At 63.9% G+C, this 113,599-nt stretch carries 96 protein-coding genes, 1 tRNA gene and 2 pseudogenes (1 of these 99 cut by a window edge); 49 read left to right on the forward strand and 50 right to left on the reverse strand.

From position 1 onward, the window contains the following. Both AC5XE7_RS11000 and aptA read right to left on the reverse strand, forming a co-directional pair. A pseudogene (locus AC5XE7_RS11000) lies at positions 1-147 on the reverse strand (Zn-dependent hydrolase); the annotation flags it as partial. A 172-nt stretch (positions 148-319) separates the two neighbouring features. Next, positions 320-1,648 carry an omega-aminotransferase AptA gene (gene aptA, locus AC5XE7_RS11005; RefSeq protein ID WP_495366056.1) on the reverse strand — a complete coding sequence of 443 codons (1,329 nt, stop codon included), beginning with the start codon at positions 1,646-1,648 and terminating at the stop codon, positions 320-322. A gap of 225 nt (positions 1,649-1,873) precedes the next feature. Between aptA and AC5XE7_RS11010 the strand changes: the two genes are divergently transcribed. Further along, a complete protein-coding gene (locus tag AC5XE7_RS11010; protein WP_183832475.1) occupies positions 1,874-2,497 on the forward strand; it encodes a TetR family transcriptional regulator C-terminal domain-containing protein in 624 nt (207 codons plus the stop codon). A gap of 78 nt (positions 2,498-2,575) precedes the next feature. Here the strand turns inward: AC5XE7_RS11010 and AC5XE7_RS11015 are convergent, their stop codons facing one another. The 4 genes from AC5XE7_RS11015 to AC5XE7_RS11030 form a co-directional block, all read right to left on the reverse strand. After that, on the reverse strand, positions 2,576-3,034 hold the full coding sequence (locus AC5XE7_RS11015) for a carboxymuconolactone decarboxylase family protein (RefSeq protein ID WP_495366057.1): 459 nt from the start codon (positions 3,032-3,034) through the stop codon (positions 2,576-2,578). Positions 3,035-3,071: 37 nt separating this feature from the next. Further along, positions 3,072-3,575 carry an RrF2 family transcriptional regulator gene (locus AC5XE7_RS11020; RefSeq protein WP_183832477.1) on the reverse strand — a complete coding sequence of 168 codons (504 nt, stop codon included), beginning with the start codon at positions 3,573-3,575 and terminating at the stop codon, positions 3,072-3,074. Positions 3,576-3,767: 192 nt separating this feature from the next. Then, positions 3,768-5,081: an NAD-dependent dihydropyrimidine dehydrogenase subunit PreA gene (gene preA, locus AC5XE7_RS11025; RefSeq protein ID WP_495366058.1), complete on the reverse strand. Its 1,314-nt coding sequence runs from the start codon at positions 5,079-5,081 to the stop codon at positions 3,768-3,770. A gap of 2 nt (positions 5,082-5,083) precedes the next feature. Then, on the reverse strand, positions 5,084-6,451 hold the full coding sequence (locus tag AC5XE7_RS11030; RefSeq protein ID WP_495366059.1) for an NAD(P)-dependent oxidoreductase: 1,368 nt from the start codon (positions 6,449-6,451) through the stop codon (positions 5,084-5,086). A 261-nt stretch (positions 6,452-6,712) separates the two neighbouring features. Here AC5XE7_RS11030 and AC5XE7_RS11035 point away from each other — a divergent pair, with 261 nt between their 5' ends. Both AC5XE7_RS11035 and AC5XE7_RS11040 read left to right on the forward strand, forming a co-directional pair. Continuing rightward, the gene (locus AC5XE7_RS11035) at positions 6,713-7,486 is read left to right on the forward strand and encodes a VOC family protein (RefSeq protein WP_495366060.1); all 774 of its coding nucleotides are present in this window, start codon (positions 6,713-6,715) and stop codon (positions 7,484-7,486) included. A gap of 263 nt (positions 7,487-7,749) precedes the next feature. Continuing rightward, entirely contained in the window at positions 7,750-8,346 is a 597-nt protein-coding gene (locus AC5XE7_RS11040) for a transglycosylase SLT domain-containing protein (RefSeq protein WP_239799167.1), read from the forward strand. A 239-nt stretch (positions 8,347-8,585) separates the two neighbouring features. Here the strand turns inward: AC5XE7_RS11040 and AC5XE7_RS11045 are convergent, their stop codons facing one another. Together AC5XE7_RS11045 and AC5XE7_RS11050 are read right to left on the reverse strand one after the other, a co-directional pair. After that, positions 8,586-12,764 (reverse strand): translocation/assembly module TamB domain-containing protein, encoded by a 4,179-nt coding sequence (locus AC5XE7_RS11045; protein WP_495366061.1) that lies wholly within the window; start codon positions 12,762-12,764, stop codon positions 8,586-8,588. 25 nt (positions 12,765-12,789) lie between these two features. Further along, positions 12,790-14,721 (reverse strand): autotransporter assembly complex protein TamA, encoded by a 1,932-nt coding sequence (locus AC5XE7_RS11050; RefSeq protein ID WP_495366062.1) that lies wholly within the window; start codon positions 14,719-14,721, stop codon positions 12,790-12,792. 267 nt (positions 14,722-14,988) lie between these two features. Here AC5XE7_RS11050 and AC5XE7_RS11055 point away from each other — a divergent pair, with 267 nt between their 5' ends. From AC5XE7_RS11055 to AC5XE7_RS11090, 8 genes are all read left to right on the forward strand, one after another. Next, a complete protein-coding gene (locus tag AC5XE7_RS11055) occupies positions 14,989-20,448 on the forward strand; it encodes an alpha-2-macroglobulin family protein (RefSeq protein WP_495366063.1) in 5,460 nt (1,819 codons plus the stop codon). A gap of 555 nt (positions 20,449-21,003) precedes the next feature. Further along, on the forward strand, positions 21,004-23,079 hold the full coding sequence (gene pbpC / locus AC5XE7_RS11060; protein ID WP_495366064.1) for a penicillin-binding protein 1C: 2,076 nt from the start codon (positions 21,004-21,006) through the stop codon (positions 23,077-23,079). 196 nt (positions 23,080-23,275) lie between these two features. Continuing rightward, positions 23,276-24,304 (forward strand): sulfate ABC transporter substrate-binding protein, encoded by a 1,029-nt coding sequence (locus AC5XE7_RS11065; RefSeq protein ID WP_495366065.1) that lies wholly within the window; start codon positions 23,276-23,278, stop codon positions 24,302-24,304. Between the two features lie 37 nt (positions 24,305-24,341). Further along, positions 24,342-25,193, forward strand: a complete 852-nt coding sequence (gene cysT / locus AC5XE7_RS11070) for a sulfate ABC transporter permease subunit CysT (protein WP_495366066.1) — start codon at positions 24,342-24,344, stop codon at positions 25,191-25,193. Next, positions 25,186-26,067, forward strand: a complete 882-nt coding sequence (gene cysW, locus AC5XE7_RS11075) for a sulfate ABC transporter permease subunit CysW (RefSeq protein ID WP_495366067.1) — start codon at positions 25,186-25,188, stop codon at positions 26,065-26,067. The genes cysT and cysW overlap by 8 nt, the downstream gene beginning before the upstream one ends. A gap of 13 nt (positions 26,068-26,080) precedes the next feature. Next, the gene (locus AC5XE7_RS11080) at positions 26,081-27,136 is read left to right on the forward strand and encodes a sulfate/molybdate ABC transporter ATP-binding protein (RefSeq protein WP_495366068.1); all 1,056 of its coding nucleotides are present in this window, start codon (positions 26,081-26,083) and stop codon (positions 27,134-27,136) included. A 135-nt stretch (positions 27,137-27,271) separates the two neighbouring features. Further along, positions 27,272-28,258: a sulfate ABC transporter substrate-binding protein gene (locus AC5XE7_RS11085; protein ID WP_495366069.1), complete on the forward strand. Its 987-nt coding sequence runs from the start codon at positions 27,272-27,274 to the stop codon at positions 28,256-28,258. Between the two features lie 181 nt (positions 28,259-28,439). Further along, positions 28,440-28,892 carry an RrF2 family transcriptional regulator gene (locus AC5XE7_RS11090; protein ID WP_183832491.1) on the forward strand — a complete coding sequence of 151 codons (453 nt, stop codon included), beginning with the start codon at positions 28,440-28,442 and terminating at the stop codon, positions 28,890-28,892. Positions 28,893-28,907: 15 nt separating this feature from the next. On the opposite strand, the gene AC5XE7_RS11095 is transcribed toward AC5XE7_RS11090, so the two are convergent. Next, positions 28,908-29,930: a sugar-binding transcriptional regulator gene (locus AC5XE7_RS11095; protein ID WP_495366070.1), complete on the reverse strand. Its 1,023-nt coding sequence runs from the start codon at positions 29,928-29,930 to the stop codon at positions 28,908-28,910. A 214-nt stretch (positions 29,931-30,144) separates the two neighbouring features. Here AC5XE7_RS11095 and AC5XE7_RS11100 point away from each other — a divergent pair, with 214 nt between their 5' ends. From AC5XE7_RS11100 to AC5XE7_RS11125, 6 genes are all read left to right on the forward strand, one after another. Continuing rightward, positions 30,145-30,978: a hypothetical protein gene (locus AC5XE7_RS11100; RefSeq protein WP_495366071.1), complete on the forward strand. Its 834-nt coding sequence runs from the start codon at positions 30,145-30,147 to the stop codon at positions 30,976-30,978. A gap of 381 nt (positions 30,979-31,359) precedes the next feature. Then, entirely contained in the window at positions 31,360-32,010 is a 651-nt protein-coding gene (locus AC5XE7_RS11105) for a hypothetical protein (protein ID WP_495366187.1), read from the forward strand. Positions 32,011-32,155: 145 nt separating this feature from the next. Next, positions 32,156-32,833, forward strand: coding sequence for an HAD family hydrolase (locus tag AC5XE7_RS11110; protein WP_495366072.1), 678 nt, complete (start codon positions 32,156-32,158; stop codon positions 32,831-32,833). A gap of 221 nt (positions 32,834-33,054) precedes the next feature. Next, a complete protein-coding gene (locus AC5XE7_RS11115; RefSeq protein WP_495366073.1) occupies positions 33,055-33,585 on the forward strand; it encodes a MarR family winged helix-turn-helix transcriptional regulator in 531 nt (176 codons plus the stop codon). Continuing rightward, a complete protein-coding gene (locus AC5XE7_RS11120; RefSeq protein ID WP_495366074.1) occupies positions 33,582-34,358 on the forward strand; it encodes a DNA alkylation repair protein in 777 nt (258 codons plus the stop codon). The genes AC5XE7_RS11115 and AC5XE7_RS11120 overlap by 4 nt, the downstream gene beginning before the upstream one ends. 20 nt (positions 34,359-34,378) lie before the next feature. Beyond that, a complete protein-coding gene (locus tag AC5XE7_RS11125; RefSeq protein WP_495366075.1) occupies positions 34,379-34,717 on the forward strand; it encodes a DUF6616 family protein in 339 nt (112 codons plus the stop codon). Between the two features lie 100 nt (positions 34,718-34,817). Here the strand turns inward: AC5XE7_RS11125 and AC5XE7_RS11130 are convergent, their stop codons facing one another. The 6 genes from AC5XE7_RS11130 to AC5XE7_RS11155 all read right to left on the reverse strand — a co-directional run bounded on the left by AC5XE7_RS11130 (position 34,818) and on the right by AC5XE7_RS11155 (position 41,301). Further along, on the reverse strand, positions 34,818-35,042 hold the full coding sequence (locus AC5XE7_RS11130; RefSeq protein ID WP_495366076.1) for a hypothetical protein: 225 nt from the start codon (positions 35,040-35,042) through the stop codon (positions 34,818-34,820). A gap of 366 nt (positions 35,043-35,408) precedes the next feature. After that, positions 35,409-36,146, reverse strand: a complete 738-nt coding sequence (gene surE, locus AC5XE7_RS11135; protein WP_495366077.1) for a 5'/3'-nucleotidase SurE — start codon at positions 36,144-36,146, stop codon at positions 35,409-35,411. Continuing rightward, positions 36,146-37,315, reverse strand: coding sequence for an MBL fold metallo-hydrolase (locus tag AC5XE7_RS11140; protein ID WP_495366078.1), 1,170 nt, complete (start codon positions 37,313-37,315; stop codon positions 36,146-36,148). The genes surE and AC5XE7_RS11140 overlap by 1 nt, the downstream gene beginning before the upstream one ends. Further along, positions 37,312-38,406, reverse strand: a complete 1,095-nt coding sequence (locus AC5XE7_RS11145) for an ABC transporter ATP-binding protein (RefSeq protein ID WP_495366079.1) — start codon at positions 38,404-38,406, stop codon at positions 37,312-37,314. Before AC5XE7_RS11145 ends, AC5XE7_RS11140 begins: the two co-directional genes overlap by 4 nt. Then, the gene (locus AC5XE7_RS11150) at positions 38,394-40,097 is read right to left on the reverse strand and encodes an ABC transporter permease (RefSeq protein ID WP_495366080.1); all 1,704 of its coding nucleotides are present in this window, start codon (positions 40,095-40,097) and stop codon (positions 38,394-38,396) included. The genes AC5XE7_RS11145 and AC5XE7_RS11150 overlap by 13 nt, the downstream gene beginning before the upstream one ends. Positions 40,098-40,314: 217 nt before the next feature. Next, positions 40,315-41,301, reverse strand: a complete 987-nt coding sequence (locus tag AC5XE7_RS11155; RefSeq protein ID WP_495366081.1) for an ABC transporter substrate-binding protein — start codon at positions 41,299-41,301, stop codon at positions 40,315-40,317. A gap of 320 nt (positions 41,302-41,621) precedes the next feature. On the opposite strand from AC5XE7_RS11155, the gene AC5XE7_RS11160 reads away from it, so the two are divergent. Next, the gene (locus tag AC5XE7_RS11160; protein ID WP_495366082.1) at positions 41,622-42,605 is read left to right on the forward strand and encodes a sugar-binding transcriptional regulator; all 984 of its coding nucleotides are present in this window, start codon (positions 41,622-41,624) and stop codon (positions 42,603-42,605) included. A gap of 9 nt (positions 42,606-42,614) precedes the next feature. On the opposite strand, the gene AC5XE7_RS11165 is transcribed toward AC5XE7_RS11160, so the two are convergent. The 13 genes from AC5XE7_RS11165 to AC5XE7_RS11225 all read right to left on the reverse strand — a co-directional run bounded on the left by AC5XE7_RS11165 (position 42,615) and on the right by AC5XE7_RS11225 (position 59,104). Continuing rightward, positions 42,615-42,983: a hypothetical protein gene (locus AC5XE7_RS11165; RefSeq protein WP_239799188.1), complete on the reverse strand. Its 369-nt coding sequence runs from the start codon at positions 42,981-42,983 to the stop codon at positions 42,615-42,617. A 166-nt stretch (positions 42,984-43,149) separates the two neighbouring features. Beyond that, the gene (locus AC5XE7_RS11170; protein WP_495366083.1) at positions 43,150-44,481 is read right to left on the reverse strand and encodes a pyruvate dehydrogenase complex dihydrolipoamide acetyltransferase; all 1,332 of its coding nucleotides are present in this window, start codon (positions 44,479-44,481) and stop codon (positions 43,150-43,152) included. Between the two features lie 3 nt (positions 44,482-44,484). Continuing rightward, complete coding sequence (locus AC5XE7_RS11175) at positions 44,485-45,483, reverse strand: alpha-ketoacid dehydrogenase subunit beta (protein ID WP_495366188.1); 999 nt, start codon at positions 45,481-45,483, stop codon at positions 44,485-44,487. Beyond that, on the reverse strand, positions 45,483-46,508 hold the full coding sequence (locus AC5XE7_RS11180; RefSeq protein WP_495366084.1) for a thiamine pyrophosphate-dependent dehydrogenase E1 component subunit alpha: 1,026 nt from the start codon (positions 46,506-46,508) through the stop codon (positions 45,483-45,485). The genes AC5XE7_RS11175 and AC5XE7_RS11180 overlap by 1 nt, the downstream gene beginning before the upstream one ends. A gap of 11 nt (positions 46,509-46,519) precedes the next feature. Continuing rightward, complete coding sequence (locus AC5XE7_RS11185; protein ID WP_495366085.1) at positions 46,520-47,836, reverse strand: NAD(P)H-dependent oxidoreductase; 1,317 nt, start codon at positions 47,834-47,836, stop codon at positions 46,520-46,522. A gap of 254 nt (positions 47,837-48,090) precedes the next feature. Beyond that, entirely contained in the window at positions 48,091-49,083 is a 993-nt protein-coding gene (locus AC5XE7_RS11190) for an aldose epimerase family protein (RefSeq protein WP_495366086.1), read from the reverse strand. 113 nt (positions 49,084-49,196) lie between these two features. Continuing rightward, the gene (locus AC5XE7_RS11195; RefSeq protein WP_495366087.1) at positions 49,197-50,624 is read right to left on the reverse strand and encodes a YncE family protein; all 1,428 of its coding nucleotides are present in this window, start codon (positions 50,622-50,624) and stop codon (positions 49,197-49,199) included. Positions 50,625-50,726: 102 nt separating this feature from the next. Next, the gene (locus tag AC5XE7_RS11200) at positions 50,727-51,503 is read right to left on the reverse strand and encodes a 2,3-dihydro-2,3-dihydroxybenzoate dehydrogenase (RefSeq protein ID WP_495366088.1); all 777 of its coding nucleotides are present in this window, start codon (positions 51,501-51,503) and stop codon (positions 50,727-50,729) included. Between the two features lie 13 nt (positions 51,504-51,516). Continuing rightward, the gene (locus AC5XE7_RS11205) at positions 51,517-55,404 is read right to left on the reverse strand and encodes an amino acid adenylation domain-containing protein (RefSeq protein ID WP_495366089.1); all 3,888 of its coding nucleotides are present in this window, start codon (positions 55,402-55,404) and stop codon (positions 51,517-51,519) included. A gap of 2 nt (positions 55,405-55,406) precedes the next feature. Then, positions 55,407-55,655 carry a phosphopantetheine-binding protein gene (locus tag AC5XE7_RS11210; protein WP_495366090.1) on the reverse strand — a complete coding sequence of 83 codons (249 nt, stop codon included), beginning with the start codon at positions 55,653-55,655 and terminating at the stop codon, positions 55,407-55,409. A gap of 11 nt (positions 55,656-55,666) precedes the next feature. Continuing rightward, complete coding sequence (locus AC5XE7_RS11215; RefSeq protein WP_495366091.1) at positions 55,667-56,302, reverse strand: isochorismatase family protein; 636 nt, start codon at positions 56,300-56,302, stop codon at positions 55,667-55,669. A 4-nt stretch (positions 56,303-56,306) separates the two neighbouring features. Then, positions 56,307-57,935, reverse strand: coding sequence for a (2,3-dihydroxybenzoyl)adenylate synthase (locus tag AC5XE7_RS11220; RefSeq protein ID WP_495366092.1), 1,629 nt, complete (start codon positions 57,933-57,935; stop codon positions 56,307-56,309). Continuing rightward, the gene (locus AC5XE7_RS11225) at positions 57,932-59,104 is read right to left on the reverse strand and encodes an isochorismate synthase (protein WP_495366093.1); all 1,173 of its coding nucleotides are present in this window, start codon (positions 59,102-59,104) and stop codon (positions 57,932-57,934) included. The genes AC5XE7_RS11220 and AC5XE7_RS11225 overlap by 4 nt, the downstream gene beginning before the upstream one ends. 214 nt (positions 59,105-59,318) lie before the next feature. On the opposite strand from AC5XE7_RS11225, the gene AC5XE7_RS11230 reads away from it, so the two are divergent. The 6 genes from AC5XE7_RS11230 (at position 59,319) to AC5XE7_RS11255 (ending at position 64,273) form a co-directional block, all read left to right on the forward strand. Beyond that, a complete protein-coding gene (locus AC5XE7_RS11230; protein WP_495366094.1) occupies positions 59,319-59,822 on the forward strand; it encodes a cytochrome b in 504 nt (167 codons plus the stop codon). A 153-nt stretch (positions 59,823-59,975) separates the two neighbouring features. Next, positions 59,976-60,815, forward strand: coding sequence for an alpha/beta hydrolase (locus AC5XE7_RS11235; protein WP_495366095.1), 840 nt, complete (start codon positions 59,976-59,978; stop codon positions 60,813-60,815). Positions 60,816-61,046: 231 nt separating this feature from the next. Continuing rightward, positions 61,047-62,261 carry a tonB-system energizer ExbB gene (gene exbB, locus AC5XE7_RS11240; RefSeq protein WP_495366096.1) on the forward strand — a complete coding sequence of 405 codons (1,215 nt, stop codon included), beginning with the start codon at positions 61,047-61,049 and terminating at the stop codon, positions 62,259-62,261. Positions 62,262-62,272: 11 nt separating this feature from the next. Next, positions 62,273-62,734: a TonB system transport protein ExbD gene (gene exbD, locus AC5XE7_RS11245; RefSeq protein ID WP_183832513.1), complete on the forward strand. Its 462-nt coding sequence runs from the start codon at positions 62,273-62,275 to the stop codon at positions 62,732-62,734. Beyond that, complete coding sequence (locus AC5XE7_RS11250) at positions 62,734-63,630, forward strand: energy transducer TonB family protein (protein ID WP_495366097.1); 897 nt, start codon at positions 62,734-62,736, stop codon at positions 63,628-63,630. Before exbD ends, AC5XE7_RS11250 begins: the two co-directional genes overlap by 1 nt. Positions 63,631-63,883: 253 nt before the next feature. Then, positions 63,884-64,273: a hypothetical protein gene (locus AC5XE7_RS11255; protein ID WP_287942233.1), complete on the forward strand. Its 390-nt coding sequence runs from the start codon at positions 63,884-63,886 to the stop codon at positions 64,271-64,273. Between the two features lie 112 nt (positions 64,274-64,385). Here the strand turns inward: AC5XE7_RS11255 and AC5XE7_RS11260 are convergent, their stop codons facing one another. Beyond that, complete coding sequence (locus tag AC5XE7_RS11260; RefSeq protein WP_495366098.1) at positions 64,386-65,102, reverse strand: SIMPL domain-containing protein; 717 nt, start codon at positions 65,100-65,102, stop codon at positions 64,386-64,388. A 186-nt stretch (positions 65,103-65,288) separates the two neighbouring features. Between AC5XE7_RS11260 and AC5XE7_RS11265 the strand changes: the two genes are divergently transcribed. Together AC5XE7_RS11265 and AC5XE7_RS11270 are read left to right on the forward strand one after the other, a co-directional pair. Beyond that, positions 65,289-65,364: transfer RNA gene (locus AC5XE7_RS11265), tRNA-Ile, on the forward strand. A 370-nt stretch (positions 65,365-65,734) separates the two neighbouring features. Beyond that, positions 65,735-66,373, forward strand: a complete 639-nt coding sequence (locus AC5XE7_RS11270; RefSeq protein ID WP_495366099.1) for a UCP032817 domain-containing protein — start codon at positions 65,735-65,737, stop codon at positions 66,371-66,373. Between the two features lie 445 nt (positions 66,374-66,818). Here the strand turns inward: AC5XE7_RS11270 and AC5XE7_RS11275 are convergent. Together AC5XE7_RS11275 and AC5XE7_RS11280 are read right to left on the reverse strand one after the other, a co-directional pair. Beyond that, positions 66,819-67,917: pseudogene (locus AC5XE7_RS11275) on the reverse strand (IS3 family transposase). After that, entirely contained in the window at positions 67,862-68,140 is a 279-nt protein-coding gene (locus AC5XE7_RS11280) for a hypothetical protein (RefSeq protein ID WP_495366100.1), read from the reverse strand. The pseudogene AC5XE7_RS11275 and the gene AC5XE7_RS11280 overlap by 56 nt, the downstream one beginning before the upstream one ends. Positions 68,141-68,353: 213 nt before the next feature. On the opposite strand from AC5XE7_RS11280, the gene AC5XE7_RS11285 reads away from it, so the two are divergent. From AC5XE7_RS11285 to AC5XE7_RS11300, 4 genes are all read left to right on the forward strand, one after another. Then, a complete protein-coding gene (locus AC5XE7_RS11285; RefSeq protein WP_495366101.1) occupies positions 68,354-69,043 on the forward strand; it encodes a class I SAM-dependent methyltransferase in 690 nt (229 codons plus the stop codon). 13 nt (positions 69,044-69,056) lie between these two features. Beyond that, positions 69,057-69,782: a glycosyltransferase family 32 protein gene (locus AC5XE7_RS11290; protein ID WP_495366102.1), complete on the forward strand. Its 726-nt coding sequence runs from the start codon at positions 69,057-69,059 to the stop codon at positions 69,780-69,782. Between the two features lie 463 nt (positions 69,783-70,245). Continuing rightward, the gene (locus AC5XE7_RS11295) at positions 70,246-70,683 is read left to right on the forward strand and encodes a YqaA family protein (protein WP_495366103.1); all 438 of its coding nucleotides are present in this window, start codon (positions 70,246-70,248) and stop codon (positions 70,681-70,683) included. 123 nt (positions 70,684-70,806) lie between these two features. After that, positions 70,807-71,661, forward strand: coding sequence for a sulfite exporter TauE/SafE family protein (locus AC5XE7_RS11300; protein WP_495366104.1), 855 nt, complete (start codon positions 70,807-70,809; stop codon positions 71,659-71,661). A gap of 18 nt (positions 71,662-71,679) precedes the next feature. On the opposite strand, the gene AC5XE7_RS11305 is transcribed toward AC5XE7_RS11300, so the two are convergent. Beyond that, positions 71,680-72,126 (reverse strand): YcgN family cysteine cluster protein, encoded by a 447-nt coding sequence (locus tag AC5XE7_RS11305; RefSeq protein ID WP_495366189.1) that lies wholly within the window; start codon positions 72,124-72,126, stop codon positions 71,680-71,682. A gap of 173 nt (positions 72,127-72,299) precedes the next feature. On the opposite strand from AC5XE7_RS11305, the gene AC5XE7_RS11310 reads away from it, so the two are divergent. The 3 genes from AC5XE7_RS11310 to AC5XE7_RS11320 all read left to right on the forward strand — a co-directional run bounded on the left by AC5XE7_RS11310 (position 72,300) and on the right by AC5XE7_RS11320 (position 76,347). Then, the gene (locus AC5XE7_RS11310; protein ID WP_495366105.1) at positions 72,300-74,267 is read left to right on the forward strand and encodes an OmpA family protein; all 1,968 of its coding nucleotides are present in this window, start codon (positions 72,300-72,302) and stop codon (positions 74,265-74,267) included. Positions 74,268-74,620: 353 nt separating this feature from the next. After that, complete coding sequence (locus AC5XE7_RS11315) at positions 74,621-75,073, forward strand: GNAT family N-acetyltransferase (RefSeq protein ID WP_495366106.1); 453 nt, start codon at positions 74,621-74,623, stop codon at positions 75,071-75,073. 491 nt (positions 75,074-75,564) lie between these two features. After that, positions 75,565-76,347 (forward strand): hypothetical protein, encoded by a 783-nt coding sequence (locus AC5XE7_RS11320; RefSeq protein WP_495366107.1) that lies wholly within the window; start codon positions 75,565-75,567, stop codon positions 76,345-76,347. A 107-nt stretch (positions 76,348-76,454) separates the two neighbouring features. Here AC5XE7_RS11320 and AC5XE7_RS11325 read toward each other — a convergent pair whose 3' ends face one another. The 3 genes from AC5XE7_RS11325 to AC5XE7_RS11335 form a co-directional block, all read right to left on the reverse strand. Next, positions 76,455-76,994, reverse strand: a complete 540-nt coding sequence (locus AC5XE7_RS11325; RefSeq protein WP_495366108.1) for a GNAT family N-acetyltransferase — start codon at positions 76,992-76,994, stop codon at positions 76,455-76,457. A 134-nt stretch (positions 76,995-77,128) separates the two neighbouring features. Further along, positions 77,129-77,995 (reverse strand): SDR family oxidoreductase, encoded by an 867-nt coding sequence (locus tag AC5XE7_RS11330; RefSeq protein ID WP_495366109.1) that lies wholly within the window; start codon positions 77,993-77,995, stop codon positions 77,129-77,131. A gap of 254 nt (positions 77,996-78,249) precedes the next feature. Beyond that, positions 78,250-78,699 (reverse strand): VOC family protein, encoded by a 450-nt coding sequence (locus tag AC5XE7_RS11335; RefSeq protein WP_495366110.1) that lies wholly within the window; start codon positions 78,697-78,699, stop codon positions 78,250-78,252. 68 nt (positions 78,700-78,767) lie between these two features. Here AC5XE7_RS11335 and AC5XE7_RS11340 point away from each other — a divergent pair, with 68 nt between their 5' ends. Continuing rightward, entirely contained in the window at positions 78,768-79,367 is a 600-nt protein-coding gene (locus AC5XE7_RS11340) for a TetR/AcrR family transcriptional regulator (RefSeq protein ID WP_495366111.1), read from the forward strand. Positions 79,368-79,406: 39 nt separating this feature from the next. Here AC5XE7_RS11340 and AC5XE7_RS11345 read toward each other — a convergent pair whose 3' ends face one another. From AC5XE7_RS11345 to AC5XE7_RS11355, 3 genes are all read right to left on the reverse strand, one after another. Further along, positions 79,407-79,700 (reverse strand): HlyU family transcriptional regulator, encoded by a 294-nt coding sequence (locus tag AC5XE7_RS11345; protein WP_495366112.1) that lies wholly within the window; start codon positions 79,698-79,700, stop codon positions 79,407-79,409. Positions 79,701-79,941: 241 nt separating this feature from the next. Further along, positions 79,942-80,595, reverse strand: a complete 654-nt coding sequence (locus AC5XE7_RS11350; RefSeq protein ID WP_495366113.1) for a PadR family transcriptional regulator — start codon at positions 80,593-80,595, stop codon at positions 79,942-79,944. 233 nt (positions 80,596-80,828) lie between these two features. Beyond that, complete coding sequence (locus tag AC5XE7_RS11355; protein WP_183832533.1) at positions 80,829-81,443, reverse strand: LysE family translocator; 615 nt, start codon at positions 81,441-81,443, stop codon at positions 80,829-80,831. 177 nt (positions 81,444-81,620) lie between these two features. On the opposite strand from AC5XE7_RS11355, the gene AC5XE7_RS11360 reads away from it, so the two are divergent. Both AC5XE7_RS11360 and AC5XE7_RS11365 read left to right on the forward strand, forming a co-directional pair. After that, on the forward strand, positions 81,621-83,798 hold the full coding sequence (locus AC5XE7_RS11360) for a right-handed parallel beta-helix repeat-containing protein (protein WP_495366114.1): 2,178 nt from the start codon (positions 81,621-81,623) through the stop codon (positions 83,796-83,798). A gap of 248 nt (positions 83,799-84,046) precedes the next feature. Then, positions 84,047-84,673 carry a LysE family translocator gene (locus AC5XE7_RS11365; RefSeq protein ID WP_495366115.1) on the forward strand — a complete coding sequence of 209 codons (627 nt, stop codon included), beginning with the start codon at positions 84,047-84,049 and terminating at the stop codon, positions 84,671-84,673. 65 nt (positions 84,674-84,738) lie between these two features. On the opposite strand, the gene rpoD is transcribed toward AC5XE7_RS11365, so the two are convergent. From rpoD to AC5XE7_RS11380, 3 genes are all read right to left on the reverse strand, one after another. After that, positions 84,739-86,748, reverse strand: coding sequence for an RNA polymerase sigma factor RpoD (gene rpoD, locus AC5XE7_RS11370; protein ID WP_495366116.1), 2,010 nt, complete (start codon positions 86,746-86,748; stop codon positions 84,739-84,741). A 382-nt stretch (positions 86,749-87,130) separates the two neighbouring features. Continuing rightward, positions 87,131-89,077, reverse strand: coding sequence for a DNA primase (gene dnaG, locus AC5XE7_RS11375; protein WP_495366117.1), 1,947 nt, complete (start codon positions 89,075-89,077; stop codon positions 87,131-87,133). A gap of 124 nt (positions 89,078-89,201) precedes the next feature. Then, complete coding sequence (locus AC5XE7_RS11380; protein WP_495366118.1) at positions 89,202-89,648, reverse strand: RcnB family protein; 447 nt, start codon at positions 89,646-89,648, stop codon at positions 89,202-89,204. 384 nt (positions 89,649-90,032) lie between these two features. On the opposite strand from AC5XE7_RS11380, the gene AC5XE7_RS11385 reads away from it, so the two are divergent. The 3 genes from AC5XE7_RS11385 (at position 90,033) to AC5XE7_RS11395 (ending at position 93,720) form a co-directional block, all read left to right on the forward strand. Continuing rightward, positions 90,033-91,694, forward strand: coding sequence for a Na/Pi cotransporter family protein (locus AC5XE7_RS11385; protein ID WP_495366119.1), 1,662 nt, complete (start codon positions 90,033-90,035; stop codon positions 91,692-91,694). A 639-nt stretch (positions 91,695-92,333) separates the two neighbouring features. Continuing rightward, positions 92,334-92,798, forward strand: coding sequence for an Rrf2 family transcriptional regulator (locus AC5XE7_RS11390; RefSeq protein WP_495366120.1), 465 nt, complete (start codon positions 92,334-92,336; stop codon positions 92,796-92,798). Continuing rightward, on the forward strand, positions 92,788-93,720 hold the full coding sequence (locus tag AC5XE7_RS11395) for an NAD(P)/FAD-dependent oxidoreductase (RefSeq protein ID WP_495366121.1): 933 nt from the start codon (positions 92,788-92,790) through the stop codon (positions 93,718-93,720). The genes AC5XE7_RS11390 and AC5XE7_RS11395 overlap by 11 nt, the downstream gene beginning before the upstream one ends. An 18-nt stretch (positions 93,721-93,738) precedes the next feature. On the opposite strand, the gene AC5XE7_RS11400 is transcribed toward AC5XE7_RS11395, so the two are convergent. Beyond that, on the reverse strand, positions 93,739-94,188 hold the full coding sequence (locus AC5XE7_RS11400; protein WP_495366122.1) for a GatB/YqeY domain-containing protein: 450 nt from the start codon (positions 94,186-94,188) through the stop codon (positions 93,739-93,741). Positions 94,189-94,469: 281 nt separating this feature from the next. Between AC5XE7_RS11400 and carA the strand changes: the two genes are divergently transcribed. Continuing rightward, positions 94,470-95,672, forward strand: coding sequence for a glutamine-hydrolyzing carbamoyl-phosphate synthase small subunit (gene carA / locus AC5XE7_RS11405; RefSeq protein ID WP_495366123.1), 1,203 nt, complete (start codon positions 94,470-94,472; stop codon positions 95,670-95,672). Positions 95,673-95,690: 18 nt separating this feature from the next. Here the strand turns inward: carA and AC5XE7_RS11410 are convergent, their stop codons facing one another. From AC5XE7_RS11410 to ypfJ, 3 genes are all read right to left on the reverse strand, one after another. Further along, positions 95,691-96,944 carry a TCR/Tet family MFS transporter gene (locus tag AC5XE7_RS11410; protein ID WP_495366124.1) on the reverse strand — a complete coding sequence of 418 codons (1,254 nt, stop codon included), beginning with the start codon at positions 96,942-96,944 and terminating at the stop codon, positions 95,691-95,693. Between the two features lie 78 nt (positions 96,945-97,022). After that, positions 97,023-97,844, reverse strand: coding sequence for a sulfite exporter TauE/SafE family protein (locus AC5XE7_RS11415; protein WP_495366125.1), 822 nt, complete (start codon positions 97,842-97,844; stop codon positions 97,023-97,025). Between the two features lie 209 nt (positions 97,845-98,053). Beyond that, entirely contained in the window at positions 98,054-98,998 is a 945-nt protein-coding gene (ypfJ, locus tag AC5XE7_RS11420; protein WP_287947997.1) for a KPN_02809 family neutral zinc metallopeptidase, read from the reverse strand. A gap of 353 nt (positions 98,999-99,351) precedes the next feature. Between ypfJ and carB the strand changes: the two genes are divergently transcribed. Continuing rightward, positions 99,352-102,825, forward strand: coding sequence for a carbamoyl-phosphate synthase large subunit (gene carB / locus AC5XE7_RS11425; RefSeq protein WP_495366126.1), 3,474 nt, complete (start codon positions 99,352-99,354; stop codon positions 102,823-102,825). Positions 102,826-102,893: 68 nt separating this feature from the next. Here carB and AC5XE7_RS11430 read toward each other — a convergent pair whose 3' ends face one another. After that, the gene (locus AC5XE7_RS11430; RefSeq protein ID WP_495366127.1) at positions 102,894-103,277 is read right to left on the reverse strand and encodes a bleomycin resistance protein; all 384 of its coding nucleotides are present in this window, start codon (positions 103,275-103,277) and stop codon (positions 102,894-102,896) included. Positions 103,278-103,515: 238 nt separating this feature from the next. Then, entirely contained in the window at positions 103,516-104,613 is a 1,098-nt protein-coding gene (locus AC5XE7_RS11435; RefSeq protein ID WP_495366190.1) for an alpha/beta hydrolase family protein, read from the reverse strand. Between the two features lie 140 nt (positions 104,614-104,753). Here AC5XE7_RS11435 and AC5XE7_RS11440 point away from each other — a divergent pair, with 140 nt between their 5' ends. The 5 genes from AC5XE7_RS11440 to sugE all read left to right on the forward strand — a co-directional run bounded on the left by AC5XE7_RS11440 (position 104,754) and on the right by sugE (position 109,263). After that, complete coding sequence (locus AC5XE7_RS11440) at positions 104,754-105,785, forward strand: helix-turn-helix domain-containing protein (RefSeq protein WP_495366128.1); 1,032 nt, start codon at positions 104,754-104,756, stop codon at positions 105,783-105,785. A 1,005-nt stretch (positions 105,786-106,790) separates the two neighbouring features. After that, positions 106,791-107,417, forward strand: a complete 627-nt coding sequence (locus AC5XE7_RS11445) for a TetR/AcrR family transcriptional regulator (protein ID WP_495366129.1) — start codon at positions 106,791-106,793, stop codon at positions 107,415-107,417. 25 nt (positions 107,418-107,442) lie between these two features. Beyond that, entirely contained in the window at positions 107,443-107,886 is a 444-nt protein-coding gene (locus AC5XE7_RS11450; RefSeq protein ID WP_495366130.1) for an SRPBCC family protein, read from the forward strand. Between the two features lie 206 nt (positions 107,887-108,092). Then, the gene (locus tag AC5XE7_RS11455; RefSeq protein ID WP_495366131.1) at positions 108,093-108,839 is read left to right on the forward strand and encodes a F0F1 ATP synthase subunit A; all 747 of its coding nucleotides are present in this window, start codon (positions 108,093-108,095) and stop codon (positions 108,837-108,839) included. A 100-nt stretch (positions 108,840-108,939) separates the two neighbouring features. Next, positions 108,940-109,263, forward strand: coding sequence for a quaternary ammonium compound efflux SMR transporter SugE (gene sugE, locus AC5XE7_RS11460; protein ID WP_495366132.1), 324 nt, complete (start codon positions 108,940-108,942; stop codon positions 109,261-109,263). A gap of 133 nt (positions 109,264-109,396) precedes the next feature. Here the strand turns inward: sugE and AC5XE7_RS11465 are convergent, their stop codons facing one another. Both AC5XE7_RS11465 and AC5XE7_RS11470 read right to left on the reverse strand, forming a co-directional pair. Then, positions 109,397-109,654: a DUF1344 domain-containing protein gene (locus AC5XE7_RS11465; protein WP_495366133.1), complete on the reverse strand. Its 258-nt coding sequence runs from the start codon at positions 109,652-109,654 to the stop codon at positions 109,397-109,399. Between the two features lie 822 nt (positions 109,655-110,476). Further along, positions 110,477-111,304 (reverse strand): transglycosylase SLT domain-containing protein, encoded by an 828-nt coding sequence (locus AC5XE7_RS11470; protein ID WP_495366134.1) that lies wholly within the window; start codon positions 111,302-111,304, stop codon positions 110,477-110,479. Positions 111,305-111,418: 114 nt separating this feature from the next. On the opposite strand from AC5XE7_RS11470, the gene AC5XE7_RS11475 reads away from it, so the two are divergent. Then, on the forward strand, positions 111,419-112,006 hold the full coding sequence (locus tag AC5XE7_RS11475; protein ID WP_495366135.1) for a methylated-DNA--[protein]-cysteine S-methyltransferase: 588 nt from the start codon (positions 111,419-111,421) through the stop codon (positions 112,004-112,006). Between the two features lie 27 nt (positions 112,007-112,033). Here the strand turns inward: AC5XE7_RS11475 and AC5XE7_RS11480 are convergent, their stop codons facing one another. After that, positions 112,034-112,378, reverse strand: a complete 345-nt coding sequence (locus AC5XE7_RS11480) for a hypothetical protein (RefSeq protein ID WP_239799256.1) — start codon at positions 112,376-112,378, stop codon at positions 112,034-112,036. 245 nt (positions 112,379-112,623) lie between these two features. Here AC5XE7_RS11480 and AC5XE7_RS11485 point away from each other — a divergent pair, with 245 nt between their 5' ends. Together AC5XE7_RS11485 and AC5XE7_RS11490 are read left to right on the forward strand one after the other, a co-directional pair. Beyond that, positions 112,624-112,833 carry a cold-shock protein gene (locus AC5XE7_RS11485; protein ID WP_183832557.1) on the forward strand — a complete coding sequence of 70 codons (210 nt, stop codon included), beginning with the start codon at positions 112,624-112,626 and terminating at the stop codon, positions 112,831-112,833. A gap of 255 nt (positions 112,834-113,088) precedes the next feature. After that, a protein-coding gene (locus AC5XE7_RS11490) for a bestrophin-like domain (protein WP_495366136.1) crosses the window boundary here: on the forward strand, positions 113,089-113,599 show its 5' portion. Its footprint extends 242 nt past the window's final position; the window shows 511 of its 753 coding nt (coding positions 1-511); it begins with the start codon at positions 113,089-113,091; the stop codon falls past the right edge of the window.

Genomic DNA, 113,599 nt, shown 5'->3' on the forward strand with positions numbered 1-113,599 from the left:
GAACAGATGGCGGCCCTCATTGTCGGCGTCGGTCAGCGTCTGGCGGTTGTTGCCGCCCGCAATGCCGGGACCAACCTTCGCCATCTCCATCAGCGAATCCCACAAACGGTCCGGATCAATGCGAAGGTTCTCGCCGGAGGCGACCATTCCATACCCTCTTGTTTTGCGCGCATTCCCGCCGCCATCGCGGTCAGAAACACTCGTTCTTGTTATCCTTGGCAGTTCCGGTGGAATTCTTTCCGTCTCTGTTGGAACTGTCCTGAAGGCGGGGGCAGCACTTCTCCCTGCGCTGCCCCTCACCCTTTCTCATTGTGGCCGGTCAGTCGACCATTCTCAACACCTCACGCACATGATCGATGAGTTCATCGATCTGGCCCCTGGAAATGATGAGCGGCGGCGACAGCGCGATGATGTCGCCGGTGGTGCGGATCAGCGCGCCGCGCTCGAAAGCTTTCACGAAGGCATCGAACGCACGCTTGGTCGGCGCACCCGCGATCGGCTCCAGTTCGATGGCGCCGACAAGGCCGATATTGCGGATGTCGATGACATGCGGCTCGTCCTTCAGCGAATGCAGCGCGTCTTCCCAGTAGGGCGCCAGTTCCGCGCCGCGGGTGAGCAGGCCCTCTTCCTTGTAGGTGTCGAGCGTTGCCAGCGCCGCCGCCGAGGCGATCGGGTTGCCCGAATAGGTGTAACCGTGGAAGAACTCGATCACATGCTCGGGGCCGTTCATGAAGGCATCGTGCACGTCCCTGGTCACGAACACCGCGCCCATGGGGATCACGCCGTTGGAAATGCCCTTTGCCGTGGTGATGATGTCGGGGACGACATCGAAATAGTCGGCTGCAAACGGCGTTCCCAGACGGCCGAAACCGGTGATGACCTCATCGAAGATCAGCAGGATGCCGTGCTTGGTGCAGATATCGCGCAGGCGCTTGAGATAGCCTTTCGGCGGAATGAGCACGCCGGTCGAGCCCGCTACCGGCTCCACGATGACGGCCGCGATGGTCGAGGCGTCGTGCAGGGCGACGATCCGCTCCAGCTCGTCCGCCAGTTCGAGGCCATGCTCGGGCTCACCTTTGGTGAAGGTGTTCTTGCCGGGCAGATGGGTGTGCGGCAGATGATCGACGCCGGTCAGCAGCGAGCCGAACATCTTGCGGTTGGAGACGATGCCGCCCACCGATATGCCGCCAAAATTGACGCCGTGATAGCCGCGCTCGCGGCCGATCAGGCGGGTGCGGGAGCCCTCGCCGCGGGCGCGGTGATAGGCAATGGCCATCTTCAGCGCCGTATCGGCGGATTCCGAACCCGAATTGGTGAAGAACACATGCTCCATGCCCTTCGGAGCGATATCGACCAGCCGGTTCGCCAGCTCAAACACGATGGGATGGCCCATCTGAAAGGCCGGCGCATAATCGAGTTCGGCCGCCTGGTGCTGGATCGCCTCGGTGATCTTCGGGCGGCAGTGGCCGGCGTTCACGCACCACAGGCCGGCGGTGCCGTCCATGATCTTGCGGCCGTCGGCGGCGATGTAATGCATATCCTTGGCGCCCACGAGCATGCGCGGCGCCTGCTTGAACTGCCTGTTTGCCGTGAACGGCATCCAGAATGCGGAAAGATCGTTAGGCGCTACTTTAAGCCTGTTGGACATGACCAAGCCTCCTGATGGTTGATGTCTCGCGGCCAACGCTTGGTCCCTCAAGCCAATTTGTGCTAGTCAATTTTTTGACCGATTGGACAAACGTTAGCACCGCTGTATGAGCGGTCAAGCGATTACTAACCGAAAAGTTCTACGATCCGCCCGATCCAAGGGACCGTGAACAACTGGTCCAGAGAATTGGTCCAGATTATGTTGAGCCGGAAGGACCGAGTGTTCATGGCATCCACCGCAAGGCCACTCACGCGCATCCAGCAGGAAAAGCGCGAAATCATACTTGAGGCGGCGCTCGATGTGTTTTCAGCCCACGGCTTCCGGGGTGCCACCATCGATCAGGTCGCGGATTCGGCGGGGATGTCGAAGCCCAATCTTCTCTATTATTTCCGCAACAAGGAAGACATTCATGCCACACTGATGGAGCGTTTGCTCCACACCTGGCTTGCTCCGCTTCTGGAGTTCGACGACGCCGACGATCCCATCACCGAGATCAGGAGCTACATTCGCCGCAAGCTCGAAATGGCGCGCGATTTTCCCCGTGAAAGCCGCCTGTTCGCCAATGAGATTCTTCAGGGCGCGCCGCGCATCAGGGAGATGCTGGAAGGCGAGCTGAAGGATCTGGTCGATGAAAAGGCCCGCATCATCGAGAACTGGATGCGGGCCGGAAAAATCGCCAGAGCCGACCCCTACCACCTCATCTTCGCCATCTGGGCGACCACCCAGCACTATGCCGATTTCGATGTGCAGGTGCGCGCCGTGCTGGGTCCGGACCGCGACGGCGAAGGCCGGTTCGAGGATGCCGCACGCTTCCTCGAACAGCTTTTTCTGGGCTGCCTCAGGGTTTGAGGAAGCCGCCGGACCTATCGGCCGGCAAGAGATTGCAGCCCTCCGCCACATGGGTAGGAAAGATGCGCGGTGCCTGCATCAGGCAGCCATTGCCTCTTCTGCCGGATGCAGCGCATGGAACGACACGCACAGGCGGTTCCAGACATTGATCATGCCGATGGCAACCGTCAGCTTGACCAGTTCCTCTTCCGAAAAATGCTTCAGGGTCGCCTCGTAAAGGGCCTGCGGAACACCCTGCCCCGCGATCAGCGTCACCGCTTCGGTGTAGGCGAAGGCAGCCCGTTCGCGCTCGGAATAGAGCGGCGATTCCTTCCATGCGGAAACCAGAAACACGCGCTGCTGGCTCTCGCCGTCGCGCATCGCCTCACGGCTGTGCATATCGACGCAGAAGGAGCAGCCATTGATCTGCGAGGCCCTGAGCTTGACCAGATGCAGCAGCGCGTGCTCGAGACCGGACTCCTCGACGGCCTGATTGAGCTTCAGCACCTGTTTCATGATCGCAGGGGCGGTGGTGAAAAAATCCATTCTCTGTTTCATCTCTTCATCCTTTCTGTCATGTACCGGAATCAGGCTTCTAAGAAGTCTTCTGGGGCCGCCCGTGCTGTGCCACAAAGGCGCAGGCGGCAGCGACCGAACGCGGATCGGCGTCCTTCCTGAAGTCCGCCACGATGGTGGAGAGCTTCTCGGCGGCAAGCGCCATCCGCCAGGCTTTTTCCGCGCGCAGCATCGCAACCTTGATGCCGCAGGGCTTCACATAAGCGGCGTCCGGCAGCTTCACCGGGCCGTTCCGGCGGATCTCGCCGCATCGGAACGCCGGCTGCGGCCCCTCCACCGCCACCACGATATCGAGCAGGGAAATGCGCTCCGCCGCCCGCGCCAGCCGGTAGCCGCCGGCAGGCCCCGGCACGGATTCCAGAATGCCGGCCCCGGCCAGCGCCTGCAGGTGCTTGAGCAGGTAGCTTGGCGACAGGCCGAACTGCGCGGCCAGCGCCGATCCGGGGATCGTCGCCCCCTCCTCAAGCCCGGCCAGCGACGCCGCGCAGTGAATGGCCGCCTCGACGCCCTCGCTGAGTTTCATTCAATCACATCCCATTTCATGGACAAGGATTATCATGGATAAATTATATCCACAATTAGGCGAAAGGAATGCAGGCGTCTCTGCTGACACCTCCTGCAACGGGGATCGCGATTTCAGGCAATTTATCCGCCGCCCGCCAAGCGCAGGCGGGGCCGCTACCCCACGCGGCGACCCCGCCCGGCCCGGGAGGATCTATTCGGCCGCCGTGCGCGCCATCGGATTGTTCGGGTGCGTGGTCCAGTTGGCATAGACGGGCGAAACCGGCTGGCCGGTGCGCTCGTCGATCTCGCCGGCCGGCAGCGGCTGCATGGTGATGCAGCCTTCGACAGGGCAGACATTGACGCACAGATTGCAGCCGACGCACTCGTCCTCCATCACCTCGAAATGACGCACACCGTCGACCATTGCCGTGATCGCCTGATGCGAGGTGTCCTCGCAGGCGATATGGCAGCGCCCGCATTTGATGCAAAGCTCCTGATCGATATGCGCCTTGGCGACATAATTGAGGTTCAGATACTGCCAGTCGGTAACGTTGGGGGTGGCGCGGCCGATGATGTCGTCGAGGCAACGATGCCCCTTCTCGTCCATCCAGTTCCCGAGGCCGGCGATCATTTCCTGCACGATCCTGAAGCCGTAGGTCATGGCCGCCGTACACACCTGCACATTGCCGGCCCCCAGCGCCAGGAACTCGGCCGCGTCGCGCCATGTGGTCACGCCGCCGATGCCGGAGATCGGCAGGCCGGCCGTTTCCGCGTCGCGCGCGATCTCGGCCACCATGTTGAGCGCGATCGGCTTCACCGCCGGCCCGCAATAGCCGCCATGGCTGCCCCGGCCGTCGATCGACGGTTCCGGCGAAAAAGTGTCGAGATTGACCGAGGTGATGGAGTTGATGGTGTTGATCAGCGACACCGCATCGGTGCCGCCGGCCTTCGCCGCCCGCGCCGGCTTGCGGATGTCGGTGATGTTCGGCGTCAGCTTGGTGATGACGGGCATGCGCGTATATTGCTTGCACCAGCGCACCACCATCCCGATATATTCCGGCACCTGCCCGACTGCGGCCCCCATGCCGCGCTCGCTCATGCCGTGCGGGCAGCCGAAATTCAGCTCGATGCCGTCCGCCCCGGTCTCCTCGACCAGCGGCAGGATCGCCTTCCACTCCTCCTCCACGCAGGGCACCATGATGGAGGCGATCAGCGCCCGGTCCGGCCAGTTCATCTTCACCTGCTTCATCTCGCGCAGGTTGGTCTGCAGGTCGCGGTCGGTGATCAGCTCGATGTTGTTGAGGCCGAGCAGGCGCCGGTCGGCGCCCCAGATCGCCCCGTAGCGCGGGCCGTTGACGTTGACGACCGGCGGCCCTTCCGAGCCCAGCGTCTTCCACACAACCCCGCCCCAGCCCGCCCTGAAGGCGCGCTCGACATTATAGGCCTTGTCGGTCGGCGGCGCCGAGGCCAGCCAGAACGGATTGGGCGACCTGATGCCGACGAAATCGCTGCGCAGATCTGCCATGGTCATGCCCTCCCGTTCGCGCTGAGGGCGCGGTGGATGCTTTCCGCGGCATCCCTTCCCTGCGCCACCGAGGTCACCGTCAGGTCGTCGCCGCCATGGATGCAGTCGCCGCCGGCCCACACCTTCGCCATGGTGGTGCGACCTTCGCCGTCAACCCGGATGCGGCCATTCTCCAGCTCGATGGTCTTGCCCGAGCCGTTGAGACTGTCGGCCGCAAAGGTCTGGCCGATCGCCTTGAAGATCTGGTCCACCGGCAGGGTGAGTAACTCGCCCGTGCCGACCAGCCGGTCGCCATCCATGGTGGTGTATTCGAGTTCCAGCGCCGTGACCCTGCCATTGTGCGCAATCACGCGGCGCGGCTGGAGCCAGTGGCGGATGATCACGCCGTTGGCGGCGGCGAGGTCCTGCTCGTAGAGCGAGGCGTTCATGTCGACCTTGCCGCGCCGGTAGCAGATCGTCACCTCCTCCGCGCCGAGCAGCTTCGACTGGATGGCGGCGTCGATGGCCGTCATGCCGCCGCCGATGACGATGACGCGTCGCCCGACAGGGAGGGCCGCAAGATCGGAGGTCTGGCGCAGGATGGAGATGAAATCGACGGCGTTCTCGACCCCCGCCGCATCCTCGCCCTCGGCCCTTAGCGCATTGATGCCGCCAAGCCCCATGCCGAGGAAAACCGCATCATGGCTTCCGGCAAGGTCGGCAAGCTCGACGTCGCGGCCAAGCGCCATGCCGTTCTTGATGTCGATGCCGCCGATGGCGGTCACGTAATCGACCTCGGCCTGCGCGAAATCGTCGGTGCTCTTGTAGGCGGCGATGCCATATTCGTTGAGCCCGCCGGCCTTCGGCCGCACTTCATAGATGTTCACCTCATGGCCGTGCATGGCCAACCGGTGTGCGCAGGCGAGCCCGGCCGGCCCCGCTCCCACCACCGCAACCCTTTTGCCGCTGCCGTGTTCGGGGCGATGGTAGAATTGCCGCCTTTCCTCCATCGCCTCATCGGTGGCGTAGCGTTGTAGCCGGCCGATCTGCACCGGCTTGCCCTCTGCCGCCTCGCGCACGCAGGCTTCCTCGCACAGCGTCTCGGTCGGGCAGACCCGCGCGCACATGCCGCCCAGAATGTTCTGGTCGAAGATCGTCTTTGCGGCGCCCACGGCATTGCCCGTGGCGATCTGGCGGATGAACAGCGGAATGTCGATGCTGGTGGGGCAGGCCTGCATGCAGGGCGCATCGTAGCAGAAATAACAGCGGTCGGCCTCGACCAGCGCCTCATGATGATCGAGCGGAGGATGAAGATCGGCGAAGTTCTCAGCATAGGTCTCAGCCGGTAGCCGGCCACCGGCAATGCCTTCCTTGAAATGACCAGTCGCCATTCCACACTCCCCTTGCTGTTCTTCAGGCCCCTTGTTCTTGTATTTGAGGAAAGGCTAGCACATCCGGAACTTTTATCAATTGGTCTATTTTCATCGAAGCCACTGAAAATGCACAGTAAACATGATTTGTTATGTCATGTTTTTATACATCTTGCTGCAACCACGGAACGTCTGCATCGTTTTACCATGTCGGAAACGGTCGGCATCGGCCGTCCTATGGATGCGGCTGTGCAACACGGTCGCCAAACAGGGAGAAATCTCATGTCGGATCGCGCGAAATCCTTCTTCTGGTACGAATTGATGACCAATGACCTGGAAGCCGCCGAAGCGTTCTACACCAGCGTCGTCGGCTGGACGGCGGAACCCTTCGATGCGCCCGGCGCTCCACCCTATCTCGTCGTCAAGGCCGGAGACCGCGGTGTCGGCGGCCTCATGGCCTTTCCCGAGGAAATCCGCGACAGCGGCATGCCGCCGGCTTGGATGGGCTATATCGAGGCCGACGACGTTGACGCCGTCACCGCCTCGGTGAAGGCGTCAGGCGGATCGGTGCATCGCGAACCGGCGGACATTCCCGATGTCGGCCGCTTTTCGGTGGTTGCCGATCCGCAAGGTGCTGTCTTCATGCTGCTGCACGGGAATGGGCCGGAACTGCCGCCGGCGCCGCTTGACGCGCCCGGTCACATCGGCTGGCGCGAGCTTTATGCCGATGACTGGGAAAGCGCGCTGGAATTCTACTCCGGCCAGTTCGGCTGGACCAGGGATGACGCCATAGACATGGGCGAGATGGGCACCTACCAGCTTTTCGCCGTCAATGGCGAACAGAACGGCGGCATGATGAACCGCCCGCCACAGATGCCGGTGCCCTGCTGGCAGTTCTATTTCAACGTGCCTGCCATCGATGCGGCCGCAAGGCGCGTCACCGATGGCGGCGGCACGGTGATATTCGGACCGGAGGAAGTTCCCGGCGGCCAGTGGGTCGTCAACTGCATCGACCCGCAGGGCGCATTTTTCGGCCTCGTTGCCCCGGTCCGCTGACAAGCGAAAACATCTCGCCCGAAAGTGAGACCGGTTTCGGGGCAACGACATGCGTGAAAACAGGCACTCAAGGCGTAAGGAGCGATCTGAAAGATCGCGACACGCTTCAGGCCGCTCCGCCGCTCCGCGCGGTCACGGAGCGGCCTTTGTTTTCATGGGCTTGCAGCCGGCTTCGGAATCAGAATGGGAGCTGCCCCGGTCCCGCCACAAAGGTTAAAATCCGCTCAACACTCCCTTTATCATTTGCGCGTAAAGCTCGGGCCATGTCTGCGTACAATTTTAGTCGAGTTTTACCTGTTGTGGCGTTGCTCGGCCTTTCGGCCTGCGCGACGCCACCCAGCCAGATCAACAATGTCTGCGCGGTCTTCGACCAGCGCGACGGCTGGATCAACAACTGGCATTCGGCTGCGAAAAAGGCCGAAGCGAAGCACGGCATACCGGTGCCGGTGCTGATGGCGACGGTGCGCAAGGAATCCGGTTTCAAGGCCAATGCAAAGCCACCGCGCACCAAGCTGCTCGGCTTCATTCCATGGAAACGGCAATCCACCGCCACCGGCTATTCGCAGGCGCTGAACGGTACCTGGGCGCAATACCGCAGCGAGACCGGAAATTTCGCGGCCCGGCGCACCTCTTTCGCCGATGCCGTCGATTTCGTCGGCTGGTATCATGCCAAAAGCGCCAGCACGCTGGGCATCGCCCGCAACGACACCTACAATCTCTATCTCGCCTATTACTCGGGCTGGAACGGCTACAAGCGCGGTGCTTACAAAAGCAATGCCGGCATCCGCAGCTATGCCCGCGACACCGACGCCATGGCCCGCCGCTACGCCCAGCAGATGCAGAGCTGCGGCCGCCTGTAGAGCATGTCGCCCGAAAGCGGGAAGCGGTTTCGGGGAAACGACATGCGTGAAAACAACGACTTAAAGCGCAAGGAGCGAATCTGTAAGGTCGCGACGCGCTTTAAGGCCCGCAGTTTTTCCTCTGCCTCCCTGCCGTATTGACAATAGCTTGGCAGTCCGGCGCTGCGCGGCCGGCGCGCCATACCTCCCGGCATCCGCGCTCCAGCCACGCCCCGAGGTAACGCGCAGGCTTGCGCGGCCTAATATTCCTTTTCGTAGAAAATGCCGCCCTTGGCCTCGCCGGCATCGGAAGCCTCGCCGCGCAGCTTGACACCGCGCCCCACGGTGAGGTCGATGCGCGCCTTGCCCGAGCCAGGCTTCTCGCCCTTCTGGATCGTCACATAGGTGCGGTCGTTCAGATATTTGCCGGCCTGCACCGAGGTGCCGCCCTGATCGTCGGTGATGACGTCCAGATCGTCGACGCCGATGGCATTGCGCAGGTTCTGCAGGAGCGACGTCGAACCGCCGACACCGGCAAGCTGGGCTGCCGCCTCGGCAAGCTGGGCGATCTGCAACGGCGACAGGTTCGACATGGAACGCCCGAAGATCAGGCGCGCCAGCACCTCGTCCTCCGGCAGCGCCGGCACGGAGGCGAAGACGAATTTCGGATTGGTGGCTTCGCCGGTCACGGTGATCGTCACCGTTGCATCCGAAGCCGTCGATTCAGCCACGAAGTTGATGTAGGGGATCGTCGAACCGGAGAAGGTCAGCGTGCCTTCGGTGAAGTTCAGCCGCTTGCCGAGAATTTCAAGACGGCCGCGCCTCAGCTCGAAGCTTCCCACCGCCTCGGGAGAGGTGGCCGCGCCCGTCAGCCTGATTCGCCCGCCGAGCTCGGCATCGACGCCCCTGCCCTGCACGAAGATCGAGTTGGGCGCGTTGACGGTCAGATCGAGGTTCATGCCGCTCTTCGGTCCGCCGTCGCCGCTGCTCGGCGGATTGAGCGCCCGGTCCTGCTGGCGCACGGCCGCCGGCGCATTCCGGTGCTGCACGTTCAGTTCCGAGAGCGAAGTCGGCAGCTTGGTCGGCACGGTGATCACAGTGCGCGCCAGATTGATCGTGCCCGAAAGCATGGGCGATGCGGTCAGTTGGCCTTTGATCGCCAGATCGCCGCTGAGATTGGCGGTGACGATATGGCCGTCCGTATAGCGCCCATCGGCCAGCCGGATGCTGATGTCGGCCGGGAACCCGGAATTGACGTCGATGCCGACCGTGCCGCCGACCGTCAGCGTGCCGCCCGACGACAGCCGTCCCGTGAAGCGGTTGATGGTCGCCACGCCGTTGCCCATGGCGACGTCGAGCGCGATGTCGTTGACCGCGATCCCGGCCTGCGCCGCCACGAAGCGCGCGCCATTGGAACGGATGTTGCCGCTGATGACGGGAGCATTGGCCGGACCGCTCACCTTAACGGCAACCGCCGCCGTTCCTTCCATCGACATGCCGTTTTCGGCCAGCATGCGGTTGGCGATGGCGAAGGGCACGTTACCGTTGAACTCGAGCGACAGGTTCGGCGTGCCCTGCGTGGTCACCGCGCCGCCTCCCTGCACCCGCATGCCCGAGCCTTCTGAGATCGTCGAGGTGAAGTCGAGCCGGTTGTTGGCGAAGGTGCCGGATGAATCGATGCCGATACCGCCGAGACCGGCAGAGCGGGTCTGTGCCGCTTCGAGACCGCTGGCTTTCAGATCGTATTTCACCACCGGCGCGGAGGTCGGGCCAGTCACATTCACCGTGCCCGAAATGCTGCCCGCAGCATCGAGCCCGGCCGCGAAATTGTTGGCCACAGAAACCGGCACGGAGGCGAGATCGGCCTTTATGTCGAGCGCGTCCGCAACTGCACCCGAAACGGTAATGCGCCCATTGCCGATGCCGATCACAAGCCGCTCCAGCGCGGTGCGACCGTCTTTGACGACGATGGTGGACGGCTCGGCGATCGCCGCGCGCACACCCTGGAACGTCGCCTGCCCGGACTTCAGCTCCAGCGTCGTGGTGCCGTCGGCAACCCGGACCCGGCCCGCAGCGCTTGCGGGAATGTCCTTCACCGTTGCGCCGCCCGAAAAGGCCGTCCAGTCGCCTTCCTGTTTCAGGTCGATGTTGATACCGGTGACGGCGGTGCCGCCAGAGGTCACGCCGTCGGCCTTTATGGTACCGGAAATCGCCGGAGCCTCAGCGTAGTTGGAAACCTGCGCGTCCACCGTGACGTTGCGGGCGTTGAGGTCGCCGCGCGTCAGGCTGGACGTGACGGCCTTCACCGCCACCTTCGGCACGCCTTCCGGCTTCGAGAACACGACGCTGCCATTGAGCGCGCCCTCGATCTTTTCCAGCGCCAGCGCGGCCAGCGGTCCCAGATCCGGCAGTTCGAACCCGATCCGGCCCTCGGGCAGGAACGCGTCATCGAGCACCAGATCACCTGCGATACGATTGGCGCCGAGCGAAAGCGTCAGCCCGTCGATGCGGCTTTGCCCGCCTTCGCTCTTCAGCGTCGCCTTGCCCTGCAACGCCTCGCCCGCGACATTGCCCGACAGCGTCACGTCGGCGGCGGGGTTGGCAGCGTCGGCCTTCGCCGTCGCATCCAGCTTCAGGCCAGTGATTTCACGATCGGCCACAACCAGCTTGTTGCTGCTGATCGTCGCCGCCACGTCGGGCGCGACCAGCGAACCGCTGGCTTTCAGGGCGAGCGCTATCGCGCCGCTGGCTTCCTTCGCGAAAGGCGCGATATCGGCCAGCGCGCCGTTCAGTTCGGCGGCGATGTTGCCGTCCGAGAGGCTCGCCCTGCCCTCAGCAGATAGCGGGCCGGACAATAGCTCCAGCCGGTCTGCCGTCACATTGCCATCGCTGTCGCGGCGCACCGCCACCGAAAGCGTCGTGCGCTCGCCAAGCGCCGGGCGCGCAACGGCGGGCAGCGCCGCCGATGCGGCATCCGCCTTCACGTTCAGTTCGATTGCACCGTCGGCCAGCGAGACTTTACCGTCGAAGCCGCCTTTCAGCGCATCGCTGGCGATCTCGCCCTTGCCGATGGTGATATCATCTTTCGTAACATTGCCTTCCACCAGCGCTGTGATGCGACCGGCAATCAGCGGGGCGATGGTGGGATTGTCGAACCCGATCTTGTCGGCACTCGCCGTGCCGGCGATCGGGCCGCTGCGATTTTCGATGTCGAAACCATCGGAATGCAGCGCCAGCGCGATGTTGTCGACGCGCATGTCGCGTGTGGCGACGCTCGCCAGATGGGTTTCAATATCGACCATCGGCGCCCTGCCCTCGCCGAAGGCGCGCAGCGAAGCGGATTGCAGCTCGATGTCGATCGGGCTTTCCTCGCTGCCGAGGCCCAGCGGCACGGTCGGCCCGGCGGAGGTGAACTCCAGCGAGAAATCGGTCGCGCCTGCCGGATTGATGCTGCCCCGCGCCACGCCGCGCAACACCGAAGTGTCGACCGTTGCCGTTTCGATGGTGATGCCGTTCTCGGTCTGCGACCTGCCGGCGATCTCGAAACGGGTCTGGCCGGCGAGCAGGGATTTGAAGCGGGCCGGGACGAAACGGGCGAAATCGCCATCGCCGCGCAGCTCGACGCGGCTGCCGCCGTCGATGAATGCGTGCTGGCCGGAAATCTGGGTGATCAGTTCGCCACCGGCATGGAAAGTGCCGCGTCCCGTCCAGTTGGCAAGCGGGCCGTTCCCCGAAATCACGATATTAACCGGCGGAGCATCCGGCAGCTGCAGAAGATTGGCGATGATGCCGCCGGCAGGCTCGGCAGCCTGAACGTTCAGATCGAGCCGGTTGTCGCCGGGCAGGAAATGCACCAGCGCCGAGACGGAACCTTCATGACCGTCACGCCGCTCCACGGAAAGGTCCGCCTCCACCGCCAGCGGCGAGCGCTCCGCGCGCACATGGCCTTGCGCCGCGAGTTCCGCAATGCCCGCACCGGCAAGCGCTTCTCCAAGCGCCACCTGAGGCAGGTCGATGGCGCGGATATCCACCGAAACCGGCAAAGAGAACCCGCTGCTTGTGCGCGGTTTTTCGTCGGAGCTGGAAACCGGCGTACGCGCCGCCTCGATGCGCCCGACCGCCACCCTGTCGGCAAGGAAGGTGCGCGAAAGCAGCGCCAGCGGCGACCAGTCCACCGCCACCTCGCGCAGCACCAGCCACGGCCCTTCGCGATCTTCCAGCACCACGTGAACGACACGCAGGTTGCCCGACCAGATGCCGTCGATGCCGCGAATGGCGACCTTCATGTCGTCGGAAGAAGCCATGTCCGAGATCAGGCCGGCCAGATTCTCGCGGCCGCGCTCGGTGGTCGTCAGCACAACGGCCGCACCCGCAAGGCCGGCTACGGCGACAAGCACCGCATAGAACACGATGCGCAAGATCCGCTTTGCAATCTTCATGCTTCTTGCCTGCCGTCCTGCCGGGTCAGAATGACTGCCCGATTCCCGCATAGATACCATAGCGAGGGTCGCCCGACTCGCGGTTGAGCGGTATCGCCGCATCCACCCTCAGAGGCCCGAAAGGTGTCAGATAGCGCAGGCCGATGCCCGCGCCCACCTTCATATCGGAAAATTCGGGGAACTGCTTGTTGGACACCGTGCCGGCATCGACGAAGGGCACGATGCCGATCGTGTCGGTGACGTTGATGCGCAGTTCCGCCGAGGTTTCGAACCAGGAAAGGCCGCCCGTCGGCTTGCCATTGGCATCCTTCGGCCCGATTCCCTGATAGGAATAGCCGCGTACCGATCCGCCGCCGCCGGCATAGAAGCGCCTGTCCGCCGGAACATGGCTCACGCCGGCGCCGAGGATCGACCCAGCGGCCACGCGGCCGGCCAGCACGAAGCGATTGCTTTCCAGCGGCGCATAGTAAGCCGAGCCCTCGCCGCGCAGCTTGATGAAAGCCTTGCTGTTGAGCAGGTCGTAGCTCGGCTCCGCATAGGCCAGCACCCGGAAGCCGCTGGTCGGATTGAGCCTGTCGTTGCGGTTGTCATAGACATATTGCAACGGCACCGAGGCGATCAGGTAGTCGTTCTTGCCGTAGCTGTCGGTGATCTTCGAATAGTCGAGCGAAAACTCGGCCGAAGCGCTGCGCTTCTTGTCGATCTGATAGGAAACGCCCGCAGCACCCTTGACCGAGAAACGGTCATAAGCGTCGGGGTGTTCGTACACCGTCTTCAGATTGGCGAAGAATTTCGATGCCGGCCCGATCACGCCCGGCTTTTCGAACATCACGCCGGCATTGTAGTTGAGCTTCGAAATGTCGTTGGAGCCGATGCCGCTGACCGAACCGTCGATGCGCAGCTTCTCGGCCCGCCCGAACAAGTTGCGGTGGCCCCAGTAGCCTTCAAGACCGACGCCTTCGGTATTGGAGACGGTGCCGCCGATGCCCAGATAGCGCGTCTTGCGCTCGGTGACGTTGATGTCGACCGGGATGTTGCCCTCACCGTCGAGCTGGTCGGCCTCGCGCAGCGTCACGCTGTTGAAGACCTCCATCCCCAGAAGCCGTTCACGCGCGTCGTCGATGTCCTTGGGCGAATAGCGCTCGCCGCGCTTCAGCCCCGCCATGTAGCGGGTGAACTCTGGGTCCATCCGCTCGGTGCCTTCGACCGTGGTCTCGCCATAGCCGGCCACCGGCCCGGCCTTCACCGCAAGGGTGACGTCCAGCGTCGTCGTGTTGTGATCGGCCACGATCTCGCGGTCGGTGATCTCGGCCAGAGGGCGGCCCTCTTCCTTCAGCGCCCGCACGATCAGCGCCTCGGCCTTCAGAATCGCGCCCGATCCCGCATCGCCACCGGAAATCAGCCCGAAGTCCGCGCCCGTCAGCCCGGCGGCATCGCCGGTCAGGCGAATGTCGCCAAGGGTGAATTTCGGCCCCGGCGTTACCTCGATCACCACGGGAACCGGCTGCGGGCCCCGGAACTCGGCATCGGGCGGCAGATCGTCGATGGAGCGGCCATCGATCGACACATTGACCACGCCCTCATAGCGCGCGTCCGCATAAAGAGCCGCGACAAGCTGCTCGCGATCGCCGCGCGCCTTCGACATCAGGCCGAGCGAGCCGGAAACCGGCCTGTCCTCGTCCGTCTTCAGCGTCGAGGCGGCTTCCAGCTTCTTTTTCAGATCGTCATGGTCGTCGGGCACATTGATCGTGACCGAATAATTCATCGGATCGACGATGTCGCTGTCCTCGTCATTGGCGGCGGAGCCCCACAGCCTGATGCCGAACAGCTCGAATGCAGCGGCCGGCTGAGGTGAAACCGTCAGCGCCGACGTTGCAAGCAGCGCGAACAACAGCGCGCGCGGCAGGGAAATGCCTGCCGCTGCTTCGTTCGGTTTCTGCCTCGTTTCGTGCCGCATTCCCTCAACTTAACGAACAAAGTTAAAATTCGACTGAAATTCCGGACATTTGATGAATTACGTTGCGTCCGCTTGTGCCAGAAGAGCACAAGGTTGAAAATCAAATCCTTCGCTGTTCAGGCAAGAATGCGTGAACACGACATTCGGGCTGAATAACGACGAATGCTGTGAAATGAAACCGTTACGCCGCGTGTGGCGCGGCGGCGACATTGACAAGCCATGCCGATAGCCGAAATCTGGCCGCAAACTCAAAGAGGCATCACGATCATGCGCGCGTCACGGGCCCTTGCCGCAATTGCTTTCGCATTTCTGACGATGACAGGACTGTCCCACGCGCAGGATGCGCGCCGGATCGTGACCACTGAAAACGCGGATTTCTTCGGCTTCGACCTGCGCTCCGAGCAGAATGTGAGCCTCGATGAGTGCTCGTCCGCCTGCCTCGGCGATTCGGCCTGCCGCGCCTTCACCTACAACAACAAGGCGAAGTGGTGCTTCCTGAAGTCCGACTTCAACCAGATGAAGCCCTTCGCGGGCGCCACCGCCGGCAAGGTTGTCATCATCGATGGCGATGTCGATATCGGCGCGCCGCCCGCACTCACCTATGTGCCCGACTGGATCAGGTCTCAGGCCGAGCAGTATCGTAAAAACCTGACCGGCCCGCACGCCCAAAGGCCTGAAGAGGGATTGGGCGCGCTGGTCGAGGATGCCGCAGCCGCCGCACAAAGAGGCGACCAGCGCGGCGCCGTTCAGAAGTATGAAGCGGCTCTGTCCGCCCTGCCTCAGGAGGGCAAGCTTTGGCTTGAACTCGCCCGTGCCAATCTCGCCGTCAGCCCGCACGACAGTGGCGACACCTCCACGCTGCGCACCAACGCCACTTCGGCCGCCCTCAATGCCTATGACCTGTCGCGCACCACCGCGATCCGCGCCGACGCGCTGGCCAGTCTCGGCTCCGCGCTCGATGGGCGCGAGCTCTACCGTCCCGCCTTGCAGGCCTATGAAGCGAGCCTCGCGCTCGTCAATTCGGCTTCGGTGCGCGGCACTTATGAGGATCTGAAGGCCCGCAAGGGTTTTCGCATCGTCGATCATTCCATTGATGCCGATACGATAGCGCCGCGGATCTGCGCGCAGTTCTCCGAGGATCTGGTGCGCACCGATGTCGACTACACGCAGTTCGTGCGCGTCAACGGATCCGCCCCGGCCGGTATCGAGGCCAAAGAGCGCCAGATCTGCGTGGAGGGGCTTTCGCACGGCCAGTCCTACGAAGTCACCTTCCGCGCCGGCCTGCCGGCCGCCATCGGCGAGGTGCTGACCGCGCCCGTCACCCTGTCCATCTATGTGCAGGATCGCGCCGCTTCGGCCCGCTTCACCGGCGATTCTTTCGTCCTGCCGGCCGGTGCGCGGCGCGGCATTCCGGTCGTCACCGTCAACATGGATGCGGCGGACATGAAGCTCTACCGCATCGGCGACCGGGCGCTGGCGCAATTGCTGTCCGGCTACCAGTTCCTGCGCCAGCTCGACGGCTATGACATTTCCGGCATCGCCGATCAGATGGGCGAGCCGGTGTGGGAAGGCCAGCTCGAAATCGCCGGTGACCTCAACAAGGAAGTCACCACTTCCTTCCCCGTCGATGAAGCGATCCCGCAGCGCAAGCCCGGCGTCTATGTGCTGACCGCCCAGCCGCTCGATGACCAGAGCGACAGCTGGAACTCGCGCGCCACGCAATGGTTCGTGGTCTCCGACATCGGCCTCACCACCTATACCGGCGAGGACGGCCTCACCGTTTTCGCCCGTTCGCTGGCCAGCGCGAAGCCCGTCACCGGCGCGGAGCTGACCCTGCTTGCCCGCAACAACGAGGTGCTTGGCACCGCCGTCACCAATGACGAGGGCCGCGCCATCTTCAATCCCGGCCTCACCCGTGGCGAAGGCGGTCTGGTGCCTGCGGTTCTGACCGCGAAGAACGGCGACAGCGATTTCGTCTTCCTCGACATGGGCCGCGCCGGATTCGACCTTTCGGACCGTGGCGTGGGCGGCCGCGCCGCGCCCGGCGCGCTGGACATCTTCGCGTGGACCGAGCGCGGCATCTACCGTGCCGGCGAGACCGTGCACGTCGCCGCCCTTGCCCGCGACGGCAGTGCCGACGCGGTCGAAAAACTGCCGCTCACCTTCATCTTCTCGCGCCCCGACGGCGTCGAGGACCGCCGCATCGTCTCCGAGGGGGCTGCCGCCGGCGGCCACGCGCTCGAACTGCCGCTCGAACCTAACGCCATGCGCGGCACATGGTCGGTCGCCATCCACACCGACCCCAAAAAGCCTGCCATCGCCAGCCAGATGTTTCTGGTCGAGGATTTCGTTCCTGACCGCATCGAGTTCGACCTCACTGCGGACAAGAAGGAGATCGCTCCCGGCGAAACGGCGAACCTCACCGTCGATGGCCGCTTCCTTTACGGTGCCCCCGCCGCAGGCCTTGCCATAGAGGGCGAGCGCACGCTTTCGCTGACCCGCCAGTGGGATCGCTTCAGGGGCTTCTCCTTCGGCCTCGCCGACGAAGAGGCTGGCGAGCCCTCCGTTGCGCCGCTGACCGATCTTCCGCTGCTCGGCGCGGACGGCAAGGCAACTTTCCCGCTCGCCATCGACCAGCTTCCCTCCACCACGCGGCTGGTGAAGGCCAGGGTCACCGTGCGCATGCGCGAAACCGGCGGCCGCGCCGTCGAGCGCCCGCTCGATCTGGATGTGCGCCCTCAGGGCGACATGATCGGCATCCGCCCCGAATTCACGGAAGTGCCACAGGGCGGCGTGGCGAAATTCAGCCTCATCGCCGTCGATTCGCAAGGCGCACGCACCAGCCTTCAGGGCGCGAAATGGTCGCTGGTCAGGGTCGAGCGGAACTATCAGTGGTATCGCAATGGCGGCTCGTGGAACTACGAGCCGGTGACCTTCACCCGCGCCATCGCCACCGGCAGCGTGGACATCGGCGAAAATGACACCGCCTCCGTTTCCATGCCGGTCGACTGGGGGCGCTACCGCCTTGAGGTCGAGAGCCCCGATGCGGACGGCCCTGCCTCCAGCCATGAATTCGACGCCGGCTGGTATGTCGAGGCCTCGTCCACCGAAACCCCGGACGGGCTCGAAATCGCGCTCGACAAGGACACTTATACGCCGGGCGAAGTGGCGAAGCTTCAGGTCTCGCCGCAATTCGCCGGCGAGCTTCTGGTCGCCGTGGGTGCCGACAGGCTGCTCAAGGTCGTTTCCGCCTCGGTTCCGGCGGGCGGCGGTACGGTCGACATTCCGGTCGGCGAAGACTGGGGTGCGGGTGCTTACGTCACCGCCACCCTTTTCCGTCCGGGCGACGCGCAGGAAACGCGCATGCCCGCCCGCGCCATCGGCGTCAAATGGCTGAAGGTCGACCCGGCGGCACGCAAGCTGGCGATCGCCCTTGCGCCGCCTGAAAAGACCGAACCGCGCCAGCCGCTGACCATTCCGGTCGAAGTCTCCGGCATGGCTGCCGGCGAAAAAGCCTATGTCACGGTCGCCGCCGTCGATGTCGGTATCCTCAACCTCACCAGTTACAAGGCACCCGATCCCGGAGAGTGGTTCTTCGGCCAGCGCATGATGGGCCTTGAGCTGCGCGACCTCTACGGCCGCCTCATCGATGGTTCGCTGGGTGCTGCCGGCAGGCTGCGCACCGGCGGCGATGGTGCCGCCCTGCAATCGCAGGGCAATCCGCCGAAGGAAAAGCTGGTCGCCTTGTTCTCCGGCATCGTGGAAGTCGGTGATGACGGCAAGGCCGGCGTGGCGTTCGACGTGCCGCAGTTCAACGGCACGGTGCGCGTCATGGCTGTCGCCTGGACGAAATCGGCGGTCGGCAATGCGGAAAAAGACGTGATCGTTCGCGATCCCGTCGTCATCACCGCCGGCCTGCCCCGCTTCCTCGCTCCCGGCGACGCCTCCACCCTGCGCCTCGACGTCGCCAACACGGATGGCCCGGCCGGCGACTATGCGGTTACCATCGACAGCACCGGCGGCATCGCCATCGGCGACGACGGCGTGCCGGCCAGCGTGACGCTCGGCGCGGGCGAGCGGCGCGGCTTCGAGGTGCCCCTTATGGCGGTCGAACCGGGCGATGCCTCGTTGACCGTGCGCCTCGCCCATGCCGATGGCACCGCTGCCGAGCAGGTGCTTTACCTGCCGGTGCGCCCGGCACAGCTTCCGGTCACCACCCGCATGGTCGTCGACCTGAAGCCCGGCGCGTCGCTGCGCATCGATCAGGAACTGCTGTCGGCAAGCCTCCTGCCCGGCGCGTCGGTCAGCGTCGGCGTCTCGCGCACGGCTGCCCTCGACGTGCCGTCCCTGCTTCTGGCGCTCGATCGCTATCCGTATGGCTGTACCGAGCAGACCACCAGCCGCGCGCTGCCGCTGCTCTATGTCAGCGACCTGTCGCAGGGCTTCGGCATTCCCGTCGACGATGGGTTGCACGAGCGCGTGCAGCAGGCGATCTACCGCGTCATCGCGCACCAGTCCTCCACCGGCGGCTTCGGCCTGTGGGGGCCAGGCTCGGGCGATCTGTGGCTCGATTCCTACGCCACGGACTTCCTGACCCGGGCGCGCGAGCAAGGCTATGACGTGCCCGAGCGCGCCGTTACCCGCGCTCTTTCCAACCTGCAGAACAGCCTCGGCTACGATCAGGACGTGCAGGATCGCGGCAGCGAGATGGCCTACGCGCTCTATGTTCTGGCCCGCAACAAGAAGGCCTCCGTCGGCGATCTGCGTTACTATGCCGACACCAAGCTGGAAGCCTTCTCCAGCCCGCTGGCAGTCGCCCAGCTTGGCGCAGCACTTGCCCTTTATGGCGATGCGCAGCGCTCGGAGGCCACGTTCCAGGCGGCATTCCAGCTTGCCCGCAACACCGCCGCCTTCAACCAGTACCGCGCCGACTATGCCTCGCCGCTGCGCGATGCGGCTGCCATGCTGGCGCTGGCCGCCGACAGCAAGCCCGCACCTTCGGTGGTGCCGGAACTGGTCAGGCTGGTGAACCGCGAGCGTGCATCTTCCAGATGGACCAGCACGCAGGACAATGCGTGGATGCTGCTGGCCGCGCGCGGCCTGAAGGAAAGCAACGACGCCATCTCGCTGACCGTGGACGGCTCTGCCCATGAGGGTGCCTTCGCCCGCGAGATCGACGGCGCCGACCTCGTTCAGAACCCGCTCACCATCGCCAATGCGGGCAAGGACGCCATCGACGCCGTGGTCACCACGGTCGCAGCACCCGCCCAGCCGCTGCCGGCCGGCGGCGACGGCTTCGAGATCGGGCGCACCTATTATACGCTCGACGGCGAGGAAGCGAATGTGACGGAAGCCCGGCAGAACGAGCGCTACGTGGCGGTCATCAGGGTGCGGAACCTGAACGACTGGCCGACCCGCATGCTCGTCACCGATCTTCTGCCGGCCGGCTTCGAGATCGACAATCCGGGCCTCGTCTCCAGCGCCCAGCTTTCCAACTTCGGCTGGCTGCCGCAGACCAATGCCGCGCATCTCGAATTCCGCGACGACCGTTTCGTCGCTGCCTTCGATCCCGGCGGCAGCAGCGAGGGCGAGGTGACGCTGGCCTATGTGGTGCGCGCCGTGACACCCGGCGTCTATGCCCATCCGGCGGCAAGCGTCGAAGACATGTACCGCCCGCAATACTCCGCCCGCACCGCCACCGGCATGATGGAGGTGCAGGCGCCGTAAAGGTATGGCCATGCCTGATTGTGCAAGCAGACAGTGCGGACATGTCCCCACAACGCCGACGCAGGCGTTACCTTCTCCGCTTGTGGCGGCAGATGGACTCGCGAAGCGAGGGCGAATGAGAAGCGCTGAAGCTTGCAAAGCAACGAGCTTGAGGAGGGAACCCCTTATCCGTCCCGACGCTGCACGCCGATCCACTTTCTCCCGCAGAGGGAGAAGGAAGAGCGCTTGCATCGACCTTGTTGCCGCCAACCACGCCGGTGGAAATTCGCATGAGCGATCATGCAGCACGTCCCCTTCTCCGCTTGTGGGAGCAGCTGAACTCGCGAAGCGTGGTGGGATAAGAAGTGCTGAAGCAGCCAACGCCGTGCAGTTGAGGAAGCACCCCCTCATCCGTCCCGGCGCGGCGCACCGATGCGCCTTCTTTCACGAGGGGAGAAGGTGGATATGGCAACAGCCTTGTCGCCACCTGCCCGCAGGGGAGATTTGCGCAAGCGATATCGTAGCCCTCCCTCTTCTCCCCTTGTGGGAGAAAGTGGGCTGGCGAAGCGAGGTCGCATGAGGGGTATTTCAGGCAAAGCCCTGCGCAGATTTGCGATCAACGCTGCCGTCGCCGTCGCAATCGGCACGGCCGCACTCTGGGGGCTCGACCGCGCCTTCCCGCCGCCCCTGCCAGAAAAGCCCATCCTGTCGGCCGAGGTGCTCGACCGCGACGGCCAGTTGCTGCGCGCCTTCGCCACGCCGGACGGATATTGGCGCTTCGGTGCGGCGCTCGACCGCATCGATCCGGCTTTCCTCGACATGCTCATCGCCTATGAGGACAAGCGCTTCTGGGACCACAGCGGCATCGACCTTCTGGCGCTCGGCCGCGCGGCGCTTCAATTCGGCACGAACGGCCGCATTGTCTCGGGCGGCTCCACGCTCTCCATGCAGCTTGCCCGTCTCATCGAGCCGCGCACCAGCCGCAACATCGCGGCCAAGCTGCGCCAGATCGCCCGCGCCGCGCAGATCGAGCGGCGGCTGTCGAAGCGCGAGATCCTGCGGCACTATCTCACCCTCGCCCCCTATGGCGGCAATCTGGAAGGCGTGCGCGCAGCCTCGCTCGCATGGTTCGGCAAAGAGCCCGCGCGCCTTACCGTCTCCGAAAGCGCTTTGCTGGTGGCCCTGCCGCAACTGCCGGAAAAACGCCGGCCCGACCGCAATGCGGAGGCCGCCCGCGCCGCACGCGACCGGGTGCTGGAGCGCATGGTCACTTCCGGCCTTCTCAGCGAGCGCGAGGCGGCGCGCGCGGCACTGGAAGAGGTGCCCTCCTACCGCCGCGCCATGCCGTCCTTTGCCGCCCATGCCACGCTGCGCGCCCTGCGCACCGGCGAGGAGCTCCCTCGCCTCACCATCAGCCGCCGCGTTCAGGAAGGGCTGGAAGCGGTCGCCCACGAGGCAGCCGCACGGCTCGGCCCAAAACTGTCGGTTGCCATGGTGCTGGCCGATTCCCGCACCGGCGAGATACTGGGCGAAGTGGGCTCGGCCGGCTACACCGATTCCTCCCGCTCCGGCTGGATCGACATGACCCGCGTGCTGCGCTCGCCGGGCTCGACGCTGAAACCCTTCATCTACGGCCTCGCCTTCGAGCAGGGGCTGGTGGCGCAGGAAACGCTGATCTCCGACAGCCCCGCCGACTTCTCCGGCTACCGGCCGAAGAATTTCGACATGGGTTATCAGGGGGATGTCAGTATCCGCAGCGCCCTGCAACTGTCGCTCAACGTGCCGACCGTGCGCGTGCTCGATGCGGTCGGCCCGGCAAGGCTCACCGCGCGCCTGCGCAATGCCGGCGTGCCGCTGGTGCTGCCGCCGAACGAGCCGCCCGGCCTTGCCATCGGCCTCGGTGGCGCCGGCATAACGCTGCGCGATCTGGTCCAGCTCTATGCGGGCCTCGCCAATGGCGGCAAGGTCCACCGCCTGCGCGACGGCACCGAGGCCGCCTCCGCCACGCCGTCGGGCGCGACGCTGCTCGACCCGCAGGCCAACTGGCAGGTCACCGACATCCTCTCCGGCATCCGCCCGCCGCAGGGCGCGCCCCGGCGCGCCGTCGCCTACAAGACCGGCACCTCCTATGGCTATCGCGATGCCTGGACCGTGGGCTATGACGGCCGCTATGTGCTGGGCGTCTGGGTGGGCCGCGCCGATGCCGCCGCTGTTCCGGGCCTCTCCGGCTATGTCTCGGCCGCGCCCATCGTGTTCGAGGGCCTCGCCCGCTCCGGCCTCGCCGCCGTGCCGTTCCCCGGTCCGCCGCCCGGCAGCCGCCATCCGCGCCGCGATGAGCTGCCCGTCACCCTCGCCCGCTTTGGCACCGATGCCACGGCACCCGCTGGTCCCGTCGAGCCCGCCCCGCGCATCGTCTTTCCGCCCGATGGCGCGCGCGTCGATCTCGGAACCGCCTCCAGCGACGTCACCCCGCTGGTTCTGAAGCTTCAGGGCGGGCGCGCGCCCTTCCGCTGGCTTGCCAACGGCCGGCCGCTCGGTCAGGAAGACCGCCGCCGCACGGCGACATGGCAGCCGGACGGTGCGGGAACCTCCACCCTTACCGTCATCGACGCAGCGGGGCGCGCTGCAAGCGTGAAGGTGATCGTGGAATAGCCGCCTGCGCCCTCTTTCGCCGCCACGCGAAACCTTTCGCACGCTCGACATTTCTTCCGTTGCGGAAAGAGAAGATTTTTTCAAATAACAGCCGCCGGCGGCAGGGCTTTGCCCGTGAGCGTTGAAAAACGCAACGTCCTGTGCATCTAATTTCTACCAATTCGATAGAGTAGAATGGTATGAACAGGAGGCTGAAATGAGCCAATTCCCTAAGAATACCCTGCTCGGCATCTTCATCGCCGGCTCCGTACAACTCGGAACCCTCGGCTTTGCGCTGGCAGACACTACGCTTCTCAACGTATCCTATGACCCGACGCGCGAACTCTACAAGGAGTTCAACGAGGCATTTTCCAAACACTGGAAGGCCGAAACCGGCGAGACGGTCAACGTCCAGCAATCGCATGGCGGCTCCGGCAAGCAGGCCCGCTCGGTGATTGACGGCATCGATGCCGATGTGGTCACGCTGGCACTCGAAAGCGACATCAACGCCATCGTCGAGGCCACGCAGAAGATCAAGCCCGACTGGCGCAAGCATTTCGATAACAATTCGGCCCCTTACACCTCCACGATCGTGCTGCTGGTGCGCAAGGGCAACCCCAAGGGCATCAAGGACTGGGGCGATCTCGTCAAGGGCGACGTGCAGGTCATCACGCCGAACCCGAAGACCTCCGGCGGCGCACGCTGGAACTATCTCGCCGCCTGGGGCTGGGCGCATCACGAATTCGGCGGCGACGAGGCGAAGATCAAGGAATACATCGCGGAACTGTTCCGCCGCGTGCCGATCCTTGACACCGGCGCGCGTGGTTCGCTTCTCACCTTCACCGAGCGCAAGATCGGCGACGTCTTCCTGTCATGGGAAAACGAGGCGTTCCTGGCCAAGAAGGAATATGGCGAGGATGCTTTCGAGACGATCATTCCCTCGCAGTCCATCCTTGCCGAACCGCCCGTCGCCATCGTCGACGCCAATGTGGATGCCAGGGGCACGCGCAAGACTGCCGAGGCCTATCTGCAGTATCTCTACTCGGAAGAAGGCCAGCGCATCGCGGCCAAAAACTACTACAGACCATCGAAACCGGACCTCGTTCCCGAGGAAGAGAGAAAAATTTTCCCGGAAGTCAAACTTGTTGGAATTGATGACCCCATTTTCGGCGGTTGGGAGAAAGCACAACCTTACCATTTCGCCGATGGCGGGATATTCGACCAGATCTACAAGCCGGCCCAGTAGGTCTGGGAGAACCAAACCCTAACACACAAGGGGCGACATGACCGCAGTTCCCGCCAGAGCGGGGTGGCGATTCAGGCAGCCGAGCGTCATTCCAGGCTTCGGATTGACGCTCGGCCTTTCGCTTGCCTACCTCACCCTCATCATCCTCATTCCGCTGTCGGGCCTTGCATGGCGCTCGGCTTCGCTGGGCTGGCCCCAATTCTGGGCCATTCTCACCGATGCACGCACCATAAACGCCCTGAAAATCAGCTTCGGAACCGCCCTTGCGGCAGCTGTGGTGAATGTCGTCTTCGGCACGGTGGTCGCCTGGGTTCTGGTGCGCTACCGTTTTCCCGGCCGGCGCATCGTCGATGCCATGGTCGACCTGCCTTTCGCCCTGCCAACGGCGGTGGCCGGCATTGCGCTGACCACGCTTTACGCCCCCAATGGCTGGATCGGCGGCCCGCTCGCGTCGCTCAACATCAAGGTCGCCTATACGCCGCTCGGCATCGTCATCGCGCTTGTCTTCATCGGCCTTCCCTTCGTGGTGCGCACGGTGCAGCCGGTGATGGAGGAAATCGACCGCGAAATCGAGGAAGCGGCGGCCACGCTTGGCGCCAACCGGTTCCAGACGATCACCCGCGTGCTGTTCCCCGGCCTTGCGCCGGCCATCGTCACCGGCTTCGCGCTCGCCTTCGCGCGCGGCGTGGGCGAATACGGTTCCGTCATCTTCATCGCCGGCAACCTGCCCAACGTGTCCGAGATCGCACCGCTGCTCATCATCATCCGGCTGGAGGAATACAACTATCCCGCCGCCACGGCGATCGCGGCAATCATGCTGATCATCTCCTTCGCCATGCTGCTCGTCATCAACCTGCTGCAATCGTGGAGCCGCAAGCGCTATGGCTGATCCCGTCGCATCCGCCGCCAGCGCGGCCCCTCCCGCCGATGCCGGCATCACCGAAGGCCGTCACGCCCGCTGGACGCTGATGGCGGTCGCCTTCGTCTTCCTCGGCGTCTTCCTGTTCCTGCCGCTGGCGCTGGTGTTCATGGAAGCCTTCAGGAAAGGCATCGGCTTCTATCTCTCAACGCTCACCGAACGCGACACCATTTCCGCCATCCGCCTCACGCTGATCGTGGCCATCATATCGGTGCCGCTCAATCTGGTGTTCGGCGTCGCCATGGCCTGGGCCATCGCCAAATACGAGTTCAAGGGCAAGGCCTTCCTGACCACGCTGGTCGACCTGCCGTTCTCGGTGTCGCCGGTCATTTCCGGCCTCGTCTATGTGCTTTTGTTCGGCGCCCAGAGCGCGCTTGGGCCATGGCTGAAGGCGAACGGCATCGAGATCCTGTTCGCAGTTCCCGGTATCGTGCTGGCCACGATCTTCGTCACCTTCCCCTTCGTGGCGCGCGAGCTGATCCCGCTGATGGAGGAACAGGGCACCAAAGATGAGGAAGCCGCCATCTCGCTCGGCGCCAATGGCTGGCAGACCTTCTGGTATGTGACCCTGCCCAATGTGAAATGGGGCCTGCTCTATGGCGTTCTGCTCTGCAACGCCCGCGCCATGGGCGAATTCGGCGCCGTTTCCGTGGTGTCGGGCCACATCAGGGGTCAGACCAACACCATGCCCCTGCATGTCGAGATCCTTTACAACGACTACAACGCCGCCGGCGCCTTCGCGGTCGCCTCGCTGCTGGCCGGCCTTGCGCTGGTGACGTTGGCGCTGAAGTCGCTCCTTGAAATGCGCTACGGCGCCGAACTCGCCGCCACCCGCGGACACTGACAGGATTGAGCCCATGCAAGTTCGCGTCACCAACGTCCGCAAGGAATTCGACACCTTCCCTGCCCTGCATGAGGTCTCGCTGGAAATCCGCTCCGGCGAGCTGATCGCCCTGCTTGGCCCCTCTGGCTCCGGCAAGACGACGCTGCTGCGTCTCATCGCCGGACTGGAACAGCCCACCACCGGCCGCATCTTCTTCGGCGACGAAGACGCCTCGGAAAAAAGCATCCGTGAGCGCAATGTCGGCTTCGTGTTCCAGCACTACGCCCTGTTCCGCCACATGACGGTGGCCGACAATATCGGCTTCGGGCTCAAGGTGCGCCCGTCCGGAACAAGGCCGCCGGCCACGCAGATCCGCCAGCGCGCCTCCGAGCTGCTCGATCTGGTGCAGCTGTCGGGCCTCGAAAAGCGCTACCCCGCGCAATTGTCGGGCGGCCAGCGCCAGCGCGTTGCACTGGCCCGCGCGCTGGCCATCGAGCCGAAAGTACTGCTGCTCGACGAGCCGTTCGGCGCGCTCGATGCGCAGGTGCGCCGAGACCTGCGCCGCTGGCTGCGCGAAATCCATGAGGCGACCGGCCACACCACGGTCTTCGTCACCCACGATCAGGAGGAAGCGCTTGAGCTGGCCGACCGCGTCGTGGTGATGAGCCAAGGCCGCATCGAACAGGTCGGTACAGCCGATGAAGTCTATGACGACCCCAATTCGCCCTTCGTCTACGGCTTCATCGGCGATTCCAGCTCGCTGCCGGTAAAGGTCGAGGACGATCAGGTCTGGCTGGCGGAGCGCCCGGTGGGCCTTTCCGCCCCCGGCCTGCCGGCCGGTCCCGGCACCCTGTTCTTCCGCCCGCACGACATCGAGCTTCTCGACGGCTGCTCCGGCTGCATCGCCGGCACAGTCGTTGCCAGCCGGCGCGTGGCTGGCACACGCCGCGTCGAGCTTGAAATCGGCGGACACCGCGAGCGGGTGGAGATAGAACTCCCCGTCGATCACCCCGCCGCACAGAAGAGCCGTGTGGCCTTCCGCCCGCGCAAGTGGAAGGTTTTTCCGCAAAGCGCCACTCAGGAAAAATGACGAGGACGACAATTCCATAAAATCGGCAAAATGGTGGAATTGTTTTCCAATACGGAGCTTTCAACAGAAGAGCCATGCCTCGCGGCGATACGACAGCCGCGGCTATATGATGGGCATTCTCATCTGGAGCCCGTCATGAAACGCCTTCTCCTCGCCGCGACCACCGCCATCGGCCTGCTCTTCTCCTCCGCCTCGGCCTTCTCGGCCGACAAGCTCCTCAACGCCTCTTACGATGTGGCGCGCGAGTTGTTCGTCCAGATCAACAAGGCTTTCGTGGCCGGGCATCCGGGCGTGACCGTCGACCAGTCGCATGCCGGCACCTCAAAGCAGGCGCGCGCCATCGCCGATGGCCTTGCCGCCGACGTCGTCACCTTCAATCAGGTCACCGACATCGACTTCCTCGTCAAGCAGGGTCTGGTCTCCGACGACTGGCAGAAGGAATTCCCGGACAACGCCTCGCCCTTCTACTCCCTGCCGTCCTTCCTGGTACGCGCCGGCAACCCCAGGAACGTCAAGGATTGGGACGATCTGGTGCGCGACGATGTGCAGATCATCTTCCCGAACCCCAAGACTTCCGGAAATGCGCGCTACACCTATCTGGCCGCCACCGCCTATGCGCGTGAAAAGTTCAATGGCGACGAGGCCAGGGTGAAGGAATTCGTCACCAAGATCTTCAACAACGTGCCGGTGTTCGACACCGGGGGACGCGCCGCCACCACCACCTTCGCCGAGCGCGGCATCGGCGACGTGCTGATTACCTTCGAATCCGAAACGCAGGGGATCGCCAACGAATACGGCACCGACAAATACGAGCAGGTCGTGCCTTCCGTCAGCCTGCTGGCTGAGTTCCCGGTCGCCATCGTCGACAAGGTCGTGGACCAGAACGGCAGCCGTGATCTGGCCAAGTCCTATCTCGACTTCCTCTATTCGCCGGAAGGCCAGAAGATCGAGGCCGAGAACGGCCTGCGCGTGCGCGACGAGGCCGTCGCCGCCGAGTTTAAGGACAAGTTCCCGGACGTGCGCCTCGTCACGGTCGAGGAGGTGTTCGGCGGCTGGGACAAGGTTCAGGCCGAGCACTTCGCCGAAGGCGCGCTTCTCGATCAGGCCTATGGCAACCGCTGACCCATTCTGCCTCTGCAACGGAAAGCCGGCCCCGCGCCGGCTTTTCCTATATTCGGCGCCGCTCTTGTCGAATTCAACACATGGCCTTATTCTCGGAATTCAGGTCGTTCCGGCCTGAATTTCCCGTTCGCCCAATTCCGGCTCAGCACCCGATCCGGCATTCAGCAAGACATCGGCACGCATGCTCACCAAAAAAGGCAAGTACGGTCTGAAAGCCCTCGTTCACCTGTCGAGGCTGCCATCAGGGAAGCTCGCCTTCGTCAACGACATCGCGGTGACCAACAACATCCCGAAGAAATTCCTCGACGCGATACTGGTCGAGTTGCGCAATGCCGGCTTCGTCGTCAGCCGCAAGGGCAAGGATGGCGGCTATCGCCTTGCCCGTCCCGCAGCGGAAATCCGCATCGGTCATGTCATCCGCGTTCTCGACGGGCCGCTTGCGCCACTGGCCTGCGCCAGCCGCACCCAGTACCAGCGCTGCGACGATTGCGATGACGAGGCGACCTGCGAGGTCCGTCACATGATGCTTGAGGTGCGTCAGGCCATTGCCAATGTGCTGGACAGCCGCAGCCTCGCCGCCATGCGCGATGCCGCCAACGACGATTTTCCGGGCGACATCGCCCTCAACATCTGAGCCTCTGAAGCCGCCTTATGGCGCGGCGCCCGCGCGTTCGGCCAGCATCCGGCGCGCGCTTTCCTCATCGGTGATCAGCACGGTCGGCCTGATCAGGTTCATCGCGCCGAGCAGCGCATCGGTCTTTTCCGCACCGCCAGACGTGAGCACACGCACCGGCGCCCGCCGCAGCCGGTCGACCTCGACCGACATCACAAGCTTGTTGACCGGATGATCGACCAGATCGCCATTGCGATCGAAGAAGTGGAAAAGAAGATCGCCCACCGCACCCTTTTCCACCAGTTGCTCCCGGTCGGCCTCTTTCAGGAAGCCGCCGCGATAGAAGGTGGTCGCCGACGCGATGCCGCCGACGCTGACCAGCACGGCATCGAGCGTATCGGCAAGCTGGAAGATTTCCTGCAACCCACACCGTTCCACCAGCGCCGTCTTGGTTTCGATGCTGTCCACAACCGCCGGCGTCGGGATCAGATAGCCGTCACCCTGAAATGTCTGGGCGAAGCGCCAGGCGAATTCGGCCGGATTGTAACGGCGGGCCACACCGACGCCGCCCAGCAGGGAAATCACCTTGAAGTCGGCCAGCGCCCGCGCGCTCAGGAACTGGAGGCTTGAAAACAGCGTCTGGCCCCAGCCGACGCCGACCCGCATGCCCGCCTTCATGATGTCCGAGACATAGCTGCCGGTTCTGGCCGCGATCGCCGGTATCGGATCGGAACCGGGGGCGGAAAGCGGTGCAATGATCGCCTGCTCCAGCCCGAAGGCGCGCTCCAGTTCGCGCTCGAGAGCTACGATCTCGACCAGCTCGCTTTCAATGGTGATCTTGACCTCGCCGCGCGCCCGCGCCTCGGCCAGCATGCGCACCACCGTGACCCGCCCGATCCCCAGCACGTCGGCGATCTCGTTCTGGGTCATCTGCTCGACGAAATACATCCATGCCGCGCGAATGCGCAGCCGGTCGCTGCGGCTTTCCGTGCCGCCATTTCCCGCGGCGAAATCGCCGCCCGCCTTCGCAGCGCTGTCTCCTTTGGGCTTCTTTGCCAATTCCCTCTCCCCGGTCGACGCCGCCGCTGCCGTAACGATTCAGCGACCGCACAATATGGTCTATTGACCGCCAAGGCACGATAGGAGCAATCCTGTTTTCGGCATATCATGCTAAAATATGCGAGGCTGCCCGAAGCGCTCTGATGTCCATGCCGACATGGAAACGATGCTTTGGTCGTCAGTCTGAAAATGGAAATGGTCCGGGAAACGCCTGGTGCCCGGATACCTTGTCGAAGTGCAGGTTATTGGAATGCTGCGTGAAATTTCCGAGGAAGTGCGCATAAACCTCAAGGACCGCTTGCGGGAAATGCGCCATGCCATCCGTCGCCACCGGCACGATACCGGCAACGCCAGCGTTCTGCCGCCGCCGCCCGGCGGGCGCACGCCCTTCCCCCTGCCCGAGATCGACGGGCTGGTCAGCCGCGCCGTCAGCGTGTTCGACGACGCCATGACCATGGCCGAAACACTGGTGCCCCATGACGGGCGCGCCCATTCGAAGCCGATGCCGTTCGACACCTATTTCCGCCCCGCCGGCAACCTGCTCGACGGCGAGCGGGCTTTCCGCCGCGACATGTATTATCTGGCAAAGTCCATGCTGGCCCGCAGGAATGCGGTTGCCGAACCGGTGCAGGAGGCCGGTTTCGCCGCCGTTCATGCCGCCATGTTGCGCCAGCACGGCCACCTTTTCCAACCCCTGAAACCAGATGCCGGCGAAACCGAACGTACAGCCCGCGCGGCCGCGCTGTGCGCGGCACTTCTGGTTGAGCTTCTGCGGGCAAGACCAGTGCGGCCCCGCCTGCCCGAAGGCAAGGTCGCCAATGTGCTGGAAGCAGAAACCGTTCTGGCCGTTTCAGTTCTGGCGCCGATGGCGCTGGCCGTGGCTCTGGCCAGTTCAGGCACCGATGCCGAAAGCGGTTCCGACCTGCTCGACATTGCCGCGCTGGCGGTGGAGGCCCGTCTCGACCGCATCATGCCAGCCTGCCGCGCCGCCGATCCGGCAGCCGAGCTGACGCCAATCTTCGCGATGCTCATCTTCCACCTGCGCTAAGGCATGTCGACCGAAAGGGGGAGCCGGTTTCGGGGAAACGACATGCGTAAAAACAATAACTTAAAACGCAGGGAGCGAATCTGAAAGATCGCGACACGCTTTAAGGCCGGTTCCCCTGATTTCTGCCGGCAGCATTACGGTAGCCCACACAAAGCCTTCATGGCGGGAGAACCGGCACGGCAGCGCCAGTCAACGCGAGCCGCACTGATCGTCCGCAACCCTCCCTGCGATAAACACCGCCCTCCCGACCATGCCGCATCCACGCAGGTCACTGCCACATCGAGAACATTTGTTTTCGCCATCAGGAATATGTATGTTTTTCCTTATCGACTGCAGGCGGTGCTGCGACTGTGCTAAAATAGCCTGTAAAGAGGACGGATGATGGACCTTCGGTTCAAGGACGAACTGGCCGCGATGCCGGATCTGCGCCACAGGTTGCGCCGCCTGCGCTGGTTCCGTGCCATCTTCCGCGCCAGCGCGAAGGCCGTGACCCGCGCCTGCGGTGTGCAGTTCGAAATCGACGACGCCCGCCTCACCCGCGCCTTCCTCGACTGGATCGAGATCGCGGAAGCGCAGAAGGCCTATGCCGACATCAATCGCGCCGATTTCATCGTGTTTGCCGCCGGTGTGGCCCTGCGTGAGCTGATCCGCCATGATCCCGCGCGCGCCGTCGCCGGGCTCGATGCCCCTGTGGCCGGGGCCGGCGTTTCCACGTCCACGCAGGAGATCGTGCGTTTCTGGCCGGAAGGCTTTCTCTACACCAACTATTGCGTCTCGGCCGTGGCCGCGATCCACGAGCAGGAATTCGGCACGGTTCCGGCCATAGACAGCTGCGCCGACGATTTGCGCACATGGTGGTCCTATCGCGAGAATGTCGCCGAAGTGCCGGCCTGTGCCGTCGCCTTCCTCGACCGCTTTCTCGGCGGCGAGCCCAACTGGATCGCACCGGACCATCCGGCCGCGCGCCATGCCATGCAGCACATGAACCCTGCCCTTCAGGGCACGGCCCAGCCTGCCATGCAAGGCCACTAAAGCGTATCGCGATCCTTCAAATTCGCTCCCTGCGCTTTAAATTTCTGTTTTTACGCATGTCGTTATCCCGAAACCGGTTCCCACTTTCGGGCGACATGCTTTAACCCCTCACATAATCGCAAGAATCCTTGATCAGGAGAAAATCGTGGCCGGATCACAGCTCATCATCTTCGATTGCGACGGCGTACTGGTCGACAGCGAACCGCTCGCCGTGCTTGCCTATGAACGCGTCTACGAACGCCACGGCATGCCCGGCGTCGGCATCGACATCATCAGCCAGTGTTTTGGCATGAAGCAGGCCGACATCATCGCCCGCATCCGGGAGTTGACCGGCCACCAATATCCCGAGCATGCCCGCGACGACCTCTGGCTCGAAACGAAGGCGCTGTTCACCGAGCGGCTCCAGCCGACCAGCGGCCTGCCCGAATTCCTGTCAGAATTGAAGATCGACCGCTGTGTCGCCTCATCCTCGTCGCTGGAGCGCATCCATCACAGCCTCGACGTCACCCGCATCGCCCCCCACTTCGGCGACGCGATCTTCTCCTCGTCGATGGTGAAGAACGGCAAGCCTGCGCCCGACATCTTCCTGTTCGCTGCTGAAAAGATGGGGGCCGATCCGGCCGACTGCGTGGTGATCGAGGATTCGCATTTCGGCGTTCAGGGCGCCGTCGCCGCAGGCATGAAAGCCATCGGCTACACCGGCGGCGGCCACAGCGACGCCGGCCATGGCGAGCGCCTCACATTCAGCGGCGCCACCCGCGCCTGCGCGGACTGGACGGGCGTGACCGCGGAACTGGAACGACTGGACTTCCGCCTGAACTGAGCCTCCCCGTCATTCCGGTTCTGGCCCAGCCGTGGCCGGAATTGGATCCCGACTGGCGGTCCACGCTCCTGTCGTTACACATCACATCGCGGATGTCTCGTCACCCGCGACAAGGATGCACGACACCACCACTCCCGATCTTTCGAGGCGACCGATCTGTCGGCGATTTCAGAGTTGCAGGATATTGACTTATCATTAGGCGCCATATTATACGCCAGCATATGACAATACTGGAGCAAAAACACCTTGCCTTGCTCGATGAGGCGGAGCGCCGTGGACAGCAGGACACAGGCAACATGCGGCTTTGTTTCGAGGTTCTGGCGCTGGCCTCGGCCATCGACCGGGCCTGCGCTGCGCGGCTCGCGCCACATCGCCTGTCAGAAGGAAAATTCGTGCTGCTGTTCCTGCTGCGCGACCTGCCTGAAGGACTGGCCCCGCATGAGCTGGCCGAACGCGCCGGCGTCACGCGCGCCACGATTACCGGCCTTCTCGACGGACTGGAGCGCGACGGCTTTCTTGCCCGGCATGCGGACAAGGAAGACCGACGGAAGGTGTCGGTGCGCCTGACGGCCATGGGACAGGCCAGTGCGCTCGATCTGTTCAACGAACATAGCCAATGGATCGCTTCGCTTTTCGCCGGCTTCGACCAGCACGGGCGCGAAACCCTGAGCGGCCTGCTGCGGCAGGTCTGGCGCAACGTGGAGATTCCGGTGAAGGACAGCGTGGCCGTTGCTGCGGGCAATCCCCGGTGAGTGCTGGCCGGCCGGGAAAACGTGTCGCGGATATTGAGCCCGCCCGCCTCGGCCAGCTCAATGCCGGCGCTGTCGAGGCCGCCACGCTGACCGAATGCCTCGCCGTGGACTTTGCGGCGCTGATGCGCACCGCCCTCCCCGAGACCGGGGCAGATGCCATAACAGCGATGCAACAGGCGGCAGGCGAGGGTATTTCGCGGCGCATGGCATTGGCCGCGCGTCTGATCCATGAGCGGCGCGGTTTGTCCGCGGTGAAAGAACTCCGCCACCATGTCTCCGATACGGTGCGGGGATGGGCCTGCTTCACGATCGGCGCAGCCGGGAACATGACCCTTTCCGCTCGGCTCGCTGCAATCAGGCCCTTTGCCGACGATCATCATTTCGGAGTGCGGGAATGGTCATGGATGACCGTTCGCCCACATATCGCCGCCGATCCCGACAGCGCCATTGCGTTGCTTGTCGACTGGACGACCGAACCGTCCGAACGGCTGCGGCGCTTCGCCAGCGAAGCAACCCGCCCGCGCGGCGTGTGGTGCGCCCATCTCGGCGCGCTGCGGCAATCTCCTGAAAAGGCGCTGCCGATTCTCGAACCACTGCGGGCCGATCCGGCCCCCTATGTGCAGGACTCCGTTGGCAACTGGCTGAACGATGCCGGCAAGGACCGGCCCGATTGGGTGCGATCGCTGTGCGCCCGATGGTCGGTCGAAAATACCTCCCCCGCAACCGCCCGAATCTGCAAGCGCGCCCTGCGCTCCATTAACCGCAAGGGCTGACACACGAAAGGACCGCTCCCATGGCGTACTATCTGGCCGAACTCTATTCCCCGAAACCCGCATGGCTGGCGCTCGACCAGAACGGCCGCCAACAGTTTTTCGAAGCCATCGGCTCCGGCATGGTGGCGCTGTCGGCCCTCGGCGTGGAAGCGATCGCCCTGGGTGAAACGGATGCTTCGACCCTGCATGCCCCGTCGCAAAAGTTCTTTGCGATCTGGCGCGCGCCTGACGCGGCTGCAATGAACGCCTTGGTGTCGGGCATCGCCGCTTCGGGATGGCATGACTATTTCGAGACCATCAACGCGACCGGCCCCGGCGTCGATCTGAACGGCCACCTTGCGCAGCTCGCGGCGCTCTAGCCGTCGCGAGTATCACGCAGGCCATCTGAAAACGCCAATCAAGCTTCGCCTGAAGGTTTTGATGGTCCACAGGAGGATGCGACAGCATTTTCTACCTGCCTTACGCAATCGGCTGGAGGTCGGCGGCGCTGACGTAGAAGAAATGGATCTCGCCCGCAAACGACAGTTCGACTTCGACGGAACCATCGGTTGTCAGAGCCACCACCCGGACCGGCTGTCGCGATATGCCCTCGCGGATCACCTCGATTTCCTCTGCCGGCAGGCCGGCCAAGAGGGATTCAAGATCACCAGAAAACAGCATCGGATCACCGCTTTTTACCTGCAATGCGCTACCCCTTGTAGCCAAAACTCCGAGGCCCGCTCAGAAACTCCTTGAGCGATTCCTGAAGCGGATCGTAGCTGATAGTGTGTTGCCATGGCACATCTTTCAGGAACGGAACGTTCGCAACCGCTGCTTTTGCCTGCGGCGGTTGATGACTATGTGGGGCCAGACAACCCGGTTCACTTCAGCAAGGCTTTCTTAGACGGCCTCCACGCAACCTGCGACACGACAATGTCCATCGCCGTAAGGTTCGCATGGAACGGGCCTGTCGCTTTTTCCGGCAGGTCGCGCGGTCTCACCCCCACTGCAAGCGAATATCGGCTTTTCCCGAAACCCTCGGTGGAATGACGGCGGTTTCTCTGGCGGGGCTCAGAGCCCCGCCACAAGCTCGTCTTCCAGCCGCGTCCCGCCGAACCAGTTGAGCCGGTTGACGGTGACGAAGCCAGCATCGATCATGCTGTTCTCGTCGCCCTCGATCGAGGTATGCGGGCGCCCGCGCGGCACGATGATCACGGTGCGGTCGCCGTCCGTTTCCACGACTTCCGCCTTCGAGGCGATCTTGTCGCGGCCGATCACCGGCTGGCGTACCTCGGCCGGCAGGCGCGTCGGCAGGTTGACGCTCAGCCAGTGGCCCTGCGCCGCCCATTGCGCGCGCTTGTCCCACAGCTTGCCTATGAAGGCCGAGAGCCACAATTCGCCCTCGTCCGTGATTTCGGGATTCTTGACCTGCGAGAAGCCGATGGCGGGAACGCCCCAGAAGGTCGCCTCGCGCGCGATGCCGAGCGTGCCCGAATAGGCGAGGTCTTCCGCCACGTTGCGCCCGTCATTGATGCCGGACAGGACGAGATCGGGCTTGCGGTCGTTCTCGAACAGCCAGGCGAAGGCGGCGACCACGCAATCGGCCGGGCGGCCGGAGCAGGCAAAGCGCCTGTCGCCGCGCTTTTCCATGGTCATCGGCTGGGCGATGGTCAGCGAAGGCCCCGCCGCCGTGTGCTTGCGGTCCGGCGCCACCACCCACACATCCTCGCTCACGCGGCGCGCGGCTTCTGTCAGGCGGGCGATGCCGGGTGCATCGATGCCGTCGTCGTTGGAAACCAGAATTCTCATCAAAGTACCTCTTGTCCCACCACCAGCCTGTCGCCGGTGCGCCGGCCGCTTTGCAGCGCCGGAATATGTTCGCCCAGCCGGGCGATCTCGTCGGGCCCGCAGGAATGGCCGAGCACCGGGGGGCGGCCTGCGTGTTCCCAGATTTCGACATTGCCGGCGAGCGTCGGATGCGTCGGCATCCTGATCCAGTCGGCGCGTCCCTTCGCGTGCAGCTCAAAGCCCGGCGTGCCGGCCGGCAGATGGCCGGAGAGCAGGATCGGAAACCCCTGCGCATCAGCCAGCGGAATGAGGCGCGAAGATGGCCCTGCCCTGCCCATGCCGTCATCGGCCAGCAGCGGGCAGTCCGGCAGCGCCTCGCCGTCGTTCCAGTCGAGCGCGGCATCAATGCGGGCGCGCAGCAGTTCGGGCATTCCGGACTTCAGCGCCTCGACCGCCTCGATCTGGGCCAGCAGATGCGCGCGCATCGAGGCATGGATGGCGAAGCGGCCGGGCATCGCCGCCACCAGTTCCAGCGAGCGTCCCGAAAGCGGCGTCGGCAGAAGGCAGCCGCCGGCGCGTTCCGCGATCCATGCGGCGATCCGCTCGGCGCGCTCGCCACCCGAAACCGGGTCCGCGCCATAGGAAGCGTCGAGCAGCAGCAGATCGCATTCGGGCATCCGGTCCATGACGAATACGGCGCTGTCCGGCACCACGTCGGCGCAGTAGACGACGCGGTTTGCCTCATCCTCCAGCGCGAACCACACGCCGCCCACCACGTGGCCGGAGCGGCCGGTGGCGATGCGGAAGCCGGCGACGTCCAGCATGTCGCCCGGCCTGAACAGCTCGATTCTGTCTGCGGGAAACGGATAAGCCTCGACAAGCGCTGTCTCGCCATAGGCAGCCAGCGTCGCCGGCGCCTCGTCGCGCGTTTCGGCGGTCATCAGGATGCGCCCGCGAAAGCCTTCCGACAAAAGCCAGTTCAGCGCCCCGACATGATCCTCATGCGCATGCGAGATCAGCACGGCGTCGAGCCGGTCCACCGGCGTCAGCGGGCGCGGATAGTAGTCGCGGCCGGTGGCGCCCACCTTGATGCCGGCATCCAGCATCACGCGCTGTCCCTCGCGTCCCACCACGACGCTGGTGCGGCCCTTCTCGCCGAAGCCGCCTGCGAGTTCAACTTCCAGTGTCATGCGTGTTGCCTATTCTCCGTCCCGTTCCCCGGAATCAGCCAGCCCGAAACGATGCGCAGCCGCAGCCGCGCGCCTTCCTCGAACCCTTCATGGCCGGGATATTCAAAACTGATCAGCCGGTCCGGATCGGCGGCGGGCGCGAAGTCGATGCGCAGCGCGCCGCCCTTGTAGACCGCGCGGACCACCGTGCCGTCGATGCCGGGCTCGCCCTCGCCTGCGATTTCGAGATCGGGTGTGCGCACGCAGATGCTGGCTGCCGCGCGCGGTCCGTCGCCGGCGCGGCAGCGCACCGTCGCCTCCTGCCCCAGCACCTCCACGCGCGCCTTTCCGCCCTCTTCGGCCGAAAGCACTTTTGCGGGCAGCACGATACCCTGCGCGATGAAGGAGGCGACCATTTCGCTCGCCGGCTCGGTGTAGAGTTCGCGCGGCGTGGCGAGCTGCGCCAGCCGGCCATGGTCCATCACCGCGATGCGGTCGGCGAGCGCCATGGCCTCCGACTGGTCATGGGTGATGTAGACGATGGTGGTGCCGGTGCGCTTGTGGAAGGCGGCGAACTCATCCTCCATCGAGGCGCGCAAATGCACGTCCAGATTGGCCAGCGGCTCGTCGAACAGCACCAGCGAGGGAGCGGCCACCAGGCAGCGCGCCAGCGCCACGCGCTGCCGCTGCCCGCCCGAGAGATTGGCCGGGCGGCGGTCGGCAAGGCCGGTCAGGTCGACCAGCGCCAGCGCCTCGTCCACCTTGCGCTTCGCTTCGGCCTTGTCCACCCTGGCGACCTTCAGCGAATAGCCGACATTCTCGGCCACCGTCATGTGCGGCCACAGCGCGTAGTTCTGGAACACGATGCCGACGCGCCGCTTCTCCGGCGGAACGCTGCCGCCGGCATCGGAAACCGTCCTGCCGCCAATGCGGATGTCGCCGCCGCTCACCTGCTCGAAGCCGGCCACCAGCCTGAGCAGCGTGGTCTTGCCGCAGCCCGAGGGGCCGAGCACGGCGAGGAACTCGCCGTCGCGCACGTCGATGGAGACGTCCTTGACGGCGTCGAAATCGCCGAAGGTCTTGGTTACGTTGGAGAGCGTCAATCCCGCCATGGCAGAACTCCGTTGGGAAGGTAGGGGGCGAGCAGGTTGGTGGCGAGCATCAGCACGAAGGTGACGGCGACCGTGATGGCCGACATCGCCGCCGCATAGCTGGAATCGCCGCCCTGCTCGAAGGAGAACATCACCACGCCGATGGTCTCCGAACCGGAAGACCACAAGAGCGCCGAGACCGTCAGTTCGCTGAGCGCGGTCATGAAGATGAGCAGGCCGCCGGCAAGGGCCGCCGGCGCGACCAGCGGGAAGACGATGGTGCGCAGCCGCGTGAACAGCCCTGCGCCCGCCACCTGCGCGGCCTCTTCCAGCGCCCGGTCGATCTGGTGATAGCCGCTCACCGTCGGCCTCAGCGCCAGCACGAGGAAGCGTGCGAGATAGGCGTAGAGGATGATCCAGACCGTGTTGTAGAGCTGGATGCCGGTGAAGGGGATCGGCCGCAGGAACATCAGAAGCGCCGCGATCGCCAGCACCACGCCGGGCAGCGCATAGGGCAGCTCGATGGCGAGGTTCACGTAGCGGATCCACTTCTGCCTGCCCCAGGCGACCATGTAGCCCACCGGCACCGCGACCAGAACGGCGAACGCCGCCGCCGCGATGGACAGGGCGAAGGAGTTGAAGAAGGAGCGGTTGGCCGCCGCATGCTCGAACAGGACGAAACGGTAGTTGTCGAGCGTGGCCGTCGCCCAGCTCAGTGGAATGCCGTAGCCCGGGACCAGCGAAGTGAGCAGCAGGCCGAACATCGGCATCACGAGAATGAGCAGGATCAGGAGCCACATGCAGATTTCCACCGGCAGCCGCCAGCGGCCGAGAGGATAGGGATCGGCCGGCAGCGAGGTGGACGAGATGCGGTAGTCGCGGCGCCGGCTCATCAGCTCCTGCCCGACGATGCCGGCCATGGCGATGACGCCGATCAGCACCGAAAGGAAGGCCGCTTCGCCCAGCACCGAGGGGCCGCCGCCGGCCAGCTTCTGGTAGATCAGCGTCGGCAGCACCAGATAGTTCGCCGGAATGCCGAGGAAGGCGGGGATGCCGAAATTGCCCACGCAGGACACGAAGGCGAGTGCGGCGGCCGCCACGATGGAGGGGGTCATCAAAGGCAGGACGATGGTGCGCAGCACCGTGAACCAGCCCGCCCCGCCCGAGCGCGCCGCCTCGATCAGCTCGCGCGGCAGCTTGCGCAGGCCCGCGCGCACCAGCAGGAACACCAGCGGCCCGTATTGCACGCCGAGCAGCAGGATGATCCCTTCGGTCGAATAGAGCGGGTTGCGGGTTCCGATAGGCGGCGCCATGCCGATCATCTTGAGGAACGGGCTTGCCGGCCCGAACAGTTGCAGCCAGGCCAACGCCGTCACCTGCGGCGCGATCATCAGCGGCATCACGTAGCACAGCACCAGCATGGAGCGGCCGCGTATGTCGCTCAGCGTCACCAGCAGCGCCATGAAGGTGCCCAGTACCACGGCAAGCGCGGTGCCGCCGAAGCCGACCACCAGCGTGTTGACCGTGGCGGTCCATGTGGCGGGATTGGCAAGCCCCATGCGGATTGCCGTGTCGGAAAGCGTGCCGCCCGGCGCCACGATCTCCTTGACGAGGCGCAGCATCGGCAGCAGCGAAAGCAACACGATGACGATGGCAACCACCACCGTCAGGGCCATCTCCTGGCCCCGGCTTTCTTTTACAGGTGCGGACATTGTTGATTTCCCGGTAAGCCCTGAAGCATGTCACCCCAAACAGGAACCGATTTCAGGGGAACGACATGCGTAAGGATAAGGACTTAAAGCACGTTGCCTGATTTCATTTGAACGCGACGCGCTTTAAGCGCCCGATAGATGGCGAATGGCGGATGGCCACCGCGATCGGACGGGGACCGGCAGGAATTTCCTCGCCGCCGGCCCCATCGCCCTGATGTCAGCCCCCGAACAGTTCGGAGAACTTCGCCTTGTCGGCTTCGGTGTTCTTGAGGATGGTGGGCAGGTCGAACGACATCACCTTGAACTCGACGCCCTCCGGCAGCCATTCGGGCCGGCCGACGGATGCCTTGGCAGGCAGGTAGCCCATGTCGAGCGCCAGCTTCTGGCCTTCATCGGACAGGATGAAGTCGACGAACGCCCTGGCGCCCTCGACATTCTTCGCCGTCCTCATGATGGCGACCGGTTCGGTCACGGCCGGCACGCCCTCGGACGGGAACACGAACTCGATCGGCGAGCCCTTGGCCTTGGCGTTCATGGCCATGAAGTCGACGAGGATGCCGTAGGGCTTCTCGCCACTGGCCACCGACTTCAGCACCGCGCCGTTGCCGCGCACGGAAATGGTGTTGTTGTCCTTCAGCTTCTGGAAGAAGTCCCAGCCATAGTTGCTGTCGGCCACGAAGCCCGAGAGCAGATAGGCGGCGGCGCCCGAATAGAGCGGGCTCGGCATCACCAGCCCGTCCTTGTACTCGGGCTTGGCGAGATCGGCCCAGTGCTCGGGCTTCTGGGCGGCGGCGGTGTTGTAGGCGATGCCGGTGGTGATCAGCTTGGAGCCGAAATAGGTCTTGTCGGCATCCACGGCATCCGGCTCGATGCCGTCAATCTTGGCTTCCGGGTAGGCCAGCAGGCGGTCTTCGCCCTTGAGCAGTTCCATGCTCACCGCATCGGCGATGAGCAGCACGTCGGGCTGCGGGCTGCCGGCGGCGAATTCGGCCGCGAGCTTGGCCAGAATGTCGCTGGTGCCGGAGCGGTAGATGCTGACCTCGGTGCCCGGATTGGCCTTCTTGAAGGCCTCGACGGTCTTTGTCGCGTCAGCTTCCGGCTGCGACGTGTAAAGTGTCAGCGTGTCGGCGCTGGCGGCGCCCGAAAAGAGCATTGCGGCAATCGCCACCTTGCTCGCGAGTAGTGAGACGAAACGCGTGTTCATGAGACCTCCTGATCGTCTTCTGTGCATGGCTTGCGGCTTCTTTGCCGACCAAGCCTGCTCCTCCCTGCACGGCGTATATGACCCATAGATGACAGCACGCCCGTTGTTCATATGCAATGTTCATTTGTTCCTTGTCAAACACAAATGAACACATGAACTGTGTCCTTGCCGACACAGTGCTTATCCACGATGTTAAAGCATGTCGCCCGAAAGTGGGAACCGGTTTCGGGGCAACGACAGGCGTGAAAGCAGGAGCTTGAAGTGCGGGGAGCGAATCTGAAGGATTGCGCAGCACTTCAGGTGCGAATTGGGAGAAACAGATGCAGCGATCGACGAACATGAAGCAGGCCGCCCCGGTGCGCGAAGCGCCGCTCGTCTCCGCCGACATCAACGTCAAGACCGCATGGCTCTACTATGTCGAGGGTCTGACGCAGGAGCAGATCGCGGAAAAACTGAATGTCAGCCGCGTCAAGGTCATGCGCACGCTGGCCGCCTGCACCGCCGAGGGCGTCGTCGTCACCACCATCAATGCCGAAACCGCCGGACAGGTGGCGCTGGAGCGCGCGCTGGAAAAGCGCTTCGGCCTCGATGCGGCCGTCGTGGTGCCGACGCCGGAAGATGCCGCCCATCTGGAGAAGGCCATCGGCCATGCGGTCGCGCTCTATCTCGGCGAACAGATGCAGGACGGCATGACGCTCGCCATCGGCGGGGGCGCCACGCTGCACGCCAGCCTCGCCTATCTCGGCCGCCGGCAGTTGCAGAAGGCGTCGGTCATCGGCCTCGTCGGGGCCCTGCCCCATTCGCAATGGATCAACCCGTCCATCGTGGCGGCCAAGGTCGCCGATATTTTCGGCGTCGACAGCTACCAGATCACCGCGCCCGTCATGCTGCACGATCCGGCGCTGCGCGATCTTCTGTGGGCGCAGCCCGAACTGCTGGACGTCCGCACCCGCGCCGCCAATGCCGACATCGCGCTTCTGACAGTCGGCGAGATTTCGCGCGACGCCACCATCTTCCGGCACGGGCTGGTGCCGTCTGCGCTCATCCCCTCACTGCGGGCAAAGGGGGCAACTGCCAATGTCTTGTCCTATTTCATCGACGCGCAGGGAAAACTTGTTGATCACGAGGTCAACGACCGGGTGATGGCGATCAGCCTTGATGTGGTCAGCGCCATACCCAACGTGGTTCTGGCCGCCGGCGGCCACCACAAGATCGCCGCCATCCTCGCCGCCCTCAACGCCTTCGAGACGAACGTGCTGATCACCGACAGCGACACCGCGCAGGCGCTGACCGCGTCCGGCTGAGCGTCCGGTTCAGATCAGCCCGCGCTCGCGCAGAAAATCGTCAAGGCCTGCATTGGTTACGTCCTCGAATTCGCGCACCGCGTCGTTCATGCGGCGGCGGTGGGTGACGAGCAGGGTCAGCACCTGCCGCATTTCCACGGAAATGCCGAAGCGCGCCCAGCGCTCGGCAATATGGGCGGGAAGTTGCAGATCGGTGCAGAAGGCATCGAGGCTTTCATAGCCCAGCTCCTGCACCAGCCGTGCCGTGTCCTCGCCTGAAAGCCGTTCCTCGAAGGCATGGTCATGCAGGCGCTGCGCCACCAGCTTGATGTCGGCCGGCGAGGCGCTCATCACCTTGGAGACGATGTTGCGGACGTCGGAGGGACCAAACGGAGGCATGTTGAATTTTCCCTGCTGCCGGGGCACCGTACCGGAACGCAAACAGCTTTCCGGTTCCCTGCCCGATCAACCTTCTGGAACAGCATTTTCTGCCCCCGGTGTTGACCGGGGGCAGAAAATTATCAGGCCGAATATAGGTCCTTTGCCGGGAAACACCAATGCCGGCTCAGACCACCAGACCCATCGGGTTTTCGACAAGGCGTTTGAAGGCGCCGATGAGTTCGGCCCCCAGCGCTCCGTCCACCGCCCGGTGGTCGGTCGACAGCGTCACCGACATCACCGTCGCGACCTTCACCTCGCCACCCTTCACCACCGCCCGCTGCTCGCCCGCGCCAATGGCAAGGATCGTCGCATGCGGCGGGTTGATGACGGCGGCGAAGTCCCTGATGCCGAACATGCCAAGGTTCGACACCGCCGTGGTGCCGCCCTGATACTCTTCCGGCTTCAGCTTGCGGGTCCGGGCACGCGCCGCCAGATCCTTCATCTCGTTGGAGATCGACGACAGGCTCTTTTCCTCGGCCTTGCGCACGATCGGCGTGATCAGCCCGCCGGGGATGGAGACCGCAACGCCGACATCGGCGTGACGGTGCTTCACCATTGCGCCCTCGGTCCACGACACGTTGGCGTCGGGCACTTGCCTGAGCGCCAGCGCCAGCGCCTTGATGATCAGGTCGTTGACGGAGAGCTTGTAGGCCGGCTCCTCGCCCTTCTCAGTCTTTCTGACCGGGGCGGCATCGTTGAGCTGCTTGCGCAGGCCAAGCAGCGCATCCAGCTCGCAATCCACCGTCAGGTAGAAATGCGGCACGGTCGACTTCGCCTCGACCAGCCGCCTGGCGATGGTCTTGCGCATATTGTCGTGCGGGATCAGCTCGTAGAAGCCTTCCTCGAACAGTTTCAGCACTGCGTCGTCCGACATCGGCTTGACGGCGGGAGCAGCAGCGGCAGGTGCTGCCGCTTCAATCGCAGGTGCAACGGCAGCAGCCTTCGCTCCGCCCCCGGCAATCGCGGCTTCCACGTCGGCCTTCACCACGCGACCCTGAGGACCGGAGCCGGACATCCCTGACAGGTCGAGACCGGCCTCGCGGGCCAGACGCCGCGCCAGCGGCGTGGCGCGGACCGCACCCGCCTGCACGGGCACATCCCGTACGGCGGGCGCAGCCTGCGCGGGCTTGTCCTGGGAGGACGATTCACCAGATGAAGATTCAGGCTTCTCAGCTTTGACTTCGGCAGCCGGGGCAGCGGCAGCACCCGCATCCTCGCCCTCGGCATAGATCCACGCCACCGCATGGCCAACGGGAATGTCCACGCCTTCCTTGCCGGTGATGTTGCGCAGAATGCCGCTGGCCGGCGCGTCGATCTCCATCGAGGCCTTGTCGGTCTCGATCTCGAACAGCACGTCGCCCTGTTTGACAGCGTCGCCTTCTTTGAAGAACCAGCGCGAGATCTGGCCGGTCGCCATGTCCATGTCGACCTTGGGGAGGATGACTTCGACGGCCATGTCTCAGCGCACTCCCTTCGCGAGATCGCGGGCAGCGGCGATGATGCCCGGCACCTGCGGCACTGCGGCCTTTTCCAGCTCGGGATTGTAGGGGATCGGCGTCTCGGCCCCGCCAAGCCGCACGATCGGCGCGTCGAGATAATCGAACGCCTCGCTCTCGGCGATCATGGCGCTGATCTCGGCACCGATGCCGAGCGTCTTGACAGCCTCGTAGACGCACAGCAGGCGCGAGGTCTTCTTGACGCTCTCGATCACCGTCTCGCGGTCGATGGGGCGGATGGTCCTGAGGTCGATGACCTCGATGTCGATGCCCTCGCCGGCCAGCGTTTCCGCCGCTTCCAGCGCCTTGTGCACCATGATCGAGGTGGCGACGATGGTCAGGTCGGTGCCCTCGCGGCGCACTTCGGCCTTGCCGATCGGCACCGTGTAATGGCCCTCCGGCACCGGGCCCTTCATCTTGTAGAGCAACTTGTGCTCGAAGATCATCACCGGGTCGGGGTCGGCCACGGCCGCCAGCAGCATGCCCTTCACGTCATGCGGGGTCGCCGGCTGGATCACCTTGAGGCCCGGCACATGCGCGAGCCATGCCTCGAGGCTCTGGCTGTGCTGGGCCGCGGCCCCCGTGCCCGAACCCGCAGGAAAGCGCATGACGACCGGAACCGAGACCTCGCCGCCCAGCATGAAGCGCATCTTGGCGGCCTGGTTGACGATCTGCTCCATGCCGAGCGTGGCGAAATCGGAGAACTGGAACTCGAAGATCGGGCGCAGGCCGGTCACGGCAGCACCCACGGCGACGCCCGCGCCGCCGAGTTCGGAGATCGGCGTGTCCATCACCCGGTCGGCGCCGAAGCGCTCGACCAGATCGCCGGTCACCTGAAACGCGCCGCCATAGACGCCGATGTCCTCGCCCATGAGAATGACGCGCTCGTCGGCCTCCATGGCGATGGCCATGGCTTCCTGAATGGCCTGCGAGTAGCTCAGTTCGCGCACAGCCGCATCCATCACGCCACCTCTTCCGTATAGACAAACCGGGCAAGGTCGGAGATTTCGGGCATGGGGCCTTCCTTGGCGAACTCGATGCCTTCGGCGATCTCGCGCGCCACATCCTCGCGGATCGCCTCGATGCCCTTGTCATCGATCACGCCGAATTCCTTCAGCTCACTCTCGAACAGGGTGATCGGATCGCGGTTGGTCATCCAGTCCTCGATCTCTTCCTTGGTGCGGTAGCGGTTGCGGTCGCTCTTGGAATGGCCGCGATAGCGGTAGGTCTTGGATTCGATCAGCGTCGGCCCTTCGCCGGCCCGCGCCCGCTCGATCGCCGCGTGGGAGGCTTCCGCCACTTCCGAGAAGTTGTTGCCGTCGACGATCACGCCCGGCATCGAATAAGCGGCGGCGCGGTCGGCGATGTTCGCCACGGCGGTCGAGCGCGCCGTGGAGGTCGACATGCCGTAGCCGTTGTTCTCGCACACGAAGATCACCGGCAGCTTCCAGATCGAAGCCATGTTGAGTGACTCGTGGAACGCGCCCTCATTGTTGGCGCCGTCGCCGAAGAAGGAGACGACCACCTTGCCGTTGCCGAGACGCTTGGCCGACAGCGCCGCACCCACGGCGATCGGGATGCCACCCGCCACGATGCCATTCGCACCCAGATTGCCCTTGCTGACGTCGGCGATGTGCATGGAGCCGCCACGGCCCTTGCAGTAGCCGGTCGTCTTGCCGAAGAACTCCGCGAACATCTTCTTCACGTCCGCGCCCTTGGCGATGGAGTGGCCGTGGCCGCGGTGCGTGGAGGTGATCTGGTCGTCGTCGGTCAGCGGCATGCAGATGCCCATGGCGCTCGCCTCCTGCCCGATGGACAGGTGCATGGTGCCGTGGATCAGGCCGCGCATGTAGCTGTCTTCCGCGCCCTCTTCAAAGCGGCGGATCAGATACATCTTGCGCAGCACGTCCCTGAGCTGTTCGTGGCTGTACCGGGTGTAGGCGAAGGGCAGGTTCGTCTGCCCCGCCGCCTTGTTCGCTGTGGCCATATTCAGGCTCCTTAACCGTAAACGAGCTTGTCCTGCCGGGCGCGCAGTTCGGCGATCTTCGATCCCGGTGCCGGCGCGGCGTTGGCATAGGTGATCAGTTCACCCTTTTTGATCGGCGCGGTCACCGAGCCGCCTTGCAGCAGGCCGCAGGGAATGGCTTTGGCGGCGCGCGCTTCCGGCGCCGTCATGATCCAGGCGCGGTAGCAATATTCGCCGATGGCATCGAGCTTGTCGCCCGGCTGCATGTCCTTCTTGGCGACGGCGCAGACCTCGGCGACCGGCTTGGCCAGCGGCACCATGTCGGCCTTGCCGTAAAGCACGACGCGGGCGCAGGTCAGCGGCACTTCGAGCGAGGTCAGGTGATAGGGGCGATGGAAGGTGAAATACGGGCCCTTGCCCATCTTCAGGTCTTCCATGCGCTCCGAAATGCGCGGATGCGACATGTCGGCGACGACGAACACGCCCGGCGCAACGCCCTTGCCGATGGAATAATCCACCACGCCGACCTTCGAGAGCACACCGCCATCCTTTTCCGGGACCAGCACGCTGGAAAGCTGGTCCAGCGTGGCGGCGGGACCGTGCATGCCGGGCTTGTCGGGCACCAGACCGGTGGCGTTGGCGATCGCCGCCATCTCGACCATGGTCTTGGAGCCGTCGACGAACTCGACCAGCATGCGCACATTCATGTTGCGGCGATGCGCTTCCTCCTCATAGGCGGGCGGCGTCGCATCGATGTTGAGCGGATTGTTCTTGCCCTTGCCGGCGGCGACGATCGGGTGGCCCATGGCCGAAACGAATTCGATCAGCTCCATGCAGGAAGACGGCTCGTCGCCCGCTCCCAGCGAATAGGTGACGCCGAGGCGATCGGCTTCGCTCTTCAGGTAAGCGCCGATGGTGACGTCGGCCTCGACGTTCATCATCACCAGATGCTTGCCGTGCTCCATGGCGCGCAGGCCGATCTCGGCCCCCACGGCCGGAACGCCGGTGGCATCGATGACCACATCGATCAGATCGTTGCCAAGCACCAGATCGGCATCATCCGTCACCGCGATCTTGCCGGCTTCCATGGCGGCCGTCATGTCGGAAGCCGTGCCGACCTCGCGGGAATGCCCCTTTTCCCGATAGGCGATATCGACCGCCTTGTGGGCGTTGGGCATGTTGAGCTCGGAGATCGCACCGATCTCCACGCCGGCCATATGCGCCACGCGGGTGACGATATCAGTGCCCATCTCGCCGGAGCCGATGAGGCCGATGCGTATAGGCTTGCCCGAAGCTGCGCGCTCCTGAAGATCCCGCGCCAGACCGGTCGGGGAGATGTTGATGCCCATTTCGTGAATCCTCCGTAGTTGAACCATCAGTAATGAACATGTGTCTTTCAATCAAGTCGAATGTTCATTATTTGTATAATAGCACCCATTCGCCGCGGCTTCGCGGCGACAGAATGTGGATGGCAGCAGGGAATGTGAAATAACAACGCATGTCGCCCGAAAGTGGGAACCGGTTTCGGGATAACGACATGCGCAAAAACAAGAATTTAAAGCGTGAGGAGCGAATCTGGAAGATCGCGACACGCTTTAACCGTTCAGAGCAATCCGAACCGGTATTCGGTGATCTGGCGATAGGTTTCGCCGGGTCTCAGCACGGCATCGGCGAAACCCGGATGATTGACGGCATCGGGAAAGCGCTGCGGCTCAAGGCACAGCCCGCCATGGCGCACGCCTTGCACTCCCCCATGCAGCCTTTCGCGCACCGGCAGGTTGCCGCCGTCATAGAATTGCAGGCCGGGCTCGGTGGTCAGCACGTCCATCGCAATGCCGGAACGCACCGCTTCCAGCCGGGCGGCGAAGGCCGGCGCCTCGCGCGCCTGCCGCGCCAGCACGAAATTATGATCGTAGCCCTCATAAGGCTCGCCTTCACGACAGACCGGCCGCAGTCTGCGAAAATCGAATCGGCTGCCGGCCACCGCACGGATTTCGCCGGTCGGAATGTTGTCGGCATCCACCGGCGTGTAGGCATCCGCCGCTATGCGCAGCCTGTGGTCCAGCGCACTGCCGCCGCCGTCGAGGTTGAAGTAGGCATGGGCCGCGAGGTTGACCAGCGTTTCGCGGTCCGTGCGCGCTTCCAACTCGATCACCAGCCGGCCGGGCTCCACCCGGTAGAAGCAGCTTGCATGCACCTCGCCGGGATAGCCCTGACCCTGATCGCCATCAGGCGACACGAGCGAAAGAAGCACGCAATCGGCGGAGTGCCGCTCCACGGTCCAGTCGCGGACGCCAAAGCCCTCCGCCCCGCCATGCAGATGGGTGCGGCCATGTTCGTTGAGATCGAGCTGGTGATCCCTGCCCCCGATATGCGCCCTGCCCCCGGCGATACGGTTGGCGCAGCGCCCGACAACGGCGCCGAAGAATGCGCCATGCGTCCGGTAGGCGCTGAGGTTGTCGAAGCCGAGCACGACATTCACCGGACCGTCGCGTCCGGGCACAATCAGTTCCGTCAGCGAGGCCCCAAAAGAAATGACGCCGGCGGTGATGCCGCCGGCGCCAATCCTGATCACGTCATGGCGATCTTCCATCATCGGCTCTCCTGTGCGCCACATCATTGCACTGCCAGTGTAGCCGCAACAGAGCCGCCATGCAGCCTGCGTTCAGACGGCCAGCCGGGCGCGATGGCCCGACCGGCGTCCCGCGATCACTTCTTGGGAGTGATCTTGCTGATCCGGTCGTTTGCCGGATTGTCTTCACCCTGCGCCTTGTTGACGGCGAAAATGTCACCCTTGTCGTCGACTGCGACGTGGTTGGCGAACGGCGCATTTTCGAGGTTGGCGACGATGTTGCCGTCCGTATCGACGACCGTAACCGTGCCGGCGCCGCGATTGCTGACGTAAGCGTGCTTTGACACCGGATCGAAGGCGACGTTGAGCGCACCGGCGCCCACCAGCACATTGTGCAGCGTCTCGCCGCTGTCGGCATCCACGATCAGCAGATTGTCGCTGCCCTGCGAAGCCACGAAAACACGCTTCGTCTCGCCGTCATAGGCAACGCCGATGGCGCCACGCGAACCCTTGATCGGGATCACCTTTTCCACCTCGCCGCTGGCGGAGTCGATGATCGCCACCTCGTCGGTGGACATGCTGACGGTGAACAGCTTGCCGGAATCGGCGTCGAACTTGAGGCTGCCGACCGAGAAGTTCTGGCCGCGCTTGCCGCTCTTGATCTCGATCGCGCCGGCAGGCTCAAGGGTCTTGGTGTCGAACACCACCACGGTCGGCGAACCGGAGGCGGTTGCATAGGCCTTGCCGCCCTTCTCGTCCACGACCACGTCGCGGGCATGCGCAGCAGCGCCCGGCTCGAACTGCTTGACCAGCGAAAGATCGGACTGCTTGTAGACGGCAACCGTGTTCTGGCGGGTGTTGGTCACCCAAACAGTGTCGTTGGCGTCATCCACGGCAACGCCATAGACGGCATAAAGGCCGCCTTCCTTGCCGTCCTCGCGCGCCGGGGCTTCGCCGGGCGAGACCTGCGCCACGATCTCAAGCGTCTCCGGGTTTACCTTGACCAGAGCAGACGCCTTGACCGGCGGGCGGCCGACGGCGGAGGTCACGAACACGGCGTCACTCTTGGCACTGTATGCGCTCTGATAGAGGCCGGGCACGAGCTTGTTATCCTTGACCTCGAACTTGTCTGCACCCGACAGCGGCACCTGCGGCGAAACCTTCAGTTCCACGATCTCGGCGTGGTAGGGCGCGGCAGTGGTCAGCACCAGCGGATGGGTACCGACGGCAGCGTCCTCGGGCAGCTTGAAGGTCGCCTCGAACTTGCCTTCCTGATCGGCGGTGAGCGGGCCTTCACCCAGAACCTGCGCCCCGCGCAGGAAGGTCACCGACTGGCCGGGCTTGAAGTCCTGGCCCGAAACCTTGATCTCCGAGCCCGAATAGATCGGTTTGCCCTGCTCGACGGCCGAAGCGCGCACGCGGCCCTGATAATCGGAATCCGGCGCATCGAAGGCGACCTGCGCCAGCGCCGTGCCAAGGCTGAGAGCCAGCGCGCCGGCGGCAATGATGAAGCGCAACCCCGCAGCGGACCGGTTTCGGGAAACGAAGGATGAAGTGCCGTGCATGGAAATGCCTTCCTGTCAGTTGAGACCGCCTCAAAAAGCGATCATTTCATGATACGGGATCGTTCTACATAACATGATATTTTTTCTCAAGTTATATTACAGTCAGCCCCTCAGCGTTGCGCCACCGTCCACATAAAGATCGCTCATGGTGATATGTCCGGCGCGCTCGGAGAGCAGGAACACCACCGCTTCGGCCACATCCACGGGTGTCGCCAGCTTGCCCAGCGGAATGCCGCTCTTGAAGGTTTCAAGAGACCCTGCGATGACCTTTTGCGCACCGCTTTCATCGGCCCACATGCCGGTCTGCATCGTCGTCAGCGTCGAGCCGGGCGCCACGATGTTGCAGCGTATGCCGAACGGCGCCAGTTCCAGCCCGAGGCAGCGGGTGAACATGGTGGCCGCCGCCTTGGAGGCCGCATAGGCGGCCATGGCGTGACGCGGGATGCCGGCGGCATTGGAACTGACCGTCACCAGCGCACCACGCCGCCTCTCCGTCATGCGCCGGGACAAGGCCCGCATCACATGGAACACGCCGTCGCTGTTGACGGCAAAGACATTGCGCCATGTCTCGTCCGAGGTTTCTGTAACGAGATCGGTGGCGAGGATGCCGGCCACGCTGACGCCCAGATCGATCGGCCCGGCATCGGCCTCATGCGCCGCCACCAGCGCTTCCACGGCGGAAGAATCGCGCACATCGAGCGCCGCGCGCCGCACCTTGTCTTCAGGCAGATCAGCCAACGCCTCAAGCGCCGCCGCATCGAAGTCGGTCGCCAGCACCCTTGCGCCCTCCTCCACCAGAAGCCGCACCACCTCGACGCCGATGCCGCCGCCGGCACCCGTCACCAGCGCGGTCTTTCCCTCAAGTCCGGTCGGGCGCATGGCAAAAACTCCTTCAGTCGTGTTCGGCAAGCCGGCGGTCCAGCTCCGGCGCGATCAGCGCGGAAGCCGCCGGCGCGGTCAGTTGCGGATGCAGGAACGGCACCTCGACGCAATCGAGCGCCGCTGCATGCGCCAGCCACAGCTCCGGCCTGAGGTCTGGCCTGTCCGTGTGATCGAGCCCGGCGCGCACATGCATCACCGTGCCTTCGTAGCGGCCATGATAATGGGTGCGTACCAGCCGGTTGGTGTCGAGCACCACCCGCACCACGCCGTCAAGCGCCGTTCCCGGCAAATTGCCGAGCGGGCTGTCGCCTTCGCGCAGGAAGGCGATGATGGCCGCGCGCGTCGTCAGTTCGGGATGGGCGTTCGGATCATATCCGGCAATCGCCAGCAACGCGCGCAGCGCCGCCGCCTCGTTCGGCTCCGGCTCGGCCCGCCAGCATTCGGCCGGATAGGAATCGAGCATCGCCACCACGCCGACCTTTTTTCCGCGCGCTCGCAGATGCACGGCCATGGCATGGGCGATGATGCCGCCGACCGACCATCCGGCCAGATGATACGGCCCCTGCGGATAAAGCTCCGCGATCCTCTCGGCATAATCGGCGGCCAGCGCGTCGAGGCTGTCCGGCAGCGGATGCTCCGGATCGATGGAAGGCGATTGCAGCCCGTAGACCGTGCGCCCGGCTCCCAGCGACCGCGCCAGCGTGCGATAGCCCCATGAAAGTCCGCCCGCCGGATGCACGATGAACAGCGGCGGCCTGCCTTCATCACCGCCGCGCAGCCGGATCAACGGCTCCAGCCCGCTGTCATGCACACCATCGGCATCGATAGCTGCGGCGAGCGTCGCGATGGTCGGATGCTCGAACAGAACGCCCAGTCCCGGATCGAAGCCGAACCGCTCCTGCACCCGCAACAAAAGGTGCACCGCCAGAAGGGAGTCGCCGCCGAGATTGAAGAAATCCGCGTCTGGATCGGGCAGTGCCTCCAGCCCCAGCACATCGGCCACGAGCTGGCAAAGTGCCGCCTCGGTCGGCGTCGCCGGCTCCCGCACGGCCTGCACCTCGAAGCTTGGCGCCGGCAGCGCCTTGCGATCAAGCTTGCCATTGGCGTTGACCGGCAGCGCCTGCATCTCGACCACGGCCGAAGGCATCATGTAATCCGCCAGCCGTGCCGCCATATGCCGGCGCAGCCGTTCAGCATCATAGCCCTCCCCCGGCACCACATAGGCGACGATGCGTTTGTCGTCCGGCCGGTCCTCGCGCACGATCACCGCCGCATCGCTCAACAGACCGGAACCGGCAATCGCCGCCTCGATCTCGCCAAGCTCGATGCGCAGCCCCCGGATTTTCACCTGATGGTCGGAGCGCCCAAGATAGACGACCGCGCCGTCTTCCCTGAGCCGCGCCAGGTCGCCGGTCATGTACATGCGCTCGCCCGGCCGGAACGGATCGGCCACGAAGCGCTCTTGCGTGAGATCCGGCCGCCCGAGGTAACAGCGCGCAAGCTGCACGCCCGCAAGATAGAGATGGCCGGCGACGCCGGGCGGCAACGGCCGCAGCCGCTCGTCCAGCACGTAAAGCTGTGTGTTCCACACCGGAAACCCGATCGGCACCGGCGAAGACGTGTCGTCCGGCCCCGCCGGCCAGTAGCTGACATCGACAGCCGCCTCGGTCGGCCCGTAGAGATTGTGCAACTCGCCGGTGATGCGCTGATGGAAACGGTCGCGATGGTCGGCGGTCAGTTCCTCGCCACTGCAGAATGTGCGCGCGACCCTCAGCCCCTGCGAGGCAGGCGCGGCCAGAAAGGCCGAGAGCATGGAGGGCACGAAATGCAGCGTGGTGATGCCGTGCAGGCGAACCAGTGCCGCAATCGCCGCCGGATCGCGATGCGCGCCGGGCAGCGCCACCACCAGCTTCGCCCCGCACAGGAACGGGAGAAAGAATTCCCACACCGAAACATCGAAGGTGGCGGGCGTCTTTTGCAGGAAGCGGTCATCGGCCGAAAAGCCATAATGCGTGCGCATCCATTCCAGACGGTTGACGATGGCGCGATGCTCGATGACGACGCCCTTCGGATCGCCGGTCGATCCTGACGTGTAGATGACATAAACCATGTCGTCGGGCTCAACCTGCGGCAGCGCCCCCTCGCCCGGCTCCTGCGGCCAGTCGGCCGGGGCCAGCACCTGCGCATCGGCAAAGGCTTCGTTGCCCGGCTCTGCGAGAACGCACACAGGCTGCGCCGCCGCCACGATGCGCGCAAGCCGCTGCGGTGGATTGTCGAGGTCGAGCGGCAGATAAGCCGCCCCCGCCCGCAAACTCGCGATCAGCGTGATCACCAGTTCAGCCGAACGCGGCAGCGCCACCGCCACGATCCTGTCGCGCCCTGCCCCACGCTTCACCAGTTCTCCCGCAAGCGCCGCCGTGCGCCGATCAAGCTCGGCATAGCTGAGTGTCGTATCGCCGAACACCAGCGCCGGCGCATCCGGCGTCGCGCGCATCCTCGCCTCGATCAGCGCCGTCAGCGTCGTGTCCGGCACGGTATGGTCGGTCCGGTTCGCCTCCACCAGATAGCGCTCGACATCTGCATCGCAGGCGGTCGGAACATCGGCAAGTGTGGCCGCCTGCATCGCCTTTTCGAGGAAGGCCGCCAGCCGCCGCGAATGCGCTCTCGTCGCCTCCGCCGAATAGAGCGCCGGATTGGAATCGACCTCCATCAGCAGCGCGCTCAGCGCATCGCCGCGGAAGGTGAAGGTGATGTCGTCCACCGCGCCCGCGCCCAGAATATTCAGCGTCACGTCCAGCCCCGGCATGGTTGGCGGCAGATCGAAAGGCTGCATGTTGATCAGCGGGCCATAGAGCCGGCGCGAGCCGCCCACCAATCCAAGATCGCGGCGCAACTGCTCGGAGCGGTAGCGCCCGTGCCGGCGCGCGCGCATCATCCGTTTCGACACGCCGACCAGATAATCGCCCGTCGCCTGCGTCTCGTCGGGCGCGACGCGCAGCGGCAGAACGTTCATCAGCATGCAAGGCACGCGCGCCGCGACATTGCCAAGCCGGCCCATATAGGGAACGCCGACGACGATCTCTTCCGTCCCGGCAAAGCGCCGACAATAGGCCGCCACCAGCGCCGTCAGCGCATCCGGCCATGTCACTTTCGCTTCAGAAGCAAAGGCTTGCAGCCGTTCCATGAATCTTGATGGCAGGTAGAGGCTCTCCCGGTGGAAGCTCGGGCCGGAGGTGGCGCGCCCCGGCGCCATGCCGGTCACCGGCTCCAGCCCGGCCATCGCCTCGTGCCAGAACGCGCGGTCCGCCACGCGCTTTTCCGACTGCGCATAGGCGCGGTCATCGTCCAGCGCCACCTGCAACGGCGGAAAATTCACCGCCGGCTCCGTGCCCTTCATCAGGCACGAATAGCGTTCCGCCACCCGGTTGGTGACCAGCACCATACCGAAACCGTCGATGGCGAGATGGTGAATGCGCTCGTAGAAGAAATGCCGCTCATCCGACAGCCGATAGAGCCGGAAGGCCGCGACCCGGTCGCGAGCGAGGTCCACCGGCGTGTTCGTATCCGCCTCGATCAGCGCCAGCGCCTCCGCCGCCGGGTCGTCCGCGCCCGAAACGTCCACGATTTCGAGGAACGGCCGCCGTGCCGGATCGACCACCTGCACCGGCCCGTCAGGTCCGTCCTCGAAGCGCAGCGACAGCGCCTCCGCCTCCCCGACGGTCGCATCCACCGCCTTGCGGAAGGCGACCACGTCGAGCGGCCCGACGATATCCAGATATTGCCCGGTGTTGAGGATCGGATTGGCCGGGTCGATGCGCTGCGTGTACCACAGGCCCGTCTGCGCCTCGGTCAGCGGCGCGCCTGTCCCTGAAATGGCGGCAGGCGGCTTCGCATCCATGTCTATGCCCCGCTTCCCGCACCCGCCTGCTTGGCCTCGACCGCCTCCCACCAGCCGGCCAGCGTGAAGCGATCGGCCAGTTCGGCGAATTCGAGGTCGAGCCCATCTTCCTGCCATTTCAGGATGAGGTTGAGCAGGCGCATGGAATCGATGCCGAGGTCCATCAGATTGTCCTCCAGCCCGATCTCCTCCGGGTCCTCGTGGATCATGCCTGCAATGTCGGCGCGCATGCGCTCCAGCGTGATGGCCATATGCGCCTCCGTCAGACCAAAGCGGCGATGAGCTGGTCGGTGCCGGCAACGACGCCGCAGCGCCCCGCCACCCAGTCCAGCGCCAGATCGTGCTTTTCGCGTGAAAAATCGGCCAGCGCGTCGGCGGCGAAGAACGCCTCGATGTCGCGCTGGAAGGCTTCCGCCGCCGTCATCATGCAGCCGATATGGGCATAGATGCCGGTGACGATGAGCTGGTCGCGGCCGCGCACCCGCATCAGCGTCTCCAGATTGGAGCGCTGGAAGGCGCTGTAGCGGTGCTTGACCAGCACGAAATCGCCCTTCTCAGGCGCAAGCGGCGTGATGATCGCCTGATCCGCCTCGGCCGACCCCATACCCGGCCCCCAGATATCCGCCTGCAAGCCACGGTCACGCCGGTCCTGATCGCCGTTTTGGGCGGTGTAGAACACGGGAATGCCCTTTTGTCGGCAATGCGCGGCGAGCCGCGCGATATTCGCGGTCGCGGGGCCGAGCGGCGAAGCATCCGCCATGAAGGGCCGCACGAAATAGTTCTGCATGTCGTGGATCAGCAGCGCCGCGCGGCCGGTTTCCACCTTCCACGGTCCGCGCGAAGCGGGCAGCTCCCCCGCCGACGGCAAATCATATGGCTGTATGGTTGGAAGCCCCATGGCGTTACCCCTTCTCCGCCTGGCCGTCGAGGAACGCCTGCCGCAGCCGCGCGCGCAGTTCCTTGCGGCTGATCTTGCCGACCGCCGTGGTCTCGAACGCGTCCACGAACTGGATCTGGTCCGGCACCTTGAATTCGGCCACGTTGCGGGCGCGCATCCAGGCCTTGATCGCCGCGCCCTTCGGCTTCTCGCCCTGCGCAATGATGAAGGCGCAGCTGCGCTCGCCCAGAAATTCGTCCGGGATCGACACCACTGCCGCATCGAATACGTTCGGATGTGCCAGAAGATGGTCCTCGATCTCTTCCGCCGAAACCTTCTCGCCGGCCCGGTTGATGTGGTCGGTCGCCCTTCCCTGCACAACGAGATAGCCTTGCGGAGTCCGCTTCACCACGTCGCCGGTGCGATAGAAACCATCTTCGGTGAAGGAGCGCGCATTGGCGCCCGGCTCATTGTGATAGGCCCGGAGCGTATAGGGCCCGCGCGTCAAGAGATTGCCGGCCTCGCCTTCTGGCACGGGATTGCCCGCATCGTCGACGATCAGCACCTCGTCGTCAGGGCTGATCGGCCGCCCCTGCGTTTCCACCACGATCTCCTCCGGATCGTCGAGGCGCGTGTAGTTCACCAGCCCCTCGGCCATGCCGAACACCTGCTGAAGCTGGCAGCCGAGCGCAGCACGCACCCGGCGCGCGGCTTCCGGCATGAATTTCGCCCCGCCCACCTGCAACACCTTCAGGCTGGACAAATCGTGCTTCGCATTCGCCGCCGCCTGTATCCACAACAGCGCCAGCGGCGGCACCAGCCCGGTGATCGTCACCTTTTCCTGCGCGATCAGCGCGAAAGCCGTCTGCGCATCCGGCGAGGGACACATGACGACACGGCTGCCTGCATAGAGCGCACCCATCACGCCGGGCGAGCTCATCGGGAAATTATGCGCCACCGGCAGCGCCGCCATGTAGACGCTGTTCTCGTCCAGCCCGCAGATCTCGGCGCTCGCGCGGAACGAATAGATATAGTCGTCATGGGTGCGCGGAATGAGCTTCGACAGCCCCGTGCTGCCGCCCGAAATCTGCAAGAAGGCGACAGCGCAAGGCGATGGATCGCCCGGCAGCAGCGCCGGATCGGCGGCAAAATCCTCGAAGCGCGCAAATTCCTCCGCCTCGCCCAGCACCACGACATGGCGAAGCGTCGGCGCCTGCGCCTTCACCTCGCGCGCAAGGGCGCGATAATCGAAACCGTCGCCCCTGTCGGCCACGACATAGCCGGCGGCCTCGGCCTTCCCGGCGAAATGCGCGATCTCGGTGCGGCGGTGCGCCGGCAGTGCGTAGACCGGGATCAGCCCGGCATAAAACAGGCCGAACACCACCGACAGAAACTCCGGCCGGTTGCCGATCTGCACGATCACCCGCTCGCCGGGCTTGAGCCCGAGCTTCAGGAAACCGGCCGCCGCCGTCTCGGCGCGCGCATGCAACTCCCCATAGCTCCAGCGCTGATCGCCGCCCACCACCGCGACGCGGTCGGGAAAGGCGGCGGCGCGCTCGCGCAGCATCTTGGGAAAAGTTTCGCCGCGCCAATAGCCCTTGTCGCGGTAGCGCCGGGCGAATTCCTCCGGCCATGTCTGGCTGACTTCACTCATGCCGCATGCTCTCGCAGGGGTCGGCCGTGCTCGTCAATACCGAGTGCGGAAAGCAGCGCCACGAATTTGGCCGAAGTCTCGTCCGTCTCGCCGGCAGGGTCGGAGCCCGCGACGATGCCTGCCCCGGCATAGAGCGTCGCGTGCCTGCCAGCCAGCCGCGCCGAGCGGATCGAGACATACCATTCGCCGTCGCCCGCCTCGTCGGCCCAGCCGACGGCGCCCGCATAGAAGCCGCGGTCATAGCCTTCGAGCTGGCCGATCACCTCGGCGGAGCGCTCGCGCGGCAGGCCGCACACGGCAGGCGTCGGGTGAAGCACGGATGCGAGTTCCGCCACCGGCGTGTCCGCATCCTTCAGCGTGCCGACGATGCGGGTGCCCAGATGCCACATGGAAGCGGTCGAGCGCAGTGTCGTGCCTTCCGGCGCTTTCAGCTCGCGGCAATAGGGAGACAGCACGTCGAACACGGCATCGACCACCGCCTGATGCTCGCGCCGGTTCTTTTCCGATGTCTCAAGCCCGGCGGCGGAAGCGCGGTCCGCAGCAGGGTCGGCATAACGCCGCGCCGAGCCGGCCAGCGGATGCGAGACCACCTCGCTTGCCTTGCGCGACACCAGCAGTTCCGGCGTCGCTCCCACCAGCAGCGGACGCGCACCATCCGCACCCGCGGGCAGAAGCGTCGAGAAAGCGATGATGCTCGGATCTCTGGCCAGCGCCGCCAGCAGACGGGCAGCATCGAACTCATGCGTTGAAGCCAGCTCAAGACTGCGCGACAGCACAACCTTGGTGAGCGGGTCGGGCTCACCCGCCGACCCCGCAATCAGCTTCAGCGCGGCCGCAACGGCTTCGCCATAGGCAAAAGGCGCCGGAACCGGCGTGATGGCGCAGCGCACTGCATCCGGCAGCGCCATGCGCTTGCCGGCACTGCCCCTGTCATCGGCAGCATCGGCACAGATTTGCGGCTGGAAAAGATAATCCGCCTGCGAACGGTCAAACGGCAAGGCACCCATAACCACACGCGGGCCGCTCTGGTTTTCCGCGAAAAACGCGGTCACCCGCGCGGCCAGACTGTCGATCGCACCGCGCGCGACTTCCGCGCGCAGCCCCTGCCCGGTCACACTGCGCGCACTGCCCTGCAGGCGGAACACCTCATCCGCCCGCTGAGCGGACACGGAATTTGAATTTTCATTTCCCGACGGCAAGACCAGCACCTGAATTTTGATTATCGCCGCCTTGGATGCAGAGCATCTTCGGCGATGATCCGACGTCACTTTGCGGGCACCAACAAAATATGAATGCCTATGTCAACTTACAAACTTGCAATGTAGACATGAATCCGGGATGCCAGCCATATAATGCCGCGCCAGCAGGGAGCGAGAACGCCACATGACTGAAAAGCGCCGATATGACGCCGTCGCCATCTGGCTGCACTGGCTGGTCGCTTTGCTGGTCCTCGTCCAGTTCGCGACCGGCTGGGTCTGGGGCTTTTTCGAGCGTGGTTCGGAACCGCGCTTTTACCTGTTCAGAACCCATATCACGCTGGGCTCCGCCATTCTGGCGCTGGCCGTGGCGCGTGTCGGCTGGCGCATCACCCACCGCGCCCCGCCCCTGCCGGAAGGCATGACGCGCCTGCAGCGCATCGCCGCTCATGCCGGGCATGGCCTGCTCTACCTTGCCATTCTGGTGCAGCCCGCACTCGGCCTGCTGGCGATCTCCGGCTTCGGCAAGACACTGGGCCGCTGGCCACGCGACGCGCACAATCTCGCGGCAAAACTCATCCTCGCCATCATCATCCTGCATGTCGTGGCCGTAATCTGGCACCAGCTGATCCGCAGGGACGGTCTGCTGGCGCGCATGCTGCCGGCACGGCTTTCCGCACAGACACGATGAGGGCACGGTTTCCGTTCAGGGACCGCGGAAAAGCCCCGCAAAACCTCTTCCGCGATGAAAAACATTTCATTTCAACGGCTACATGATAAAATTCATCAAGTTTGATCCGCCGCGGCCTTGACGGCATTTCGCCCGACCTGCCACAGCTAATCCATGCAACCGCAAACTGCCATTCCTGCCCAGCCCAAACAGCCGCAGCCGGCTGCGCTCGGCATTTTCGGCACCCCCGTCTCCACCCACAGGCTGGAGCGCCGGCGCGTCACGGCGGGCGACAGGGCATTCGTGATTTTCCGCGCCATTCCGCTAAATCCCGCACCGTCGCGCGGCCATCCCCTGCTTTACATGCTGGACGGCAACGCCGCCTTCGATGCCCTGACGACCGAACATCTGGAAGCCAATCCCGCCCTCGCCATTGCCGGAATAGGCTACGACACGGATTTGCGCTTCGACGTTCTGGCGCGGACGCTCGATTACACCCCTGCCGAGACCCCATTGGCCACAAACGGGCGCAGGACCGGCGGCGCGGACGCCTTCCTCGATCTCCTTACCGGCGAACTGCGCAGGCAAGCGGAAGCCGGGCTCCCGGTCGACCCGCGGCGCCGCACCCTGTGGGGCCATTCGCTGGCCGGCATCTGCACGCTCTACGCACTTCTGCGCAAACCCGGCGCCTTCCGGCGCTACGCCTCTGTCAGCCCGTCGATCTGGTGGAACGACGAATGGATGCTGGACTTCGAGGCGCGGGCTGCCCTGCCCGAAAACGATGCCGGGGTTAACGATGCCGATGTTCTGGTCATGCTGGGCGACAGCGAGCGCCGGTCCAATCCCGCAGGCCCACACTGGTCAGGCCCCGCCCCCCACACGCTGGAGATGATTGAGAGGCTGAAGCGACGCCCCTGCCTTCAGGTCGGACAGGACATCTTTGCCGGACTTGGCCACGCGGCAACCCTGCCGGCTTCGCTCGGCCCCGCAATGAAATTAGCCGGCGCCGGGTAATTTGCCGGGCATCCGGCAACGCGGCGCGCTCACCGGCCTGTGAAAGTTTCGACAGAGTTTATGGTGAAAAATGCCTTATAATCTTGAATGCTTTAGTCAACAATGATAACCGCCACCCAGTTCGATCGAACGGCACCCTTCGGGATGCCTTCGGCGGAATGCGGAAATCTGCGCGATGTCCGGCAGGGTGGTGCTCGAACGCCGCGGAACAATTTGAGGTAGGGTTGCAGAATGGTCGATCTGATGAGGCGTGAAACCTGTGCTAGGGGATCGGCACTGAAACGTCTGGCCGCTGTCGCACTCTGTGCCGGCCTGTGTGCTGCCTTCACCCAGACGACCTTTGCCCAGGAACAGCCCGCGCCGCAGGCCCCGGCCGCCGCAACTGCGCCGGCAGAACCTGCCCCCACACAACCGGCCCCCACTCAGCCGGCAGCAGCGGAAACGGCTCCCGCAGTCCCTGCCGCTCAGGCACCGACCACGCCCGCGCCGCAGGCACAGGATACGTCATCGCCGGCCCCTGCCGCTCCGGCACCAGATGCAACGCAGCCTGCCACCGGCACCGAAGGTGCAGCCCCCGGCGCTGCCGCGCCCGGACAGGACGGCCAGCAGCCGCCGGCACAGGCGCCTGCCGCCGATGCGAATGCTGCGCAGGACAATATCGAATCCTCCGCCCAGCCGGTCGAAACCGGCGCAGAGGAAGCAGCCCCCGGCGAAGAAGGCGAACGGGATCTCTCCCTCCCGCACGATCTTTCGCCATGGGGCATGTTCATGGCCGCCGACTGGGTGGTCAAGGCGGTCATGATCGGCCTTGCCTTCGCCTCGCTGGTCACCTGGACGGTCTGGCTTGCCAAGTCGCTTGAACTGGCCGGCTCTAAGGCGCGCCTGCGCTCGGCTCTGCGCGCCATTCTGGGTTCGGCTTCGCTGGACGAGGCAGCCCAGAAGCTCGGCAAGCGCGGGGATGCGGGTTCGCGTCTGGTTCAGGCCGCCGTCGAGGAATCGAAGATGTCGGCGGGCGCACTGGATCACGCCGATCCGTCCGGCCTCAAGGAACGTGTCTGGTCGCGCATGTCGCGCATCCAGATCCAGACCGGCCGCCGCCTCAGCCGCGGCACCGGCGTTCTGGCCACCATCGGCTCCACTTCGCCCTTCGTCGGTCTGTTCGGCACCGTCTGGGGCATCATGAACTCGTTCATCGGCATCTCGGAATCGCAGACCACCAACCTTGCGGTTGTGGCGCCGGGCATCGCCGAGGCCCTTCTGGCCACCGCGCTCGGCCTCGTCGCCGCCATTCCCGCCGTGGTCATCTACAACGTCTTCTCCCGCTCGATCACCGGCTATCGTCAGGCTCTGGCCGATGCCGCCGCCGGCGTAGAGCGTCTCGTCAGCCGCGATCTCGACTTCCGCAAGGCCCCTGCCGCCGCGCGCGAACGGCTTGCAGCGGAATAGGAGCTGGAACCATGGCCGGAGGCATCAGGGAAAGCACCGGGGAAGACGACGATCTTCAGGAAACCCACGAGATCAACGTCACGCCCTTCATCGACGTCATGCTGGTTCTGCTCATCATCTTCATGGTGGCGGCGCCGCTGGCAACCGTGGATGTGAATGTCGATCTGCCGGCGGCGGCCGCCACGCCGGCGCCACGGCCCGACAAGCCGCTCTACCTCACCGTCAAGGAGGACCTCACCGTCCTTCTCGGCAATGACGAGGTGGCGCGCGATACATTGCCGAGCGCGCTCGACAATTTCACCGGCGGCGACAAGGAGCAGCGCGTCTTCCTGCGTGCCGATCAGGCCGTCGACTATGGCGAGCTGATGAATGTCATGAACCTGCTGCGCAAGGCAGGCTATCTGAAGATCGCTCTGGTCGGCCTTGAAATGCTGCCCGCAGCGACCACCGAAAGTGAAACCGGATCACCGTGATGAGCAACGCGGCCTACCATCCGGCGGACAGTCTTTCGCTGAATCTCGGCAAGGGCGAAATCGCGCTCTGGTCGGGTGCCGCCGCTTTCGTTCTCGCCGTGCATCTGGCCGGCGTCTGGTATCTCAATCGCGTTCCCGCCATGGAAGCGCCCTCCCTCGATGCCGCTCCCGCCATCATGATGGAGCTGGCGCCCATGGTCGTGGCGCCCGAGGCCGTTCTCAACGAGATGGCCGAGGTGGTCGACAGCGCCCCCGCCGAGGAGGTCGAGGAAATCGTCGAGGAGATCGACCCGGTCGAGGAGCCGGTACTTGAGGAAGTGGTCGAGGAAGAGCCCGTAGAGACCGAGGAAGTGGCGGAGCTTGAGCCCGTCGAAACCCCCGAAGATGTGGTCGAGGAGCTTGAGGAAGTGCCGCTTCCCGAGGTTGCGATGGCCGTGCCGCAGCGCCGTCCCGTGCCCGAAAAGCCCAAGCCCATCGAAAAGCCGGTTGAGAAGAAGATCGAGAAGAAAAAGGTCGAGAAGAAGCAGTCAAAGCCGCAGGTGGCCGCCACCAAGTCGGCCACCGATGCGCCGGCCACCGCTGCGCCCCGCGTCGCAAAGGCTGCGGCTGGCTCGGGAATGTCGCCTGCGCGCTGGCAGTCCCGCGTCAACGCCCACCTCAACCGCTACAAGCGCTATCCCAGCGGGGCCAGAGGCGTCGGCATCGCGACTGTCAGCTTCACCATCAATCCCGGCGGCGAGGTGCTGGCCGTATCGCTCGCTCGTTCTTCGGGCGATCCAGCCTTCGACAGTGCGGCTGTTGAGCTGGTGCGCCGTGCCTCCCCGGTCCCCGCTCCGCCGCCGGATCTGGCCAAGTCGCGCATGAGCCTCGTCGTGCCGATCCGCTATTCGCGCTGAAACATCCCGCACTGAAGGGCGACATTTCCTTTCCGTGCTGCAAAAACGACATGCCGGGTTTCCTCATGAAACCCGGCATTTTTTGGTTTTTCCATGGGAATTGCCGGATCGGCACGGCCTGTCCGCGAAAATGAACACGATATGAATGCGCGGTTCGTGGCCGGTTCAGCCAGAGCGCCCTAAATTCTTCTCATGGATGGGTGATGGCGACTGCCTGTCCCGCAAGCCCCCGAAGGACATCAAGGAGAAGACCATGATCAGGATGATTAAGACCGCAGTTCTTTCCGCTCTCATCGGCTTGGGCGGGTTGGCCGCCCTTCCAGCCGCAGCGCAGGCGGATGGCCTTTACCTCAATTACGGCGGTCAGGGTTCCGCTTATGGCATGAATGTCCAGCATCGCGACCACGGCCGCCATCAGGATTGGCGCCGTGACCGGGACCGCCATCATGACTGGCGCCGCGACAGGGGCCGCCATGATGGATGCAGCGCACGCACGGCCCTGAACAAGGCCGATCGCATGGGCGTGCGGCGCGCACGCGTGGTTGATTCCAACCGCCGCATCGTGCGGGTGGCTGGCCACAAGTTCAATCATCGCGTCGTGCTGACCTTCGCAAACCAGCGCGGCTGCCCGGTGCTTCGCTAACCCGTCGCGGTGGAGACATCTCCCGCACGGCGCAGACCGAAAGCGGGTTCCGACAACAAAAAGCCCCGGAAGCGTTCAGCTTCCGGGGCTTTTTCAGATGGGCTTTTCAGGCTTACTTCAGTTCGAAGGTCACATTGACCTGAACGCGGTAGGCGTTTTCGCCGGCCTGAACCGGCGCGGCACCGGCCTGCGGCATGGCATCAAAAGACTTGGCAGCGATGCGGATGGGCATTGGCGGGGCCGACTGCTCCGAGATTTCAAGCACCTTGCCGACCGAAGAGCCGGCTGCTTCGGCCAGCGTCTTGGCCTTGGCGATGGCATCGGCAACCGCCTTCTTGCGCGCTTCGGTGACAACCGCGGCCGGATTGGCATTGGTGAAGACGATGCCGCCACCCTCGTTGACGCCGAGCGTAACGGCCTTGTCGAGCAGCTCGCCGGTCTTGTCGATGTCGCGAATGCGCACCGAAAGCGCATTGGTGACCTGATAGGCGACCAGTTCAGCTTCCTGTCCGCCATCCGGCTTGGAATTGTAGTTGTAGCGCGGGCTGATCTGGATACCGGCCGTCTGCAGGTCGCGGTCCTCGATCCCCGCCGCCTTCATGGCCGAGATCACCGCGGCCATCGCATCATTGTTGGCGTCGAGTGCCGCGCGCGCGGTCTTGGCCTCGCGCATGACCGACAGCGACAGGACCGCGATGTCGGGAGCAACAGTCGCCTCCCCTTCGCCGGTAACCACGATCTGCGGTGCCGACCTGGCATCGGCGGCATTGGCAACGGCAGGCAGAACCATTGCCGCGGCCAGTGCCAGAGGTAGAAGGAATCCGTTCATCAGGTGCTCCATGAAATGCGTCCCAGCGCGGAATGCTTTAAGTGGCGAATATGGACTGATTTGGGCACTTGACGCCATAGTCTCATCAAATGAATGAAGTTCCCGACTTTTAAGCACCCACCGGCCACGCTTCTGCAGCCGTGGCTCTTGTGCCGGCAACAGAAACGCACTAATCAGCCCTGCGTGGGGCCTGTAGCTCAATGGTTAGAGCCGGCGGCTCATAACCGCTTGGTTGGGGGTTCGAGTCCCTCCGGGCCCACCAACCCTATTAATGCATTGAAATTGCTGGATAATTTCTCCCGCACCCGCTAGAATGTGCACCCTTGCATAGCGAACTCACCTCTGGGGGGCTTGGCGAAGGCGGCAAGGCAGGCAGAACGATCGGCGGCGTCAGATAGAGGCGGCGGTCTTTGGGGCCGATGAAATCTGACATTGAAACAGAATACTATGGTTCTGGTTCAGATTGACCTCCGCAAATCCTCGGCCGGCGCTGACCACGAAGATGCACTTTGCTCGATTCCCCGCCCTTGAGGAGCCGCCTTTCGGATACGTCGCGAGATGCGAAGCGCGCATTGCTTTCCGTTACGGAATAGTCGCATTATCTCGGCGCGGTCTCAATAGCGGAGGATGACATGCCAATTAATCCCGGAACAGATTATGAAGTGCAGGACGAGATGCTGGCTATCTATAACGTCGGGGATGAAAATCAGCACCGCATTAAGCTTGTAGCCGAGTATGATCTATCTGAAATATCTTATGAATTATCCGACGATCTGATTCGAACCGGGCGCGCCTACTCCTGTGAGCAAGCCTATCCGTTGATGTTCGAGTACGGGAAGTGCGACAAGAGGCTAGCTCTTAGGCTGGAAGCAGAATTCAAGCGTTTTTGCATACTGACGCTATTGAAAACTGGGGTTCCACACGCTCCTCCCGGAGCAGTTGACATGTACTGGCACTTCTTCATTCTCCACACCAAGCCGTACGCGGAATTCTGCATTTCAGTCTGGGGTGATTTCGAAGGAGCCGACCGGGTTCGCGATCACTTTCCATCGACGGATTCTACTCGAAAAGGGATGCTCGATGCCTACAAGGCGACCCGAGCCCTCTACGTCGAGGTATTCGGAGAACCCAAGCCCTTCCGCATGGAAGGGATCAAGCGACCCAACGGAGATGTATTGCCATTGGCTGACCGTCACATTTGGAAAATTGGCAGCGATACCAGTGGCGACAGTTATTCAGGGACGGTCGAAGCTGATCAACTCATAGTCTGATCTTGCAGGGACAGTTGAAATAGAAATGATAATTCTGTTTCAAATCACAGTCGCATAGTGGGTTTCTGCGAAAGGTGCTTGTGACGTCAAGGCTTGGAGAAAGCCAGCAGGTGCGGGAGACACATCGAAAAGCATATTTAAAACTTGGGTTCCAATTCTCCCGCACCTATTCATAACCCATTGAAACTGCACAGAACACGCTAGCCCTCCGGGCCCACCATTTTCCCCTAAAATCAAACGCATATACATTCTCACCGGCAGTAGGGAACCCGTATGTAGCCGGTCACGCGATCTGGCATTTTTTTCACCGCTTCCGTCATCAAATCATTTTTTGAGATTCTGACCTGCCACTGAACTTTCATCCAGCGGCGACTAGGCTCAGGACTCATTGTGAGGTGCTCCCCTTCTTTGGACCGCCCGGCTGGAGGATTTCGCGGGCTTGGGCTCATGGCGGATGGGATGCACCGGAGCCATTCATGAGCGATATCGGCGGCTTATTGCCGATTGCGCTGTGAGGGCGAACCTCGTGTAGTCTCTACGCCAATGCTCCATCTTCTGGCGGGCGTCGTCAAGGGTCAGGAACCAGTGGGTGTTCAGGCACTCCGCGCGGAACTTACCGTTGAACGACTCGATGAAGGAGTTGTCGGTCGGCTTGCCCGGCCGTGAGAAATCGAGAACGACGTTCTTCTGATAGGCCCACAGATCGAGGTCGCGAGAGATGAACTCTGAGCCGTTGTCGACCCTGATCGATCGCGGATAGCCATGCTCGCGACAGACACGCTCGAGCGTAGCAACGACATCTTCGCCGCGATAGCTGTAGCGCGGATCGACGGCCGGCGAGAAGCGTGACCAGATGTCGACGATGGTCAGAACGCGCAGCTTCTTTCCGGTCGCCAGCTGATCGTGCACGAAGTCCATCGCCCAGGTCTGGTTGCATCGCGTCGCCTCCGTCCTGTCTTCCCGCAGCTTCGCCTTCACCCGCCTTTTTGGTGTCTTGTTGCGCAGCTGGAGCCCTAACTCATTGTAGAGCTTGTATGTTCGCTTGATGTTGATCGGCCAGCCCTCGCGCACCAGAAGAACGTGGACGCGACGATAGCCGTAGCGCACCCGCGTCTGGCAGATCTCGTTGATACGTTGCTTCAAGGCGGCCTGATCCCCGCGCCGGGACTTGTAGGTGTAGAGGGAGCGGTCGACACGCAGGACCTGGCATGCCCTGCGCACCGATGCCTTCCAAACCTCCCGCACCTGATCCACAAGCTGGCGACGGCGAGCAGGCCTCAGAGCTTTTTTTGCAGAACATCCTGCAGCATCGCCTTGTCCAGGGACAGATCGGCGACAAGCCTCTTCAGCTTGGCATTCTCTTCCTCAAGCTGGCGCAACCGCTTAACTTCGGACGGCATGAGACCGGCATAGCGTTTGCGCCAATTGTAGAACGTCGCCTCCGAAATTCCCGCCTTGCGGCAGACCTCGCCGATCGCCGTTCCATCTTCAGCCTGCTTCAAAACAAACACGATCTGCGCTTCCGAAAACTTCGATGCCTTCATTGGAACTCTCCTTCTCCCATCGAGGGATCATAGTTGGAAAATTCCAGCCAAAAACGGTCCAAATTGGCGGGGGCACGTCAACACGATGCAGGTTTGGGCATATAGCGGCCGTCACCGGCCCGTTGAGGTTGTCGGCCAGCGTCTGGTCCGGAATCTCGAACGATAAAGTTCCTTCGGGTACCCGGTTGACGCGAGTGCCGTGCCGGTAAGCGAGGTCAGGCATGTGACTGGCCTCCCGAAACGCGAAAAGGACTGATGAAGTCCCTGTCTAAAAGAGGCTTAAGGCCACCGATACGAGCAATCAAGGAGGCAGTTTTGCCCCCAGAGGCGCACGACTTACGCTTTCTGCAAATTGGCAGGCATGCTAAGGCGCGATGTCTTGCATCATGTTGCAATGACCCTTGCTATGCTTGCTGATCTGTTGGGAGCGCACCGCATGAACAAATGGAAGCTCTTGAGGAGGAAACTGCGGTATGGTTTCCGGCACAAATTTGGCTTTTTTCAAGAGCCGGTCGTGAAGACGGAGCAATTTGGCATCCGCGCTGGATACAGGCACAGACCTGAAAACGCCTTCTACGATGATACAGCTCAGAAAGATCAGCACCAGCGCGAGGTGTATGAAGCCGCGGCCGCAGCCAGCAAAGAAATTGGCGCGAAAAAAGTCTTTGATATAGGATGCGGGTCCGGCTTCAAGCTGATGAAGTTCTTTCCAGACACCGAAACCGTTGGTTTTGATTTGGAGCCCACCCTGTCATTTTTGAGGCAGACATATCCTGAGAGGCAGTGGGCCTCAGCCGACTTCGAAAGAGATACGGATCAGGCGGATATCGTTATCTGTGCTGACGTGGTTGAGCATATCCCAAACCCGGATCTGCTCATGCAGTACCTGTCACGCATTACACGCGGCAAGCTTGTTATCTCGACTCCGGACAGATACCGCGTCTATGGCTGGGATCATTCAGGACCACCACGAAACCGTGCGCATTGCCGCGAATGGTCGATGGATGAGTTCCGTATCTATGTTGAACGATGGTTCAACATAGAAGATCACCGCATAACAAACATTGACGATTCCACCCAGATGATAATTGGAACACCGCGGTCCCCTGCTGGACTGGAGGCCTGACAGAGCGCGTCCAATGAAGAAGTCAGAGTTTATTTCAAGCCAGCACCTGCAGCCGGGCATCCTCCGGTATTCGAACAGAGCCCCGATCCCACAGATACCAAAGGTCCTTCACTTTGTATGGGTCGGCGACGAAGCAAAATGTCCGCATCATTGCATTGACAGTTGGAGGGTTCATCACCCCGACTGGGTGATCAAAGTCTGGGGCAATGACGACTACAACAATCGGCAATGGCGCCTGAAGTCCCACATGCAGAACATGTGGAATTATGAACTGAACGGTGTCGCAGATATGATGCGCTACGAAATCCTTCTGGAAAATGGTGGAATCGCGCTTGATGCCGACAGCATATGCCTGAAGCCGCTGCCAGAGTGGATTTTAGAATGCGAAGCTGTGGCTGCAACCGAAAACGGACTTTTCCGGACCCCTCTGATCGCCTGCGGCTTTCAGGGAACCAAGCCCAAAAATCAGTTCTATGAGACGCTGGTGCGGGAACTGGAAAGCAATCCCAATGCATTATTCAAGACTATTCTTGGCTTCCGCCATAAGCGCTACCCCGCGTGGAAGAGCGTTGGGCCACGATATCTAACCCGGATTTACCAACGCGAAGCATATTCTAACCTCACAATTCTCCCCGGACATTTCTTTTATCCCGAGGTCGGCAAAGACGGTTACGCCTACACCGGCGGCGGCCCTGTATATGCCTATCAGCTCTGGGGCTCCACATTTTCAGGATATTGATATGCTGTTCCCGACGCCTGCTAAACGTCCTGGCGAAGAACTGCTCAATCTGCACCATCGAAAAGCCGGGAGCTAAAAATCCTACCGGCATTCTCGGCTCGTGACAAACAAGGGTACTGCTGTCTGCAAAGGCAATTTGTACCGCGCGGTTGTGCTGATAACTATTCCCCGACTGCATCAGGCAGACCATCAGCGCTTCCGCCTGACCCTTGCCGCCGCCGGCCGGCGTAATAAGCCGCCACATCCACAACGACGTTTCGTAACGCCTTCGCCAACGTCGCGCTGAGCTACACCCGCACCGCCACCCTTTACTGACGCAGGATTCCGGGACGTGGAGCTTGTGAGCGGCGGTGTGACCTTTCCCTCCCAGACACCGCCACCCGGCCGGGCGATCGGAACTGGCGTCCGACCGGGCCTTGGCTTACACGGTCCTTCCCGCAACCGGCGCGAACGGGTTGAGAAAATGCCAGACATTGCCGTTCTCGGCGGCCTTTTCAGCCTTGCCTTCGTCGCGGCCACGATATTGCCGGCCCAATCGGAAGCAGCGCTTGTCGCGGCGCTCGTTGCCGGGCAATGGCCGCCCCTGCTGCTCGTCGCGGTCGCCAGCGCGGGCAATGTGCTCGGCGCGGTCGTCAACTGGGCGCTGGGGCGCGGCATCGCGCGTTTCCGGCACCGGAAATGGTTTCCCGTCAGCGACAAGGCGCTTGAGCGCGCAACGGGCTGGTACCACCGCTGGGGTCGCTGGTCGCTGCTGCTGAGTTGGGCGCCCCTCGTCGGCGACGCATTGACGGTCGCTGCCGGCGTGCTGCGCGAGCCGCTGCCGAGCTTCCTTTTCCTCGTCACCATCGCCAAGACCGGCCGCTATCTGGTGGTGGCGGCGATCACGCTTGGCCTTTTGTGAAGCCGGGCCTTCTGTAAAAACACGCCATGCAGCCTGCGACGGCAAGGTGGCGCGGTGAATGCAAAAAGGTTATGAACCCGTGACCTGCCTCCTCCCGAGGCACGATTCCAGCACCGAGGCATCATGTTCGGCATTTCCGGCTACGAACTTTTCATCATCGTCGTCGCCCTTGGGGCTGCCGGCGCGCTCACCGGCCTGCTGGCCGGCGTGTTCGGTGTCGGTGGCGGAGCGGTCATCGTTCCGGTGCTTTACGAATTCTTCCGCGTGCTCGGCGTTCCCGATGAAGTGCGCATGCCGCTGTGCATCGGCACCTCGCTGGCCATCATCGCGCCGACTTCGGTGCGTTCCTTCCGCGCCCACCAGAAGAAAGGCGCGGTCGACATGTCGATCCTGAAGCTGTGGGCGGTTCCGGTCGTCATCGGCGTCATCATGGGCGGCTTTGTCGCCCGCTATGCGCCCGAAACCCTGTTCAAGACTGTGTTCGTCGTCGTCGCCAGCATCTCGGCCATAAAGCTGCTTGGCGCGCGCGAAAGCTGGAAGCTTGGCAGCGACATTCCCGGAAATTTCGTCATGCGCATCTACGGCTGGCTGATCGGCGTGCTGTCGTCGCTGATGGGCATTGGCGGCGGCCAGCTTTCCAGCCTGTTCATGACCTTCTACGGCCGCCCGATCCATCAGGCGGTGGCCACCTCGTCCGGTCTTGGGCCGCTGATCGCCGTGCCGGGCGCCATCTCCTACATCTTTGCCGGATGGGGCAAGGCGGCGGCCTGGCCCGATGTCGTGCTGCTGCAATGGCCCTATGCGCTGGGTTATGTGTCGCTGCTCGGCATGGTGCTGTTGTTCCCCGTCAGCATGCTGACGGCGCCATGGGGCGCGCGCCTTGCCCACGCGCTGCCTAAGCGCAGGCTGGAAATCGCCTTCGGCCTGTTCCTGCTGGCGATCGCGCTTCGCTTCCTGTGGTCGATGATCGGGTCGTGACCCCCTGTGGCCCTGAGTTCAGGGCTCCTCGTCGAGCACATAGTCGAAATAATCTTCCGGCTCCTGAAGGTCGCTTTCGCTGGCGCAAACGCGCCCGCGCATGGAAACGCCCGCTTCATGCACCGTCTCGGCGCTGCCTGAAAGCAGGCGGTGCCACCAGTAGAGATCACGCCCCTCCGCCACCAGCCGGTAGGCGCAGGTGCCGGGCAGCCATGAAATGGTGCGCACGTTCTGCGGCGTGAGGCCCACGCAGTCCGACACCTGCGAAAGCCGGTTGGTGTAATCCGAACAACGGCATGTGCCCGCATCGAACATCCGGCAGGACACGCTGGTCCAGTAGATGTCGCCGGTATCCTCGTCCTCCAGCTTCGACATGCAGCACTTGCCGCAGCCGTCGCACAGCGATTCCCACTCGGCCGCGCTCAACTCCTCAAGCGCTTTGGTTTTCCAGAAAGGCTTTTCCATGACCCGCATGTGGCCCGTGGGACCACGAAGGTCAAGCCGGCCGCGAAACGGACACGGTACGGCCATGATTTGGTCTGGCAAACGCCTTGCATCCTGCATAACCATTATTCGTCGGAACCAATTGCGGGACGGCAAGTTTCGGCAAGATAGGGACCTTGAAGGAGAGCAACTGCATGAAACTTCACCCTGGAATTCTCGCGGGCACCGCACTTGGCCTGCTCATGGCCACCGGGCCGCTTGCCGCGCTGCCCCTTGGCGGCAAGGCCGGGATTGCGTCCTCCATGGGCGACAGCCCGCTGATGCTGGCGCAGGCCGAGTGCCCCGAAGGCGAAGCGGCGGAGAACTGCGCGCCCCGCCAGCAGCAGCCGGCCGAAGAGCGCCCGGCGCCGGAACCGGAAGCCACGCCTGCACCCCCGCCGCCAGAGCCTGCTCCGGAACCCGAACCCGCGCCTCAGCCGGCGCCGCCACCTGCCCCTGAGCCGGCCCCTGCACCTGCGCCACCTCCCGCGCCGGAGCCGGCACCCCAGCCCGCACCAGCACCCGCGCCCGAACCAGCTCCCGCGCCTGCACCGGAGCCAGAACCGCAGCCGCAGACCGAACAGCCAGCGCCCGGGCAATCCGCTCCACAACCGGAGCCAGCCCCACAGCCGGAAGCGCCTGCTGAACAGCCGGCACCGGAGCCAGCGCCCGCCCCGGCTCCGCAACCCGAGCAGCCCGCGGCTCCCACGCCCAGCTCCCCAGAGCCCGAAGCACAGGAACCGGCCCCTCAGCCGGAGGCCGAAAAACCTGCGCCCGAAGCCCCGGCGGCTGAACAACCCGCCCCCGCACCCGCCGAAAACGGCGAGACCGCTCCGCGCCAGCCTCCCGAGCCGGGCAACGACAATGAACAGGGTCAGCCAGCCGGGCAGCCGGCACAGCCCGAACAGCCTGCCCCCCAGCCGCCGACGCAGAGCGAAGCGCCTCCCGCCAATCCCGACGAGGCACCGCTTCTCGACAGCCAGAAGGAGGCTCCCCCGCCCGCCGAAGGTGGACAACCCGCCCCCGACGGCGCTCAGCCCGTGCCTACCCCGGCCCCTGCGCCTGACGGCCAAACCCCTGCTGGCCAGACCCCCGATGGCCAGACACAGGCGCCCCAGCCCGCGCCTGTCGATGCAGGCCCGCCGCCGGCAGACGACCGCGCCGCCCAGCAGGCCATCGCGCCTGAAAAGATCGTGCCGGCTATCGAGGAGAAAGGCACACGGCGCGAGCGTCCGCCCGAACCGCGCCGCGAGCGCCCGGACGGCATCGACGTGCTGCGCGAGATCGGCGACCGCGTGATCCTGCAGCTCGGCGGCCAGACCATCGTTGAAAGCAACGACCGGCCCCGCATGACCCGCGATGCCCGCGACGTCTATTACGAGGACCTGCCGCGCGGTCGCACCCGCGAGGTCATCCTCCGCGACAATGGCAGCCAGATCGTCACCATCCGCAACCGCCATGGCGACGTGATCCAGCGTTCGCGCATCACGCCGGACGGGCGCGAATACATCCTCAGCTATGCGGACGAGCAGCGCTATGACGATGTGCGCGAGTGGCGCGATCCGGGCTATGACCTGCCGCCCATCCGCCTCACCATCCCGCGCGACGACTACATTCTGGAATCGCGCCGGGTGCGGGATCCGGACGCCTATTACCGCTTCCTCGAACAGCCGCCGGTGGAGCGCGTCCAGCGTCTCTATTCGGTGGAAGAGGTGAAGCGCTCGGCCCGCGTGCGCGATATCGCCCGGCGCGTCGATCTCGATACGCTCAACTTCGAGTTCGGCTCCGCCTCCGTCGGCGACAGCGAGATCGAGAAGCTGGATGGCGTCGCCACGGCCATCGAAAGGATGCTGGAGAAGAACCCGGCCGAAACCTTCCTGATCGAGGGCCACACCGATGCGGTCGGCTCCGATCAGGCCAATCTGGCGCTGTCCGACCGCCGTGCCGAGGCGGTTGCCGAAGCGCTGACGGGCGCCTTCGGCATCCCGCCGGAAAATCTGGCAACGCAGGGCTATGGCGAGCAGTATCTCAAGATCAACACGCAAAAGCCGGAACGCGAGAACCGGCGCGTGACGATCCGCCGGATCACCCCGCTCGTCGCCCCGGTGGCGCAGGCAAATTGAATGAAAGCCGGATAAACAAAGTGATGACGCCAGGGTTTTGAAGCATTGAATCCTGGCGTCTTCCGCCCCAGATAGACTGAAGGGTTCCCTGCCCTTTCCGCTTCGGCGGAAAAACGCCCCGCCGGTTCCCACCGACGGGGCACTCTCGTTCCAGACCTCCGCAAAACGCCTGCCAACCGCCTGCATCGATCCGGGTCTACGCTGCTTGACGCCTTCCTGCCGCACTCATACAAAGCCCGCACAGCAGAAGGAGATCTATGCGCAGAGGCTTTTACCTGAGCCGCATCTAGCGGTATCGCCGGCACCCGAAAGACGTGCCGAACCTCTTTGCATATCTTTTTTGCGGAGTTCTCATGAAGAACAACGACATTTCGATCCGGGCCTGTGCCCCGGAAACCGACACGCCCTCGCTGTCACAAATCTGGCTGGAAGCCTCCCGCATCGCCCATTCGTTTATCGGCGAACAGCGCCTGCTCGACCAGCAGGCGTTGATCGAAACCCGGTATCTTCCCGGCGCGGAAAGCTGGGTTGCCTGCGTCGGCGATGTCCCGGCCGGCTTCATCAGCCTGCTCGACACGTTCGTCGGCGGCATTTTCGTCGCGCCGCAATGGCAAGGGCTGGGCATCGGCCGCAGGCTGATCGCCCATGCCCTGAACCTCAGGGGCGAGCTTTCACTGGAAGTCTATACGCGCAACACGGGCGCCATGCGCTTCTATGCATCGCTCGGCTTTGAGGAACTGTCGCGGCGCGCCAGTGACGACGAAGGCCTTCCCTTCGAAAACGCACTGCTGCGCCTGAAGAAATGACGGCGGCAATTCCGCTGAAGCCGCACGGCGGGCTGACATCCGCAATCGCACCGAACTGAGGAACCGGAGAAGTTTTTGCGATTCGCAGAACTTCTTCGGAGACCGGGCAGCGGCAACCGCCCTGCCCGGTCTCTTTCCTCCGGCAGGGATCATGTCTGCCGCACCAGTGCATTCAAAATGGTCCACACAGTAGAAAAATATTCCCGAACCAGCCTCGTTTCCGTTCATCCGCGCCTCAAAAAAACGTTCACTGACATATTGGTGATCAGGACTGGGGATTATGTTGCGTGGCGGTCTTTTCGACACAGGAAAACTGCTAGAGTATTTCCAGCCGAAGCGTAATCGCTTCGGCGTCGGACAATACGACAAAAACAAAAGGTTAGAGCATTTCCGGTGATCCCTTTTCACCAAAAATGCTCTAACATCTGGCGGTTTTTTTTACCGGCATTGCCGCACGCGATACAGAGCGGCACAGGAGAGGGTTCGGGCCAATGGCGAAAGTTTCCACGAAGACGGCGGCAAAGGCCGACACTCCGATTTTCACACCCACGCCGGAGGCGAAGGCTCAGGCAACCCGTTCGCGCATCATCGCGCTGGTGCTGTGGGCGGTGGCCATCATTCTTGAACTCGTCGCAATCTTCTGGGTGATGCGCCCGTCATTCGACGAGCTGGCCGCCAGTCAGGGCTTCCCGCAGTGGCGCTGGTACACGCTGCTTGGCTTCATCGCGGTGATCGGCGTGCTCGCCATCGTCGGCTCGGTGCTGTGGAAGAAGGCCAATCATCTGGATCCAGCCTCCAACAAGCAGCCGGTAAAATTCTTCATCCAGAACCAGCTCGGCGCGTTCATCGCGCTTCTGGCCTTCCTGCCGCTGATCGTCATGATCTTCCTCAACAAGGACATGGACGCCAAGCAGAAGAACATTGCCGGCGCCGCCGGCATCATCGTCGCCATCGCGGCAACCGTGCTCGGCATCGACTTCAAGCCGCTGTCGCAGGAACAGGCAGCGGTGGAATCGCAGGTCGTCACCCATCTCGTCGGTCAGGACCTTGTCTGGTGGACCGCCGGTGGCAAGGTGGTGCACCTGTGTCAGGACGCGTCCGACATCCGCAACGCCACCACCACCGTCGAGAGCGGCCCGATCGCCGACGCCTTCGGCAAAGGCAAGGAAGGCATCACCCTGCTCCTCGACCGCGAACTCAACCAGTGCGGCCTGCCCGTCCCCGGCAACCTCGCCGAAATCGAACAATGGGTGCGCACCGCAAGGGGGCTCTAAGCCCCCGAACGGAATCGCAACGTCCGCCCGGTGGGGCGGCGGCCAATGACCCCAACTCCGGTCTTTGGCCCTTCCCTTCCACAGCGACCGCTTCTGGCTTTTAGCGGTCACTGAGCGATGTGCTGAACATCCGCGGGAACTATCCAAACCAAGCTGCGCCATGCATTCGGCAACAGGTTTAGGGTGAAATCTTGGGACGCATCGCGGATAAGCCCAAGCTTCCGCATAACGCTCTGGGACCGGAGATTATTCTCTCCGGTATAAGACACGATGGATTTGAGGCCGAGGTCAATTTGAGCGTGTCTGAGAGCCGCGCTGGCGCTCTCGTACGCATAACCATTCCCCCATGCTTCACGCCGAAAACGCCAGCCCACTTCGTGGTGGGGCCCTAATGGATGGTCTGTATCCAAACGCGGCATAACTCCGCAATATCCCAAGAAAATCCCGTCTCGGTCCTCGACAGCCCAGCGGGCAACGCCATGTGTCGCTCGTGCAGCGAGATATCGGTCAAATTTTGCGCTCGCCTCGATACGGTCTATCGGGCCGCCAAGGTCCTCCATGACTTCCGGTTCATCATGCATCTTCGCGAACGGCTCACGATGCCGATCAGCTAAGTCGTAAAGTCGAAGTCGCGACGTCTCGATCATACGAATTTCCTGCTTATCTACTTCGGTCATCATGAAGGTCGAATAAGTCGGAGACAATTGGGTGTCTGGTTTTGGCGCGAAGCGGTTAATCGCGCGCCGATAGCCGCCAGACTGTTTCCCCCCACTCCGCCGCTCTAAAACATCCCCGCCAGCTTCGTGTCGCTGCGCGCGATCACCTCGTCGGGCAGGAAGAAGTCGGCTACCAGCGGGCCGGTTGCGCCGGGGGCGTAGGGGGTGAAGTCGCTCACGCCTTCGGCCTTCAGCACTTCCTCGTCGATGTAGAAATTGCCGGTCGCCTCGCGCGCTGGACGGTTGAAGATTGCATAGGCGGCGTCGGCCATGATGTCTGGCGTGCGGCTCATCGAGGCCATGCCCTCGCCACCCAGCACGTTGCGCACCGCAGCGGTGTCGATCGCCGTCAGTGGCCACAGCGAGTTGACGGCGATGCCGTCGCCGGCAAACTCCGCGCTCATGCCCAGCGTGCACATCGACATGCCGAACTTGGCCATGGTGTAGGCGACATGGTTCCTGAACCACTTTGCGTCCATGTCCAGCGGCGGCGCCAGATTGAGAATGTGCGGATTCTGCGCCTGCTTCAGATGCGGAATGCACGCCTTCGACACCAGAAACGTGCCGCGCGTATTGATCTGGTGCATCAGGTCGAAGCGCTTCATGTCGGTTTCCAGCGTTCCTGAAAGCTGGATGGCGCTGGCATTGTTGACGCAGATGTCGATGCCGCCGAACGCCTCGACCGTGCGGGCGACCGCGTCCAGAACCTGCTTTTCCTCGCGAATGTCGCACAGCACGGGAAGCGCCTTGCCGCCCGCCTTTTCGATCTCCTCGGCCGCCGTATAGATGGTGCCGGGCAGCTTCGGGTGCGGATCGGCGGTCTTGGCGGCGATGGTGACATTGGCGCCGTCGCGGGCCGCGCGCAGCGCGATCGCCAGCCCGATGCCGCGCGATCCGCCCGAGATGAACAGGGTCTTTCCTTTAAGGGACATGTCCGGCCTCCTCTTCAGCTGGAGCGTCGGACCGGCGGGATCATCCGGTTTCCGGATTGCCCCCAACTCGATCCCAGATGCTCGATCAATATGCCGGAGCCTGCCTTGCGCACCGGCATGGATGCGCGGCGCTCCGGGACCGATCCTTGCCCCGATCCTCCGCGCCGCGCAAGCCTGCCAGATGAAAAAATTACGTTTACGTAAGGTGCGCTTGGAATTTCCGGCCGGTTTCAGGCCGGAATGGCAGCCCGGCCCTACGTCGCGGCCCCGCTGGCCGGGCTCGCTGCCGCGCCGTCCTCGTACTGCGCCAGAAATTCCGCCGAGGGCGGGATCGGCGTGATCACGTCGATCAGCACACCGTTCGGATCGGCGAAGATGAAATGCCGCTGGCCGAAAGGTTCGTCGCGCAGGCTGCGCAGGATCGGCAGCCCGGTCGCCGCGATCCGCTCGTGCACGGCATCGACATCCTCGACCTCGAAATTGATCAGCAACCCCTGCGCGCCCCTGCCCCGCGCCGCCTCCGGCACCGTCTCGTGACCGGCATCGACGATGCCCAGATTGACGGTTTCATCCTCCTGCGATTGCAGATGGACATACCAGTCGCTCGAAAACAGCGGCCGGAAGCGCAGATGCTGCACATAGAAGTCCGCCGTGGCGGCAACGTCGCCGGTCATGATGATCGGATAATAGCTGGTCGTTTTCATGGCTTTCCTCACGGCTTGAATTAACATACAGTCTGCATGTTTCTTCAATTAACATACAGGCTGCATGCATGCAACAGAAAAGCCCCCGCCGCACCAACCGTGAACGCACGGGAGCGACCCGCGCCGCACTGATGGCTGCGGCGCGGGCGCTCTTCATTGAAAAGTCCTATGCGGAAACGGCGACGCCGGAGATCGTTGCCGCCGCCGGCGTCACGCGCGGCGCGCTCTATCATCACTTCGCCGACAAGCAGGCCCTGTTCCGGGCGGTGGTCGAGCAGGAAGCGGCGGACGTCGCGGCCGCGATCGGCCATGCGGCGCCGGATACCAAAGATCCCCGCCAGGCCCTTCTGGATGGCGGCATGGCCTTTCTTACGGCAATGGCGCCGCCCGGCCGCACCCGCCTGCTGCTGCTGGATGGGCCGGCCGTGCTTGGCCGCGCCGTCATGGACGAAATCGATGCAAGGCATGGCGCCCGCACCCTGCGGGAGGGGCTTGAAGCGGCCATGCGCGAAGGCGCGATGAGGCGGGTTCCGCCCGGTGCGCTGACCGCGCTGCTCTCCGCCGCCTTCGACCGCGCCGCCCTGTCCATTGAGGCCGGCGCGGGGCGGGAGGATTTCATCCAAACCCTCAGTGCCCTGATCGACGGGCTGTTCCTGCCGCAGGCATGACTCCCGCCCGCCGGATCAGCCCCCCGATCAGCCCCCCGATCAGCCTTGGCCGAAAATGCTGTCGCCCTGCTCGTCCACGAGCTGGATGCCCTTGCGGATCGAAATGTCCGCCGCATCGTCCAGTCCGGGAAAGCGGTCGGCGCGGATGAACTTGTGTTCCTTCACCACGCCGTCGATCTCGCGGGTGACGAGCCCGCAGGTCTGATACTGGCCATCGGCCTTGTAGGGCGTCGCGATGATGGTGAAGCCCTTGTGCTCGACCTGTCTGGCAGGTGCCGGCTCCGCATCCTGCGCAGGCGCTCCGCCGCCGAAAAGACGTTTCAGGAAAGACATGGGCTCCTCCTTGGGCAATTCCAGCAAACACCGCGGCGCGAATGGCTCCCGCAATGGCGCGAACGCGGAAACATCGTCCCGCAGGCACGCATCCGGCAGCTGCATGTCTAACTAGAACATCGGGCCGCAAAGGGAAATCGCTTTTCGGCTTCCGACGCCCCATATGGGAAAACCCTCACTGCTGAGCCCAGGCCGGCAAGGCGCGAAAACGCCTCGCCGGCTGGCGGAACCAGTGACCGGCTCAGTCCCGGCTCAGGGCTTCCAGCGCCTCGGCGGCAGTCTTCAGAATATCTGCAGCCTTCGCGCGCCGTTCTTCCGGACCATCGAGAATTTCGGCAAGCGCTGCCCTCAGCCGGCGCTGCACGGAACGAAGCTCGTCATCCCTGCGCCCGCCGTGCCGTTCCTGCGCCTCGTCGTCCCAGCCGAACCACTCGCGCGCCTTGGCCATCTTGCGGCCGAAACGCTCCAGCTGTTCCAGCGCCCGCTCCACCATGTCGCGGTTTTCGGCCAGATGGGCGGATCCCGCCTCGGTGATCGAAAACACCTTCTTCGCGCCTTCGGGAGCCGAGACGGCATAGCCGGCTTCTTCGAGGAAGGTCAGCGTCGGATAGATCACGCCGGGGCTCGGCGCATAGAAGCCGCTGGAGCGTTCTTCCAGCGCCTTGATGATGTCGTAGCCGTGACGCGGCGCCTCGGCCATCAGGTAAAGCACCACCAGCTTGAGGTCGCCGTCGCCGAACATGCGGCCGGCGCGCAGGAAATCGCCCGGCCCGCCGCGCCGCCCGCCGGGGCCACCGCCCCGCATTCCCGGGCCGAACGGCCCACGACCGAAACGTTCCGCCGCATGCCAGAGCGCGCGCTCCGCGCGGCTGGCGAAATGATGATGTCCACGCATGTGAATTCCTTTCGTCATATCGTAAGATATATCTCAATTAGGATCGCGCAAAATCGAAATCAAGATATATCTTACGATAGATCGAAAAAATGCAGGCAGCGCCGGCTGAAAGCGTCAACCCTGCGGGTATCTCAGCGGGGCAAAACAGCCATCAGCCCGCGTCAAAAAACCTGACGCGGGCCGGGTGATAATCGGCGGCGCCCCCTGGAAGGAAAGCGCCATTTTCCGGCAGCTTATTGTTGCTGTTGCAGCGCCAGCCGCGCGCCCAGCGCCACGAAGGCGGCGGAAAAGGTGCGCCGCATCCACGCCATCACCCGCGGGCTGCCGACCACCTTGTCACGCATGGCGGCGGCAAACAGGCCGTAGAGGGAAAAGATGATGAAAGTCGCCAGCATGAACACGCCCGACAGTTCCAGCATCCGCGCCAGCACATGTTCCTCTCCGGCGGAAATGAACTGCGGCAGGAAGGCCACGAAGAAGATCGACAGCTTCGGATTGAGCAGGTTGATGAGAATGCCGTCGACCAGCACCTGCCGCACGCTGCGTGCATCCGTGTTGTCGTCGATCCGCAGCGCGCCCTTCTCGCGCAGGCTCTGCCAGGCCATGTAAAGGAGATAGGCAACGCCCGCATATTTCACGATCTCGAAGGCCAGCGCGCTGGTGTGCAGCAGCGCGGCAAGCCCCGTCAGCGCCGCCACCAGATGCGGAACGATGCCGAGCGTGCAGGCAAAGGCCGCAAGCACGCTGGCCCGCCCGCCCCGCGAAAGCCCGGCCGCCAGCGTGTAGACCACGCCCGTTCCCGGCGAGGCGACGATGATGAGCGTGGTCAGCAGGAATTCGATCGACATGCGGCAGTCCCCTCCCGAGCGCCCCGCCGGCGCAGGCAGGAACAATACCAGCCCATCGGCGCGTGGCAACCTGCGGATCATGTCCACAGGAACATCTGTTTTTCACCCTGCAAAAAAGTTGACTCTTACAGTCATGTAATCTAGCTCGCGGCCACAGTCTCAAGCTTCGGATCCGCCATGAAATCCTTCCCCGCCCTCGTCGCCGCCCTTCTGGCCGGCGTATGTCTGCCCGTGTCCGCCCTGGCTCAGTCGCCGCAACCCATCGTCGAACTGCAGGGCGGGCTGTCCTATGGAACCGGCAATGGCAACATCGGCATCACCTTCCCCTTCACCCTCGACGACGGCTCCTATCTCTTCATCGAGGGCCGTGGCGGCATGGCGGAACAGTCGGTGCGCTTCGGCTCTTTCGGCGCGGGCCTGCGCCGAAAACTGGATAATGGCCTGATCCTCGGCGGCTACGGCTACTATGATGCGCTGCGCACGGCGCGCGGCAACACCTTCCAGCAGCTGTCCTTCGGTACCGAGTTGTTCGGCAGCGTCTTCGAGGCGCGCGCCAACGCCTATCTGCCGCTCACCGGATCGCGGCTGGCGGAAGAGTTCAACAGCGCCTATGTGGCCGGAGACCAGTTGCGCTTCCAGTCGGGCCGCGAACGCGCGCGCGCCGGCGTCGATGCCGAGGTGGGCGCGCGCCTGCCGGTGTTCCCGCGCGATGCGCAGGCGCAGTTCAAGCTGTTCGGCGGCGCCTACTGGTACGAAGGCAAAAACATGGACGACACGGTCGGCGCCCGCGCCCGCGCCGAACTGGTTCTGGCGGGCCTGCCCGGTGTGCGGCCGGACGCGACGCTGAGTCTCGGAACATCCCTGTCCTACGACAACGAGGAGCATCTGGAGGCCGGTCTGCGCGTGCGCCTGCGGATCCCGCTCGGCGCTGGCGGCTCCGCCTCCTCCACCACGGCCTTCGATCCGCTTTATCAGCCCGTCGAGCGCGAGGAGAAGGTGCGCACCCATCTCGGCACGACCGGCAATGTCGAAGCGGCGGAATATGTCTCCTCCGGGCAGACGGTCGGCAAGGTCGTCACCATCGGCCCGAACAGCGGCGACGCCTCGGCCATCAACGGCAGCCTTGCCGCTGCCGGCGACAATGCGCTGGCGCTGGCCAGCGGCGAGATCGCGCTGACGCAGGCCCTTCTGCTCGACACCAGCCAGCATCTCATCGGCGGCGGCGGAACCCTTGCCGTGCGCGGTGCCGAAAGCGGGCTTGAGACCACCTTCCGCAACGACGGCGCCGCCACCACCCTGCGCGGCACGAACCCGCTCGCAGACGTGGTGTCGATGGCCTCGGGCAGCGAGATCGCCTCCGTCACTATCACCGGCGGCCTCGCCGCCATCCAGAGCACGGGCGCTGCGAACATCCTCATCCACGACGTCGACATCAGCGGCACGGCCGGCGACGGCATCCGCCTTGAAAACGTCACCGGCGCCACCATCGCGAATGCCTATATCCACGATCTCTACATCTGCGAGAACAACACGACGTGCGAGTTCGCGGTCGGCCGGCCGAACGACGCGCCGCATGCTGCGGTCAGCGCGCTGGGCACCAGCGGCCTGACGGTGCGCGACACGGTCATCGAAGGCGTCACCTACGGCATCTTCGCCGGCAGCCACATCGATGACAGCGGCTGGCCGCCGGTCATCACCAGCGCCGCCACCGACATCACCATCGACAATGTTTCCATCACCCGCTCGCGCCGCGAAGGAATCCTGCTCGTCGCAGCCAATGACGTCACCATGAACAAGGTGACGATCGACAATTCCGCGCAGGACCGCGACATGGACCTCGTCGTTCTGCAGGGCACCTCGGACGTGACCATCACGAACATGGCCCTCAAGGGCGGCGTCAACGGGCTGATGCTGATCACCTCCTCCACCCTGCCCGACGAGGCCGTCACCACGAATGTCCGCGTCGATGGCTTCTCCAGCGACGGCGCCAGCAACACGGGCATCTTCCTCAATCCGGTCGGCGACATCAGCTTCAACAATGTCTCGATCACCAATCCCGGCACCTATGGCGTCTTCATCTACGGCAGCGACTACGCCTTCCTCGGCGGCCCGGTGAAAAACATCGACTTCGGCACCACCAGCATCAGCAATGCCGGTCAGGCCGGTCTCTACTTCATGGGACCCTCCATCGACCTGAAGGGCGATGTCACGGTCGCCGGAACACCGAAGGACTGCCTCGTCTCCGCCTGGGGCTCTTGGGTCGGCGGCTCGCTCACCCAGAACCCCGGCTCCGTGCTCAACGTTAATGGTGCGGTCCTTGACGGAGCAAATTTCCAGTCCCGCTGCATGCCATAGGCAGCGTCCGCTCTCCCCCGAAAAGCCGGTCATTGCCCGGCTTTTCACTGTCAGCGCCCCATGGTCCCTTTGTCCGTGGCAAGCACATCATTTGGCGCTGGCCTGAGACGGTTTTCCGTGCTTTGTCGCAGCGCTGAAGCTGCCGCCCGAACCGGTTTCGGCAAAGTGCGCGCCCCACGCAACCACAATGATCTGCAGCACCCCGCCCGATTTTGCCCGGACGCAGGGTGCTTTCACGGAAACAGCCCATGCATATCGATTTCGGCATTCTCGTTCTTTATGTGGTGACCGTCATCACCATGATCGCCATCCCCGGCCCGGTCGCCGTTCTGGTCACCGGCGCGGGGCTGGCCGGCGGCGCGCGAAAAGCCTTCAACACCATTGCCGGAACGAATGCCGCCTCGCTGGTGCTCATCCTGTTGTCGGCGCTGGTGGTGAAGGGCATCTTCGCCGTCAACGAAACCGCCTTCAGCGTGCTGAAGCTCGCCGGCGCCTGCTACATCGGCTGGATCGGCTGGGAGATTTTGCGTGAATCCCGGGCCGATGATCAGGGTCGGCTTGCCGTGCAGCCACGCGTCGGCGGATTCTCGAAAGGCTTCGTGATGGCCATTTCGAACCCGAAGGACATCATCTTCTTCGCGTCCTTCTTTCCACAGTTCATCGGCATCACGCCCGATCCCAACACCAGCATAGCCCTGCTCACAGGGCTGTGGATCGTGCTGGATTTCGCGACGCTGTTCCTCATCTACCTGCTGGTCGCAAGGCTCCTGAAGCCGTCCGTCCACCGCACCATGCTGCGCATTTCCGGCGCGCTGCTCATCATCGTCGCCGCTGGCGGCATCGTCATGACGGCAATGGAGCTGTGGCCCGCCTGACACCTCATCGCCAACAAAAAAGGCCGGGCGTTGACCCGGCCTTTTTCCTGAAATCGCAAGATCGCTTAGCTGTCGAGGAAGCTTCTCAGCTTGCGCGAGCGGCTCGGATGCTTGAGCTTGCGCAGCGCCTTGGCCTCGATCTGGCGGATGCGCTCGCGCGTCACCGAGAACTGCTGACCGACTTCCTCCAGCGTGTGGTCGGTGTTCATGCCGATGCCGAAGCGCATACGCAGCACACGCTCCTCGCGCGGGGTCAGCGAGGCCAGCACGCGCGTCGTCGTCTCGCGCAGGTTGGCCTGAATGGCCGCATCGATCGGCAGGATCGCCATCTTGTCCTCGATGAAGTCGCCGAGATGCGAATCCTCCTCGTCGCCCACCGGGGTTTCGAGCGAGATCGGCTCCTTGGCGATCTTGAGAACCTTGCGCACCTTTTCCAGCGGCATGGCGAGCTTTTCCGCCAGTTCCTCCGGGGTCGGCTCGCGGCCGATCTCGTGCAGCATCTGGCGCGAGGTGCGCACGATCTTGTTGATCGTCTCGATCATGTGCACCGGGATGCGGATGGTGCGCGCCTGATCGGCGATCGAACGGGTGATCGCCTGCCGGATCCACCATGTCGCGTAAGTTGAAAACTTGTAGCCGCGCCGATACTCGAACTTGTCCACCGCCTTCATCAGGCCGATATTGCCTTCCTGAATGAGGTCGAGGAACTGCAAACCGCGGTTCGTGTACTTCTTGGCGATGGAGATGACGAGGCGCAGATTGGCCTCCACCATTTCCTTCTTGGCGATGGCCGCCTCGCGCTCGCCCTTCTGCACCTGATTGACGATCTTGCGGAATTCGAGGATCGAGATCGCCGTCTCGGTGGCGAGGTTCTGGATCTCGCCGCGGATCTCGCGGATCGTGTCCTTCTCGTTCTGATAGAACTCCTTCCAGCCGCGGCTGGAGAGGTTGGCGATCGCCTTGGTCCAGTTGGGGTCAAGCTCGGAGCCCTGATATTCCTTCAGGAATTCCTCGCGGCGCACGCCGTAGCTTTCGGCCAGACGCAGCAGCTTGCCCTCGTTCTGCACCAGACGCTTGTTGATGTCGTAAAGCTGCTCGACCAGCGCTTCGATGCGGGCCTGATTGAGCGACAGCGACTTCACCGCCGTGATGAGCTGGTCCTTCAGCTCCTTCAGGCGGCGGTCCTGGCTGGGCGACAGCGTGCCGGCGGCGGCCAGACGGTTTTCCACCTGCTGGTCCTGCAGCTTGCGCAGCTTCTTGTAGGTGTCGGCGATGACGTCGAGCGTCTCCATGACCTGCGGCCGCAGTTCCGCCTCCATGGCGGCCAGCGACAGGTTGGCCTCGTCCTCTTCCTCTTCTTCTTCCTCGCCGCGCGTATCGCCGCCGACATTGGTGATGTCGTCGTCCTCGCCACGGCCACGGCGCGGCTTTTCCTCGGCCTTGGGCTTGTTGTCCTCGTCGGTGCGCTCCACCACCGGCGCCTGCTTGGCCTCGGGGCCGGCATAGGTGGCTTCGAGATCGATGATCTCGCGCAGCAGGATCTTGGATTCGTTCAGCTCATCACGCCAGATGATGATGGCCTGGAAGGTCAGCGGGCTTTCGCACAGGCCCGCGATCATCGTCTCGCGGCCGGCCTCGATGCGCTTGGCGATGGCGATTTCGCCCTCGCGCGACAGCAACTCCACCGAGCCCATTTCGCGCAGATACATGCGCACGGGGTCGTCGGTGCGGTCGGTCGGCTCCTTCTTGGCGACGGTCGCGACAGCGGTTCCGGTCTGCTCGGCGACTTCCTGAGGATCGTCCTCCGAAGCCTCGTTCTCGCCATCTTCGGCCTGTTCATCGTCTTCCACGACGTTGATGCCCATATCGGACAGCATGGCCATCGTGTCTTCGATCTGCTCGGAAGTGACCTCCTCGGAGGGCATGACGGCGTTCAGCTCGTCCATGGTGACATAGCCGCGCTTCTTCGCGACCTTGATCATCTTCTTGACAGCATCATCGGAAAGGTCGAGCAGCGGGCCGTCGGTTGTACCCTCGCGCTCGGTCTCGACCTCTTCCTTTTCCTTTGTCGCCATTCTTCTTCTGCCTCCGGACGGCTGTTCAAGCCGCGAAATCTAAGCCTGCTGCAAATTCGTCTGCGTCCGCTGAAACGACGCGTTCATCGCGACACTTGCCGCATCTCTCGTTAAGCCTGGATTAACCCTGGTCTCTTCATCGTGTCTCAGTTTTGTCACCGAGCATCAAACGGCACATCTGCATCTGCGTTCTTTTCGTCGACGCCCCGTTGAGTTGAAAGCAAGTCGGGTTAACAGTAATTCGAATCGACCTGATTCCGTCATTCTGCCAATAGGTCAAGCGCCTGTGGCATGATTCGCCCCAAAAAAGCGAATCAATTGCCCCAAATGCTTCCTTAGGCCGCGGATCGCTCCTCAGCGTTCCGCAGACTACTGCTGCCGGCTAACTCCTGCCGGCTCGTCCCGACAACACTCCGAAGCCTTCGATCAGGGCCTCCGTCGCCTGCACATCCCGGAATTGCGCCTGTATCTCGACAAGGCGCCTGTAATTCTCATCTGTGGGCTCGCTGGCGAGCGCGGCCTCGGCCTGCTTCAGTTCCTTATGTAGAGTGCGCGCGCTGCGGTGCAAGTGCAAGGCCTGCGCGAAGGCGTCGCGCGCATCGTCGAGAGCGGCCCCCTCCAGAGCCGGCCATTGCCGCGTGCGCCGCATCAGCGCCTCGGCGCGCTCCCATATTTCGGCACATCCGGCCCGGCTGATCGCCTCGATCACCGCCTGCTTCTCGTTGGCCATGTCATGGGCCAGCGCATCCAGAAGTGCGGCATGCAGCCTGCGCAGGTCGCCATTGGCAAGGTCGAGGAACTCGATATGTTCGAAAAACTCGTCGATCAGCGCCGGATGGTTGATGAGCGCCACCATGATCGTGGCCTCGCGCGCCGTCATCACCTCGCCGCCGCGCTTAACCAGCGCCGAGCGCCCGAGGCTTTCGGTGATGGCGTTGCGGCCGCCGCCCTGCCGCGACCACGGTCCCGGCCCCTTGAAGCCGTTCTGGAAATTGCCCTGCCCGCGCCCCGGACCGCGCCCCTGACCCTGCTGACGGTTGCGCTGCGCGCCGAAGAAATTCTGCACCCGGTCGCGCATTTCCTGATTGTAGTGGAAGCGCACGCTCTCGTCGCGGATGCGCCCGGCCAGTTCGCGCAGCGTCTTTTCCAGCTCGGCCCGCCGTTCCGGCGTCTCGAAAACCCCGTTGGAAGTCTCGCGCGTCCACAGCATGTCGGCCAGCGGCCGCGCCTCGTTCAGCACGGTGCGGAAGGCGTCCGCGCCCTCGCTGCGCACCAGATCGTCGGGGTCCTTGCCGTCCGGCAGCAGCGCGAAGCGCGCCGTGCGCTCGGGCTGGATCAGCGGCAGCACCAGATCTGCCGCCCGCCAAGCCGCCTTGAGCCCGGCAGCGTCGCCGTCGAAGCACAGCACCGGCTCGCGCGTCATCCGCCACAGAAGCTCGATCTGGTTTTCCGTCAGCGCCGTGCCGAGCGGCGCCACGGCGTTCTCGAAACCGGCCTGCGCCAGCGCGATCACGTCCATGTAGCCTTCCACGACCACGACCGTCTCGCCGCGCGCCACCGCCTTGCGGGCACGGGCGAAATTGTAGAGCACATTGCCCTTGTGGAAGAGTTCGGTCTCCGGCGAATTCAGATATTTGGCCGGCGCATCGGGCGACATGGCGCGCCCGCCGAAGGCGATGATGCGCCCGCGCGAATCCGGGATCGGAAACATGATGCGGTCGCGAAAGCGGTCATAGGAGACGGGAACGTCCTGCCCGTGCACGACGAGGCCACAGGCCTCGATCTCGTCGCGGCCGACCCCGCGCGAAGCCAGATATTCCTTCAGCGCGTTGCGGCTCTCGGGCGCATAGCCAAGACGAAACGATTGCTGCGTCGCCGGCGTCAGGCCACGGTCGCGCAGATAGGCGCGCGCCTTTGCCCCCTCCGAAGTCTGCAGCCGTTCCTCGAAAAAGGCCGTCGCCATTTCCATGACGTCGGTGAGTTCAGCCCGCTGCTTCTCGCGCGCCTCGGCCTGAACGTCACGCGCCGGCATCGGCACGCCCGCCATGTCGGCCACGCGCTCCACCGCCTCGGGAAAGCTTAAGCCGTCCAGCTCGGTCAGGAACTTGAAATGGTCACCCGAAACGCCGCAGCCGAAGCAATGATAGCGGCCCTTGCGGTCCTCGCAGTGGAAGCTGGGAGATTTCTCGCCGTGGAACGGGCAGCAGGCCCACCAGTCGCCCTTCGGCGCGTTGGTTTTCCTGCGGTCCCACGTCACCCGCGTGCCGATGACCGAGGAGATCGGCACCCGGTCGCGTATTTCGTCGAGGAATGAGGGCGAGAAGCGCATAGCACTTCATATAGACGCAGCACCCGCGGAAGACGAATCGCTACGCGGCCCATACACGATATTCACAGGCACAAACGCAAAAAGGGCGGCTCACGGCCGCCCTTTCCGAATTTGCGAAGGCGTTTTACCGCGCTGCGATCACCCCGGCGATCAGCCCCGTGGCGAGCCCGACCAGCAGATAGTCGTTGTCGACCTTGATCCACTGCTGGCCCGGTGCCGGGCGCTTCAGCCCATGCCTCTTGTAGTCACGCACCGGCGCATGACGGCGCCAGTCGGAATAACGCTGGCCGCGCTTCCAGTCATGATGCTTCGCATAATTCGGCTTCTTCGCGGTGTGGTGGTTTCCGTAACGGCCATGGTCGCGGCGGTTGTCGTACTTGGGCGCCGGCTTCTTCCTGGCATTGTTGTAGACAGGCTTCTGGTGGTTCTGCCCGTGCGCCGGCTTGCGGTAATCCACCTGAACCAGCTCGGCCTGCGGTGCTGCCGGCCTGTTGATCGGAGCGGCCTGCCCCTGAAGCGAAGTCGCAGCCAGCATCGAGATGGCCATCAGCGAAAGAATGATGCGTTTCATGGAAAGCGCTCCTGTGTTGTCGATGGCCACAGGAATAGAACCCGGCCGATGAACCGAAACTGAACAGGCGCATTACAATACCGTAATGAAATCCGCCCCTTATGCCGCTCACCTGATTCATGCTGTGAAGCCACGCATCGCGCAGGACCCCGTTTTTCGTCCTCCCGGCATGCTGCCTGTAAAAGCGCCTCCATACAGCCATATATATAGGACAAGGTCCTGTGAGGGCTGGACAATATTGATTACCCGGCTAATATATAAGCTCCTGATGGATACTCCCGCCATGAAAATGATTCGCCTTCGTTTGCGCGTTGGTCGCGCTCCCTGCTCACCGTGGCGGCTGCACACAGCCTCCGTGGCGGCCGGCCGTGCGGGAAGGTGTGCATGACCGGATCCGTCGTCCTCATCCATCTGGCTGGCGCCGTCGCGCTGATGCTCTATGCCACCCGGCTGGTGAAGACGGGCGTCGAGCGCGCCTATGGCGACGTGCTGCGTCACAAGCTGCGTGCGACTTTGCAGAACCCGATCATGGCCGTGCTGGCGGGCACCGGCCTTGCCATCGCCCTGCAAAGCTCCACCGCCGTCACCCTTCTGGTCGGTTCGTTTGCCGGTGCGGGCATCGTGTCCGGGATCGCCGGCCAGCTTGCCGTGCGCGGTGCCGAGATCGGCTCGGCGCTGGTGGCCAAGCTTCTGACCTATGATCTGACCTTGCTGGTGCCGCTCTGCCTCATCATCGGCACCTTCCTGTTCATGGCCACGGAAAGCCGCGACTGGCGCCAGAAAGGCCGCATTCTGGTCGGCGTCGGCCTGCTCATCCTCTCACTTGAAATGATCGGCCAGGCATCGGAACCGCTGCGCGAAAGCCCGCTGATGCCGATGATCATCAACTATTTCTCGGGCGACCCGATCACCGCCTATCTTCTGGCGGCACTGATCACATGGTTGTTCCAGTCCTCCATCGCCTCGGTGCTTTTGATGGCGACCATGGCCGGGCGCGGCCTGATCACGCCGGAGCTCGGCGTGGTTCTGGTGCTGGGCGTCAATCTCGGTTCCTCCATCATCGCCCCGATGCTGACCCGCAATTCCGAGCCCGGCGTGCGCATCGTGCCGGTCGGCAATCTTCTGATGCGCGGCATGGGCTCCATCGTCATGCTGGTTCTGGTCATGACGTTCAAGCCGCAGATCGGTTTTCTGGGCGCCACCGCATCGGACCAGATCGTCAACGCGCACATCCTGTTCAACGTCATCATCCTGATCGCCGGCCTGCCGCTGGCCGGTCTCGTCTACCGCGCCTCGGAAAAGATCGTGGCGCTGGGCGCAAAGCAGGCGGCAGAGCCGGTGCAAATCACGGAGCTGTCGGCGCTGTCGGAGACGGCGCTGTCCAGCCCGCCGCAGGCGCTGGCCAACGCCACGCGTGAGGTGGTGCGCGTGTGCGAGACCGTCGAGATCATGCTCAAGCGCATCATCGAGCTTTACGAGAATGCCGACGAGGACAAGATCAACGCGCTGGCGGCCCTCGACGACCGCGTCGACGAGCGTCATGCCGCGATAAAGATCTATCTGGCGAAGCTGATCCGCAATCCGCTCACCGAGGATCAGGCGCTGCGCTGTCAGGAACTCATCGGTGCCTGCGTCAAGCTGGAGCAGGTCGGCGACATCATCGTGCGCAACATGCTGGTCCATGTGCGCAAGAAGATGGCGCAGGGTCTGGAATTCACACCGGAAGGCTGGCAGGAAATCACCGCCTTCCACAGCGCCGTTCTGGCCAATGCCCGCCTCACCTTCAACGTTCTGGTGTCACGCGACACCGAAACCGCGCGCCAGCTCGTTCAGGAAAAGGACCGGCTGCGCGACATGGAGCGCGAGGCAAGCAACAGCCACTTCCTGCGCCTGCGTGACGGCACGCTGAAGTCGATCGAAACGAGCTCCATCCACCTCGACACGCTGCGCGACCTCAAGCAGATCAATTCGCTGCTGACCTCGATCGTCTATCCGGTTCTGGAAGAGCGCGGCCTGCTGCGCGGCTCGCGCCTGCGGGCGAGCTGAAGGCGAGGCTGCAAAGCCCTCGCCCGCGCTCCCTTACCGCTACAATCCGACGGATATGGCATGACGGCTTTGGCATGGCAGGCGGGCATTCCGATGTCCGCCTGAACAGCCTTTTCCTGGTCATGCATCCTATCTTCCTCATGCCGGTGAAGCTGTCCTCCGGCACCGGACCAAAGTTCGCAGCGCAGAGCTGCCCGACAACAGATCTCTTCGCGGCAACTATCGCTGCACGTGCCGGCAGGAAGCGTCTCGCCACCATGGCGGGCAGCGAGACTCTCCCACCCCACCCGCAATTTCCGCCCCGGCACCGCCCGTCAATTCTGATCCACGACAGCAACGCACCGCCGCCGCGCCACGCCTGACGCCCCACATTCCCCCGCGTCCCGGCCTCCGATGTCTGCATGCCCCTCAAGCTCCACCTCACCGGCTAAAACATGTCCCCCGAAAAGCGGGAGCCGGTTTCGGGACAACAGCCTGCGCAAGGGGCGCATCTGAAAGATCGCGACGCGCTCCAGAGCGCCGGAGCAACAAATTTTTCTCCCCGAAAACAACAGGATACCCCGAAAAAGTTGAATCAGTTCGCGAACAGGCGACGAGCGCATCTTGACGCCAGGGCCATCACGCAACATATAAAGTTACATGAAAAGAGACAGTAGACTTTCCGGCATCCTCCACGTTCTCCTGCACATGGCCGAGCACAGGGAACCCGTCACCTCCGAAGTGCTGGCGCGGGCCATGAACACCAACCCGGTGGTCATCCGCCGCATCATGGCTGGCCTGCGCGAGCAGGGCTATGTGCGTTCGGAAAAGGGCCATGGCGGCGGTTGGGCGCTGGCCTGCGACCTCTCCCGCGTCACCCTGCGCGACATTTATGACGCGATCGGCCAACCGGCCCTGCTTGCCATGGGCAACCGCACGGAAACCCCGGGCTGCCTGGTCGAGCAGGCCGTCAACGCAGCCCTTGGCGTTGCCTTCGACGACGCCGAGGCACGCCTGCTCGCCCGCTTTGGCGAGGTGACGCTGGCCATGCTCAGCGAAGATTTTCACCGCCGTTTTGCCGTCCATGGCGGCGCCCACGATCTGGAGACCGTTCATGCTCCCTGACACAGCCATCCGCGCCGGGTCTCCCGCGCAATACGACGCCATCATCATCGGCGGCAGCTTTGCCGGCCTGTCCGCAGCCACCTACATCGCCCGCGCCCGCCGCTCCGTCTGCATCGTCGATGACGGCGCGCCGCGCAACCGCTTCGCCGCCCACTCGCACGGCTTTCTGGCGCAGGATGGCAGCGACCCCGCCGCCATCCTCGCCACCGCCCGCGCGCAGGTCAGCGCCTACCCCACGGCGCGCTTCATCAGCGCCCGTGCCACAGATGCTCGCAGCGAAGAAGACGGTTTCCGCATCGATATGGACGATGGCACCACGCTCCATGGCCGCAAACTGGTCCTCGCCTACGGCCTGAGCGACGACCTGCCAGCTATTCCCGGGCTGGCGGAGCGCTGGGGCGCGTCCGTCATCCATTGCCCCTATTGCCATGGCTATGAGTTTTCAGGCCAGCGCCTCGGCGTTCTCGCCTCCACGCCCATGTCTGCGCATCAGGCCATGCTGGTCGCTGAATGGGGACCTGTGACCTTCTATCTCAACGGCCAACCCACCCCGGACACACAGGAACTCGCCGAACTGGAAAAACGCGGCGTCGCCATCGAACCCGCCGCGATCAGAGCCCTGCACGGTGACCTGCCGCATCTGTCCGGCATCGAACTGGCAAACGGGCGCATCGATCCGCTGAATGCGCTCTATGTCGGCCCGCGCACCCGCTTCAACAGCGACATCGCGCAAAAACTCGGCTGCGCCGTCGAGGAGCATGCCGCCGGGGCCTTCATCCGCACCGATTCCCTGAAGGAAACCACGGTGCCCGGCGTCTATGCCGCAGGCGACATCGCGCGCGGCGCGCACTCCGTCGCCTGGGCCTGCGGCGATGGTGTCATGGCCGGCGTGGCCACGCACCGTTCACTCGTTTTCGGATGATCGTGTGGCTGATCGGGTTCAGCCGAGCAGGCTCTTGATCGTTACGCTCGCCTTGCCGAAATCCATCTGGCCGGCATAGTTTTCGCGCAAGGCAGCCATCACCTTGCCCATGTCCTTGACGCTTGCGGCTCCCGTTTCGGCGATGGCCGCGCGGATCGCCGCTTCCGTCTCGGCCTCCTCCATCTGGCGGGGCATGAAATCGCGGATCACCACGATCTCCTCGCGCTCCTTGGCCGCCAGTTCCGGCCGGCCGCCATCGTCGAAGGCTTTTGCCGAATCCTCGCGCTGCTTGACCATCTTGGCCAGAAGCTGCGCCAGTTCGTCCGCGCCCGCGGCTTCCTTGCCGACGCCGCGATTGGCAATGTCGCGGTCCTTGATTGCCGCCTGAATCAGCCGCAGCGTCGTCAGGCGGAACTTGTCGCCCGCCTTCATCGCCGTTTTCACTTCGTCCATCAGCCGTTCGCGCATGATCGTTTCTCCTTGAATGGCCCAGATAAGCATGTCGCCCGGCGCTGAAAAGCGGTTTCGGGCCTCATCCTGCATGAAATATCGGGGCGGCGCAGAAAAGCTGCGACTTGGCGGCGCATGGTGTTGACCGGGCCTGCCGCTTCCCCTATTTCGTGAGCCTTAGCATGAACTGAGCATCAGATGTGCGGCGGCGGCGTGATTTTCGCAGGCCCCGTGCCTTTTGCCGCGGATATTCGGCCGGCCGGCCGCGCATCCGTGCAACTTCACGATGGAGCGCCGCCATGGCCAGCACTGCCCCCTGGGTTTCGGAAAAGCCGACCGCCCTGCTCGTCCTCGCCGACGGAACGGTGATCGAGGGCCGCGGCCTCGGCGCTTCGGGCGAAGCGATCGGCGAGGTCTGCTTCAACACCGCCCTCACCGGCTATCAGGAAATCCTCACCGATCCCTCCTATGCCGGCCAGATCGTCACCTTCACCTTCCCCCATATCGGCAATGTCGGCGTCAATGACGAGGACGAGGAAAGCCTGGCGCCCATCTCGCGCGCCGGCGCCGTCGGCGCCATCTTCAAGGCCGACATCTCCACCCCGTCGAACTACCGCTCCACCGGCTGCCTCAACGAATGGCTGGAAAAGCGCGGCATCGTCGCCATGTCGGGCATAGATACCCGCGCGCTCACCGCGCTGCTGCGCGACAAGGGCGTGGCCGATGCCGTCATCGCCCATGCGCCGGACGGCAATTTCGACGTCGAGACACTGAAGAAGAAGGCCGCCGGCTGGTCGGGCCTCGTCGGCCTCGACCTTGCAAAGGACGTCACCAGCGGCCAGTCCAGCCTGTGGGAAGAAACGCCCTGGGTGTGGAACGAAGGCTATGGCGAGCAGGGTGAGCCCTCCATGCACATCGTCGCCGTCGACTTCGGCGTCAAGCGCAACATCCTGCGCCTGCTGGCCGGCCTTGGCGCGAAGGTCACGGTAGTGCCCGCCACCGCATCGGCGCAGGACATCCTCGCCCTTCAGCCTGATGGCATCTTCCTCTCCAACGGCCCCGGCGATCCGGCCGCCACCGGCGACTATGCGGTGCCGACGCTGCGCGAGCTGCTGAAGACCGACATTCCGATCTTCGGCATCTGCCTCGGCCATCAGATCCTGGCGCTCGCCGCCGGCGGCAACACGGTCAAGATGCATCAGGGCCATCACGGCGCCAACCATCCGGTGAAGGATCACACCACCGGCAAGGTTGAGATCGTGTCCATGAACCACGGTTTCGCCGTCGACACCGCCTCGCTGCCGGAAGGCGTGAAGGAAACCCACATCTCGCTGTTCGACGGCTCGAACTGCGGCATCACCCTCGTCGGCAAGCCTGTCTTCTCGGTGCAGCACCATCCGGAAGCTTCGCCCGGCTCACAGGATTCGCACTACCTCTTCCGCCGCTTCGCCAATCTCATTCGCGAGCGCAAGGGCGAGCCCGCTCTGGCCGAGCGGGCCTGAACCCTTTCAGGGGCGCATTCAGTTTTCGGCGGCGGCCTTCATGGCCGCCGTTTTGCTTTGCGGCGCGCGCACCTTCGTCACCAGCACCAGCAGCGCACCGCTCAGGAACAGGCCGGCCACCACATAGGAGGCTCCGCCGAATTCCACCGGCGCGGCCGGCCCGGTGAACCACGAGAAGATGTTGGTGTAGATGAGCGGCGCGATGATGGCCGTGAGCGAGAACAGGCTGGTGATCGCGCCCTGCAACTCGCCCTGCGAGGATGGCGGTACCTGTGCGGCGGCAAGGCTGCGCAGCGGCGGCTCCGACAGCGCCTCCATGCAGGTCGCTACGATCACCGCATAGATCATCCAGCCCTCCCAGGCAGCCGCATAGCCGAACGCGGCGATCGCCGTGAACGCAAGCCCGATGGCGGCGGTGCGCCATTCGCCCAGCACAGGCACCACGCGCGGCAGCACGGTCGCCATGATCACCGCCCCGCACAGGCCGAACAGTCCCAGCGACAGGCCGATCTGGCGTTCGCTCCAGCCATAGCGATAGTCGCTGACGAAGGCCCACACCGAAGGGTAGACCATGTGGCCGAGCATCATCAGGAAGAACACCAGCCCCAGCCAGCCGATGCCCGGATAGTTGCGCATCTGCCGCAGCGCGCCGAGCGGGCTCGCCCGCCGCCACTCGAAAGGCCGGCGATGCTTCGCCTCCAGCGTTTCGGGCAGGAAGAAGAAGGCGACGATGAAATTGGCGAAGGCCAGCCCCGCCGCGAAAAAGAAGGGAACGCGGGGCCCGAATTCGCCAAGGATGCCGCCCAGCACCGGCCCGATGACGAAACCGACGCCGAAGGCGATGCCCAGCAGCCCGAAATTGCGGGCCCGGTTCTCATCCGTGCTGATGTCGGCGATGAAGGCCGAGGCCGTCGAATGGCTGCCGCCGCTGATGCCGGCCAGCACCCGGCCGATGAACAGCATGGGATAGGACCACGCGATGGCGCAGATCAGATTGTCGATGGCGAAGGTGAACACCGAGGCCAGCAGCACCGGGCGGCGTCCGAAGCGGTCCGAGAGATTGCCGATCACCGGCGCGAACACGAACTGCATGGCGGCATAGACGAACAGCAGCCATCCCCCCTCGCGCGCCGCTGCGCTCACGTCGACCCCCGACAATTCCTGCAGGAACGCCGGCAGCACCGGCATGATGATGCCGAAGCCGACAATGTCGAGCAGCAATATGGTGAAGACGAGGGCAAGCCCGCGCCGTGCTGTTCCGGCTTCGACCATTCCGGCCTGTCCTCCTGCGCCAACGCGGCGGACGCTTCTTATATTCCAGCCGCAACTGCGGAACAATAGAAGAACGGATCAGCGTTTCATGATGCTGACATCGGCCGGCGCAGCGCCGATTTCCGCATCCGCCTGCGGCCGCAGCAGCCCGTCGAGGATCGGCATGCTGATCAGTGCGGAGACGGCGATCATGGCGAGGCAGATGCGGCGGAAGGTGCGCTCGTTCGCCAGCCCGAACATCCGGCTGCCCAGCCACAGGCCGGCGCCGTAGAAAAGCGCCAGCAGCACCGCCAGCATGAGCACGTGAACGGTGATCAGCCCGCCCCATATGTAGCTGATGGCCGAGAGCACGGTGGAAATGGCGAAGAACAGGATGATGTTGGCCCGCACCACGCTGGCGCTGGAGCGGCCGCCCAGCCAGTAGGCGACCACGGGCGGCCCGCCGATCTGCGCGGCGCCCGCCAGCACGCCCGAAACGGCTCCGACCAGAACGGTCAGCGGGCTCGCCGGCTCGCCGTCATAGCGCCATCTCGACATCAGCAGCGCCAGAAGCAGAACCACGATGGCCACGATCGACCATCTGATGGTCAGCGGGTCGAGGGTGCTCAGCAGGTAGACGCCGGCGGGAATGCCCGCGATGGCCCCGAGCGTCATCAGCGCCACGTCGCGGTGGTTCGCCAGCCGCACCGCCTTTGGGATGAAGCCCCACGCCAGCAGGGCGTCCATCACCAGCAGCAGCGGCACGGCGACCGCAGGCGGCACCGCCGTGCTGGCCAGCGGCACGAACACCAGTGCCGCGCCGAAACCGGAAAATCCGCGCGCAAGTCCGGACAGGGCCGCGACCAGCGCCAGAAAGGCCAGCACGGGCAAATCGACCGGCAGTGACGACATATTCCACATAGTATCCGGCTGGTATGACCTGTGTCGGCTCCCCGCACTTCTCCCGGAAGGAAAAGCCCGGCGGAGAGCCGGTCGGAAAACCCCATTCGCGCCGGGGCATCACAGGCCCCGCATCACGCCGCCCTTCACCTTCAGGCCCCCACCTTCAGGCCCCCACCTTCAGGCCCCCACCTTCAGGCAATGGCGGCAGGATGGAGAGTTTTCCCGCGTCAGATCGGGTTGTTGAACGTATCGCAGTCGGAGAGCTTGCCGCTCTTGTAGCCGCGTGCGAACCATTTCTGGCGCTGTGCCGAGGTGCCATGGTTGAAGGTCTCGGGAACCACATAGCCCTGCGTGCGCTTTTGCAGCGTGTCGTCGCCGATCTGCTGGGCGGCGTTCAGCGCCTCCTCAAGATCGCCCTCTTCAAGAATGCCCTTCTGCGCCGTGTAGTGTCCCCATACGCCGGCGAAGCAGTCGGCCTGCAACTCGACCTGCATCGACATGTGGTTGGCTTCCGACTCGCTCATGCGCTGGCGCATCTGGTTGAACTTCGGCAGCACGCCGATCAGGTTCTGCACGTGGTGGCCCACCTCATGCGCAACCACATAGGCTTCTGCGAAGTCGCCGGACGCGCCGAACTGCTCGGAAAGCTGGCGGAAGAAGGAGGTGTCGAGATACACCTTCTTGTCGGCCGGGCAGTAGAACGGGCCGGAAGCCGATGACGCGAAGCCGCAGGCCGAGCGGATCTGCCCCTCGAACAGCGTCAGCTTCGGCTCCTCATAGGTCAGGCCGTTCGCCTGGAAGATGCCGTTCCACACATCTTCCGTTTCGGCCAGAACCGTGGCCACGAACTGCTTCATCTCGTCGTTGCGGGCCGAGCCTGAACTGGAGCCCGGGCCGGTTTCGCTCGACGTCGTGCGGCCGCTGTCCTCACCCGGCAACAGTCCGCCGCCACCGCCGGTCAGCACCTGCATCGGGTCGATGCCGCAGGCCTTCAGCCCGAAGAACAGCACCACCAGTATGACGATCGTGGACAATCCGCCGCCGCCGGCGCGCCCGCCGATCGGTATGCGCATACGGCCGGGGCCGCTGCCAATGTTTCCGGGCCGGCCGAAACCGCCCTGCCCGCGCTGATCGTCAATGTTGTCGCTCTGGCGACGGCCTCTCCAGCGCATGCGCTTGTCGTCCTCATTCTCTGGCAGACCTCGCAGGCCAGCCTTGTCCCTTCGGCTTCGATAGATACCGTATACATGGGACCGAGTCATGACCAATCTCGGCCGCCGGTTCCGGTCATGGCAACAACGCCCTGCCCCGCCGGTCGTTCCGCCCGCCGCTCCGCAGCCTCACGGCATCGACAATTTGCCGGTCTATGCGTATTCGCTGGGCAAACATGCATTTTTCGGGGTTACATCGGCGGAAACTCTCCCCTATAAGGCCCCCTTAGCCTGAACCAAGAATCCACGCAGCGTGAACCGACCCGGAAAACCGGCGCCGGTGCTTCGCATGCACAGCCATAACGGACCCCGCCATGCCAAAACGCACCGATATCAAATCCATCCTGATCATCGGTGCAGGCCCTATCGTCATCGGGCAGGCGTGCGAGTTCGACTATTCCGGCACACAGGCCTGTAAGGCGCTGCGCGAGGAAGGCTTCCGCGTCATTCTGGTCAACTCCAACCCGGCCACCATCATGACAGACCCGGATCTGGCCGATGCCACCTATATCGAGCCGATCACCCCGGAAGTCGTGGCCAAGATCATCGCCCGCGAGCGCCCGGATGCGCTGCTGCCCACCATGGGCGGCCAGACCGCGCTCAACACAGCCCTGTCGCTGCGCCGCATGGGCGTTCTGGAGCGCTACAATGTCGAGATGATCGGCGCCGACGCGCACGCCATCGACAAGGCCGAGGACCGCGCCCTGTTCCGCGAGGCGATGGCGAAGATCGGGCTGGAAACGCCGAAGTCGATGCTGGCCAATGCCACCGAGGTCAAGGACGCCGACCGCAAGAAGCATGAGGCCGAGCGCGCCGCGCTCAAGGCCTCCGGCGCGTCCGACAAGGAACTCGACGCGCTGGAAACCAGCTGGAACCTCGGCGAAGGCGACCGCAAGCAGCGCTATGTCTCGCACGCCATGGGCATCGGCGCGCAAGCGCTGGATGCGGTCGGCCTGCCCGCCATCATCCGCCCCTCCTTCACGCTCGGCGGCACCGGTGGCGGCATCGCCTTCAACCGCGAGGAATTCTTTTCGATCGTCCAGTCCGGCCTCGACGCCTCCCCCACCACCGAGGTTCTGATCGAGGAAAGCGTGCTCGGCTGGAAGGAGTATGAAATGGAGGTCGTCCGCGACAAGGCGGACAACTGCATCATCATCTGCTCGATCGAGAACATCGATCCGATGGGCGTCCACACGGGCGATTCCATCACCGTCGCGCCGGCGCTGACGCTGACCGACAAGGAATACCAGATCATGCGCAACGCCTCGATCGCGGTGCTGCGCGAGATCGGCGTCGAGACCGGCGGCTCCAACGTCCAGTTCGCCGTCAACCCGGCCGATGGCCGCCTCGTCGTCATCGAGATGAACCCGCGCGTGTCGCGCTCCTCAGCGCTCGCCTCCAAGGCCACCGGCTTCCCCATCGCCAAGATCGCGGCCAAGCTCGCCGTCGGCTACACGCTGGACGAGCTGGACAACGACATCACCGGTGGCGCGACGCCCGCCTCCTTCGAGCCGACCATCGACTACGTTGTCACCAAGATCCCGCGCTTCGCCTTCGAGAAGTTCCCCGGCGCCGAGCCGACCCTGACCACCGCCATGAAGTCGGTCGGCGAGGTCATGGCCATCGGCCGCACCTTCCAGGAATCGCTGCAAAAGGCGCTGCGCGGCATGGAAACCGGCCTCACCGGCCTCGACGAGATCGAAATCCCCGGTATTGGCCAGGGCGATGACAAGAACGCCATCCGCGCCGCCCTCGGCACCCCGACGCCCGACCGTCTGCGCATGGTGGCGCAGGCCATCCGCATGGGCACTTCGCTGGAAGACGTGCACGCCATGTGCAAGATCGACCCGTGGTTCCTGGAGCAGATCGCCGGCATCATCGCCATGGAAGCCCGCATCCGCGAGCATGGTCTGCCGCAGGATGCCGCCAATATGCGCATGGTCAAGGCCATGGGCTTTTCCGACGCCCGCCTCGCTTCGCTTATCGGCACCAAGCCGAAGGAGGTCGCGCATCTGCGCAATTCGCTGGCCGTCCACCCGGTCTACAAGCGCATCGACACCTGCGCCGCCGAATTCGCCTCGCCCACCGCCTATATGTATTCCACCTATGAGCAGCCTTTCGCCGGCGCCCCCGCCAACGAGGCCGGCGTTTCGGACCGAAAGAAGGTGGTCATCCTTGGCGGCGGCCCCAACCGCATCGGACAGGGCATCGAGTTCGACTATTGCTGCTGCCACGCCTGCTTCGCGCTGGCCGAGGCCGGCTATGAATCGATCATGATCAACTGCAATCCGGAGACGGTCTCGACCGACTACGACACCTCCGACCGTCTCTATTTCGAGCCGCTCACCGCCGAGGATGTCATCGAGATCCTCAAAATGGAGCAGTCGCGCGGCGAACTGGTCGGCGTCATCGTCCAGTTCGGCGGCCAGACCCCGCTGAAGCTCGCCGAAGCGCTTGAGAAGAACGGCATTCCGATCCTCGGCACCTCGCCCGACATGATCGACCTCGCCGAAGACCGCGACCGCTTCCAGAAGCTCTTGCAGAAGCTCGACCTCACCCAGCCCGAAAACGGCATCGCCTATTCGGTGGAGCAGGCCCGCACCGTGGCCGGCGAGCTTGGCTTCCCGCTGGTGGTGCGCCCCTCCTACGTTCTGGGCGGCCGCGCCATGCAGATCATCCACGACGAAGCGATGCTGCAGACCTATCTGCTCGACACCGTGCCCGAGCTGGTGCCGGAAGACATCAAGCAGAAGTACCCGAACGACAAGACCGGCCAGATCAACACGCTGCTCGGCAAGAACCCGCTCCTGTTCGACACCTATCTGTCGGGCGCCATCGAGGTCGATGTCGACTGCCTCTGTGACGGAGACAACGTCTATGTCTCGGGCATCATGGAGCACATCGAGGAAGCCGGCATCCATTCGGGCGACTCGGCCTGCTCGCTGCCGGTCCACTCCCTCTCCGACGAGATCGTCGACGAGCTGGAGCGCCAGACGGCCGCACTCGCGAAGGCGCTCAATGTCGGCGGCCTGATGAACGTGCAATACGCCATCAAGGACGGCACCATCTATGTGCTGGAGGTGAACCCGCGCGCCAGCCGCACCGTGCCGTTCGTCGCCAAGACGGTCGGCAAGCCGATCGCCAAGGTCGCCGCCCGCATCATGGCCGGCGAGACGCTGGACGCCGCCTTCGCCCACTATGGCGAGAAGCCGAACGCGCGCAATCCCGGCCACATCGCGGTCAAGGAAGCCGTATTCCCGTTCTCGCGCTTCCCCGGCGTCGACATCCTGCTCGGGCCGGAGATGAAGTCGACCGGCGAGGTCATGGGTCTCGACCGCGACTATGCGCTGGCCTTCGCCAAGGCGCAGCTGGGCGCCGGCGTCGATCTGCCGCGCTCCGGCACGCTGTTCGTCTCGGTGCGCGACGACGACAAGCAGGGTGTGCTTGAGCCGGTGCGCCGTCTCGCCGAACAGGGTTTTCGCGTGCTCGCCACCGGCGGCACCCAGCGCTTCCTCGCCGAGAACGGAGTCGCGGCGGAGAAGATCAACAAGGTGCTCGAAGGCCGCCCGCACATCGAGGACGCCATCCGCAACCGTCAGGTGCAGATCGTCTTCAACACCACGGACGGCCAGAAGGCGGTGTCGGACTCCAAGTCGCTGCGCCGCGCCACGCTGATGCAGAAGGTGCCCTATTACACCACGCTGGCCGGCATGGCCGCCGTGGCGGAAGCCATCGCCGCCCTCAAGGCCGGCTCCCTCGAAGTGCGCCCGTTGCAGGATTATTTCTGAGCGGCGCGAACTCCCTAAAAAAGCCGGGTTTCGACCCGGCTTTTTTTGTTGGTGCTGCCGCCTAGCGATCAGGCCGGACGTCGTTCCCCAACATCGATCCGGTTGCCATCGGGATCGGCAAGAACGAATGCTCTCTGGCCGTAGTCCTTGTCCTTCAACGCCTTGATGATCCGCACGCCCGCCGCTTCGCAGATCGCATGAAACGCGTCGATGTCGCTGACGAACATGTGAAACACATTGACCGTCGTCGCGACATGCGCCCGGTTCTGGCTGAGATGTATCTCGGCGGCATCCTTCTTCAGCACCATGAACCCGACAGGATCGCCGTTCTCGAAAACTTTCTGAAAGCCGAGAACACCGGAGTAGAAAGCAAAGGCTGCCTGAATGTCACGAACCGGCAGACATGGGGCCACGCGGCCGAAGGTAATGGTATGAACTGGGGAAGAACCCATCGCATGCTCCTGAAAATATGGGCAGAGGCGGCAGTGCGCATGACCGGTCAGGAGCGGTGTCCCTTTTCTTAGAATCGCATGGAGCGCAGGAAAAATAAAGACAGCCGGTCCGGGAAACCAGGCCGGCCTGTTTCAGGCCCTGCCTGCAACGTTTTCGAGCGTCCTCATGCGCGGCCTGTTTGCAGAGCGCCGCTTCGCCAGCGCTCCGCAGGCAGACATTCATCAGGACGCTTCCCCGTCAGCGTGCAAGCGTACGTTCCAGATCGTCGCGTATCAGCCGCACCAGTTCGGCATGAATATCGGCGCGGGACCGGGCGCCGCCATCCTCGCAGATCGGTTCGTCCTCCCCGGAGGACCGCAGAATCTCGGCGGCCCCTTCCCTGCATTCCGGCAGGAAGCTGTAGTGGACGGAGTCCGCGACGGCGGCGTAGGTCCCGTTCGGCGTCAGCGCAGCCAGTTCGTCGGCGATCACGCCGGGCGGCACGGTGCCTGCGCTTCCCAGATTGATGAAGCTCATCGGAATGGAAATGTCCTTCAGGCTCTGCGCGTCATAGGCCTGTGCCAGACCCGGATCGACAAGCACGGCGGATCTTATGCGGCGATCGAGGTTCGACTGCTCGAACAGCGTCTTGTCGACGGCGCGCAGGTCCACCTTGCCGACCTTGACCTGCGCTTCGTTCACATAGCCGATCCCGCCCGCATACCAGGCGCAGTCCCACTTGTCATACGTGTCGCAATAGCGCGCATAGGCCTCCAGATCGGCGCGCGCGCCGGCGCTCAGCATCGCCGCCGCCCCGCCGAGCGAAAAGCCGACCACGCCGATCCTGTCGGCATCGACAAGGCCCTGCCATTGCACGTCACCGGCCACCCCCTCGCCCGCCATTCCCTCGCCTGTCAGCCTGTCGATCACGGCGGACAGGTCCGCCGCCCGTTGCCACAGTTTCGGCGTGTCGCCCGGTGTCGAATAGCCGCTGGTCGTGCCGGGATGGTTCGGACCGGCCACGACGAAGCCCGCCTTGGCGAGTTCCGTCGCCAGCCAGCTCATGCCCTGAACGCGGCTGCCCGAGCCGTGAGACAGCACCACCAGCGGAAACCGGCCCTGTGCCGGTGTCGCGTCGGGCACGGCCGGCGCGCCCTCGAACACCCTGTTGGCGCCGATCATGACCGGCTCGCCGCCGTCTTCCGCCGGATACCAGACCGTCACATGCAGGTCGCGTCCGTGATCGGTCGGAGCGGCGGCGATAGAAATCTGGCGCACGCCGACCTCCGCCGCGAAAGAGGGCGTGGCCATCGCGGCGGCAAATGCGGCGGCATAAAACGTCTGCATATTGAACATCATGGTTTCCTATGTGTTGGAAGGACGGCCCGACAGTGCGGGAACCGTGCGTTTGATGCCTCCTCGATCACGATTGAGGTCGTACCCGATCGCGATCCGGGCCATTATCTGCGTCCGCCATCCAACCTCATGAAGCACCGATGATCTTCGTCCCTCTGCCTTTCGTCGTCGCCTTGCTGCTGCTGATCCTTTTGGCGGCATTGCTGCGCACCACCGATCAGGCCAAGGTCAACCGGCCGTTTCTGGCCCTCATTGCCCTGTGTGCCTTGCAGACCTTTCTGGTCGGGCTGCGCTGGGGCTATGACCTCACCGCTCTGCGCTATGTGCTGCCGGTTCTGGCCGCCTGTGTGCCACCGCTCACGCTGGCGAGCTTCCGCTGCCTGATCGCGCGCAGCGAAGCGGATCAGGGCGGGAGTTCATGGCTCCACTGGCTGCCGCCAGTGGTGATAGCCCTGCTTCTGGTCGCAGCGCCCCAGTCCATCGACATCGCGCTGGTGGCGCTGTTCCTCGGCTATGCCGTCGCCCTGCTCCAGCTTGGAAAACGCGGTCCGGACGCCCTCGACGAGGCCCGCTTCGACAAAGCCGTCGCGGCCCATCGCGCCCTTGTCATCGCGGCCGCAGCACTTTGCATCTCCGCGCTGTTCGATCTGGTGATCTGGCTGGATTTCGAATGGACGCGCGGCGATCATGCCGCCCTGATCGCCGGCAATGGCAGCCTGCTCGGTCTGCTGATGATCGGTGCGACCACCCTTGTCGCCGCGGGCGCCAAAGCCTTCCCGGAACCCGCTCAGGAAGCCGTGCAGATCGCCTCTCCCGAGCAGGACCGGGAGATCCTCAGTCGTGTCGAGACCCTGCTCGCCGGCCAGAAACTGTTTCTCGACGAGAACCTGACGCTGTCGCGGCTGGCGCGCCGCGCCGGCGTTCCCGCCAGACAGATTTCCGGTGCCATCAACCGCCTCGCCGGCAGGAACGTCTCCCAGTACATCAACGATTATCGCATCGCCGAAGCCTGCCGGCTGCTGCGCCAGACCGGCATCTCCGTCACCGCCGCCATGCTGGAGTCGGGTTTCCAGACCAAGTCCAACTTCAACCGCGAATTCCGCCGCGTCACCTCCCTGAGCCCCGCAACATGGCGCGACCGCAACCGGCAGGACCATTCCACAGAAGCCTGACACCCTTCGCCCGTCCCCCTTCGCCCCTTCCGCTTCCTGCTCCCCCGATCGATCCGGCCCTCCCCGGACACCCTGCCTGTTTGATTTGTGGCAGACCGGGGATGTGGACGGAAGCCCGCTCCCCCGAGGACACGCAGCCGTCAGAACGCAAGGATCCCTTCCGCACTGCCCTGAACCTGAACAACTGCCCATGCAGGCTGAGAGCCCGCACGACATTGGCAGGAACTGCCCCAGGCCACAGACCGTCATCGGCTGCGACCTTCCCCCGCCTTCGTTGATGCCCACACCCTTCCGGGCGGGGTGGCATCGAGGATCGCGAACACCAGTTCCGGGTTGCCGCATGGGTGGCACCGTTGCCCCTACCTCCTTCTCGTCCGCGACCCTCTGCCCCCTCCGGCGCATTTGTCTCCCCCTTTCCAACGCTCCAACTCCCATCCATCCCGCCCGCCCCAACTCCTTCTCACCCGCGCCTTTTCGTCCTCTCGCCGTCACCCATCCCTCCCGCACACGTCTGCCCGCCCCTTTCCGCTCTCCAGACCCCATCCATCCGGCCCGTCCAATTCCGTCACACCCGCGCCTTTTCGTCCTCTCGCCGTCACCCATCCCTCCCGCACACGTCTCCCCGCCCCTTTCCGCTCTCCAGACCCCATCCATCCGGCCCGTCCAATTCCGTCACACCCGCGTCTTCTCGTCCTCCCGCCGTTCCCCATCGCTCGCGCACACGTCTCCCCGCCTCTTTCCGCTCTCCAGCCCCCAGTCCATCCGGCCCGCCACACGGCCCTTTCCCCACAGTGTTCGTGCCATTCTCCCCCTCGCACGCCAAGCTCAACGCGTGCCAAGCCGGGGGTGCCTGTTACCTCCCAGCTCATCGACGATCCCTCCCCAGCCAGCCATCCCCAGCCTCCCCGCTCTCAGCGAACCCCATCAGCATCTCCGCTTCGCGCTGCCCCTTTCGTTGACAACATACCAACCAGTCGGTATGATTTTCGTGAAAGGTGAAACTCGATGCCAACACCCGCTGCCAGACCGGATGCCAGGCTGAAGCTGCTGGATGCCGCTTTGTCGGTGATCCGTGCGAAAGGCTATACGGCCACCAGCGTCGATGAGTTGTGCGCGACGGCCGGCGTCACCAAGGGGGCTTTCTTCCATCATTTCAAAAGCAAGGAAGAGCTTGGCGTCGCGGCTGCGAACCACTGGTCGCAGATCACCGGAGCCCTGTTCGCGGCTGCCCCCTATCACATGCATGCCGATCCGTTCGCGCGTATCATCGGCTATCTGGAATTCCGCAAGGCGCTGCTGCGGGGCGGCGTGCCGGAATTCACCTGTCTTGTCGGCACCATGGTGCAGGAGAGCTACGAGACCGCGCCCGCCATCCGCGAGGCCTGCAACGCCAGCATCAGCGCCCACGCGGCAACCCTTGAAGCCGACATAGAAGCTGCCATCCAGGCGCGCGGCCTCTTGGCGGAGTGGAGTGCTGCTTCGCTGGCGCTGCACACGCAGGCCGTCCTTCAGGGGGCCTTCATTCTCGCCAAGGCCAGAGGCGGCGCTGAAATCGCCGCCGACAGCATCGACCACCTCATTCGCTATCTGCGTCTGCTTTTCGGGCCGGGGGCCACGGACCACCAACCGTAACGCCACATCAGGAGGAGACTGTCACATGCCCGCTACAATCCGACTTCACCGCGTGCTCGCAACCGGCCCCGAAAAGGTCTACCGCGCCTTCACCGAGGCCGATGCCATTGCAAGCTGGCTCCCGCCCTACGGATTTCTCTGCACCGTGCATGAAATGGATGCGAAGGTCGGCGGCCGGCACAGAATGTCGTTCCGCAACTTCACGACCGGCCAGAGCCATTCCTTCGGCGGCACCTATGTCGAACTCGTGCCCGGCGAGCGCCTCGTCTACACCGACACCTTCGACGATCCGAACCTGCCGGGCGAAATGCGCGTCACCGTCACCCTGAAGGCCGTTTCCATGGGCACCGAAATCCATATCGAGCAGCATGGCGTGCCCGACATCATCCCGCCGGACGCCTGCTATCTGGGCTGGCAGGACTCCCTGCACAAGCTGGCGAGACTGGTCGAACCCGAAATCAACCAGTAGCGGCCCGCATATCGGCCAGGCGGCCACGCCTGCGGGTGCCGATCTTCTGCGGCATCCGCGCCCGCCTGCCCCCGGCTCAGCCCCCGGCCAACGCCCTTCCATTGACGAAAGCCGTGGCGTTGGCTAGGGGAAGCCTCGCGGGGGACGACCCTCGCCTCAGTTGAAGAATTCCGGGACGGCCCGGCCACTCGAAGGAGGGCCGCGCCATGGCCGGACCAATCGAACAGTTTGAGATTTCGCGGATTGTCCCGCTCGAAATTGGCGGGCTCGATCTCAGCTTCACCAATGCGTCAGCCTACATGGTGCTCACCGTGGGGCTCGGCGCGGGCTTTCTGCTGCTGGCCACGCGACGCCGCGCCATCGTGCCGGGCCGGCTGCAATCCTGCGCCGAGCTGTTGTTTGAGTTCATCGGAAAAACCCTGCGCGACAATGCCGGCGAAGAAGGCATGCGCTTCTTCCCGCTGGTTTTTTCTCTATTCATGTTCGTGCTCGTCGCCAATCTGATCGGCATGTTTCCCTATGCCTTCACGGTCACCAGCCACATCATCGTCACCTTTGCGCTGGCCATGCTGGTGTTTCTGACCGTCACCGTCTACGGGCTGATCCGCAACGGTCTCGGCTTCCTGCGTCTGTTCATGCCGCCCGGCGTTCCGCTGGTGCTCGCGCCCATCCTCGTGCCGATCGAGGTCGTGTCCTACATCTCCCGGCCCGTCAGCCATTCAGTGCGCCTGTTTGCGGTCATGCTGGCCGGGCACATCACACTGAAGGTCTTTGCGGGATTTGTGGTTTCGCTGAGCGAACAAGGCGCACTCGGCATCGCCGGCGCCGTTCTGCCGCTTGCCATGACCGTGGGCCTGACAGCGCTGGAACTGCTGATGTCGGTCATACAAGCCTATATCTTCACGATGCTCACCTGCATGTATCTGAACGATGCGTTGCATCCCGGTCATTGACCGGAGGCCACAATCGTACCAATTATCCGGAGTGAGGACGGCCTCTCTTCAAAACCATCGAAAAACCGGGACGGCCCGGCAATCAAAGGAGGGCCGTACCATGGCCTGGATTTATCTGGCGGTCGCCGGTTTACTCGAAATCGTGTGGGCGTTTTACATGAAGAAGTCGGAAGGCTTCAGCCTGCTGACACCGAGTGTCATCACCATCATTGCCATGATCGCAAGCTTCGCACTGCTGTCGGTGTCGATGAAGTCGCTGCCGCTTGGAACCGCCTACACGGTGTGGACCGGCATTGGCGCGGTCGGCGCCTTTGTCGTCGGCATCGTGCTGCTTGGCGAAGCTGTCACCCCGATGCGTGTCGCAGCCGCAGCGCTGATCGTTTCGGGTCTGGTTCTGATGAAGCTTTCCAGCTCCGGGGCCTGAAACCGGGTAATGCAATCTCTGTCTGGTCCATGATCAGCGGCTGCAATCTGTCACGGCAACATCAGGCAGAGCCCGCAGCGCCAATAAAAAAAGGCCCCGCTCGTTGCGGGGCCCTTTTAACGGTCACTGATGCTTAGCTGCCGAGCAGGGTGCTGGAGAACACGGCGCCAATCAGGCCCGTATTGTCATTGATCTGGACCGTTGCATGCGAGCCAGCGGCCAGATCGGCCGGTACGGCAACATGAACAGGGATCGACGCGGTCTCGCCATTCTCGAAATGGATGGTGCGTGCCTGTGCGTCATAGGAAGCCACCGGCCCGCTGATCGAGGCGGCGAAAGCAGAGCCCGACACCAGTGCGAGAGCGGCTGCGGAAGCGATAATCCTGATCATGATAAACTCCTTGGATCGGGTTTCGATTTGTCTCGAGGCAGCTTCTTGCCTGCCTTGATATCAGGGAGATAGGTCTCCTTTCCGCTCGCTGAAAGGCTCGGTTTATGTCCACTTTGTTCACGGATGCTGAACGCTAAATACTGGAAATTCCTCGCCTTCATGCCTATAGCAGAGGCAAAAAACGATAACCGGCTTACGATTGGCGCGATGCTCGATCGACCTCTCGCACCGCTCCCTGCGTTTGGATGAAGACGCGGCAATCCGTCAGAACGATCGTGATGAATTGAAGCAGGCGCGCCGCCTCCCCCTCTTGCGCCGGCCCCTTATTTTATCCCCACTCTCTGCGCCTCGCCTATCATGTCCCTTGCCCTTCCTGCGGGAAAGCCGGTCATGACGATGGCAGGCCTGGGATGGGACGGCGCGGTGGCGAACCCTGAACGTGAGGGCGGGCCGCCGACCGGGAGTGCCTGGCGAAGGGACCGATGGTTCGCCGCAGGCTGGGCTGCTTGGTAATGCGGCAGTCCGGCTCAGACCATCCCGGAAACGGGAACGGGTCGGTCCATTGCACGCGCGTTTCGCAAGGAATGCGCGGCCAGAAGGGCTGTAGCCAGCCGGGCCCGGTAGGACGCCGGACGGGCGGTCGCAAGGCCGCACCCAAAAACATCTTACGAGCGACCTGACGGCCGCCCGTCATCCTGATGCGATCAATGGCCAGACGGTTTTCCGGGCGTGGCGGCGCGCGGGCGCGGCCGGCATTGCGCGGCCAGCATCACGCAGCGTATGCAGCGCATCATGCGCGGGAAGAGAAAAACGGTGAAAAGATCAGTTCAGCGCGATCGGCAGGTCGACCTGCTGCGGCGTCTCGACCAGAACCGCCGGCGTGGCGGCGGCCGGTTCACGGCGGCGCTTGCGGTCCTTGCCGAGCCCGGTGATGCCCAGCATGCCGCGCTCCTTGGCGTGGTAATAATATCCGGTCTGATAGAGCCGGTCGGCCCGCTTCTCGTCGCCATCGGCAACCAGCCAGGCGCCGCGCAGATATTTCACGGCATATTTCAGGTTGGTTTCGGCATCGAGAAGGCCCTTGGCCGGCCCTTCATAGCCCATGCCCCGCGCCGTCGCGTGCTTGATCTGCATCAGGCCCCAATGGCCATTGTTGTAGGCGCTCGGGTTGAACGTGCTTTCGCGGTTGACCACGCGGCGCACGAACGGTTCGGGCAGGCCGTAGACATTGGCATATTTGGCGATCAGCCCGTCGACATGGCCGCCCGAAGCCGGCGCCGGATCTTCGGCGGTGGTCAGCACGGCAGGCTCTGCGCGTGGCAGCGCGGCTGCGGAAGCAAGCTGGATCGGGGAAGCGGCAGGCTGGGCAGCCAGCGCCAGCGCGGCGACAGGCGTCTCGCCCGGCTGCATCGGGGCGGGCAATTGCGGCTGAAGCGAAGCGACATCGGCAGTCGCCGTCGTCCCGGCAAAAGCGCTCTCAGGGAGAACAGCGACCATGTCCGGCAGCGCCAGCGCGAAACCGGCATCGCCACCATCTGCTTCAGTCGTCTCGGCAAAGCTCTGGCTGGTCTGCGAGGTGGTGGTGCAGCCGGAAAGACCGGTTGCGGCCAGCACCATGCCAAGGGCGACGATTTTGAGCTTCGCTGGCAAGAGACGTTCAAAGTCCGTTGTTCGGTTAAGCGGTCATTACACCAGCCGATTCGGCGGAGCAACCTGCACCGGCGCTGTTTTCGGGTGGTGGGCGAGCCGGACAGATGAGATAATATGTCAGTGCGTAACATTCCGAACGAAGACGCCAGCGCCATGAAGACTGCCGGGAATACCGTTTTCCAGACAAAGATGGGCTTTGCCGGCTTTGCGTGGGGACATGCCGGCATCACGCGCCTGTGCCTGCCGGAAAAAAGCAGGACGGCTGTGGAACGACGATTGTCGGACCACGGCGCGGCCATTGATTCGCCACGCGCGCAGGCCGCGGAACTGGTCGCCCGCATCGAAGCCTATTTCGACGGAAACACGATCGACTTTTCCGATGTCGAGGTTGATCTCGCCGGAATGGAGGCCTTCCGCCTCGACATCTACGAGGCCGCGCGGCGTCTGCGTTTCGGTGAAGCCATTACCTATGGCGAGCTTGCCCGCCGCGCCGGGCATGAGGGCATGGCCCGTGAAACCGGTGTCGCCCTCGGCGCAAATCCGGTGCCGCTGGTGGTGCCCTGCCACCGCATCGTCGCGGCTGGCGGGCGGATCGGTGGCTTTTCGGCGCCGGGCGGCTCGGCAACCAAGCAGAAGATGCTGGAACTGGAGGGCGTGCAGATCGGGCCGCCGCCGTCGGCCCAGCAATCCTTCGGTTTCTGAGCAGAGGGCATTATGACTTCAGAAATCTCAGTGCCCGAATCGCCAGATGCGGCCCCGGCGCTCGAATTCCGGTTGCACGCATTTGTAGACCGGACACGAAGAAGCATCGGCGCTCGGCACATAGGCCCTCTCGCGCACCTGCCCCGCCGGGCAGAACCGGTTGTTGAGCACATAGCGATCATAGATCGGCAGGTTGGGATTGCGCTTCGACGTGTAGCGCAGGATCACTGCGCCCTCGCGCGCCACCCTGTCCTGGATCGCACCGCAGCTCATGCGCGTCGGATCGTAGCGGGATATGGCATGGGCCTGCCCCGCCGCGACGAGGCAGCCAGCCCCCACGATGGCCAGTCCGATCAATCTGGAAATCCGCATGGCATCCTCCGCAATGCAAGGTATCAGAAACGCTGTTGTGGCCTGCATTGTTCCGTAAATTAGGCTTATTGCAGCCTCTTGAAAGCATCACAAGCACAGCTTATATTGGTACCGTTGATATTTCGGCCGATCGATCCGGGCCGCGCGTTCCTAAGAGCTTGCTGCCGTCTATCTCCAAAATCTCGATACCACCGGCCGGATGTATTTCCGGTCTTAGACAAAGCAGAAGTTGAAGGAATACGCATATGGCAACTGGAACCGTCAAGTGGTTCAACGCCACCAAGGGTTACGGCTTCATCCAGCCCGACAATGGCGGCCCGGACATTTTCGTCCACATCTCTGCCGTGCAGCGCGCAGGTCTCACCTCGCTTGCTGACGGCCAGAAGGTAAGCTTCGAGATCGAGCAGGACCGCCGCACCGGCAAGTCGTCCGCTGGATCGCTCGAAGCAGCCTGACCCAGCGTGAGCGCGCGCCGGGTCTGAAAAGACCCGGACTGCGCGACAAGCCACGGATGTACTGGCGGTCGCGCTGGAAGCGCGCCGAAGCTGAAAGACCCGACCAGCCGAGCAGCGGATTGTCTGCCGGCCCGGACATAAAGCTTCCCGTCAGGCTACCGATCCGGAAAGGCGGGCTTTGCCCGCCTTTCTGGTTTCGGGTGATAAGCACAGCGCATTGACCCCATTTTAAGGGTGTCGTGCTGGAATTGAGCGATGCACACTTTGCTCGCTCAGTCCTCGCCGGTTCTTTTCCTTGTCATTGCAGGCTTCTGCCTCAGCACACTGGCCATAGGCCTTTCATTTCTCAACATTGCCTCGCGGCTCTTCAAAGGCATGCCGGGTCAGGTTCCCACACCCGCCTTCCTCGGCGTCGTCTCCACGGCCTGGGCGCTCTCCATGGGCTTTGCCGCTTCCGACGTGTGGTCGCTCGATGCCCGCGCCGACAGCGCCGCAACAGCCGAGCGGTCTGCCGTCATGCGCCTGATCGGCGTATCCGATGAAGCGGCATTGAACCTGCCCGCCATGAACGAGGCAGTGCGCAACTATGCCGATCTGGCCCGCACCACGGAATGGCAGGAGACGCTGAACCGCGTCCCCAATCCGCTGGTCGACGACGCCCTTCAGGAGATACGCATCGGCATCGTGGACATGGTCAAAAGAGGCATCGCCTCCCCTCTCGTCAGCAAGACCGTGAATGATTTCGACGAGTTGCAGGATGCCCGCA

It is taken from the genome of Aquamicrobium sp. YD-1-mutant5 (assembly GCF_059509755.1).

What these genes read in the sequence shown, in the direction of transcription:
- aptA (WP_495366056.1), bottom strand. Translation starts at nt 1,648, where the DNA reads ATGTCCAACAGGCTTAAAGTAGCGCCTAACGATCTTTCCGCATTCTGG.
- AC5XE7_RS11010 (WP_183832475.1), top strand. Translation starts at nt 1,874, where the DNA reads ATGGCATCCACCGCAAGGCCACTCACGCGCATCCAGCAGGAAAAGCGC.
- AC5XE7_RS11015 (WP_495366057.1), bottom strand. Translation starts at nt 3,034, where the DNA reads ATGAAACAGAGAATGGATTTTTTCACCACCGCCCCTGCGATCATGAAA.
- AC5XE7_RS11020 (WP_183832477.1), bottom strand. Translation starts at nt 3,575, where the DNA reads ATGAAACTCAGCGAGGGCGTCGAGGCGGCCATTCACTGCGCGGCGTCG.
- preA (WP_495366058.1), bottom strand. Translation starts at nt 5,081, where the DNA reads ATGGCAGATCTGCGCAGCGATTTCGTCGGCATCAGGTCGCCCAATCCG.
- AC5XE7_RS11030 (WP_495366059.1), bottom strand. Translation starts at nt 6,451, where the DNA reads ATGGCGACTGGTCATTTCAAGGAAGGCATTGCCGGTGGCCGGCTACCG.
- AC5XE7_RS11035 (WP_495366060.1), top strand. Translation starts at nt 6,713, where the DNA reads ATGTCGGATCGCGCGAAATCCTTCTTCTGGTACGAATTGATGACCAAT.
- AC5XE7_RS11040 (WP_239799167.1), top strand. Translation starts at nt 7,750, where the DNA reads ATGTCTGCGTACAATTTTAGTCGAGTTTTACCTGTTGTGGCGTTGCTC.
- AC5XE7_RS11045 (WP_495366061.1), bottom strand. Translation starts at nt 12,764, where the DNA reads ATGAAGATTGCAAAGCGGATCTTGCGCATCGTGTTCTATGCGGTGCTT.
- AC5XE7_RS11050 (WP_495366062.1), bottom strand. Translation starts at nt 14,721, where the DNA reads ATGCGGCACGAAACGAGGCAGAAACCGAACGAAGCAGCGGCAGGCATT.
- AC5XE7_RS11055 (WP_495366063.1), top strand. Translation starts at nt 14,989, where the DNA reads ATGCGCGCGTCACGGGCCCTTGCCGCAATTGCTTTCGCATTTCTGACG.
- pbpC (WP_495366064.1), top strand. Translation starts at nt 21,004, where the DNA reads ATGAGGGGTATTTCAGGCAAAGCCCTGCGCAGATTTGCGATCAACGCT.
- AC5XE7_RS11065 (WP_495366065.1), top strand. Translation starts at nt 23,276, where the DNA reads ATGAGCCAATTCCCTAAGAATACCCTGCTCGGCATCTTCATCGCCGGC.
- cysT (WP_495366066.1), top strand. Translation starts at nt 24,342, where the DNA reads ATGACCGCAGTTCCCGCCAGAGCGGGGTGGCGATTCAGGCAGCCGAGC.
- cysW (WP_495366067.1), top strand. Translation starts at nt 25,186, where the DNA reads ATGGCTGATCCCGTCGCATCCGCCGCCAGCGCGGCCCCTCCCGCCGAT.
- AC5XE7_RS11080 (WP_495366068.1), top strand. Translation starts at nt 26,081, where the DNA reads ATGCAAGTTCGCGTCACCAACGTCCGCAAGGAATTCGACACCTTCCCT.
- AC5XE7_RS11085 (WP_495366069.1), top strand. Translation starts at nt 27,272, where the DNA reads ATGAAACGCCTTCTCCTCGCCGCGACCACCGCCATCGGCCTGCTCTTC.
- AC5XE7_RS11090 (WP_183832491.1), top strand. Translation starts at nt 28,440, where the DNA reads ATGCTCACCAAAAAAGGCAAGTACGGTCTGAAAGCCCTCGTTCACCTG.
- AC5XE7_RS11105 (WP_495366187.1), top strand. Translation starts at nt 31,360, where the DNA reads ATGGACCTTCGGTTCAAGGACGAACTGGCCGCGATGCCGGATCTGCGC.
- AC5XE7_RS11115 (WP_495366073.1), top strand. Translation starts at nt 33,055, where the DNA reads ATGACAATACTGGAGCAAAAACACCTTGCCTTGCTCGATGAGGCGGAG.
- AC5XE7_RS11125 (WP_495366075.1), top strand. Translation starts at nt 34,379, where the DNA reads ATGGCGTACTATCTGGCCGAACTCTATTCCCCGAAACCCGCATGGCTG.
- surE (WP_495366077.1), bottom strand. Translation starts at nt 36,146, where the DNA reads ATGAGAATTCTGGTTTCCAACGACGACGGCATCGATGCACCCGGCATC.
- AC5XE7_RS11140 (WP_495366078.1), bottom strand. Translation starts at nt 37,315, where the DNA reads ATGACACTGGAAGTTGAACTCGCAGGCGGCTTCGGCGAGAAGGGCCGC.
- AC5XE7_RS11145 (WP_495366079.1), bottom strand. Translation starts at nt 38,406, where the DNA reads ATGGCGGGATTGACGCTCTCCAACGTAACCAAGACCTTCGGCGATTTC.
- AC5XE7_RS11150 (WP_495366080.1), bottom strand. Translation starts at nt 40,097, where the DNA reads ATGTCCGCACCTGTAAAAGAAAGCCGGGGCCAGGAGATGGCCCTGACG.
- AC5XE7_RS11155 (WP_495366081.1), bottom strand. Translation starts at nt 41,301, where the DNA reads ATGAACACGCGTTTCGTCTCACTACTCGCGAGCAAGGTGGCGATTGCC.
- AC5XE7_RS11160 (WP_495366082.1), top strand. Translation starts at nt 41,622, where the DNA reads ATGCAGCGATCGACGAACATGAAGCAGGCCGCCCCGGTGCGCGAAGCG.
- AC5XE7_RS11165 (WP_239799188.1), bottom strand. Translation starts at nt 42,983, where the DNA reads ATGCCTCCGTTTGGTCCCTCCGACGTCCGCAACATCGTCTCCAAGGTG.
- AC5XE7_RS11170 (WP_495366083.1), bottom strand. Translation starts at nt 44,481, where the DNA reads ATGGCCGTCGAAGTCATCCTCCCCAAGGTCGACATGGACATGGCGACC.
- AC5XE7_RS11175 (WP_495366188.1), bottom strand. Translation starts at nt 45,483, where the DNA reads ATGGATGCGGCTGTGCGCGAACTGAGCTACTCGCAGGCCATTCAGGAA.
- AC5XE7_RS11180 (WP_495366084.1), bottom strand. Translation starts at nt 46,508, where the DNA reads ATGGCCACAGCGAACAAGGCGGCGGGGCAGACGAACCTGCCCTTCGCC.
- AC5XE7_RS11185 (WP_495366085.1), bottom strand. Translation starts at nt 47,836, where the DNA reads ATGGGCATCAACATCTCCCCGACCGGTCTGGCGCGGGATCTTCAGGAG.
- AC5XE7_RS11190 (WP_495366086.1), bottom strand. Translation starts at nt 49,083, where the DNA reads ATGATGGAAGATCGCCATGACGTGATCAGGATTGGCGCCGGCGGCATC.
- AC5XE7_RS11195 (WP_495366087.1), bottom strand. Translation starts at nt 50,624, where the DNA reads ATGCACGGCACTTCATCCTTCGTTTCCCGAAACCGGTCCGCTGCGGGG.
- AC5XE7_RS11200 (WP_495366088.1), bottom strand. Translation starts at nt 51,503, where the DNA reads ATGCGCCCGACCGGACTTGAGGGAAAGACCGCGCTGGTGACGGGTGCC.
- AC5XE7_RS11205 (WP_495366089.1), bottom strand. Translation starts at nt 55,404, where the DNA reads ATGGATGCGAAGCCGCCTGCCGCCATTTCAGGGACAGGCGCGCCGCTG.
- AC5XE7_RS11210 (WP_495366090.1), bottom strand. Translation starts at nt 55,655, where the DNA reads ATGGCCATCACGCTGGAGCGCATGCGCGCCGACATTGCAGGCATGATC.
- AC5XE7_RS11215 (WP_495366091.1), bottom strand. Translation starts at nt 56,302, where the DNA reads ATGGGGCTTCCAACCATACAGCCATATGATTTGCCGTCGGCGGGGGAG.
- AC5XE7_RS11220 (WP_495366092.1), bottom strand. Translation starts at nt 57,935, where the DNA reads ATGAGTGAAGTCAGCCAGACATGGCCGGAGGAATTCGCCCGGCGCTAC.
- AC5XE7_RS11230 (WP_495366094.1), top strand. Translation starts at nt 59,319, where the DNA reads ATGACTGAAAAGCGCCGATATGACGCCGTCGCCATCTGGCTGCACTGG.
- AC5XE7_RS11235 (WP_495366095.1), top strand. Translation starts at nt 59,976, where the DNA reads ATGCAACCGCAAACTGCCATTCCTGCCCAGCCCAAACAGCCGCAGCCG.
- exbB (WP_495366096.1), top strand. Translation starts at nt 61,047, where the DNA reads ATGGTCGATCTGATGAGGCGTGAAACCTGTGCTAGGGGATCGGCACTG.
- exbD (WP_183832513.1), top strand. Translation starts at nt 62,273, where the DNA reads ATGGCCGGAGGCATCAGGGAAAGCACCGGGGAAGACGACGATCTTCAG.
- AC5XE7_RS11250 (WP_495366097.1), top strand. Translation starts at nt 62,734, where the DNA reads ATGAGCAACGCGGCCTACCATCCGGCGGACAGTCTTTCGCTGAATCTC.
- AC5XE7_RS11255 (WP_287942233.1), top strand. Translation starts at nt 63,884, where the DNA reads ATGATCAGGATGATTAAGACCGCAGTTCTTTCCGCTCTCATCGGCTTG.
- AC5XE7_RS11260 (WP_495366098.1), bottom strand. Translation starts at nt 65,102, where the DNA reads ATGAACGGATTCCTTCTACCTCTGGCACTGGCCGCGGCAATGGTTCTG.
- AC5XE7_RS11270 (WP_495366099.1), top strand. Translation starts at nt 65,735, where the DNA reads ATGCCAATTAATCCCGGAACAGATTATGAAGTGCAGGACGAGATGCTG.
- AC5XE7_RS11280 (WP_495366100.1), bottom strand. Translation starts at nt 68,140, where the DNA reads ATGCCTGACCTCGCTTACCGGCACGGCACTCGCGTCAACCGGGTACCC.
- AC5XE7_RS11285 (WP_495366101.1), top strand. Translation starts at nt 68,354, where the DNA reads ATGAACAAATGGAAGCTCTTGAGGAGGAAACTGCGGTATGGTTTCCGG.
- AC5XE7_RS11290 (WP_495366102.1), top strand. Translation starts at nt 69,057, where the DNA reads ATGAAGAAGTCAGAGTTTATTTCAAGCCAGCACCTGCAGCCGGGCATC.
- AC5XE7_RS11295 (WP_495366103.1), top strand. Translation starts at nt 70,246, where the DNA reads ATGCCAGACATTGCCGTTCTCGGCGGCCTTTTCAGCCTTGCCTTCGTC.
- AC5XE7_RS11300 (WP_495366104.1), top strand. Translation starts at nt 70,807, where the DNA reads ATGTTCGGCATTTCCGGCTACGAACTTTTCATCATCGTCGTCGCCCTT.
- AC5XE7_RS11305 (WP_495366189.1), bottom strand. Translation starts at nt 72,126, where the DNA reads ATGGAAAAGCCTTTCTGGAAAACCAAAGCGCTTGAGGAGTTGAGCGCG.
- AC5XE7_RS11310 (WP_495366105.1), top strand. Translation starts at nt 72,300, where the DNA reads ATGAAACTTCACCCTGGAATTCTCGCGGGCACCGCACTTGGCCTGCTC.
- AC5XE7_RS11315 (WP_495366106.1), top strand. Translation starts at nt 74,621, where the DNA reads ATGAAGAACAACGACATTTCGATCCGGGCCTGTGCCCCGGAAACCGAC.
- AC5XE7_RS11320 (WP_495366107.1), top strand. Translation starts at nt 75,565, where the DNA reads ATGGCGAAAGTTTCCACGAAGACGGCGGCAAAGGCCGACACTCCGATT.
- AC5XE7_RS11325 (WP_495366108.1), bottom strand. Translation starts at nt 76,994, where the DNA reads ATGATCGAGACGTCGCGACTTCGACTTTACGACTTAGCTGATCGGCAT.
- AC5XE7_RS11330 (WP_495366109.1), bottom strand. Translation starts at nt 77,995, where the DNA reads ATGTCCCTTAAAGGAAAGACCCTGTTCATCTCGGGCGGATCGCGCGGC.
- AC5XE7_RS11335 (WP_495366110.1), bottom strand. Translation starts at nt 78,699, where the DNA reads ATGAAAACGACCAGCTATTATCCGATCATCATGACCGGCGACGTTGCC.
- AC5XE7_RS11340 (WP_495366111.1), top strand. Translation starts at nt 78,768, where the DNA reads ATGCAACAGAAAAGCCCCCGCCGCACCAACCGTGAACGCACGGGAGCG.
- AC5XE7_RS11345 (WP_495366112.1), bottom strand. Translation starts at nt 79,700, where the DNA reads ATGTCTTTCCTGAAACGTCTTTTCGGCGGCGGAGCGCCTGCGCAGGAT.
- AC5XE7_RS11350 (WP_495366113.1), bottom strand. Translation starts at nt 80,595, where the DNA reads ATGCGTGGACATCATCATTTCGCCAGCCGCGCGGAGCGCGCGCTCTGG.
- AC5XE7_RS11355 (WP_183832533.1), bottom strand. Translation starts at nt 81,443, where the DNA reads ATGTCGATCGAATTCCTGCTGACCACGCTCATCATCGTCGCCTCGCCG.
- AC5XE7_RS11360 (WP_495366114.1), top strand. Translation starts at nt 81,621, where the DNA reads ATGAAATCCTTCCCCGCCCTCGTCGCCGCCCTTCTGGCCGGCGTATGT.
- AC5XE7_RS11365 (WP_495366115.1), top strand. Translation starts at nt 84,047, where the DNA reads ATGCATATCGATTTCGGCATTCTCGTTCTTTATGTGGTGACCGTCATC.
- rpoD (WP_495366116.1), bottom strand. Translation starts at nt 86,748, where the DNA reads ATGGCGACAAAGGAAAAGGAAGAGGTCGAGACCGAGCGCGAGGGTACA.
- dnaG (WP_495366117.1), bottom strand. Translation starts at nt 89,077, where the DNA reads ATGCGCTTCTCGCCCTCATTCCTCGACGAAATACGCGACCGGGTGCCG.
- AC5XE7_RS11380 (WP_495366118.1), bottom strand. Translation starts at nt 89,648, where the DNA reads ATGAAACGCATCATTCTTTCGCTGATGGCCATCTCGATGCTGGCTGCG.
- AC5XE7_RS11385 (WP_495366119.1), top strand. Translation starts at nt 90,033, where the DNA reads ATGACCGGATCCGTCGTCCTCATCCATCTGGCTGGCGCCGTCGCGCTG.
- AC5XE7_RS11390 (WP_495366120.1), top strand. Translation starts at nt 92,334, where the DNA reads ATGAAAAGAGACAGTAGACTTTCCGGCATCCTCCACGTTCTCCTGCAC.
- AC5XE7_RS11395 (WP_495366121.1), top strand. Translation starts at nt 92,788, where the DNA reads ATGCTCCCTGACACAGCCATCCGCGCCGGGTCTCCCGCGCAATACGAC.
- AC5XE7_RS11400 (WP_495366122.1), bottom strand. Translation starts at nt 94,188, where the DNA reads ATGCGCGAACGGCTGATGGACGAAGTGAAAACGGCGATGAAGGCGGGC.
- carA (WP_495366123.1), top strand. Translation starts at nt 94,470, where the DNA reads ATGGCCAGCACTGCCCCCTGGGTTTCGGAAAAGCCGACCGCCCTGCTC.
- AC5XE7_RS11410 (WP_495366124.1), bottom strand. Translation starts at nt 96,944, where the DNA reads ATGGTCGAAGCCGGAACAGCACGGCGCGGGCTTGCCCTCGTCTTCACC.
- AC5XE7_RS11415 (WP_495366125.1), bottom strand. Translation starts at nt 97,844, where the DNA reads ATGTGGAATATGTCGTCACTGCCGGTCGATTTGCCCGTGCTGGCCTTT.
- ypfJ (WP_287947997.1), bottom strand. Translation starts at nt 98,998, where the DNA reads ATGCGCTGGAGAGGCCGTCGCCAGAGCGACAACATTGACGATCAGCGC.
- carB (WP_495366126.1), top strand. Translation starts at nt 99,352, where the DNA reads ATGCCAAAACGCACCGATATCAAATCCATCCTGATCATCGGTGCAGGC.
- AC5XE7_RS11430 (WP_495366127.1), bottom strand. Translation starts at nt 103,277, where the DNA reads ATGGGTTCTTCCCCAGTTCATACCATTACCTTCGGCCGCGTGGCCCCA.
- AC5XE7_RS11435 (WP_495366190.1), bottom strand. Translation starts at nt 104,613, where the DNA reads ATGTTCAATATGCAGACGTTTTATGCCGCCGCATTTGCCGCCGCGATG.
- AC5XE7_RS11440 (WP_495366128.1), top strand. Translation starts at nt 104,754, where the DNA reads ATGATCTTCGTCCCTCTGCCTTTCGTCGTCGCCTTGCTGCTGCTGATC.
- AC5XE7_RS11445 (WP_495366129.1), top strand. Translation starts at nt 106,791, where the DNA reads ATGCCAACACCCGCTGCCAGACCGGATGCCAGGCTGAAGCTGCTGGAT.
- AC5XE7_RS11450 (WP_495366130.1), top strand. Translation starts at nt 107,443, where the DNA reads ATGCCCGCTACAATCCGACTTCACCGCGTGCTCGCAACCGGCCCCGAA.
- AC5XE7_RS11455 (WP_495366131.1), top strand. Translation starts at nt 108,093, where the DNA reads ATGGCCGGACCAATCGAACAGTTTGAGATTTCGCGGATTGTCCCGCTC.
- sugE (WP_495366132.1), top strand. Translation starts at nt 108,940, where the DNA reads ATGGCCTGGATTTATCTGGCGGTCGCCGGTTTACTCGAAATCGTGTGG.
- AC5XE7_RS11465 (WP_495366133.1), bottom strand. Translation starts at nt 109,654, where the DNA reads ATGATCAGGATTATCGCTTCCGCAGCCGCTCTCGCACTGGTGTCGGGC.
- AC5XE7_RS11475 (WP_495366135.1), top strand. Translation starts at nt 111,419, where the DNA reads ATGTCAGTGCGTAACATTCCGAACGAAGACGCCAGCGCCATGAAGACT.
- AC5XE7_RS11480 (WP_239799256.1), bottom strand. Translation starts at nt 112,378, where the DNA reads ATGCGGATTTCCAGATTGATCGGACTGGCCATCGTGGGGGCTGGCTGC.
- AC5XE7_RS11485 (WP_183832557.1), top strand. Translation starts at nt 112,624, where the DNA reads ATGGCAACTGGAACCGTCAAGTGGTTCAACGCCACCAAGGGTTACGGC.